Origin of the sequence: Anaerorudis cellulosivorans, assembly GCF_025943985.1 — a bacterium.
GTDB lineage: Bacteria > Bacteroidota > Bacteroidia > Bacteroidales > Dysgonomonadaceae > Anaerorudis > Anaerorudis cellulosivorans.
This window is the reverse complement of the sequence record NZ_JAPCWE010000004.1, coordinates 57,672-173,014: the sequence shown is the minus strand read 5'-3', so window position 1 is coordinate 173,014 and position 115,343 is coordinate 57,672. Positions and strand designations below refer to the sequence as shown.

The window sequence follows — 115,343 nt, the reverse complement described above, 5'->3', positions numbered from 1 at the left end:
AGAAAATAAACTTAGTGGGAGATGCTAATATCTACCGACTAAGTTGTTTACGGGTCTAGCTCAGTTTGGTAGAGCACTGGTCTCCAAAACCAGGTGTCGGGAGTTCGAGTCTCTCGACCCGTGCATAAAACGATTCAAATTATAAATGAAAAAAATAATTGCATATATTAAGGATGCTTATAACGAGTTAGTTTATAAAGTATCCTGGCCCTCGCGAGAAGAACTGTCGAGTAGCACGATAATTGTAATGATTGCTTCCCTTTTTATCGCGCTAATTGTATTTGCGATGGATTCTTTATTTGAGTGGACATTAAAACTTCTATACGGTATTTTATAATTCTGAATAACAAGACATGGCTGATAACGAAAAAAAATGGTATGTATTGCGTGCCGTTAGCGGAAAAGAAAATAAGGTCAAAGAGTACTTGGATTCAGAAATAAAAAAGACCGAGTTAGGGAAGTATATATCTCAAGTCCTCATACCGACAGAAAAAGTTTACACTGTGCGTAGCGGAAAGAAAGTGATGAAAGAACGCGCTTATCTTCCGGGTTATGTACTCATTGAGGCTGAACTGACGGGTGAGGTTATTCACACACTCAAAAACATCAATTATGTGGCAGGCTTCCTTCCCAATACTACAGATCCCCAACCCCTCAGAGAATCGGAAGTAAAACGTATCTTGGGAACAATGGACGAATTGGAAGAAGCCGGCGAAGAAATGGATGTTAAATACTATGTTGGTGAAAACGTTAAAGTGATCAGTGGCCCTTTTAGTAATTTCACCGGCGAAGTTGAGGAAGTGAATGAAGAGAAAAAAAGGCTCAAAGTAGTAGTCAAAATTTTCGGAAGAAAACAACTATTGGAGCTGGGTTATATGCAAGTAGAGAAAGAATAAATCAGATTTGGTTACGCACATCTGGGAATTCTTCAATAGGTTTTGATAAGAAGTAAATAAATTTAAATCAAAGAAAAATGGCTAAAGAAGTTGCCGGACAAATAAAATTGCAAATCAAAGGAGGAGCTGCAAATCCCTCCCCTCCCGTCGGACCTGCTTTAGGTTCAAAAGGGATTAATATTATGGAGTTTTGCAAGCAATTCAATGCCAGAACTCAGGATAAAGCAGGTAAGATATTACCCGTTGTAATTACTTACTATTCGGATAAATCTTTTGATTTTGTTGTTAAAACACCACCGGTTGCAATTCAATTATTAGAAATTTTGAAAGTAAAAAGTGGCTCTGCTGAACCAAATCGAAAGAAAATCGGCGAAATCACATGGGATCAGGTAAAAACGATTGCAGAAGAAAAAATGCCCGATTTAAACTGCTTCACCATTGGATCAGCAATGCGCATGGTTGCCGGAACGGCACGAAGCATGGGTATCGTGGTAAAAGGGGAGTTTCCTCAAGATATAAAATAATCTAAACTTCAATTGAAAATGGGAAAACTGACAAAAAATAGAAAGTTGGCTTTGAGTAAAATTGAAGCGGGGAAAACCTATTCACTGAAAGAAGCAGCTACTTTATTAAAAGAAATAACGACTACCAAGTTTGATGCATCTGTCGATATCGATGTACGTTTAGGAATAGACCCGCGCAAAGCTAACCAAATGGTAAGGGGCACCGTTACTCTTCCTCATGGCACAGGAAAAGAGGTAAGGGTTCTCGTTTTGTGCTCACCTGAGGCTGAAGCTGAAGCAAAAGAAGCCGGAGCAGATTATGTGGGACTTGATGAGTATATCGAAAAAATTAAGAACGGATGGACAGACGTTGACGTTATTATCGCACAGCCTTCTGTAATGGGTAAAATTGGTTCGCTGGGCCGTATCTTAGGACCACGCGGATTAATGCCAAATCCCAAAAGCGGAACAGTAACCAACGATGTTGCCAAAGCTGTAAAAGAAGTAAAACAAGGGAAAATTGATTTCAAGGTTGATAAATACGGTATTGTCCATGCATCTATAGGAAAAATATCGTTTACACCTGAACAAATTGTTGATAATGCGCGGGAATTTATCCAGACATTAATCAAACTAAAACCGTCTACAGCAAAAGGTACGTATATTAAGAGCATTTATCTTTCTACTACGATGAGTCCGGGTCTCAAAATAGATCCCAAATCGATAGAAGAAAACTAAAAAGGGAAAAACTATCTATGAAAAAGGAAGATAAAAACGTGATAATCAAAAAAATAGCCGATACTGTTAAGGGATACGAAAACTTCTATTTAACGGATATAGCTACATTAGATGCAGCTAAAACCAATAATTTAAGAAGAGAGTGCCATAAACAGGATATCAAGTTAATGGTAGTGAAAAATACCTTGCTGCGTAAAGCGTTGGAATCGCTCGACGGAAATTATGAAGAACTGTATCCTCTTCTCAAGGGTAATACAGCAATCATGTTTTCAAATGTGCCTAATGCTCCTGCAAAACTCATCGATAAATATAAAAGCGAAAAAATACCGGCATTCAAGGGTGCCTATGTACAAGAAAGCTTCTTTATCGGTGATAAGTATCTCAAAGATTTGGTGTCCATCAAGAGCAAAACAGAACTTATTGGAGAAATTATTGCACTGCTGCAATCTCCCGCAAGAAATGTTATTTCTGCACTACAATCCGGAGGAAATACGCTTCATGGAATTTTAAAAACGCTCTCCGAAAAATAATTTTCAACTTATACAAAAAACAGAATTAGTAATCTATTAAATAACACAAAAATGGCAGACTTAAAAGCATTTGCTGAACAATTAGTTAACTTAACAGTAAAAGAAGTTAACGAACTGGCTGAAATTTTAAAAACTGAATATGGTATTGAACCTGCTGCTGCAGCTGTTGCCGTAGCAGGAGCTCCTGCTGCAGGAACAGAGGCTGCTGTGGCAGAGGAAAAAAATTCTTTCGATGTAATCCTTAAAAGTCCGGGTGCAGCTAAATTAGCTGTTATAAAAGTTGTCAAAGAACTTACCGGCCTTGGATTGAAAGAAGCAAAAGATTTAGTTGACGCTGCTCCCAGCGAATTGAAAAAAGGAGTAACAAAAGAAGAAGCCGAAGCATTGAAAAAACAACTTGAAGAGGCAGGAGCAGAAGTTGAACTTAAATAACAAAGCTACCTAAAATTAGGTTAATTTGGTTAAGAATCTTCCGAAGAAGGTTCTTAACCTTTTGTTTCAATACATATTAAGTTCAAAAAATACATTCGCATGTCTTCAAATAACACCAACCAACGAATAAATTTCGCAACAATTAAAAATCCTCTCGACTTCCCTGATTTTTTGGAAGTTCAGTTGAAATCGTTTCAAGATTTTTTACAACTTGATGCACCACCGGAAAAAAGAAAAAACGAGGGATTGTACAAAGTTTTCATGGAAAACTTCCCCATTACAGACACTCGCAACAACTTTGTCTTGGAATTCCTTGATTACTACATTGATCCTCCGCGTTATTCTATTGAAGAGTGTATAGAAAGAGGCCTAACCTATAGCGTTCCTCTAAAAGCTAAATTATATCTATACTGCACCGATCCTGATCATGAAGATTTTGCACCTGTCATTCAAGATGTATATCTGGGAACAATTCCTTATATGACCGAAAAAGGTACTTTTGTGATCAATGGAGCCGAACGTGTAGTGGTTTCACAATTACATCGCTCCCCCGGTGTTTTCTTCGGTCAAAGTGTGCATGCAAACGGTACAAAACTCTACTCGGCCCGTATAATCCCATTCAAAGGATCATGGATTGAGTTTGCAACCGATATTAACAGTGTAATGTACGCTTACATTGACAGGAAAAAGAAATTGCCTGTCACTACACTGTTACGCGCTATCGGGTTTGAAAGCGACAAAGACATCCTCGAGATTTTTGATCTTGCGGAAGAAGTAAAAGTTACAAAAACCAACCTGAAAAAGGTAATGGGTCGTAAACTAGCAGCGCGAGTACTCAAATCGTGGATGGAAGATTTTGTAGATGAAGACACAGGCGAAGTAACTTCTATAGAAAGAAACGAGGTCATTATTGAACGGGAAACCATTCTCGGGGAAGAAGAAATAGAGGAAATTCTGGAATCGGGTGTTTCATCCATTTTGCTACATAAAGAAACACCCAACATGTCGGACTACTCGATTATCTATAATACGTTACAAAAAGATCCGAGCAATTCCGAAATCGATGCCGTACGTCATATCTATCGATTAATTCGCAGTGCTGAGCCTGCCGATGATGCCAGTGCCAGAGAAGTAATTACCAATCTTTTCTTCTCTGAAAAAAGATACGATTTGGGTGACGTGGGTCGTTACAGAATTAACAAAAAACTGAACCTTAATATTGACGATAAAATTCGAGTTCTTACCAAAGAAGATATCATAGAAATTATAAAATATCTGATTGAATTGGTTAACTCCAAAGCCATTGTGGATGATATAGATCATCTCAGCAACAGACGTGTACGCACAGTGGGAGAGCAGTTATATAACCAATTCGGTGTAGGACTGAACCGCATGGCCCGAATTATTCGTGAGAGGATGAATGTACGTGACAACGAGGTATTCACACCCGTTGATCTCATCAATGCCAAAACCATTTCATCGGTTATTAACACCTTCTTCGGTACGAATGCTTTGTCCCAATTCATGGATCAAACCAATCCACTGGCAGAAATTACACATAAGCGCCGTTTATCGGCATTGGGGCCCGGTGGTTTGTCGCGAGAACGCGCTGGTTTTGAAGTACGTGACGTACATTATACGCACTATGGACGTCTATGTCCAATTGAAACTCCTGAAGGACCGAATATTGGACTTATTTCCTCATTATGCATTTACGCAAAAATTAATGATCTTGGGTTTATCGAAACTCCGTATAGAAAAGCAAAAGACGGAAAAGTCGATATAAAAAACGAGAACATAATTTATCTGGCAGCCGAAGAAGAAGAAGGAAAAGTGATCGCCCAAGGTAATGCGCCACTCGATGATGAAGGAAGATTTATCTTACCACGTGTGAAAGCCCGAAAAGACGCCGATTATCCTGTTGTTTCACCCGAACAGGTAGAAATGATGGATGTATCACCCATGCAGATAGCTTCCATTGCAGCGGCACTGATTCCGTTTCTTGAACATGACGATGCCAACCGCGCATTGATGGGGTCAAACATGATGAGGCAAGCCGTTCCGTTAATACGCACCGAAGCACCGATAGTAGGCACCGGAATCGAAGAACAGGTTATTAAAGATTCCCGTAGTCAACTTATGGCTGAAGGCGATGGGGAAGTAATTTATGTTGATGCAACAACCATTAAAATTAAATATAACAGAACGGAAGAAGAAGAATTTACGAGCTTTGAGGATTCCGTAAAAACATACACTATCCCCAAATTTCGTAAAACAAACCAAAACACAACTGTCGATCTGCGTCCTCTTTGTAGAAAAGGAGATAAAGTAACAAAAGGCCAAATATTAACCGAAGGATATGGATCCGAAAAAGGAGAGTTGGCCTTGGGGAAAAACCTGAAGGTGGCATTTATGCCATGGAAGGGATACAACTTCGAAGATGCTATTGTGCTTAGTGAACGTGTGGTTAGCGAAGATATTTTTACATCGGTACACGTAGAAGAATTCTCGTTGGAAGTACGTGAAACCAAACGAGGACTTGAAGAGCTGACATCCGATATCCCAAATGTAAGTGAAGATGCTACCAAGGATTTAGACGAAAGAGGAATAATTCGAGTAGGCGCACGCGTTCAACCCGGAGACATCCTCATCGGAAAAATCACACCTAAAGGGGAATCGGATCCGTCTCCCGAAGAAAAACTCCTTCGTGCTATCTTCGGAGACAAAGCAGGTGATGTAAAAGATGCTTCATTGAAAGCCTCTCCTTCACTCAGTGGAGTTGTGATCAATACGAACTTATTCTCAAGAGCAATTAAAAAAGGGAAAAACAAATTATCCAACAAGGCATTGCTTCCAAAACTAGAGGAAGAATACGAAGCCAAAATGGAAGATTTAAAAAAGATCCTTATCGAAAAATTGCTTGCGCTCACCGAAGGTAAAACCTCTGCAGGTGTAAAAGATTATACAAACATTGAGGTAATTCCTAAAGGGGCAAAATTCACAGCAAAGGTATTGCAAGAAATCGATTATCAATCTATCCAACTGAATAAATGGACAAACGATCCACACAAGAACGAATTGATCCGCTCTACTGTGATCAATTACTTGCGCAAATACAAGGAATTGGATTCAGAACTCAAACGAAAACGTTTTGATCTTACAATTGGAGATGAACTTCCATCGGGAATTATGCAAATTGCTAAGGTTTATGTAGCTAAAAAACGAAAAGTTCAGGTGGGAGATAAACTGGCCGGTCGACATGGTAACAAAGGTATCGTTTCCAAGATCGTACGGCAAGAAGATATGCCTTTCCTTGCAGACGGAACACCGGTAGACATTGTTTTGAACCCGCTGGGTGTTCCATCGCGAATGAATTTAGGGCAAATTTTTGAAACTGTTCTCGGATGGGCAGGAGAAAAACTGAATATGCGTTTTGCTACTCCCATTTTTGACGGTGCTACCCTTGAGAACCTAGATGAATGGACTGAGAAAGGAGGATTGCCTCGCTACGGAAAAACCCACCTTTATGATGGAGGAACAGGAGAACGATTTGACCAGCCTGCAACCGTAGGTATCATTTACATGATGAAGCTTGGACATATGGTTGAAGATAAAATGCATGCCCGATCTATCGGCCCGTATTCACTCATTACGCAACAACCATTAGGCGGTAAAGCTCAATTTGGCGGACAACGTTTTGGAGAAATGGAAGTTTGGGCTCTTGAAGCATTCGGTGCAGCTTATATTCTTCAGGAAATTCTGACCATCAAATCCGATGATGTTATGGGACGCTCAAAAGCATATGAAGCCATCGTAAAAGGTGATCCTATGCCACAACCGGGAATCCCTGAATCGTTAAACGTATTGCTCCATGAACTTAGAGGATTGGGATTGAGCATTACCCTCGATTAATCCTCATAACTTCAAAAACGGATATCAAATGAATCTATCGATTCGGACCGTTTTCAATTTAAAAAATATTTACAACTCTTTATAGACATAACATGTATGGCATTTAGAAAAGACAATAAAATAAAGAGTAACTTTTCAAAAATTACTATCAGTTTAGCTTCACCCGAAGAAATTCTCGAAAATTCATATGGTGAGGTATTAAAACCTGAAACTATCAATTATCGTACGTACAAACCCGAACGTGACGGACTTTTCTGTGAACGTATTTTCGGCCCCGTTAAGGACTACGAGTGTCATTGCGGGAAATATAAACGGATCCGTTATAAAGGGATTGTTTGTGACCGATGCGGCGTTGAAGTAACCGAAAAAAAAGTACGCAGAGAGCGTACAGGACACATAAGGTTGGTAGTGCCGGTTGCTCATATCTGGTATTTTAGAACATTGCCCAACAAAATAGGTTACCTGCTGGGAATTTCAACAAAAAAACTCGATTCCATTATCTACTACGAAAGATATGTAGTTATTCAACAAGGTATTTTAAAAGATAAGGTAGAAGAAAACGATCTACTTACCGAAGATGAATATTTGGAATTGCTAAATTCAATACCCAAAGAGAATCAACAACTAGAAGATTCTGATCCCGACAAGTTCATTGCAAAAATGGGAGCGGAAGCAATTTTAGACCTTTTAGAAAGATTGAATCTCGACAAATTGGCAAATCAGCTGCGTCACCGTGCGAGTACGGATACCTCCCAGCAACGAAAAGATGAAGCATTGAAAAGACTCCAGGTAGTAGAAGCTTTTCGGAGTTCTAAACACATCAATAAGCCTGAATGGATGATCATGAAAGTGATCCCCGTCATCCCACCTGAGCTTCGTCCGCTGGTACCCCTCGACGGAGGTCGTTTTGCAACATCTGATTTAAACGATCTATATCGTCGTGTGATTATCCGCAACAACCGACTGAAAAGGCTTATCGATATTAAAGCTCCCGAAGTAATTCTCAGAAACGAGAAACGCATGTTACAGGAGGCTGTTGACTCTCTTTTCGATAATTCAAGGAAATCAAGTGCAATTAAAACAGAATCCAACCGACCGCTAAAATCGCTTTCGGACAGTTTGAAAGGGAAACAAGGACGTTTCCGTCAAAATCTGCTTGGTAAACGTGTGGATTATTCGGCTCGATCGGTTATTGTGGTGGGCCCGGAATTAAAAATGCACGAATGCGGTTTGCCAAAAGACATGGCAGCCGAACTGTATAAACCGTTCATTATCCGCAAACTTATTGAAAGGGGTATTGTTAAAACCGTAAAATCAGCAAAAAAGATTGTCGATCGCAAAGAACCGGTTGTTTACGATATCCTGGAATATGTAATGAAAGGACATCCGGTACTTCTAAACCGTGCTCCGACATTGCATCGTTTAGGTATTCAAGCATTCCAGCCTAAACTTATCGAAGGAAAAGCCATTCAACTTCATCCACTTGCATGTACGGCATTTAATGCCGACTTTGATGGGGACCAGATGGCCGTTCATCTTCCATTAAGCAACGAAGCAATATTGGAAGCTCAGTTATTAATGCTATCGTCGCATAATATCCTGAATCCTGCCAACGGAGCACCTATCACTGTTCCTTCTCAAGATATGGTTCTCGGATTATATTACATTACCAAGATCCGTCCGGGAGCAAAAGGCGAAGGTATGACCTTTTACGGAGAAGAGGAAGCCATTATTGCATATAATGAAGGGAAAGTCGATATTCACGCTTTGGTAAAAGTGATCGTTGACGATATAGATGAAAACGGAAATCCGATCCGTAAAATGCACGAAACCACTGTAGGACGAGTTATCACAAACGAATATATTCCAAAAGAAGTAGGCTATATTAATGAGCTTCTTTCAAAGAAATCGCTTCGTGATATTATTGGCCTTGTTATCAAAAAATGCGGAATGGCTCGTACTGCTCAATATTTGGATGATATAAAAGATCTCGGATACAAAATGGCGTTCAAGGGGGGGCTTTCGTTCAATCTGGAAGACATTATTATTCCTCCTGAAAAAGATGAGCTCATACGTGAAGGTTACGCTGAAGTTGAGCAGATTATGGAAAATTACAACATGGGGTTCATTACTTATAACGAACGATATAATCAGATTATCGATACATGGACCCATATCAATTCGAAGTTGTCCAACATCTTGATGAAAAAGCTGGCAGAAGATGATCAAGGATTTAATTCGGTATACATGATGTTGGATTCGGGAGCACGTGGTTCACGCGAACAAATTCGTCAGTTATCGGGTATGCGTGGCTTGATGGCCAAACCACAAAAAAGTGGTGCGGAAAGCGCTCAGATCATCGAAAATCCTATCCTTGCGAACTTTAAAGAAGGATTGTCAGTGCTCGAATACTTTATTTCAACTCACGGTGCGCGTAAAGGACTTGCCGACACGGCTTTAAAGACGGCCGATGCGGGATACCTAACCCGACGATTGGTTGATGTTGCACAAGACGTAATTGTGACAGAGGAAGACTGCGGTACACTTCGCGGATTAGTTGCTACAGCATTAAAAAACAATGATGAAGTCGTAGCATCACTCTATGAGAGAATATTAGGACGCATCTCTGTTCACGATGTGCAGCACCCCTTTACAGGAGAGATTCTGGTACGATCCGGAGAAGAAATTACCGAAGAAATTGCAAAAAAAATCGATGAATCGCCCATCGAACAAGTTGAAATTCGTTCTGTTCTCACGTGTGAAGCACGACATGGCGTTTGTTCAAAATGCTACGGACGTAACCTGGCCAGCAGCCGTCTGGTAGAAAAAGGCGAAGCTGTAGGCGTTATTGCTGCACAGTCTATTGGTGAACCGGGAACCCAACTTACACTTCGAACCTTCCACGTAGGTGGTATTGCATCAAATATTGCAGCCGAAAGCAATATCATTGCCAAATACGACGGAATACTGGAGTTTGAAGAACTTCGAGTGGTCGATCCCCAAGAAAAAAACGCCAACGGCAAACCTTACAAAATAGTAGTAAGCCGTCTGGTAGAAATGCGTATTGTGGATCCGAACACAAAAATTGTGCTGCTCTCACACAATGTGCCATATGGGGCAAAATTATATTATGACGAAGGTGACAAAGTTCAGAAAGGCGATCTCATTTGCGAATGGGATCCGTTCAATGCTGTTATTATTTCGGAGGCAAGTGGAAGAATTCATTTCGATAATTTTATCGAAAATATTACCTATAAAGTAGAATCAGATGAGCAAACCGGATTAAAAGAAAAAGTGATCATTGAATCGCGAGATAAGACCAAAGCTCCATCTGCTTTCATTGTAAACGAAAATGGAGACATTTTACGTACATACACCTTGCCATTAGGCGCTCACATCGTTAAAAATGAAAATGACGAAATCAAAGCCGGAGATATCTTGGCAAAGATACCTCGTGCTGTAGGTAAAACCGGAGATATTACAGGGGGATTACCACGTGTAACGGAACTTTTTGAAGCGCGCAATCCTTCAAATCCCGCAATTGTTGCCGAAATCGACGGCGAAGTGTCGTTCGGAAAAGTTAAACGAGGAAATCAAGAAATTTTTATCACTTCCAAAACAGGAGAAGTAAAAAAATACCTTGTACCCCTTTCCAAGCAGATTCTTGTTCAGGAAAACGATTTTGTTCGTGCCGGAATGCCATTATCGGATGGAGCTATTACCCCTTCTGATATTTTAGCTATAAAGGGACCTACAGCTGTCCAAGAATATATCGTAAACGAAATTCAGGATGTCTATCGTTTGCAGGGTGTAAAAATCAACGATAAACATTTCGAAGTTATTGTTCGTCAAATGATGCGTAAAGTTGAAATCGTTGATCCCGGTGATACACGATTCTTGGAAAAGCAGCTGGTCGACAAAAACGAATTAATGGAAGAAAACGATCGCATATGGGGTAAAAAAGTTATTGTCGATCCGGGAGATTCTCAAATATTTGAGCCAGGGCAAATCGTAACTGCCCGCAAGCTTCGCGATGAAAACAGTTCGTTGAAACGCCGCGACCTAAAACCGGTAAAAGCACGAGATGCCATTCCTGCAACGGCAAATCAGGTTTTACAAGGAATTACACGGGCTGCATTGCAAACCTACAGTTTCATGTCCGCAGCATCATTCCAGGAAACTACTAAAGTGCTCAGCGAAGCAGCCATCAACGGGAAAGTGGATACCTTAGAAGGGCTGAAAGAAAATGTCATTTGTGGCCACCGCATTCCGGCCGGTACAGGACAGCGTGAATTCGAAAAGATCATTGTCGGCTCAAAAGAAGATTTTGAAAAGATGAATATATCTGCACAATCACGTATTTTAGAGGACGTAACAAAAGAAGAAGAAGAGGAATAGATTTCTACAAATATTAAAAAGCTACTCAAAATGAGTAGCTTTTTTTTAATTATTATGGACATTTTTTCAGTAATTATTATTGGGGTTGGTTTGGCAATGGATTGTTTTGCAGTTTCGGTAAGCAAAGGCATATGCGCAAAAAAATTTTATATCCAACAAACACTAACAATGGCTTTTCTATTTGGTTTTTTCCAGGCTTTAATGACTCTAATAGGGTATTTTGCAGGACTGACCTTTATGGAAATGATAAAAAAAAGCGACCATTGGGTAGCTTTTGGTTTGTTAACACTCATTGGAGGAAAAATGCTTTTTGAAGGTACGAAAAAAAAGGATTCTGATTGCAACCACACCCAAATAAATTCATTCAGTTTCATAAAACTTATACCTTTAGCATTAGCTACCAGCATCGACGCCCTGGCAACAGGCATTATATTTGTACCCTATCCTCAAATTATCGGGAAAAGTGTTGCAATAATTGGCTTAATAAGTTTGTTTTTTTCTTTCATAGGTATGATGATAGGAATCCGATTCGGAAAAGGTTTTCATTTGAAAACAGAAATTTTAGGTGGTATTATTTTAATCGCTATTGGACTTAAGATCTTGATTGAACATTCGTTAGGAATGTAACAAGCAAAAAACAACCTATAATTAAAAATAATTTATCGGCAGAATCTACTTTATTCGATCAAAACCTTTTCCATATACACCAATAACAGAGGCCTGACTGACAAAGGCATTATCATCGATCTCTTTTACAAGACGAAAGATGGAGTTCGATTCGTTTCGTTTTGCAATTACAAGTAACACTTTTTGCGGTTGTTTAGAATACCAGCCGATACCTTCGAGCACAGTACATCCCCGATGAAGTTGTTCATTTATCTGAGTTGCGATTTCATCGTATTTAGAAGAAAAAATAAAAAACTGCACCGATTGTCGTATGCCATTGAGAGCCCAATCTACCGAAGTCGCCATTAAAGCAATAATGATAATGCCATAAACAATGGTTTCTATACTGCGAAAAATGAGATAAGAAGAAGAAACAATGGCTAAATCAACCAACAACATGGTTCTTCCGGGAGTAATGTTTCGATATTTATTAATGATCATTACAATAATATCGGTACCACCTGTACTGCCATTAACGGATAAAACAAGACCCACTCCTACTCCACACATAATAGCCCCGATAATTCCGGCTATCAGTGGTTCATTCGTCATAATGGGTTCCCATGAAAAACCTTCAAACATGCCAATAAAAAGAGCTAAAGAAACAACACCTACAATTGTTTTCAGCAAAAAATCCGTTCCTAGAATCCGAAACGAAATCAACAATAGAATTGTATTCAACATTAAAACGGAAACAGAAACAGGAAAGTCGAAAGCATAATTCAATAATACACCTACACCTGTAAGACCGCCGGTCACAAACTTATGAGGCATAATAAACTGGGTTATACCCAGCGCATACATAAAAGCTCCAAGAAAAATGGTAAGAAAATCTTTTACATAGAACTTCTTGAAAGTAAATTGAGCCTGCTTCTCCATAATTGAGATCAGATAACAATATTGACGATTTTTCCGGGTACTATAATAATTTTTCGAGGTGTTTTGTCTTCGACCCATTTTTTCGAGTTGGGGTGCTCCAAAACTGTTTTTCCGATTTCTTCTCGAGTAGCATCTGCAGGAAGATCGAGTGTGAAACGTGTTTTCCCATTAAAGGAAATTGCATATGAAAAGGTATTTTCCTTTAAATACTCTTCATTATATGTAGGCCATTGAACATCGAAAATGGTAGTTTCATTACCTAAGCGATGCCATAACTCTTCGGCGATATGAGGAGCGAAAGGAGATAAACAAATAGTTAAATCGGTTAAAATCGATCGCTTATTGCATTTTAAAGAAATCAATTCATTTACGCAGATCATGAATGCCGAAACGGCTGTATTGAATGAAAAATTTTCGATATCGAAGGTGACCTTTTTGATAAGTTTGTGTAACGATTTCAATTCTTCTTTAGAGGGTTCATCGTCAGTTACCAAAAAATTATCATCGGTGAAAAACAAATTCCAAAACTTACGCAAAAAACGATAAACCCCATCAATCCCATTTGTATCCCAAGGTTTAGACTGCTCGATAGGCCCAAGAAACATTTCATAAAGACGTAACGTGTCAGCACCGTATTTTTTTACGATATCATCCGGGTTTATCACGTTGAACATCGATTTAGACATTTTTTCAACCGCCCAGCCGCAGATATATTTGCCGTCTTCAAGAATAAATTCAGCATCTTTATATTCGGGATTCCAATTACGAAAAGCATCAATATCGAGGACATCGTTATGCACTATATTGATGTCCACATGAATAGGCATCGTGTCATACTGATCTTTCAAATTGAAAGAAACAAAAGTATTACTGTTTATAATTCGATACACAAAATTACTCCTCCCCTGAATCATTCCCTGGTTAATGAGCTTTTGGAAAGGCTCCTCCACGCATGAGACCCCAAGGTCAAAGAGAAATTTGTTCCAGAAACGACTGTATATAAGATGACCGGTAGCATGTTCTGTACCACCAATATACAAATCGACATTTTTCCAATAGTCATCCGCTTCTTTAGAAACCAGTGCTTCATTATTGTGAGGATCCATATAGCGAAGATAATAAGCTGATGAGCCGGCAAAACCCGGCATCGTTGAAACTTCAAGCGGATAACCTTCTTCGGTTTTCCAATTTTTTGCCCTTGCCAAAGGGGGTTCACCGGTTTCGGTAGGAAGAAATTTATCTACTTCAGGTAATTCAAGAGGCAATTTACTTTCATCGAGGGTATAAGGCATCCCGTCTTTATAATATATCGGGAATGGCTCACCCCAATACCGTTGGCGCGAAAAAATGGCATCACGTAAACGGTAATTCACTTTACGGTATCCTATTCCGCGTTGCTCTATTTCATCAATAGCCGCAGAAATGGCCTCTTGCACCGGAAGTCCGTTCAAAAAATCGGAATTCATCATAATACCCTCTTTGGCATCAAAACTTTCTTCCGATACATCACATCCTTCAATTAAAGGAATAATAGGCAAATCGAATTGTTTAGCAAAAGCATAATCGCGACTATCGTGAGCTGGCACTGCCATAATAGCACCTGTACCATAGCCGGCCAATACATAGTCCGAAATCCAAATAGGCAACAACTCTCCCGTAAAAGGATGTATGGCATAGGATCCCGAGAAAACCCCGCTTACCGTTTTATCTGCTATCCGCTCACGCTCGGTTTTCCTTTTTGTTTTCTCCAAATAGGCATCAACCGTTTCGCGATGTTCATCTGTTACAAGTTGTTCAACCAATTCGCTTTCAGGAGCTAATACCATAAAAGTAACCCCGAAAATTGTATCGGGACGTGTGGTAAACACATCAAACGAAACGCCGGTTTGCGTGTTAAAATGAACTACTGCTCCTTCTGAACGGCCAATCCAATTGCGTTGTGTTTCCTTCAATGAATCCGACCAATCTATTTTCTCAAGGCCGTCAAGCAATCGCTGTGCATAGGCCGAAACACGTAAACACCACTGGCGCATCTTTTTCTGTTCAACCGGATATCCTCCACGAATAGAAAAGCCCTCACTCACCTCATCGTTAGCAAGCACTGTTCCCAATTGCGGGCACCAATTTACCATCGTATCACCCAAGTAGGCAATGCGGTAGTTCATTAGTATTTCCTGTTTTTCTCTTTCCGATTTCGTTTTCCATTCGTCGGCTGTAAAGTGCAATTCTTTGGTTCCCTCGGCATGAATTCCTTCTGTTCCTCTTTCTTCAAAATGTTTTACCAAATTCTCAATAGGTTCGGCACGTTGAAGCTCATTATCGTAATAATGATGAAACATTTTTATAAAAGCCCATTGTGTCCATTTGTAGTAGTTAGGATCACATGTGATCACCTCTCGGCTCCAATCATACGAAAAACCGATTTTATCCAGTTGTTCGCGATAACGAGCTATATTTTTGTAAGTTGTAATGGCAGGATGCTGACCGGTTTGAATAGCATATTGTTCGGCAGGTAATCCAAAGGCATCGAAACCCATAGGATGCAGCACGTTAAAACCTTGAAGTCGTTTATATCTTGCAACAATATCTGAAGCGATGTATCCAAGCGGATGGCCAACGTGCAGTCCTGCTCCGGAAGGATAAGGGAACATATCAAGAACGTAATATTTCGGTTTTGACGAATCTTCCTTAACTTTATAAGTTTGATGATCGATCCAGTATTGCTTCCATCGTTTCTCGATTTCTTCGAAGTTGTAATCCATTTTTCTCCTTTATTTTAAAAAACGTTGCAAAGATAGTGAATTAATTAAGAAAGAGCAATCGAAAATTTTTTTGCTTAACAATCTCTAAACCCGAGCTTTAATTAACTACACTTAACGGTATTTTTTGCTAAGAACAGAACAATTATCTTATCTTTGTTTGGGTTATGAGAAATTATATTCACATATTATCTGTGATAATAGTCATGCTTTTGCCTTTATCTTCAAAAGCACAGTATCATTATGCCGATTATGCAACTAAAGGAAGTGGCGCTCATAGTTCCACCATTTACTTGATGCCAAATGTCTATCCGGCCGTTCTGATAGAAGGCGATACAGTTGCGTGTATGACTTTACGTGAATTCATTAAATATTCTCCTCTTCGCTTCTATTCTCACAAAGATGTAATTCAATACAACAAACTAATTCGTGATGTAAAAAGAACACTGCCATATGCCAAACAAATATCCAAAATCATTATCGAAACATATGAGTATATGGAAACCCTTCCAACGGAAAAAGCTAAACAAAAACATCTGGAAGCAATGGAAAAATATCTCTACAAAACCTATAAACCCCAAATGAGCAAATTAACCCGTTCCCAAGGTCAACTGCTCATAAAATTGGTAGATAGAGAAACAAACAATTCGGCATACGGTATTATCGACGGTTTCATGGGCAGTTTTAAAGCATGGACTTACAATGTATTTGCCGGACTATTTGGAAATAGTTTGAAAGTAAGATACGACCCTTATGGAAAAGACCGCTTAACAGAAAGAGTTTGTGTTCTGGTAGAACAAGGAGCGATTTAAATATCGCTCTTTTTTTATGAATAAAAAACACAATGATTTTTCCTCCCCATATTCTTTTAGTACCTTCACGGCGATATTTTTTATATTACAAATGGATTACGGATCACTACAACTCACCGACTGGTTACCAACCACAAAAAAAGAAATGGAAATTCGTGGCTGGGATTATGTCGATGTGATTTTGTTTTCGGGCGATGCCTATATCGACCATCCCTCTTTCGGAGCAGCAGTGATAGGAAGACTAATGGAGAAAGAAGGTTTACGAGTAGCCATTGTTCCTCAACCTAATTGGCGTGACGATTTGCGAGATTTTAAAAAACTTGGCACACCTCGATTATTTTTCGCCATTTCGGCCGGCGCCATGGATTCCATGATTAACCGTTATACGGCTAATAAACGCCTCCGTTCCAATGACGCCTATACTCCCGACGGACGCCCCGACATGCGTCCCGATAGAACAACTATCGTTTATGCCCACATCCTTAAAGAACTTTATCCCGATGCTCCTCTTGTAATTGGAGGAATAGAAGCCTCACTTCGCCGTATTACTCATTATGACTATTGGGATGACCGCTTGCATAAAACTATTCTCGCTGACACACATGCTGATCTTTTAATTTACGGAATGGGAGAACAACCCCTGAAACAACTCATTAAAGAGATAAAAAACGGCAAAAGAATAAATGAAATCTGTGATATTCCACAAACTGCTTTTCTTGTTTCTAAAAATTCAATCCCGCCCAATTCCTTTGGCGAGGAAAAACGCCTATTTTCACATGAGGAATGTCTGAAAGACAAGCTTAAACAGGCAAAAAATTTTCGTATAGTAGAAGAACAATCCAACCGCCTATATGCAGCACGTATTTTACAGGATGTAGATGACAAAACATTGATAGTTAATCCACCTTTTCCACCAATGACCGAAGATGAAATCGATGCTTCATTTGATCTTCCATATACTCGCCTACCCCATCCCAAATACAAAGGAAAACATATTCCGGCATATGAAATGATCAAATTTTCGGTAAATCTTCATCGTGGTTGTTTTGGCGGCTGCGCTTTTTGCACCATTTCGGCTCATCAGGGAAAATTTATTACCTCACGCTCCAAACAATCTATACTAAACGAAGTGAAAAAAATTACGGAGATGCCCGATTTTAAAGGCTATATCAGCGATCTTGGTGGTCCCTCGGCAAACATGTATCGTATGGGAGGGAAAGATTTATCCATATGCGAAAAATGTAAGAAACCTTCCTGCATTTACCCAAAAATTTGCAACAATCTGAATACCGATCATTCTGCTTTACTCGATATGTACCGCACAATAGATACAATGGCGGGGATCAAAAAATCATTTATTGGCAGTGGAATCCGTTACGATATGCTTTTACATGAAAGCGAAGATGAACAGACTAATAAAGCCGCAAAAAACTATATCGAAGAACTGATTACCCATCATGTTTCTGGAAGATTAAAAGTAGCACCCGAACATACATCGGACAACGTATTGCGTATTATGCGAAAACCATCATTCAATCAATTCTTTCAATTTAAAAAAATCTTTGATTCCATAAATAAAAAGTATCACCTAAATCAGCAACTTATCCCCTATTTTATTTCCTCACATCCGGGGTGTACCCTGTCAGATATGGCAGAATTGGCGGTTATAATCAAAAATCTAAATCTAAAACCAGAACAAGTACAAGATTTTACACCTTCTCCAATGACACTGGCTACTGAAATCTATTATACGGGTTATCATCCATATACACTTGAGCCCATATATAGTGCTAAAACAAAAGAAGAAAAAAACGCCCAACACCAATTCTTTTTCTGGTATCAATCCTCAAATAAACCAACCATAATTGCCGAGTTGAAACGAATCAATCGTCCGGACATAATCAAAAAATTATATCCAAAAGGTTAATATAAATTAAATACTAAAGATTTTTCTTTCTTTGTGCAGCGTTTTTTCGAATATTTCATCTTTATAAATAGAAATATTTCGAAAAACAGTCAACCTATGAAAAAATATTCGCTTTTCACCATTGTGGCTATTGTCATATCTTTTACCAACTTATCATGCGATGATAGTGGCTCCGGCAATTATCTGTTCGACATCGCTACTGTTGAAGTTCAAGATAATGGCACATTTGCACTTGTATTGGATAACGGCATAAGATTATGGCCAGAGGTATCTGATGTACGGTACGCAGGCAAAAACAGGCAACGCGTTTTCGTGAACTATACCATTCTTTCCGAAAAACATAACGGCTACAACTATTCAATTAAAATAAATGATATCTGGGATATTCTCACCAAAAACCCCATTGATCTTACAACACAAAATGCCGATAGTATAGGTAATGATCCCGTGAAAGTGAACAGCATATGGATTGGGAGCGATTTTTTGAATGTAGATTTCTTGTTTAATTATGGCGGAGTAAGACCTCATGCCATTAACTTGGTTAAAAATACCCTTATTACTCCACCTGATGACGGAAAAATCCACTTAGAATTCAGACATAACTCCTATCAAAGTCCGAGTACACAACTTTACGAAGGTTTTGTTTGTTTTGATCTAAAATCACTGCGGGTAAATGCAGCCGATTCCGTTCAATTATCGATTAAAGTAAAAGACTGGGATGGAGAAAAAATTTTTGATATAACATATCATTATAACAACGCTACACTTAAGAGCATAAAAGGCAAAAAAAGCATTCCCGTGATTTCGTCAAATGAATACTATTAATAAAAAACCAACCGATTAGTTCTATTTCTTATATGACTTTTTGATTTTCCAAAACCGGCAAAACCCTGTGAAGTGTGTTGCCGGTTGTTTTTTGTATCTATGTAAATCATGTTACAAAACATACAAAATAATTTCTTATTTATAATTAAACCCTCTATTTTTGATTTCAGATAAGTTCAGCACAGTTATTGTTTTTTTCATGAGTTTGAAATTCAATCATAGCACCACCAAAGTTCAACAGTTGGCCGATTATATCAGGCAATCCATAACTGTAAATGAATATAAAGTTGGAGAAAAATTGCCTTCGATAAATTTTTTAAGCCAAAAATACAATGTTTCGCGCGACACGGTTTTCAAAGCATTAACGATGCTGAAAGATAAAGGAATGATCGATTCCATTCAAGGCAAAAATTATTATGTACTAAACCAATCAACCCATATTTTTTTGTTACTCGACGAGTACACACCATTTAAAGAGGCGTTATATAACAGTCTGATTAAAAAACTTCCGGAAAGTTTTACAGTAGACTTATGGTTTCACCAATACAACGAAAGTTTGTTCAATACCATTGTCAACGAAGCATGTGGAAAATACAACCGCTATATTGTAATGAATTACGACAACGAAATATTTTCTGAAGTTCTAAAAAAAATCAATAAAGATCGTCTCCTATTGATCGATTTCGGCAAATTTGACAAAAAAGATTATGCATACATATGCCAAGACTTTGACGAAAGTTTCTATCGTGCACTCGAATTACTAAAAAAAGAATTATCCGGATATAAGAAACTAGCATTCGTATTCAATAAGTACCATAAACATCCACAGAGCAGCAAAATCTTTTTTTCGAGATTTTGCAAAGATAACGGATTCGACTTTGAAATCCTTGACGAAATAAAAGAAACAACCCCAATTCAGCGGAATTACTGTTACCTTGTCATCAAACAAACAGATGTGGTTAAAATCGTGAAGCAGGCAAGGTCAACTAACATGAAGATGGGGAAAGATTTCGGACTGATCGCATACAACGAAAATCCTTTTTACGAAGTCATTGGGGATGGCGTTTGCAGTATCAGTGTCGATTTCGATCTTATGGGAAGTCTTGCAGCAGATTTTGCTCTGACCGGAGAAAAAATTCAACGCTATCTGCCAACCAATGTATATCGCAGAAATTCAATCTGATTAAAAACATATGTTGCTTCCCGGGGAAGAATAGCAAATTTCAATACCCGGTTTCATTAATGTGCCACAAACCAAATTTTTAATTTACAATAAAATACTACAGCAATGGGAAAGTATCCTAAAATCGGTATCCGCCCCACGATAGACGGGCGTCAAGGAGGCGTAAGGGAAAGCCTTGAGGAAAAGACGATGAACCTGGCAAAAGGTGTTGCCAACCTTATTAGTTCCAATCTGAAAAACGGAGACGGGAGTCCCGTTGAATGCGTCATTGCCGACAGCACCATCGGTCGCGTGGGCGAAAGCGCAGCTTGTGCTGAAAAATTCGAACGCGAAGGTGTCGGCTCAACCATCACAGTAACTTCGAGCTGGTGTTATGGAACAGAAACGATGGACATGAATCCGCATTACCCCAAGGCTGTCTGGGGATTTAACGGAACAGAACGCCCGGGTGCCGTTTATCTGGCGGCCGTTCTGGCAGCTCATTCACAGAAGGGTCTTCCTGCCTTTGGCATCTACGGACATGATGTCCAAGACATCAACGATGATTCGATTCCTGAAGACGTAGCAGAAAAAATTCTCCGTTTTACCCGTGCTGCTCAGGCAACAGCCACCATGAGAGGAAAATCATATCTTTCCATCGGCAGCGTAGCTATGGGCATTGCAGGATCTATTGTCAATCCCGACTTCTTCCAAAAATACCTGGGTATGCGGAACGAATCGGTCGATTCTACCGAAATCATCCGCCGCATGAAAGAGGGTATTTACGATCATGAAGAATTTGAAAAAGCGATGGCTTGGACAGAAAAATACTGTAAGGTAAACGAAGGAACGGATTACAATCGTCCTGAAAAACAAAAAAGTCGTGCCGAAAAAGATAAAGACTGGGAGTTTGTCGTAAAAATGACCATCATTATCCGCGACCTCATGAAAGGCAATCCCAAGCTCAGGGAAATGGGTTTCAAAGAAGAAGCCATCGGGCACAATGCCATTCTGGCCGGATTTCAAGGACAACGTCAATGGACAGACTTCTTGCCTAATGGCGACTTCAGTGAAACCATCTTAAACAGCTCATTCGACTGGAACGGCATACGTGAAGCCCATCTCCTGGCAACCGAAAACGACTCACTAAATGGTGTTGCCATGCTGTTCAATCATTTGCTTACCAACAAAGCACAAATCTTTTCCGATGTCCGCACGTATTGGAGCCCGCAAGCCGTGAAACGCGTTACCGGAAAAGAGCTTACAGGATTAGCTGCCAATGGGGTTATTCATCTTATCAATTCGGGAGCAACCACACTTGATGGTACCGGTCGACAAACATTAAACGGACAACCGGCCATGAAAGAACCCTGGAACATCACCCAAGAAGAAGTGAAAGCCTGTCTGGCAGCCACTACCTGGTCGCCTGCCGATCGCGATTATTTCCGGGGTGGAGGATTTTCTTCTACGTTCCTGACGCGTGGAGGAATGCCTGTAACCATGTCGCGTGTGAACATTGTTGACGGATTAGGCCCCGTTTTGCAATTGGCTGAAGGTTGGACAGTAGATCTCGACCCCGAAGTGCACGAGATCATCAATAGGCGGACAGACAAAACATGGCCGACAACATGGTTTGCACCTCGTCTGACAGGCAAGGGAGCTTTCAAGGATGTTTATTCGGTGATGAACAACTGGGGAGCCAATCACGGAGCCATCAGTTACGGCCATATTGGTCTGGATTTAATCACGCTGGCTTCGATCCTCCGCATCCCGGTATGCATGCACAACGTGGAGGAGAGCAATATCTTCCGCCCTTCGGCATGGAATGCTTTCGGAATGGAAAAAGAAGGAGCCGATTACAGAGCATGCAAAAATTTCGGACCGATTTATAAATAAAAAACGTAAAGATCAAAGGAGAATGGCATTCAGTTTACTGTTTGGCAAATTAAACAGGTAAGCTGAATGCTGCTAATCGGTTAAACACAATAATACAAATGGAAAAAGTAAAACAACCCCTTCTCAAAAAAAACGGACAAAACTTCCTTGTCCCTTTCATTCTTATTACCTGCTGTTTTGCCTTATGGGGATTTGCAAACGATATTACCAATCCTATGGTAAAAGCATTCTCTAAAATTTTTCGGATGAATGTAACCCAAGGAGCATTAGTACAGGTGGCATTCTATGGAGGATATTTTGCAATGGCATTCCCTGCTGCTATATTTATCAGAAAATATTCCTACAAAGCAGGCATTCTGATGGGGTTAGGACTGTATGCCTTAGGAGCATTCATGTTTTTCCCTGCAAAAATATCGGGGAATTACTATCCGTTTCTTTTAGCCTATTTTATTCTAACCTGCGGTCTGTCGTTTCTCGAAACCAGCGCAAATCCCTATATTTTAACCATGGGAACAGAAGAAACGGCAACCCGGCGTCTTAATCTGGCACAATCGTTTAACCCAATGGGATCACTTATCGGAATGTATGTAGCAATGAATTTCATTCAGGCTCGATTGAATCCCATGAGCACAACGGAACGGGCAAGCCTTAGCAATGCCGAATTTGAAACACTAAAGCAGTCCGATCTTTCCATTTTGATTCATCCTTATCTAGCTATCGGAGGCATAGTTGCCCTTATGTTCATCATTATTCTGTTGACAAAAATGCCCAAGAATGGCGACTCATCGAATGAAATCAATTTTTTTCCCACGCTGAAACGCATATTCTCTATTCCCAATTATCGCCAGGGAGTGCTTGCCCAATTCTTTTATGTGGGAGCACAAATTATGTGCTGGACATTTATTATCCAATACGGAACACGCATCTTCATGGCACAAGGCATGGAAGAACAAACAGCCGAAGTTCTGTCACAAAAATACAATATTTTGGCCATGATTATTTTCTGCACCAGTCGGTTCATTTGCACCTATCTGCTTAAATTCTTTAATCCCGGAAAATTGCTTCGTACATTAGCTATTGCAGCGGGCATCTTTACTCTTGGCGTAATTTTTTTCCAAGATATTCATGGCCTTTATTGTCTTGTTGCGGTATCCGCATGCATGTCGCTCATGTTCCCAACCATTTACGGCATCGCACTAAAAGGGATGGGAGAAGATGCCAAATTTGGTGCAGCAGGACTGATTATGGCCATTTTGGGTGGTTCTATACTCCCCCCTGTACAAGCAGCTATCATCGATTTAGGGACGATCGGTAAATCATTCCCTTCCGTAAATGCATCGTTTATCCTGCCGTTCATCTGCTTTATGGTTGTAGCCTGGTATGGAGGTCAAGCTTATAAGAGGAGCAAAAGAGGAGGAATTTTGATGGGATAACATGTTCAAACACTATTCCTCATTTTATGGGATACCGTTTCGGCTTGTTTAATTACGTCACACAAAACAGGGGCGGAGATGTCGATTTCGACTATTTCCAAATAAAGGGAAGAAACCGGCGCGGACAACAATCTGAGATAATAATAAAAAAATAACCGGAAAATTACTATTCGTTATGATACAAAAAACTAGTATATACTATAATTAATTTGATGAAAATGAAATACGTTGGAATGATTAAAGCAGTAATTTTATTATTGGCAATTGCGGTAGAAAGCGTCTATGCTGTTGAACCACCGGCACCCGTATTGCCTGTACCGTCTGAAAATCAACTGGCATGGCACGAAATGGAAACAAACGCTTTCATCCATTTTACCATAAACACCTTCACCGGTCGCGAATGGGGATACGGCGATGAAAGCCTAACGTTGTTCAATCCCTCGGCCCTGAATGTCGATCAATGGATCTCGACTCTCAAAGACACCGGATTCAAAGGTGTTATCCTAACCTGTAAACATCATGACGGATTTTGCCTGTGGCCATCGAAATATACGGAACATTCCATAAAAAACAGTCCGTACAAAAACGGGAAGGGAGACCTTGTAAGAGAAGTAAGCGAAGCATGTCGAAAATATAACCTGAAATTTGGAGTTTATCTTTCGCCTTGGGACAGAAACCACAAAGATTACGGAAAACCTGCCTATATCGACTATTACAGAAATCAGCTCAAGGAATTGTTCACCGATTATGGTCCCGTTTTCGAAATGTGGTTCGATGGCGCCAACGGGGGAAACGGGTATTATGGCGGTGCAAGAGAGACCCGAAAAATAGATCCCAAAACGTATTACGATTGGCCAACAACCTTGGCCTTGATACGCAACATTCAGCCACAGGTCCTTTTCTTCAGCGATTCCGGTCCCGATATCAGATGGGTAGGAAACGAAAAGGGATGTGCCGGAGAGACCAATTGGAATACCCTTACCCCCGACACGCTTTACCCGGGAAAACCGGGGATCGGTGATTTGTTGAAAACAGGATCTATCGACGGTACAAAATGGATTCCTGCCGAAGTTGATGTATCGATCAGACCGGGATGGTTTTACCATTCGGAAGAAGACGCATTGGTGAAAACTCCGGAACAGCTTTTCGATATTTATTTGACATCGGTAGGCCGTGGTGCTGTCCTATTGCTAAACGTTCCGCCGGACAGAAGAGGGTTGATTCATGAAAACGACGTGAAATCCCTTGAGGGTTTCAAACGACTATTGGATTCCGTTTTTGCGAACAACTTGGCAGAAGGAGCTACAGTAAAAGCATCCGCTTACAGAGGAAAATCGGAAAAATATGCTCCCTTGAACTTAATAGACGGCAATAAGGAAACTTACTGGGCAACGGACGACGAGGAAAACACCGGCCGGTTCGAAATCGACTTCGGTAAACCACAAAACGTTTCCTATGTTCTGTTGCAAGAATACATCAAATTGGGGCAAAGAATCAAATCATTTTCGGTAGATGCATGGAAAGATAATAAATGGCGCCAAATTTCCGAAGGAACAACCATCGGTTACAAAAGAATATTGAGAGTTGATCCGGTGATCACACAAAAAATAAGGGTCAATATCCTGGATTCCAAAGCATGTCCGGTTTTATCTAACGTAGAAGTGTATTGAGATGAAGAACTATTTTTACGGCTTTCTTTTAATTGTGCTTCCCTTCACGCTTTGTGCAACAAAAACCACAGAAAATGCCCTTGTATTGCAATATCCTTCGCCTGCCGAAATTTGGGAAGCTACTCTTCCGCTCGGCAACGGACGTATCGGGATGATGCCCGATGGAGGTATCGACTCAGAACACATCGTTTTGAACGACATCACCATGTGGTCGGGAAGTGAGGATACTGAAGCATTGCATCCCGAAGCCATTCATTATCTCCCTGAAATCCGTAAATTACTGCTCGAAGGCAAAAATCTTGAAGCCCAAAACATGATGTATCAACATTTCCACTGCGGAGGAAAAGGATCGGCTTTTGGGCAGGCAAAAGATACCCCGTATGGATGTTTTCAGATGCTCGGAGATTTGCATATTCGTTATTCGTACCCTAACAACGATCCCGTCAACAACTATCGACGAACGCTTTCGCTGAACGAGGCGGTTGCTTACACCTGTTTCCAAAAAGGAAACACGAAATACGCACGTGAATACTTTGCATCGTTCGCTGATGATATCCTGATAATCCGCCTTACGTCGAACAAGAAAAAAGGCATCAATTTTGAATTGACCCTCTCTCGTCCCGAAAGGGCAACAATTTCCGTAAAAAACAATGTCTTACAAATGGAAGGACAGCTGAATGATGGCTTCAATACCGATAAAGGGGTTCGTTACCTTACAAAGGTACAAATCATCAATAAAGGCGGTACGCTTTTGTCCGACGATTCCTCAATATCACTTGACAAAGCCGATGAGGCAATCATTTTTATCTCTACTTCTACCGATATGTTGGACAAAAATTATCGGGTTAGTGTGGACAAATTACTTGCAAAAGCGGGTGAAACCCCTTATAAAAGACTGAAAAAAACGCATATCAACAGCTATCACACTAAGTTCGACCGTGTGGAACTGAATTTAGGCAAACAAAACAACGATTTGTTTACCGATGAACGTCTGAAAGATTTTCAGCAAAGCAACGACCCTTCGTTTGCAGCATTATACTTCCAATTTGGACGATATCTGATGATTAGCGGAACACGCGAAAATTCTCTTCCGCTTAATTTACAGGGGCTGTGGGCTAATACCGTGCAAACGCCATGGAATGGCGACTATCACCTAAATATCAATGTTCAAATGAATTATTGGCCTGCAGAAGTGTGCAATCTTTCAGAGCTGCACAAACCCTTGCTCCATTTCACACAATCGCTTGTATCTTCGGGAGCCGCTACCGCAAAAACGTTTTATGGAGCCGAAGGTTGGGTGGCTCATGTAATTACCAATCCATGGCATTTTACAGCACCGGCCGAACATGCGTCGTGGGGAGCAACCAACACCGGAGGAGCCTGGTTGTGCCAACATTTATGGGATCATTACGCTTTCACGCAAGACAACGTTTATCTACAAACCATTTATCCTACACTAAAGGGAGCGGCCGATTTTTTTCTGTCCAACATGATAGAAGAACCCACACATGGATGGATGGTAACTGCTCCGTCGTCTTCGCCGGAAAATGCATTTTATCTTCCCGGAAGCAAAGTACCTGTTTATGTATGTATGGGACCAACGATAGACGTGGAAATTATTCGCGAATTATTTGATAATGTGCTTAAAGCTGCCGAGATCCTCGATATTCGGGATAAAACCGTCGAAAAAATCAAGGTAGCGAAACCCAAACTGCCTCCCTTGCAAATTAGTTCCAAAGGCTACCTTCAGGAATGGTTATATGACTACGAAGAAGTGGATCCACATCACCGTCACGTTTCACATTTATATGCCTTATACCCCTCCAATCGGATATCCCCTTACAAAACACCTCAATTGGCAGAAGCAGCCCGTAAAACGTTGGAACGACGCGGAGATGGTGGCACCGGCTGGTCGCGCGCATGGAAAATAAGCTTTTGGGCACGACTTCACGATGGGAATAGGGCATATAAACTCGTAAAGAACCTTCTTCAACCGGCTATCGACAAAAAAACATCCATGTCGGGACAAGGAGGTGGAACTTATCCTAATCTTTTCTGTGCTCATCCGCCATTTCAAATCGACGGGAACTTTGGAGGAACAGCCGGAATTGCTGAAATGCTTATTCAAAGTCAAGATGGGTATATCGAATTACTCCCTGCGCTTCCCGACAATTGGGCAACCGGCAGTTTTAAAGGTTTGTGTGTCCGTGGTGGAGGAGAAGTAAATGCACACTGGAAAAACAAACAAGTAACATCAATCACCATCAAATCGCATGCAAACCATACATTCAAAATAAAAATTCCCTCCTATGCTCGCACTATAAAACTAAACAAGAAAAAATTCAGTGAACAAAAAGAATATATTTCGCTTCCGATGAAAAAAGGAGACATTGCTGTTATCGTTATCGATTCATTCTCTCACTAATCATCTTACAGGAAATTCGTAAAAATTCTGTAGCCCGCTGCCAATCATGATCTGTGCGATAATGATATATGGAGTCAACACCTTTCTACGACACAATGGGTCAGGAGGAGATTCAACTCGCGAATACCTTCAACTGCCAAACCTGCTACAGCCATCGTGGAATCCCCTATCATATATATCATCATACGTTCCTTCTGACTCATGGCGCAAAAAAGATTTCACTATAACAACTATAACAACGATCAGCATATACATGCCAACTTTTATAATGTTTGTTTCCATAATATCCCATTCTTCTAAAAAATCCTTTCAAATATAAATTCCATATCCATTTACCGGGATATACAAGCGGTATGAGATATAAAAAAAAGCTGTTCCACGTTGAGAAACAGCTTTCCTATTTTTATCATCCTATTAAATTAAAGAATGATTTTCAAATTTTCAGGAGTAACATTTATTGCCATAATTACCCCGTTTTCATCGATCAAGTAATTTTTGAAACCCCTATTCAAGCGAAATTTTTTATATATCTCGGAACGGGTTCCATTTGCATCGCAAAATTGCGATTCGATTTCGAGCTGATCCCATCGTATTGTCTTTTCAAACACATTTCTGTTCTCATCAAAAGAAATAGACAAATACGCAATATCCGGATAATTTTCTTTTAAAAAATTGTATATCCGAATATTTGATGCTCTTGAAGAAGCATCATATGCAGCCCAAAAATTCACGATTACTTTTTTGCCTTTATACTCGCTTAAATCCAGAATGTTCCCCTCGATATCGTGTAACACGATATTCGGAATCCGTTCTCCGGGATAATAACCCATAGCAGGTTTATCGGTTTTTATTGATCCCGATGACATCATAAGCGAAGCAATTACAAGAAGGCAAAACTTCACATACTTCATAAATTTTTGTTTTAAAGAATACTCAAATCTTACCCTATGCCTCACGCAAGTGATAAAATTCATTTTAATCGATCTTTCGCTAAAGATCATTTATTAAATTTGAGACACAAAAGTAGAGTACTTTCTTTGAAGAAAAAAAAAATCGAATAAAATAATTGTTTCTATATGTTAACGTATGTTTTTGGCATACTTATAAATAAGTAGCAACCAAATATTTATGAAGAAACAGAAAAAAACCCTTCAACGGCCTCGAGAGGTGAATCTTTTAAAATTACCTTTTTATTTTTATCAAGCAAATACAATATGGGATAAGCATTGATATCGTAAAGATTCTTTTTGGTGATGACCATACCTTGATCATAGGCATTCGTCCATTCAGCAGGTAATTGAGGTAAATAATCGAGCCATACATTGAGGTTTTCGCCGGGATAAACGGTTAAAACCGTCAACATGGTTCGGGTAGGCGAATTCATTTTCATAGCATTGTTAACAGATTCCGATTCCTTAATTTGTCGGATAACCGCATCACAAGTGGAACATTCGGGATCGAAAAAAATTAAAAGGAGATAATCACTTTTGATGGAATATAAACTTAAAGTTTCTCCCGATGCCAGTGTATAATTAAAATTGGCTGCCTTTTTCCCCACACGATTTTTATTAACCATGGAGAGTTGGAATTTGTATTTCGATTTTTCTGCTTTGGAAAGCGATGACGATTTTATCAATTGCTTCAATACCACAAGATAAAATTCCTCATTACGAAAAGGAGAATTCGGCTCATAAAGATATTTTTCAAAAAGCGAAGCAAAATAAGCATGCATCGCATCATTTTCTTTCATTTTTTTTAAGGTATAATGCAACGATTTCTTTGCATCTTCAAACGAAACATAATTTTGCAGAATGTGAATATAATCCACAAACGCCTGTTCTGTAATCTCAGGACGAGAAATAAGTCGCTCGTTGCTAAAATCGAATCGATCCCAATAATGCATTACCAAAAATTTCCCTCTCTCCTCCGGAGAAGTAATGTCTTCCGGAATTTGAGGTAAATGAAAAATATTCTCCGAAACAATTTGGGTGCTCGATCCGGCCCTTTTGAGTTCGACATTAGAAGAAGCTTTTCTGCTCGACGAACAAGCCGTGGCACCCAATATAAAAAACAAGAAAAAATATGTACACACTGACTTCATGCTCATGTTTGCTCATCCAATTCAATTTCGAAAAGTAAAGATACAAAAATATTCTGTAAACAAGGCAAACCTATTTATACAGATTCAACCGGCAAGTATAAAACGGATCCACTTAAAAATTATCAGCCGATGCCATGCACTTCAATGCTATACTTAAACGATAGAAAACGAATAATTTTGTATATTTGTGTTTTACAAAATCAGTAAAAAGAATGGATAATTACATAGTATCGGCACGAAAATATCGCCCAAGCACATTTCGCTCCGTTGTCGGGCAGGAAGCATTGACAACAACACTTAAAAATGCTATTGTCAATAACAAATTAGCCCATGCCTATTTGTTCAGTGGCCCTCGCGGAGTCGGGAAAACTACATGTGCTCGTATTTTCGCAAAAACGATTAACTGTTTTCATCCTACTGCGGATCATGAAGCATGCAACGAATGCGAATCGTGCGTTGCATTCAACGAACAACGTTCTTATAATATTCATGAACTCGATGCAGCATCAAACAACGGTGTGGACGATATTCGGGCATTGATCGAGCAGGTACGCATTCCACCTCAAATCGGTAAATATAAAGTGTATATTATCGACGAAGTGCACATGCTTTCTACCGCTGCGTTTAATTCATTTTTGAAAACGTTGGAAGAACCACCGGCACATGCCATTTTTATTCTGGCTACAACAGAAAAACATAAAATTATCCCCACTATTTTGTCACGCTGCCAGGTATACGATTTCAACCGAATCAACATTTCCGATATCGTTCATCACTTGGAATATGTGGCAGAACAGGAAAACGTTAAAACCGAAGTCGAAGCGCTGAATATTATTGCACAGAAAGCAGACGGAGGCATGCGCGATGCGCTTTCCATTTTCGACCAAATGGTAAGCTATACAGGAGGGAATATTACTTATAGTGCTGTTATTGATACGCTCAATGTGCTGGATTATGAATACTATTTCAAACTGACAGATACTATTCTCGCGGGAAATGTAGTCGATTGTCTGCTGATACTCAATGATATTTATAATCGCGGATTCGAAGGACAATACATTATCGCTGGTTTAGCCTCTCATTTTCGGGATCTGTTGGTTTGCAAAGATCCACGTTCGGCTCAATTGTTTCAGGTTGGCTCTTCCATCAGAAATCGCTACACTGAAACCGCAAAACGATGCAGCAACGAATTTCTCTATCAGGCAATTGACATGGCAAACACCTGCGATCTCAACTATCGTGCAAGCAAAAATAAACGATTGTTGGTGGAACTGACATTGATCCGCCTTTGTCAGCTGATCGAAAATCCTACAGAAACGACTCTCAATCCTAAAAAAGACGAGACAACAATAAAGCCCATCCAAAAACCGGAACAACCCGACGCAACAACCACAACCTCCCGATCTAAAGCGACAGCAGCAACGTACGCATCAACCCCCAACGTTGAAAACAAAATCAAGGAGCCTCCATCCGAAGAAAAGGAATCAAAGGCTGCCTCAACTAACATTCTGCCTAATAAAGAAGCTCCATTAAAAAAAAGAACCGTATCGATTAACGAAATGGGCATTTCTATTTCCGACCTGAAAAATGAAAATAAGAAGGAAAATACATCAGGGCCAAATAACAAAAAAAACGGTTCCAAACCTTTCACCGAAGAAAATCTGATAAATGCATGGAAGGCCTATACAGATGCGCTTACAGAAGAAAAATTATTGAAAAACACCATGTCGCTCTATTTGCCGAAATTGCTTGCGGAAACACTTTTCGAAGTTGAAGTGAACACCGACATCAACAAGCACTATTTGGAAGACAACAGCGCTTCTATTCTTGCCTATTTAAGAGAGAAACTCCAGAACGATGATGTTACCATGACCATAAAAATCGCAGAAGGAAATGCTATTAAAAAGCCGTTGACCTCCCGCGAAATTTTTGACGAAATGGTAAAACAGAACTCCTCACTTCAAAAACTTTCCGATGAATTCGGTCTGGAACTAAGCTAGAAACAAAAAACACCGGTTATCTTCTCCCATTTCACAGGAATAGTTTTTCATAAGGGATACTGCTCCAAAATGGGATCATCGTATTGCTGCTGCAAACGCTTCAATTCGGATTTCAATTCTTTCGTGATTTTCTCGTAGCCTTCCTTTCCGTAAAGATTATGCATCTCAGTCGGATCGTTCTGCAAATCATACAATTCCCAGGAATCGATATCGTTATAGAAATGGATCAGTTTATATCTTGCCGTCCTGACACCGTAATGACGTTTCACGGCATGTTCGCCGGGATATTCGTAATAATGATAATAGAGCGATTCGCGCCAATTACGCGGCTTCCCTTCCTTTTCAAGCAAAGGCAACAGCGAGACGCCCTGAATGTCTTGGGGAATTGCGCAGCCGGCCAGGTCGAGCATGGTAGGCGCAAAATCGATGTTTTGCACCAAAGCATCAATGCGTCCCCGTTTTTTTAATGAAGCCGGCAAATGAATCACCAACGGCGTGCTGAAAGATTCTTCATACATGAATCGCTTGTCAAACCATCCGTGCTCGCCCATATAAAATCCCTGGTCCGATGTATAAAAAACAATCGTATTTTCCATCATTCCGTTCTTTTTCAAATAATCCAGTACCTCACCCACATTTTCATCCAGCGACTTCACCACTTTGGCATAATCGCACATGTAACGTTGGTATTTCCATTCCGCCAACTCTTTCCCTTCCAAAGGTGAGGCATAAAAAGAATCGATAATGGGCTGATAATGCTTGTCCCAAGCCGCACGCTGGGCTTCGTTCATCCTACCGTAAACATTGTCGCTATACGTTTTCGACAATCGCGTTTGCACACTGTCGCGCATCATTTTAAGATCGTAAACCATATCCATATCCTTTGCAATGCTCATTTCCTGTTGCGATGCAGCTATACGACCCGCATAGTCGTCGAAAAAATTGGAAGGAAGTTCAAACGTTTTGTCTTCGTATGCATCCAGGTGAGTGGTATCCGACATCCAGTTGCGGTGGATAGCTTTATGGTGAATGAAAAGGCAAAACGGCTTATCCTTGTCGCGCTCCTTCTCCAGCCAATCCAAACTCAGATCGGTAATGATGTCGGTTACATATCCTTCGTAGCGTTTCCGACCCTCTGCCGTGAGAAAATCCGGATTGTAATAATCTCCCTGACCGGGCAAAATTTCCCAATGGTCGAAATGCTTCGGCTCCCCATCCAGATGCCATTTCCCGATCATTGCCGTTTGATAACCTGCTTGCTGCAACAACTCCTGAACGGTTTGCTGACTCCCGTCAAAAGCCGTACGATTATCCAATTTCCCGTTCTTATGGCTGTGCTTACCTGTCAAAAGACAGGCTCGGCTCGGACCCGAAATCGAATTGGCAACAAAGGCATTCGTAAAAATTACCCCTCCTTCGGCTATCCTATCCAAATTGGGCGTCTCGATATGACGCTTATCGTAACAGCTCATCATTTGACGCGTATGATCGTCGCTCATGATAAACACAATGTTGTAAGGGTGAGAATGCTCCACCTTTTTGCTGCTCCCGCAGGAAGATAATGCAGCCATGCCCAAAAAAGGATAAAACAGCTTTAATCCGATTGTTTCCATATATTTATCTTACTTGACTTCTAACTCCACCATTGATTCCGGAAGATGATCAGATTGCAACATCACCTTCACCTTCCCTTTGGTTTTTCCGGAACGAACAATGACAAGACTCTTGCCGTTGAAAGCATCAATTTCATCGGATTGAAAAGAATGATGACTTGTTTGACATCCATTATCGACTCCGGCTATGGAGGCATCGCCCTGTATGGCTATTTTTATCCGATTATCTGCATAGGGAACCACATTTCCGTCTTTATCGGTTATATCAACGGTAATAAAAGATAAATCCTCTCCTCCTGCATAAATAATCTGCCTATCGGCATAAGCATTCAACTTGGCAGGTTCACCTGCCGTCTTAATCTCTTTTACAGCCACCAATTCCCCATCTTTTCTCGACTCGGCACGTAATATGCCGGGTTCAAACGGTATCCGCCACATCACATGCAAATCATCTCCCTGTTTGCTTTTGCTGCCAAGCGACTGTCCGTTCAAAAACAATTTCACCTCATCGGCATGATTGTAATAAGCCCAAACATCTACCAAATCACCTTCTTTCCAATTCCAATGCGGAAAAATATGCAAAACCGTATCGTTGGTCCATTCGCTTTGATACATGTAATAACTATCTTTTGGAAAACCTGCCAAATCGACTATCCCGAAGTAAGAACTGCGCGAAGGCCACTGATACGGTGTGGGTTCGCCCAGATAATCGAAGCCCGTCCAAATAAACATACCCGAAAGAAAATCATACTTCTTGATCAGCTTCCAACTTTCGGCATGGGTCGACCCCCAAGGTGCTCTGCAATTATCGTAAGCCGAACAGGTATTGTCAGGATTGCCTTCGTGAAAGGGAATATCCCAACGTGTAGGCCATACCCTTACACTATCGGAAGGCATGTCGTAATGTCCACGAGTTGCAAGGGCCGAAACAGTTTCGGTTGCGATGAATTTCTCTCCGGGAAATGTTTCCGGAAAATTCGGCCAATCCTGATGATGATAATTGAATCCGATGAGATCGAGAGCACCGGATTGGATGATATAATTATGAGGATAAGGCTCGTTATTACCCGTGGTAATGGGTCTCGTCGTATCAAGCTCATGAACAATTGAAACCAATTCGTGAGCAATGGCTACGCCTGTTGTGTCCCACTGTTCGGGGATCTCATTGCCAATACTCCAAATCATCACACTCGGATGATTACGGTCGCGCAAAATCTGATCTTGCAAGTCCCGACGATGCCACTCGTCCCAATAAAGCGAATAATCGTAAGCCGTTTTCTTTTTTGCCCACATATCGAAAGCCTCATCCATGACAATCAATCCCATCCGGTCGCAAATCTGCAAAAGCTCTGGCGCTGGCGGATTATGCGAGGTGCGGATAGCATTGACCCCCATTCCCTTCATGATTTCCATCTGACGCTCTATGGCACGATAATTAACCGCCGCCCCTAAGGCTCCTAAATCGTGATGCATACACACGCCATTAATCTTAAGCGGTTGTCCATTTAAAAAGAAACCTTTGTCGCTACTAAAATGGAACGAACGGATGCCGAAAACCGTTTCATAGCGGTCCGCCAACTCTTTTCCTTCAAAAACTTTGGTTACGGCTTTATAGAGAGCAGGATCTTGTGGCGACCACAAATCAGGATTAGGCACATTCGACTGCAACGTTACCTTTGTGATCTGTCCGGCTTTTACCGTCATTTCTTCGCTTCCGACATCACCTATTTTTTTGTTATGCCGATCCAGCAACTCTACTTCAACATGAAAATCGACATCCGTTTCACTACTGTTGCGAATTGTGTTTTCAATGCTTACCTTGGCATGATCTTCCCCGACTTCAGAAATTACAAAAGTACCCCAATGATCGACATGAACCGGATTGACTTTCGTAAGCCATACGTTCCGATAGATTCCCGACCCCGAATACCAGCGGGAATTGGGTTGAGCACTATTATCGACCCTTACGGCAATCACATTTTCCCGATCATCAAAATGGAGATAAGGCGTTAAGTCGTATCGAAACCCGATATAACCATTCGGACGTTTGCCCAGATAATGGTCATTGATCCAGACTTCGGAGTTCATATATGCCCCATCGAAATCGATGTAAAAACACTTCCCCGAATCGGCAGGCAATACCTTGAAAGTTTTGCGATACCATCCGATACCGCCGGGCAAAGCTCCGCCGCCAACTCCGGCAGGGTGATCGGGACTGAACGCGCCTTCGATGCTCCAATCGTGAGGCAGATTCAACGTTCGCCAATCGCCATCATCAAAGGCAGCTGAAGAAAAAACGACACTATCGCCCAACCGAAAACGCCAATCACTCGTAAACTTTTGTACTTCGCGAGGCGAAGACGAGCGGCGATCGCATCCGAAAAGAATGCTTACGACAGCCAAAATATACCATACGGATCTTTTCATAGGACTGATTTTTAAACAATGAAAATTTTTAAACATACGAAATTAATTTGCCGGCACATCAATGCGTGTACCATCATATTCAACCAAGATGCCCTTTGCCATATCCGGCTTGAAACCGACAGGATTGTTTTTCGATACAAATATGACATTAAATTTTCGGGATTCCAACATTCCGTCAAACTCTCCTTCACGATCCCCAATCACCAGTTTCTTCTCTTTTTCATTATAGGTAAACGGGATGATGGCGAATCTACCCTTTTCATAGTTATAATTTACATTTTCATCCTCATAAAGCTCGAAACTCCCATCAGCTCCCATATAAACGTACAAATCGATCGGGTCCGGCTTCTTTTCGTTGGCATACTGCAATTCGGGCCCGACAGGAATAATAGCACCTTCGGGAACAAACAACGGCATCTGCTCATAAGGTGCATCGACCCTTTTCTTTATGCCGCCTTCCTGATGTTGACCTGTGTAAAAATTGTACCACCCTTTATTTTCAGGGAAATAGACATCGCGATTGCGGGCTTTATATTCGTAAACCGGACAAACCATGAAAGCGGGTCCAAACATATACTGATCGTCGATACCATATACTTCAGTATCCGATGTAAAATCCATAGCCAACCCACGCATCATGGTATAATCATGATGATAAACCGCCCCGCATAAACTATACATATACGGCATTAAACGGTAGCGCAATTTATTGTAATACAACATCGATCGGTAAGCAGGATGATTTTCGGATGCAATATGAAAAATTTCTCGATAGGGGTATTGCCCATGCACGCGGAAAAGAGGAGCAAATGCACCAAACTGATACCAGCGTGTATTAAGTTCTCTCCACTCGTTCAAATCTTCACTCCCTTCCTTTGCATTTTCATACCGTTTTTCCACGCAAAACCCACCAATATCCATTGTCCAATAGGGTAATCCCGACATAGAAAAGTTAATCCCGGCAGGAATCTGCGCTTTCATGTCTTCCCAAACTGTCCCTATATCGCCGCTCCATGTAGCCGTTCCGTAACGTTGCATTCCAGCAAAACCCGAACGGGTAAGAATAAACACCCGTTCTCCTTTTCCATCACGCCGTTGCCCCTCATAAACCCCTTGGGCATTCATCAGTGCATAAGCATTGAAATATGCTGTGGAAGGACCATAAAAGGTGGGGCTCATTAAAGCTTTCCGATAGTCGACACTTGCATTGGAAAGAATATCGGGTTCGGTAGCATCAAGCCACCAAGCATCCATGCCCAGAGGATAGAGGTGCTCATGAATCTGCTGCCAGAACAATTGCCGTGCGGCCGGAGCATATGCATCGTAAAAAGATCCTATGTATCCCGGATATACCCAGTCGCGAATGCTGTCCTCTATGGCCTTTCGGTACATCCAACCGTTTCGGTCGAACTCATCAAAATGTTCGGTTCCGAGATAAAATTTAGGCCACACCGAAATCATAATGTGCGCATGTTGTTCGTGCACCTTATCAACCATACCTTTTGGATCGGGAAAACGCTCCGGATCGAACTCATGACTTCCCCATTGATCTGCTTTCCAGTAAAACCAGTCTTGAACGATATTATCGATAGGGATGCGGCGTTTTCTGAATTCGTTTAATGTGCCAAGCAGTTCATCCTGTGTTTTATATCGCTCCCGGCTCTGCCAGAAACCCATAGCCCATTTCGGCATGACTTGCGCTTTTCCCGTAAGCTCACGGTAATTGGCTATCACACCATCCATATTGTCGCCCGTCATAAAATAATAATCGATCCGGTTACCCATTTCGGAATAAAAAGAGATGTTTTTCTGCATTTCAGGATCGACAGGCGAAAGCGCTTTCAGTCCGATATAAGACACGCCTCCGTCGGGAATCCACTCCAACTTGAGATGGTATTTTTTACCGGTTTGCATATCGACCTGAAATTTGGCTACCGAAGGATTCCATGCCGTCCGCCAGCGATCGGCCTTCAACTCATCATCGATCCAAATTTTCGTATAACCGGCATAATAAAGAAGAAAACGATAAACACCATCTTCGAGCGGTTCAATATCACCCTCCCAGGTAATTTTGGCATTATTGAAATCCATCCCATCAGGAAAATTTTTAACCGTCTCCAGATTTTCATAATCGATCGTGCTTTCGTTTCGCACGATAAACACATGATTGGTTGCGACATTATCGATGTAAGTAGCCGTCAGTCGGCCCTCCTTGCCATCGGTATCGTAAAGTTTAAATTGGTTTATCTGTCCATAAGGACGTGGATCGCCATAACGCGTCAAGGAATAATTATCCCACAGTAATCCATAGTTCTTGGTAGAAACAATGAAAGGAATGGAAACTTTGGTATTATACTGGAAAAGCTCCTCATTTTTGCCCTTATAATTCATTTCGTGGGCTTGATGCTGACCCAAACCATAAATGGCCTCATCGTCCGAAGATTCGAAAATCTGCCGCAATTCGTAACCTTTAACGCCGTCAACCTGCATAGCCTTAAACGTTCTTCCCCCGGCTTGTTCCTGAAGAATCGCGTTCCCGCTCAAATCCAAAAAACGCACCGTTCCTGAGGTTCTTGATATCTCCACCTGTAATCTCGAAGTGGTTAATAACAAGAATTCTCCTTTTTCTGCGACTGTAAAGGGCACTTTCTTTGTTTTAGGCAACACTACAAGACTCGGCTCATCATCGAATTTGTCGGGAGTTGCCGAAACGCTGATGATATCGTCATCAAAAGGCTCTATCTTCACAGCTTTAGCTTTGCCCTCACGTGGATAAACGATTAAGGCATCTTCGTCGGAAGTCCATCCCCTACCGGAACATGACCATCCAACCACCGCTATCAATACAAAAAATAAAAGTCGTTTCATTAAAATCGGGGAACCTGTCCCCATTAATTTATTTCTTCGGGAATTTTAACAACTCTTGTCGCAATGCATTACCTTGCTAAGGTATTGGAAATTTCCCAATCGGGCATATTCCTATTTGCTAAATATTCTAAAAAAACTGTTTGTCAACCTGTTTGAAATGCTCTTCGCGTCTATTTTTTTTGTTTATTCTTTAAACTCATGTCCTACCCTGCCAACCCTATTCCATAACTCCCGATTCTCTCGAAATATCCCTTTAAAATAAAGGGTATTCTCCAAAACCGGGGTCTATCATTTTTTCCCCCTCCAAGCTTTCCCTAATTTGCTCGTTTGCGTGAAATTTATGAAAAATACCCATCGATCACAATTCCATACCGATTCCCTTGGCTTTCTCTTCCCGGAGAATCTCCTTCATGAAACGCACAACCAACGGATTGCCGGCAGCAACATTGTCGTATTCGCCCCGGTCGTGCACTATATCGTAAAGCTGATCCTGCGGATCGTTCCCCAACTCGGTGTTGGTGAAAGGATTGTAAGAGGAGCCATCCTGGGGCTCTATGTATTTCCAGTGCCGGGTGAGCACGGTCAACGTGCTTGCCGCACCGATAACGTAATCGCGTCCCTTTTCGTCATGCCCCAACCAGGCATCGAGCTGATCCCGGCTGTCCCCAACTTCCTTCACGGTAATATCCACGCCTGCCAATCGTGCCAATGTCGCCGGCATATCGATCTGGGAAACAAGTGCCGACGATTCCTTCGCTCTTGTCTTCCCCTGCCAATTCACGATGAACGGGACACGCGTGCCGGCCTCGTAAGCACTGTATTTCCCTCCGCGAAACGGCCCCCACGGCTTGTGATTCTTCAGCTTTTCTACCGCCTGATCGGCATAACCGTCGTCTACAACCGGACCGTTGTCGCTCGTGACGATGATCAGCGTATTGTCGCGAATCCCTGCCCTTTCCAAGGCTTTGACGATTTCGCCAACCGACCAGTCGAACTGCACGATGGCATCGCCGCGAAGTCCCATGTCGGTCTGCCCCCAAAAACGCGGATGGGGATAACGCGGAACATGAACATCGTTCGTCCCGAAATACAGAAAAAAAGGCCTGCCTTTGTTCTCTTCGATGAACTGTACGGCATGAGCCGTAACGCTGTCGGCTATGTGTTCATCTTCCCACAAGGCCGATTTGCAGCCTTTCATGTATCCGATGCGCGAAATCCCGTTCACAATGCTCATGTCGTGACCGTGACTGGGTTTCAGTTTCGTCAGCAACTCCGGATTGTCCTTACCGGTGGGTTCGCCGGGAAAGTTTTTCGTATAGCTCACCTGTATCGGATCTCGCGGATCGAGATTGGCCACTCGCTGATTTTCCACAAAAACGCACGGTACACGGTCGGCTGTGGCTGCCATGATGTAGGAATAATCGAAACCAATCTCACGCGGTCCGGGTGTTATCAAACCGTTCCAATTCTGCTTCCCTGTTTCCTTGCCCAATCCCAGGTGCCATTTGCCCACCGCTGCTGTCGTGTAGCCCGCTTCCTGAAGCATCTTGGGTAGGGTGTTACGCTCCGGATGGATAATCAGTGCTGCATCGCCGGCTGCTATACCCGTGCCTTTCCTCCGCCAGGGGTATTCTCCCGTAAACAGCCCGTAACGCGACGGCGTGCTGGTGGCAGCAGCCGAATGGGCATTCACGAAACGAATGCCGTCTTGCGCCAAAGCGTCCACATGAGGCGTATGCACTCGCGTTGCCCCGTAACACGACGAATCGCCGAATCCCAAATCGTCGGCATAAATGAGCACGATGTTGGGTTTTTGCTGCGCTTCGACAGGCAACAGGGGAAAAGTGCTCAACCCTAAACCTGCAAATAAAAATTTGAATCTACACATAAAGCTTACATGAATATGAATTCTATTTCCTATGTTCCTCTCTTCGCGGATTTGTCACTTCAAACGGCAGCAAAGATAACCCCCATTCCTGTTGCTAATTGAAATCGGTTTCTTCTGCTTCGCATTGCGTTCACCTGCTTGTTGCATGTTGCATATTACAAGACACCTTCTCCGTACCAAGGCTGCACCTTCTCCGCTCCTTCCTCGCTCCATGCTTGCATCAGCCTTGCACCAAGTCTACACGACAATCGTGCGGTTTATGCAGTGAGCATGCGGGTTTCACACATCATCAACCTGCGGAATCCTGAGTTGCTCTTCCTGGCTTGAAGCGAACAAAGAGCGAAGGAAGAGCGAACAAGGAGCGAAGAAATGCCTCTAAAACCCCTCTTGGGTGATCTTGAATTCTGCTATTAACAATTATCCATAACTCCGAGGTTCGTACCACAAAACGCAAGACTTACGCAATAAAAATACGCATTCCCTTGAAGCTATCAAAATATTTTCAATTTATGTTGTTCCTGTTCAGCATTTATCATTCCATCTGCAAGATCTGAATACCGCTTCTTTTTATTTGAATACGTGTTTCATCGGTCGTCCGATCCACACCTGCGGGGTTTTCAGATCGAAAATGTAGGCAATGGTTGCGGCTATATCGAATTGCATCATGCTCTCCTTAAATTCCGGAATCCGTTTGACGTTCTTCCCCGCAACAATAAATGGTGTTTCAAGCTCCTGAAGCGTCTTCCCACCATGACCTTTACCGATACCTCCGTGATCGACACTTAAAATGATGATGGTATCGTCCCATATGCCTGCTTCTTTGGCGGCTTCCACAATCTGTCCGATATAACCGTCCAGTTCCGCAAGTTTGGCATAATAGGCCGGCGTGTCGTGTCCGTCGGCATGACCTACATGATCCGGATTATCGAAAACAACGGCCAGAAGATTCGGCCTTTTCTCTTTCATGTATTTTACGGCCATCTCGGACAATGACGTCGGAAATTTTTCGTAATCTGATGCCCCGGCATGATAATTCAACGACAACGTATCCACCAGGTATTTGATCCCGTCCCATTCGTATAAACATCCGATCTCGGCTTTGGAATCGGCCTCGCGGAGTAAACTGAATATCGTGGGAAATATCCCGTGACGGGTAACCTCCCGTGAAGGTATTTCGGGTGTCCGAGAGCCCCACTCGGTATAGCCGTGCAACTCGGGACAGGCTCCCATGAACATCGATGCCCAATTTACCGCACTCGATGAAGGCAATACTGCCCTTTTTTTTAACGTATATGCCCCCTCACCCATCAGTTTCTTGACAACCGGCATATCGGCTTTTTCTACACTGTACGAGCCCCACCCATCCAGTCCGATCAAAATCACATGCTTGGCTTTAGTCCCGGCATACAGACTGAAATGAGCAAAAAAGACAAAACATACCATAACCTCTAAAATTCTTTTCGTTCTCATCATCCTCTTTTTTATAGTGTTGTTTATAATTTTGAAATAAACTGAACTCCAACTGTTTCTTGTATATCTTTTAGGGCTTGTTATAATAGCATTGCTAGACCTCATCCGGCCACGGACAAGATTTCCCCGTAGATTTGAAAGTAGGACGTTGGGCTTTTACTTTCCTTAGATATTGCCCAAGATCTTTCGATAATTTTTTTACAATTGCCGGATGTTGGGCAGCCAAATTTTGCTTTTCTCCAATATCGTTGCGAATGTTAAACAACTCTTTTTCCCCCGTTTGATAATAGTATATCAGTTTCCAATCGCCACTACGTATCGTACAGGTAGGACCAATACCGGGTCCCTCGTTCCCCCACAAATTCGGATAATTCCAATACAAGTTTCGCCCTTTGCTTGGGTCGCCCGTTCCTTTCAAAAGAGGCACAAAACTTTTACCGTCTATAGGCTGAACCGTTCTGAGTTTCGTTATCTCGGCCATTTCCAATATCGAAGGAAAGAAATCCTCGATAATAAGATAACTTCCGCATGTTGTTCCGGGTTTTACCGTTCCCGGCCATTTAACGATCATCGGAACACGAATACCCCCTTCGTATGCCGATCCTTTTCCACTGTTGAGCGGAGCATTTTGTGTATGCAAAGGTGGATCGCGCCACGCCGTATCGGTAGAAAAACCGCCATTGTCTGACATGAAAATAACAACAGTGTTCTTATCTTCCCCATTCTTTTCGAGCCAATCCAAAATATCTCCCAAGCTTTTATCCATTCCCTCAAGCAACGCCGCGTAGGCTGCTTCTTTTTCCGAAAGACCGGCTTCGAGGTATTTGGAATAAAAACGCTTATCGCGATCAATGGGAATATGAACTGCATAGTGCGATAGGTATAAATAAAACGGCTGCCCTAGCTTTTTAGCCTTATCCAAGGCTTTCAGGGCTTCAAGCGTTAATGCTTCGGTCAAAAAGATATCTTTTCCCCAATACTCTTTTAATCCGGGGACAGCTTGTAAGGGAGAGGGTTCCCCGTCGGTACGATTTCCAAAATTGTTTGTTCCCAAATAGCTCGCAACACCTCCTCCTGCATGACCCGCAATATTGACTTCGAATCCGAAATGATAAGGATTCTCTCCCGGCATGTCAACAGCACCCCAATGCGCTTTACCACAATGAATGGTATGATAACCGGCATCTTTCAATAGTTGGGGTAGCGAGGTAATGCAATACGTGTAGGGAATGTTGTGGACCTGACATATCCCGTTGACATTCCACGCGGGAAAATCGAGGGTAGCGTAAATTAAACTGTGTCAAGAATTATTTTCTTACAACTCCGCTCCTTTTTTTATTAAAGGGGAATGCTTTGTTCGGAGTTTTGTTGGTCGGGATAAAATTACAAAAAATATTGGCTTCTCGCATCATTCGAAAAGTTTAAATCTGTCAGAAAATTTAATTGCCGATTGTTGAGCGGTTTGCCCCCGGTTAGAGAGAGGCATTGTCCATTTTTTACGGATGTTGCGATAAGCCGAGCAGACCAACTTTTCCAATGCCGTATCGTTTGGGACAACGCCCTTATTCTTAGTCACTTTGCATATTTGGCGGTGGTATTCCTCTACCATGTTGGTGGTGTAAATGATGCGCCGGATGGCATTCGAAAAACCGGAGAGATTGAGAGATTGTCCGTACAGGCTATCAGAATATCTTTTACTCCCCGAGATTGTAAATTCAAATCGCGGTCGTGGGGAGTGTGGACTGTTATTTCCCCCATCCCGGTTTTAACCTGTTTGCTCATATAGCCATTTCAACGATTGCCTAAAGATCGCTCTTCGAAATCCATGTGGGCATCCATCTCGCCTTCAAGTGCGGCGTTTAAATTTTCTCCAAAAGTGGACCAAAAGCTCCCCCTTTCCCTAATAAAGTCTTGCCGGATTTTAACTGCTCCGGCGCTAAGGCTTCCATCGCCTTGTAATCAAAGACTGTCCTAAAAAGGGGTAGCTTACAACTATCTTCATTTTCTTTTTTAAAACCTAAACGTACTATGCTCTTAATTTGATTATAGTATAAGATAACTATTTTATTTTAATAAAATCAATATTAAATAAACCGTTATCATACTTATCCTTCTGGATATGTATATAATTTATACCAGTTTTAAGAAAGACTTCTACCTTTAGATTATCCCATTCATTTCTATTTTTTAAATTGGGCATACATAATTGTTCCCTGTATTTCTGATCATTGATATAAAGACTGCTAGTAGCTGTTACTCCTGATGAATTCCCATATCTGATTTGTAATTGATACATCCCATCTTGTGGAATTTCAACAACGGTTAATACCTTCCCATCTTTATCAAATCCTGACACATATCCATTACCGCTATATCTGAAATTTAAAGAGCTTTTATATACGTCAATCATTGAAGCAAATTCTGTTTCATATTTACGATTGAGAGTCTCTATTTTGATAATTTGGCATTCATGAGGTTCCAGTTCAACTAAATAGCCTCCTATTTGAGGACCTAAATCGGTGTGTTGCCAAAGACACCTGACATTTTGAGCCACGCCTCCTTCTATCCCTAATTCTTTTTCGAAATCAATACTTCTAATTTGCTTGGTATCTTCTCTGTTAAATAAGCCAACAACCCAATCTCCGTTTGGTAATTGCCCTGCCCAGATAGAGCTTTTTTCAATATCTTTATGATTAAAACTTAATGGCTTTGCTACGAATCCTTTATCATTAAGATCCAGCAATTCAGTATTTTGGTATATCCAAGAGCTTTCTCCTATTGTGTCGAATTGATCACCAATTGCCAAAGAAGAGCCGCTAATGACCATTAGAGAAAATAAAAACTTTCGTTCTTTATCATTAGCCATAGTATTCAAACGCATTAAATCTCCATCTAATATCATTTGCCCTCTACCTCCAATATCGGCAAAACCGATAAACCCGTCAAAAGCATTTCCGTATTGGGGCCAAAGCGCCTTTTGTTCTCCTCTCCTTCGGTTGCTTACAAATTCCCATCCTCCATCAAAGCAGTCATCATCAATACGTATCATATCCCCATATTGCAACTCATTTCGTGCATGGTCAAAACAATTGGGCATCACTAGGCTTATAAACAAATCATTTCCTGCAGCCTCTTTTATCCATTGAAGGGCTTTTATATATTTTACAACCCCATAGTTTCTCTCATAATTTTCCAAAAAATCAATTCGCAAATAGTTCGCACCTGATTCAATAAAATACCTAACATACCCTTGTATCCATTCTTTCGCTCCCGGTTTGTCTACATCAACCCAATATAAAGGTTCATTGAAGGAAATATCTCCAACAATTTCCTGAGCCTGAATATTTGTACCTTTTATAATCCCATTCTGCTGAAAAGCGGCTTTTGTCATCCACAAAGGATTGTAATATACGCCAAGTTTCATCTCTTTTTTTGCCAAATAATCAGCCCAGTAGCTGAACCCGTGTTGCCAGTCATCATTATATTTTACGATATAGCCGTCCTTATTAATTGTTTGTGCAGCTTCTACCCATCCATCGTTACAAACCATATCATATCCGTATTTTTTGAAATCTGAGGCTATCCAGTCAATATTTGCTTTCCATCGATCTTCAGGTATAGCCGTATTATTGACCCAGCAATATTCATAGGAAATCCAATAACGAGGCCCTGTCCCTTTTCTTGTAAAAGGACTATCGCGTGCTTCCAACCCAAATATCGTTACTCCTGAAAATATTGCTAAGATCAAAATAATTATCTTTCTATTTCTCATACTTTTAATATTGTAAGATTTACAACCCTCAGTTTAAGATTAGATTCTGAGGGTTGTAGGGTATTTTAAATTAAATTAAACAATTAATAACCAGGATTCTGTTTTAGATTCGGATTAGCATCCAATTGATTTTTAGGAATTGGATATAAACGCCTGAAATCTTCGCTTACATACGGTTTAAAGATCGTCGGGGCATTGTATTTTCCAAACCTGATCATATCCGATCTGCGCCAACCTTCTAAGAACAATTCACGCCCACGTTCATCAAGCAGATCCTTTTCACTAAGTACTGAAAATGGAGCAACACCGGCTCTTGCTCTAATTTGATTTACTATTTCAAGAGCTTCTGAATTAGAAGGATTCATACGCCACAAAATTTCAGCTTTCATTAATAAGATATCAGTATAACGAAAAACAAAGAAATCACTATTTAAGAAACCATTTCCTCCCATCTCAATTTCCCATTTTTTTATTCTTACCCCCGATTGGCGTATGGTGTTGTACAGAGAGACAAACTCCGGTGTAAAATGGATCTGAGGCCCATCGGGATCCAAATCTTTCTCATATCCATTATCGATCAATGGCTCACCTGTTGAAGTATATTGCGCCCCCCAAAGAAAATTGTTTTGTTTTCGTATGTCATCATCTTCATACAAATAAAAAAACTCTGTTTGAACAGAAAGCCCATTCCATGGTCCATTTGTCAAATTGAATGTTTGCTGACTGGCATAGTGTAACGAAACAAGGGGTAATATCCAACCCCATGGGGTATATATATCATCGAAAGGAATTGCAAATATTGCTTCTGTTGAACTTTCATTTTTCGATATGAAGTTTTCGCTATAAGTATTGGTCATGCTAAATATATTGGAATTGATGATGTCGTTACAAGCATCTAATGCCTTCTGGTATTCAGCAACTCCTGTATATACTTCAGCATTAAGATATAATTTTGCCAAAATAGCTTTTGCGGTCCAATAATCAGCCCTTGCATAAGTTATAGAACTCTTCTCTTTTGTAAGATTGGAGATATTTTCGTTTATCTCTTTTTCTATAAAATTATATATTTCTTTTCTACTATTAGTTGAGGGTAAATATCCTTCAGGAACATCAAATCGATCCACAATCGGAACATTTCCCCACATATCAATCAACCATAAATACCATAATGCTCTTACTATTTTCACTTCGGAGATATAAGCAGAGTATTTTTGAGGGTCAATTTGTTCTAATTGATATATTAATCGATTGCATGTATTGACTTGGGCAAAAAATGCTAACCATGTACCTTCAAAGAAACGATTATTGGAAATCCATGTATGGTCGGTCATTTGCTGATCTTGACCATCGCCAGCCCAATCACCTCCAGTTCTACCTGGGATAGCGACTTCGTCCGTCGTACAATAAATCGTCCACAAATGATCATTCTTCTGGAATGTTCTTAAGCCACTATAAACCGCCCCTAATGCTGAAGAAATTTCTTCTTCTGTCTGCAGAAAATTGTCATTATCTAACTGGCTGTATAGGGTTTCATCCAGATTTGTACAAGACAAGCTAAAGAGTAAAGAAATTAATCCGGAAAAAAGAGTTATCTTTTTAGCAGACAGATAAACTGTATTTATAATATCCATAAAGTTAATTTTTTAAAAAGTTAGATTAATGCCTAAAGTAATTGGCCGGGTTGTTACCCAACTATTAAGGGGTTCAATTCCCGGAGCAAGTACATTTCCGCCATAAGAATAACGGGGTTCAGGGTCAACTCCGGAATAATTCGTAATATAAAATAGATTTTGTCCTGTAAGATATAATCTTACTTGAGAAATAACTGATTGAGGTGGTAATTTGAAATTGTATCCTAAGGATAAGTTGTCCAACTTAATAAAAGAAGCATTTTCCACATAATGACTATTGTATGCGACCGGTCCCTTATATTCGGGTTGAAAATATTTGGTTTTAATCAGGTTATAAGTGCTTATACGCGATATTTGTTCAAACATTGTACGGTGGAGATTGACCAAATCATGCCCATATACACCCCTAAAGAAAAAGTTCAAATCAAAATTTTTATAAGTAAAAGTATTCCCAAATCCAAATTCGCCTTTGGGTAGTCCTCGTCCGATTACATCTACGTCGAGTTCGTTAATTACTCCATTGTTATCCAAATCCTTCAATTTGTAAGAACCATCACTATTAACCCCCTCATATATCCAGCCAATCATCTGTCCCAATGGTTTCCCTTCTTGAACTCGCACCACGTTTCCTGTAAGAGGCGCCGGTAATCCTCCCACCTCCCTAACTCCGTATTGGATATCACCGATTGAAAGTGAAATAATCTTCGAAGAGTTTGTTGAATATGTTAATTGAGTATTCCACGAAAAATTATTTGTTTTAATCACATCATAACTCATACCTAATTCAAATCCTCGGTTTTGTAGTTTTCCCGCATTCAAGACCGATGTTGGATATAAATTGGGAGGCACAGGTACATTTAATGTAATAAGAGCATCCGATGTTTTACGGTTATAGTAGTCAAGACTAGCTGTTAAACGGGAGTTGAACATACTGAAATCAATCCCGAAATCTATTTCCGATTTTGTTTCCCATTTAAGATCCGGATTGGGATTACTTTGAGGTGAATAGACCGGTGTAAATTGATTTTTGTAGAAATAATATTCAAGATTACTCCCCGGCCCATATATTTGTTTCGATAAATAGCTTTGGGCCGGCAATGCTCCTGTTAGTCCGTAACTTCCCCGCAATTTCAGTTGATCCATGTACGGAATTCTTAAAATACGGTTAATATCCACGCCTGCGCTTAATCCCGCAAAATTACCCCACTTATTCCCATCTCCAAAACGGGAAGACCCTTCATGACGAAGCGAAGCCATTAAAAAATATGTATTATCATAACTTAAATTGATTCGTCCAAAGAAAGCAATCAATTTATTGGATTCTTTATTACTTTCGCCCCTTGCTTTCCCATCAGCAAAATCCCGGGCCGCAGCTAAATTATTAAAAGAGAATTTATCGGTGAGAAAATTTCCGGCTTGTACATAAAAATATTCCGATACGAAATTCTGATATGAATATCCGATCAAAGTATTTACGTTCATTAGATTAATTGATTTCAGATAATTACCCGTAAGTTCAAACAAGTCATTTTTATTATTATAACTACTTTGGGAAGCCAATCCATTCCGATCTATTCCACTTCCATAAAGACTATGTTTGCTAATATATTGACCATTTTTAATATTTTCATTATTATGAGCATATCGAATGGAAGCAGTAATATCCTCTGTAATCTGAAGATCTCCCTGTATATTATAAGTGACTCTATCCGTCTTCCTGATATTTTGATTCTGATTAATGATAGCTACCGGATTAAATAGTTCATGTGCTCGATTTTGAAAATACCCGCCATATATATCATATTCTTCATCTTCTCCATACACTGGTGCCGTTGGAGGCATCACTATCGCAGATCTAAAAACATCGTCAAATCCGATTTTTGCATTTTTATTTTGTAATACAAGGTTTAAGCCTATATTGAGCCGATCGTTAAGTAGTTTTTGGGTCAAATTAAGTCGTCCACCAATTTGATTATAACCTGTTTTAGGAACAATTCCCTCTATATCCCGATAATTTATAGATCCCATATAAGACGTTTTCGGAGTCCCTCCCGAAATTGATAGGTTATGCACATGAGAAAATGCCGTTCTCGTAATCTCATCCATCCAATCTGTAGAACTCCCATAATCTGTTCCTCCATATTCGAGATACTCACTACGGCTCATAACAGGGAGAGATCTATCCATATTCTCTAAAGAAATATATCCGTTATAACTTACTGAATCGAAACCTTTCATCCCTGTTTTTGTTGTTATAATAATTACTCCACTTGAACCTCTGGTTCCGTATATAGCAGCTGCTCCGCCATCTTTCAAAACATCCATACTTGCAATATCAGACGGATCAACGCTATTGATATCGGCTCCTACAACGCCATCTATTATAATCAGAGGTTCTGTATTAGCGCCAATTGTAGATAATCCGCGTAAACGAATATCATATGTTCCATTGGGATTTCCCTGAGGAGATACAATACTCAAACCAGACACTTTCCCTTGTAATAGTTGAGCTGGATTATTAATATTGCCCTTATTGAAATCCTTTGGTTTAATATTTGTTATGGCACTGGTTATTTTATTTTTTTCTATGCTGCCATACCCAATCACCACAACTTCCTCAAGAAGTTCTGCAATTTCTTTCATGGTAACATTAATGACCTTCTTACCTTCAACGAAAATTTCCTGTGGCTCCATCCCAACATAACTGAATTGAAGAATAGCGTCTTCCGGTACATTCGTTAACGTATAATTCCCATTCATATTGGTGACGGTTCCCTGACTGGTGCCTTTTATCAAAATTGTAGCTCCAATAATCGGTTCTCCATTGGCGTCGACAACTTTTCCCGTTATCGTTTTGCCTTGCTGCTGGGCAGAACGGATCATTTCGGCAACAGTGGAGGCATTTCGGTTGGCTTTTTTCATCAGCACAATGTAGTTATTCTCAAAATCGTAGCCGATATCGGTTCCCGCAAATGCTTCATTAAGATACGCCGATACGTTGTCCGATTTCTTCCGAAGAGTTACTTTACGGTTGGCATCGACTTCCCGATTGCTGTAAACCACCAAATAATCGGTTTGCTTTTCAATTTCCTCTATAAGTTGACCTATGGTTATCGAATTCGTCTCCAACTCAATCACCGCTTCCTGCGCTTCTGTGTTCAAGGCCATCAACTGAAAAGAGAAAACAAACAAAAGAATAAAACAAATTTTCATGATTCGAAAGATTCCTTTAAAGGTTTTGTTTTTTATTAAATAAGGTGTTGTTAGAAATTTTATTTTCATATCTTTGTGATATTAAAGTGAATACTAAATAGATATTAGGTGTTTGCTTTTTTAAGGCGATGAGTGTGGCCGCACTTGTCGCCTTTCTTGTTTTCACGACTGCTTTTTTCTCATAGGCATATTATTTTAATGAATTAGTAATTTTATTTGCTTAATGTGATGATATTATTATCGATATCTTTTTCAATGTTGAAAGGATGTATTTTTCGGATGATCCGCAGAATTTCATCGACACCGTCGCGTTGACGGAATTTTCCGGTATATCTTACGTTGAAAATTTCCGGGTCTTCCACCCGAATAGTCACATCATAATAAAGTTGCAATTGTTCGATGATATCGAGCAGCCGTTCATTTTCAAAACAATAAATACCGTCTTTCCAAAGAAAATAATTTGGATTCGTTATTTCGGATATAGATGCTTTCCCCCCTTGCAGGACAAGTTCTTGACTAGGTTTCAACATAACATGATCGGATTCGTTAGCATTCCAAGAAATCTTTACAGAGCCTTCAACCAGAGCAATTCGAGAATAGCCCGTTTTGGGATAATTATATACATTGAATTGTGTTCCCAGCACCTTTAATCGAATATCTTGTGATTCAACAATAAAAGGTTTATGGGGATTTTTCGCCACATCAAAAAATGCCTCTCCGGTTAGGGTGACTTTTCGTTCTTTACCTGCAAAATGCGAAGGATAAGTCAATGTGGATTGGGCATTGAGCCATACGGTCGTTCCGTCTTGTAGCGTTATCTGTGCCCTTTGCCCCGCAGGGACATACAACGTATTGGTTGCTATTTCGCGAACGTTGTTTTTGGAAAAATATAAGGTTAAAAAAACAGTAGAGGTAATGAGCACAAGTGCAAAAGCTGCAATTTTCCCAAGTGATTTAATGAATTCCCTTCTTCGTTTGGCCTCAACGCGGCGAACAAACTGCCGAAAACTCACTCGAGCTGCTTCCTCATCCCCTTCATGCTTGGCAAGATGGGATAAAGCAAAAATATTTTGCAACCGGATATATTCTCTCTTCAACGATTCATCACTATTGATCTGCTTCAATAACTGCAGCTGGTCCGAATCATCGAGTTCTCCGAGAAAATATTTCAGCAAGCGGTCATCCATTTTTCCATCCTTCTTGTATTATTATAACGAACCACCCACAAAAATCCGCCAAAGAAAATCAAAAAAATTATTTAAATGAAGAGAAAAATGAACAAAGGTTGGTAGTCTTTTAATATTTCTTTTAACTTACGGTAAGCTATTGCCATTTGACTTTCAACGGTATGAACAGAAATATCTAATTCTTCAGCAATTGTTTTTTGTTTTTTCCCTTCAATTTTATTCATAACGAAAATCTGACGGCATTTCTCCGGCAACGATTGAATGGCATTAGCAATAACCGCTTCCATGTCAGTATTTGAAAAAATATGTTCATCAAACGCTTCCAGGGATTGAAATTTCATCTGCAAAGCCAACTCATATTCTTCCTGCATCTTATTTGCTGCATTTTGCATAACCATTCGATGGCGAAGGAAATCGATACATTTGTTTTTAATGGTTGTAAAAAGATATGACGCTAAATTAACAGAACTCAAAACAAATACCTTTCGCTCCCAAAGATCGAGAAAGACATCCTGAACAATATTTTCGGCATCGGCTTCACGAATAACATATTCTTGAGCAAAACGTTTCAACCGTGGATAAAAAGAAAGATAAATTTCTTCAAATTCAGCGATAGTATTTTTTGCGTTTTGCATCATTATTTTTTATTTTTGTAAGTAACCGACCCCAAAAATACAAAAATATTATAAAACACAAGTAGGTGAAAATGTTAATGCATAGCATAACGACAAAAAATTTTGTAGAATCAATAAAAAGCCGGAGATATCCATCCCCGGCTTTCCTATAACTCTATTGATAATTATTTTAAACGATTTCAACCAATGGTTGCCCGGCTCCTACATTATCTCCTTTCTTTACATATACCCGTGAGACTTTACCTGAAAATTCAGAAGGAATAGTGTTTTCCATTTTCATCGCTTCCAATATCAGAAGCGCATCTCCTCTTTTCACTGTATCTCCTTCGTTCACCAGAATTTTAACAATATTTCCGGGCATAGGACTTGTCATGACATTTCCCTGTTTAGCGTTTTCTTTATTTTGAGTTTGAGGTTGAGGTTCTACTTTTGAAGACTCTTCCTTTTCACCAACTTTTTCCGGATGAGCTGCCAAATATTCTTTTTTGCGTTGTTCTCTCAAGAATGATGCAGCTACCGTAGGGAACAACTCCAGCAAAAGTTCTTCTTTTTCGTCTTTAGCCAAACGAACACCACCGAATTCGGGTAAAACGGGATTGTCCTGCCGTTTATAGTTGGAAGTATCGTAGGGAACTTCTTCCGCTGATCCGGTGATTAGCTTTCTGAAGTCGGGATCAATCGGAACGGGTGTTTTCCCATATTCGCCTTTTACTAAAGCTATAAACTGATTGGAGGGATTCTGATATTTTGGACGCCCATGTTTAAGATTGATAGCAGATCTCACTGCTTGAACGCCAATAATTTGACTCGTTGGCGTTACCAAGGGTGGTAAACCGGCATCCAACCGTACACTGGGAATCAATTTCAGGGCATCATCCAAAATATCCATTTCGTTGAGTTCTTTCAACTGGGCTATCATATTAGTATACATACCTCCCGGTATTTCGGCATTCTTCACTTGTTCGTTCGGTTTTGGAAAACCAAAATAAGCTTCTATAGCATGACACGCATCGAGCAACGCATTTTCGTCATTTTTGTTCACCGCTTCAATGGCGTTGTCGAATTCCCTCTCGATTTCAGGAGGCAACGTATCAGATAAAGGATTAAATGCTTTAGGAAATTGTTTCACTGTATCATAAGCAGCAAGCTCTTTCCGTATTTCATAAAGTTCGTTGTTGATTTTAGCCACTGCATCCATATTAACCCCTATGTCTATACCCAATTTTTTGCAAAAAATATAGATCAGTTCAATAGCAGGTGCGGCCGGCCCTCCCGCAAAATACCAGATGTTGGTATCCACAATGTCGGCACCTTTCATAATTGCCGTAAGAACAGATGCCAATCCGTACCCAGGGGTACAGTGCGTATGAAAATCAACTGGGACATGGAGTTGCTGCTTGAATAAAGGCACCAGAGATGAAACACGAGAAGGCGAAATCAGTCCGCTCATGTCTTTAATGGTAATGATATCTGCACCCAATGCTTCCATTTCTTTTGCCTTATTTACAAAATAGTCATCGGTAAACACTTCCTTGTGTCGTTTGGTTCCTTCCGTTTTTTTCTTCGCGAAAATCCCTATAATTCCTTTCTTTTTCCCCGATTCATCCTCTTCATCCCCGTATTTTGGATCGATCGTATAACAAACCGCACAATCGGCCAATCCACCGTATTTCTTAATGGATTTCACACTCGATTTGATATTGTCAACATCATTCAGAGCATCGAAAATGCGCATGATATCCAAACCACATTCCACGGCATTCTTAAAAAAACCGTCGATTATTTCGTCGGGATAAGGAGCATAACCAAACAGATTTCTTCCTCTTGAAAGTGCGGCCAATTTTGATGAATCACCTATAGCGTCACTGATTTTTTTTAATCTATCCCACGGATTCTCGCCCAAATAACGCATTACTGCATCAGGAACAGCACCACCCCATACTTCCATCGCATAAAATGCTGCATATTTATAATAAGGTAAAACGCGGTCTATCTGCGACTGCGTCATCCGGGTTGCAAAAGAAGATTGCTGACCGTCTCTTAACGTAAGATCTCTAATTAGAAGCTTTTTTTTCATAGTAACTATATTAATTTTGTCCGTTTATGTGGCTTCCCCTTTTCCTATCGCGATAGGAAAAGGAATTGCATTTATAACAACCCTCAATAAATAAAGTTTTCGCCAAAATATTTTACAATATGCTGTTCAATTAGCTGTTTATAATATAAAGTATGGAACGGGTTCCCTTACGGTTTGTATTTTATGACGGATTGATTAACAACAGATACATTTTATTTGAAATTAAGATTATAAAGAAGATATTTTCTCAATAAATTTTTTTTACCGGTTGTGACATGAAGTCCTTTTTCCATAAAATTATCAACCGATCCATATTTTTGTCGAATATGATCGATGACATAATTCAAATATGCCTTGTCAACAGTTAAAACAGCCGTTAATGCTTCTTGGATATATTCTGGAAACCCTTCTGCGTTTTCCACCACTTTTGTTATATTGATGGTTTCGTTCGAAAGCATATAATCCTCCTCAATAATATAATGAGGAACACCCAACGCATAAAGTATAAAATAGGAAGCCAATCCCACTCTATCCTTGCCAAGTGCTTCCGATAATAATATCGGATAGCTATTTTCGTCACATAAAATATTGAACATTTCCGAAAATTCATCCTTGTAATTTTCTACAATGCCGACATACATATCCTGGACATAGCGAATGGCATCGCTTCGGGTGAAGCTTCCGTCTTCGATTTTCTGATTTAATGTATCTTCCCCCATTGACATAGGAAGACTTATTTTTCGGACGCCGGAAGGGAGTATATAAGGATGGATCGCGGCATTTTCTTTCGACCGAAAATCAATAACCGTTTTTATCCCCAGTTTCTTTATTCTTTCCATATCAAAAAGGTTGGCATTGCTTAGATCTCCCGAACGGTAAATCATCCCCCACCGGACTTGTTCGTCATTCACGGTAAAATATCCTCCAATATCCCGAAAATTTTTAACATTATCCATATCGATAATACGGTTAGCCACTATCCCCGACGTAGTTCCGGCTGTTTTTAAAAGAAAATACTCCCTTACGCCAAAACCCGAAGGATTAAACAAGGCAAACTGATCTTCTATCCTACTGGATTTTATCGGTACAAAATTGGCTAACGAACTATCCGACGATGAAGAATAAATATTAATTTTCCCTTCTTGGTCAGGGCTCACTTCCCATTTTACAAGGAAATTCCCATCTTTGTTTTTTTCTACAACCGACGTAATTTTAACAGCTGACGCACACCCATACAATAATGTCAGCAAGATTATGATAAAAATATACCTGATTCTTTGCATCTTAACACCTCTATCAAGTAGATAAACATACAAATATAATGAAAAATAATCATTCACCAATTATTACGAAACCAAGCTATTAACAATAAATAATGAGTTTCGCCGCATTTTTTTAATCCTTAAAAGTTTAGAGGAATTTTGAAATCAAAAAACAATAATGAATACGATATCCTAGTTCTCAAAAACAAAACTTGAAATTAACACCCGAATATCCAGAGATTAACAATATTTATTATTTTATACACTAATAGTATAGAGAATATTTATACTTTTGTGTACGTACACAAGGTGTGCAGCAAAAAACGTTTTTAAACCGACTAAAAAAGGATTTAAGAAAATCGAGTCCGAAAAATCAAGAAAAACTAAATAAATAGTGTTCAATAAAAAATAAAAGTATGTACGAACTATTCAACATTCAAAACAAAGTTATAGCGATTACCGGAGGAACCGGTGTTCTAGGATCATCAATGGTAGAGTATCTGGCAGCACACGGAGCAAAAATGGCTGTTCTTGCTCGCAATAAGCAAAAAGGCAATGAATTGATCGAACGAGTAAAAGCGAAGGGGGGAGAAGCCATTTTTCTTCAAACAGATGTCACCAATGAGGCCATACTTGCACAAAATGCAGAAGATATTGTGGCAAAATACGGCCGAATTGATGTGTTGATAAATGCTGCAGGCGGGAATATGCCCGGGGCAATCATCAGCCCCGATGGTACTATTTTTGACCTGAAAATAGACGATTTTCGTAAAGTTGTGGATTTAAATCTGATGGGAACAGTAATACCTACCATCATCTTTGCCAAGATTATGGTTGCCAATAAGCAGGGAAATATCATCAATATTTCATCGGAAGCTGCTCTCAGGCCTCTTACCCGGGTCGTTGGCTATGCGGCAGCAAAAGCTGCGGTTACCAATTTTACCAAATACATGGCAGGTGAACTTGCCATAAAATTCGGAGAAAATTTCAGAGTGAATGCAATTGCTCCCGGTTTCTTTATTACCGAACAAAACCGAACGCTTTTGACTAATCCTGATGGCTCATATTCAGACAGAGGAAAAGCCATTATCCAGCACACGCCATTCAGGCGATTCGGCGTTCCTGAAGATTTACATGGAACATTACATTATTTGGTAAGCGATGCTTCCAAATTTGTAACCGGTACGGTTGCCGTAGTTGACGGCGGTTTTGATGCATTTAGTCTTTAAAAACAAATCATATGTCGTTATTATTAAAAAAAGGCTGTAAATATTCTTTACTTGTGCCAACAAGCATGGGCGTGAGGATTACACCCGTGAATGCCCAACCCGTTCATTGCAGTACACACTTCGAAATGCAGGCTACCAGTGCCGAAACAAATGTTGCGAGTATTTCGTCATATCTGGGACTTCCGGTAAAAGTGTTGACCACATTCGTAAAAGATAGTCCGATCGCCGAATTTATTAAAGCCGACCTTCGACGGAGAAATATGGATTTCGAAGGTCCCGAAGTTCCCCAGGGAGGTCCATGGGGCTATCGCCATCAATTTAATATTGCCGACAGCGGATTCGGACTAAGAGGTCCTCGGGTACATAATGATCGTGCGGGAGAAGTAGGAAGAACATTACACGTGAAAGATTTCAACCTGGAGCGCATTTTCGCTCAGGAAGGTATTCAAATAGTTCATCTATCGGGACTAATTGCTGCGCTTTCGCCCGACACAAGCAATTTTTGTCTTGAGATCGCCCGTTTTGCAAAAAAACACAGCACACTGATTTCTTTTGATCTTAATTACCGGGCTTCATTCTGGAAAGGACGCGAAACCGAACTTTCAGCTATATTCAAAGAAATTGCTTCGTTGTCGGATATTCTTATTGGGAACGAAGAAGATTTTCAACTTTGTCTCGATATTAAAGGCCCCAATCCGGGAGGTGAAGATATTGATGACCAACTCGATGCATTTAAGGAAATGATTAAAAAAGCACATAAAACCTATCCCGAGGTTTCAGTTTTTGCCAATACGCTGCGAGAAGTTATCAGTGCAAATGAACATCTCTGGGGCGCTATTGTTTATGAAAATAATAATTGGCATGTCATAAAACCCAGAAAAATCAATGTTCTGGATCGCATCGGGGGAGGCGACGGCTTTGTGGGCGGCCTGCTATACAGCATCTTAAGAGAATGGCCCTCTGAAAAATGGATCCAATTTGCATGGGCAAGCGGTGCACTGGCAACAACATTCCTCACCGATTATGCACAACCTGTTGACGAGGAAATGATCTGGAACATCTGGGAAGGAAATGCACGAGTAAAAAGATAAACGTATAAAAAAACAAGAGTATGAAAAAATTAGCAGATATCGGGCTGATCGGTCTTGCCGTTATGGGTGAGAATTTGGTTCTGAATATGGAAAGTAAAGGCTTTACAGTAGCTGTTTTTAACCGAACAGTTTCAAAAGTTGACGAATTTATCAATGGAAGGGCTAAAGGTAAAAACATTATTGGGACACATTCTCTCGAAGAATTGGTAGCTTCGTTAAGCCGACCTCGCAAAGTAATGTTGATGGTCAAAGCCGGACAACCCGTAGATGACTTTATAGAAAAACTAATTCCTCTGCTCGAACCCGGTGATATCATCATCGATGGAGGCAACAGTTACTTTATGGACACACGTCGCCGTACCAAGTATGTTGAGAGTAAAGGATTATTATATATCGGTACAGGTGTTTCAGGAGGTGAAGAAGGCGCATTGCGCGGTCCTTCGATGATGCCCGGAGGTTCTCCCGCTGCTTGGCCTCACGTAAAAGAGATCTTCCAAGCTGTAGCAGCCAAAGTCGATGACGGCACACCATGCTGCGACTGGGTTGGTGAAGATGGGGCGGGACATTTCGTGAAAATGGTACATAATGGTATTGAATATGGTGACATGCAAATCATTAACGAAGCATACCATCTGATGAAAGAGTTGCTGCGTTTGACCCCTGATGAGCAACACGAAGTGTTTAAAAAATGGAATACGGGAAAACTCAATTCCTACCTGATTGAAATTACTGCGGATATTTTGGCTTTCAAAGATTCGGATGGCACACCATTAGTAGAAAAAATTTTAGATACTGCAGGTCAGAAAGGTACCGGAAAATGGACAGTAATTACTGCCCTTGAACTTGGGATTCCGTTGACATTAATCGGCGAATCCGTATTTTCTCGTTGTCTGTCGGCTCAAAAAGATCTACGCGTTAAGGCTTCAAAAGCAATTTCCGGCACAAAACCTCATTTCAAAGGCGACAAACAACAATTTATTAATGATCTGGAAGAAGCATTGTATGCCGCAAAAATTATTTCCTATGCACAAGGATATGATTTGATGAGAGAGGCCGCAAAAGAATACAACTGGAATTTGAATTATGGCGGCATAGCTTTAATGTGGCGTGGGGGATGCATCATCCGATCGGCATTTCTAGGTGATATAAAAAAAGCATTTGATAAAAATCCTTCTCTTGAGAATCTCCTTCTTGATCCTTTCTTCAAAAATGCTGTACAATCGGCGCAGGAAAGCTGGCGAAGCGTATGTTCAGCAGCACTTGAAAACGGTATCCCTATCCCTGCACTTTCGTCGGCGTTATGTTACTTCGACGGTTTCCGCTGCGAACGATTACCGGCTAATCTGCTTCAAGCTCAACGCGATTATTTTGGTGCACATCAATATGAAAGAATAGACAAGCCTCGCGGCGAATTTTTCCATACCAATTGGACGGGGCACGGAGGTGACACGGCTTCTTCAACTTATCAGGTATAATTTTAAAAACACTCATGACATGATATAAAGTCATGTCATGAGTTTTCATTTTCGTGATACTATGATCTATTATCAAAACGGCTCTTCACAACACAATCTCTCACACGAGGACCTGAAAAAAAGCCTCATTGCAGCATTAGACAAATTAGGCAGAAGACATAAAATTCTTGCCATTCCTCCCGATTATACCCGCTTGCCAAGTCGGGCAGGCGAACTTACCGAAATGGTTTGGGAATATTACGGCAACACACTTACCGATGTACTCCCGGCATTAGGCACACACTCTCCGATGACGGATGAACAAATTTCACACATGTTCGGAAAAACACCCCGAAGTTTGTTTCGTATTCATGACTGGCGTCACGATGTAATCACATTGGGAGAGGTCCCTTCCTACTATGTAAAAGAAGTTTCAGAAGGGAAGGTCGATTTTTCCTGGCCGGCACAGGTAAATAAATTGCTGGTGGAAGGTAATTTTGACCTGATTCTTTCCATAGGCCAGGTGGTTCCACACGAAGTGGTCGGTATGGCCAATTACAACAAGAATATTTTCGTCGGTACAGGGGGTATCGAAGGTATCAACAAAAGCCATTTTGTAGGTGCCGTCTATGGGATGGAACGCATGATGGGACGAGCAGATACCCCGGTAAGAAAACTGTTTAACTATGCCTCAAAAAATTTTACCAATCAGCTGCCTATTGTTTATGTTCTGACAGTTGTTGGTATAAATAAGCAAGGCACACAACAGACTTACGGAATTTTTGTAGGTGACGATGTAGATGTATTCGATGAAGCAGCAAAGTTATCTCTTGAAGTGAATTTCGAAATGGTCGAAGAACCACTGAAAAAAGTGATTGTTTGGCTCGATCCTACCGAATTCAAAAGCACCTGGCTGGGCAACAAATCGATCTATCGCACCCGCATGGCTATCGCTGATGGCGGTGAACTTATTGTTTTGGCACCCGCCCTGAAAGAATTCGGAGAGGATAAAGAGATTGACCGTCTTATCCGAAAATATGGTTATCATGGGACAGAGGCTACGCTGAAAGCCGTTTCCGAAAACGAGGAACTGCGCAATAACTTAAGCGCAGCAGCCCATCTAATTCATGGATCGTCGGAAGGACGATTTACCATCACCTACTGTCCGGGAAAAAATCCCGAAAACCTATCAAAAGAAGAAATCGAAAGTGTGGGTTTCCGATGGGCAGATATTGATGAAATGATGAAAAACCTTCATTTCAATGAGCTAAAAGACGGATATAACACCCTACCCGACGGTGAAAAAATTTATTTCATCTCCAATCCCGCCTTGGGATTATGGGCTCATAAAGATCGATTTGAATTTTGAAATTGTTTTGTAACAATACTTCAAGCAAATGAAAAACACCGTTTTATTTCTTTTCTTTTTCATGATTACATTCCTGAGTTATTCACAGGAAATAGGTCGATTTTCTGTTCAATTGGAAGACGATGGTATAGATGTGCCTGTTTCGATTTCGTTGGATGAGTTCAACATCAATCCGGATAAAGGTTCTTTGGCATTATACGAGATAACAGGCAATCGAGAAAAAGAGATTGACTGCCAAGTAGAGAGCGGGTATTTCCCCAACCTCTGGTTCGTCTTGAATGGTCATTCCGATAAGAAGTCCCTACGGGAATTTGTCCTTAAGGTGGAAAAAAAGGATGCCGTTCCATCTCAAAATTCTATCATCACCTTGAAAAAGCAGCATAAGGATTTGATTGTTCAATTCGGAGAACAACCTATCCTCAAATACCGTTTCCAGACTACCTATCCACCCGAAGGAGTTGATCCGTTGTATAAAAGATCAGGTTTCATTCATCCCCTGTACTCACCCCAAGGAGAGATTTTAAGCCGTATCCAGCCGACGGATCATTACCACCATTATGGGATTTGGGGTCCGTGGACATTAACCCATATCGATGGAAGAGAAGTAGATTTCTGGAATCTTAACAAAGGGCAAGGCACGGTAAGGTTTGCAGACTTTCTCTCCGAAATGTCGGGAAAGGTATTCAGCGGATTTAAAGTTCTCCAGCAACATATCGATTTCGGGAATAAAGGGGAAGACCGGATTGCTTTAAATGAGATATTGGACGTCCTCGTTTGGAACATCAATCCAAAGGTTTGGGTAATCGATTATACCTCTTCCTTCAACACGCCACTACCAAACGGAATTCTATTTGACGCTTATCGCTATGGAGGTGGCATCGGGTTCAGGGCTACCGAAAAATGGACAAAAGACAACTGTACCGTCCTGACTTCGGAAGGGAAAACCCGGCTCGATGCCGACGGCAGCAGGGCACGATGGTGTATAGTTGAAGGAGAGTCTGATACTGAAGAAGGTCGATCGGGCATTTTATTTTTGAGTCATCCTTCAAATCGAGCACATCCGGAACCCATGAGGGTATGGCCGTTGGATGCCAACGGCGGAAGAGGAGATATGTTCGTTGAATTTGTCCCCATACGATACGAAGCATGGAAAATAAATCCGTTCCGTGATTATACCTTGCGATACAGGATGATCGTTTTTGACGGAAAAATGAACATACAGACAGCCGAAAAGTATTGGAATAGTTTTTCGAAACCACCTAAAATCAAGAAAATATTATAATTATCATAAACCAAAAAATGAATAAATATGACAACACGAAGAGAGTTTTTACGTAATGCAACCTTAGCTTCCGCAGGATTAGCATTAAGCGGAATTTCAAGAAAAACAAATGCAGCTAGCTACAGCCGCATCATGAGTTCTAACGAAAAAATCAATTTAGCCCATATCGGTATTGGAAACAGAGGATGGGATATCATTAACGAATTCGACAAAACAGGAATGGCAAATGTGGTAGCTCTGTGCGATGTGGATCTTGGAGCAGAACACACGCAAAAAGCACTGGCTAAATTTCCAAATGCAAAGAAATTTAAAGATTTCAGGGAAATGTTTGACAAAATGGGGAATGAAATCGATGCCGTTGCCATCGCTACACCCGATTTTGCCCATTTCCCTGCCACCATGCTGGCGATTAATCTGGGCAAACATGTATACCTGGAGAAACCGATGGGTCGCACTTTTCACGAAGTAGAATTAATGATACAAACGGCCAAAAAACATCCAAACGTGGTAACCCAAATGGGGAATCAAGGACACTCAGAAGCCAATTATTTTCAATTTAAAGCATGGAAAGAAGCCGGTATTATTAAAGATGTAACTGCCGTTACGGCTCATATGAACAATTCTAGGCGTTGGCACTCATGGGATCCGAACATTAAAAAATTCCCCCCTGCAGAACCCATTCCCGAAACATTAGACTGGGATTTATGGCTTTCAGCTCTATTATGGCACGATTTCAATAAAGATTTTCACTATGGACAATGGCGCTCATGGTATGATTTCGGCATGGGAGCACTTGGCGACTGGGGTGCACACATCCTGGATACTGTACATGAATTCCTCGACTTGGGATTGCCGGAAGAAATCGTTCCCCTTAAGCTAGATGGACACAATGATTACTTTTTCCCGATGGCTAGTACCATCCAATTTAATTTTCCTAAACGAGGAGATATGCCTCCTGTTACTGTAACATGGTATGACGGCGTGAATAACCTCCCAAAATTACCCCCAGGATATGGGAAATCCGATCTTGATCCGAATATTCCGCAAGTGGCGGGTTTCGAAATTGAACCCATCAAATTAAATCCGGGTAAAATAATATACAGTAAAGAACTTACCTTTAAAGGGGGATCACATGGCACAACCTTATCGATCATTCCCGAAGAAAAAGCAAAAGAGATGGAAAAGAAATTACCACAGGTACCAAAAAGTCCGTCCAACCATTTTCAAAACTTTTTGCTCGCATGTCAAGGGAAAGAAAAAACACGATCTCCATTTGAAATTGGCGGACCTCTATGCCAGGTATTTTGTTTGGGCGTGGCAGCTCAACGATTGAATAGAAAACTCGTTTTCGACAGAAAAACAAAACATGTTGTTAACGATGCTTTTGGGGATGCATTTTTGACCGGTATTCCACCACGTAAAGGTTGGGAAGAATTTTATAAAATGTAAAATAATAAAAATATGAGTTCAATGAAAAAACAAGTATTTCTCTTCATTATGATGACGGTATTTATTGCCGCTTCGGCGCAAGAACCTCACTGGCAAGATTTGTTCAACGGAAAAAAATTGAAAGGTTGGACAAAATTGAACGGTACAGCAGAATATAAGGTGCAAGATAATACCATAATAGGGATTTCGAAAATGGGAACGCCCAATACTTTTTTGGCAACCGAAAAAATGTATGATGATTTTATTCTCGAATTTGAATTTAAAGTCGATGAAGGATTAAATTCGGGAGTACAGTTCAGAAGCAACAGTTTAAAAAACTATCAAGACGGACGAGTTCACGGTTATCAATTCGAAATAGATCCTTCAGACAGGGCATGGACAGGAGGTATTTACGACGAAGCCAGACGCGGGTGGCTCTATCCCTTGACCTATAATACATTAAAGGCTATCGTTGTTAAATCGGATGACAACAACAAATGTGTCTATCCAGCCACATATAATCCACTTGCTCAAAAAGCCTTCAAGAAAAACAAGTGGAATAAAGCTCGGATCGAAGCTATTGGAAACTCCATCCGAACATGGGTAAACGAAATTCCATGTGCAGATCTGATCGATGATATGACCAAATCAGGATTTATTGCTCTGCAGGTTCACGGAATCGGAAACAATGAAACTCTCGCTGGGAAAACAGTTTCATGGCGAAATATCCGCATTCTGACTGAAAACCTCGAACAATTTAAGACTCCGGAAGATAAAAACGGGATCATTCAAATCAATGCTATACCCAATACCCTTTCTGAAAAAGAAGAACGCGAAGGATGGAAACTTCTATGGGATGGTAAAACAACAGCAGGTTGGAAGGGAGCCAAATTATCAGGATTCCCTGAAAAAGGATGGATCGTTGAAGACGGTATCTTGAAAGTACTTAAAGGAAGCGGTGGTGAATCAACCAACGGTGGTGATATCATTACAACTAAAAAATTCAAGAATTTTATCCTAAAAGTTGATTTTAAAATTACCAAAGGGGCAAATAGCGGCATCAAATATTTTGTGGATCCCGATTTAAACAAGGGTGAGGGATCTGCAATCGGTTGTGAATTCCAAATACTGGACGACAATAATCATCCCGATGCCAAATTGGGAGTGAAAGGCAACAGAAAATTAGGATCATTGTATGATCTGATCCCTGCTCCGGAAAACAAACCCTTTTTCAACGGATTTTTCAATACAGCCATGATTGTAGTTAAAGGAAACCACGTTGAACACTGGCTAAACGGGGTAAAATTATTGGAATACGAAAGAAACAATCCAATGTGGAATGCATTGGTCGCTTATAGTAAATACAAAGATTGGCCTAATTTCGGAAATTTGAGAGAAGGACATATTCTTCTTCAGGATCATGGAGATGAGGTTTGGTTTCGAAACATCAAGATCAAAGAGTTAGAATAACTCTTTTCTTAAAAAGGAGGGAAAAAATAAAATTATACTTCCCTCCTTTTTTATAATTTTATCTCGACCCTTCCAAATTTCAAATAAAGCTATACCCGTTAATAAGAAAAAAAGAACGAAGTCGTAAAAAATCTTCACGCAGTTTAATTTACGCTGCCGATAGTTTTAAATCCTGTCGTAGGGTAACTGTGTCAACATATCAGCTATTTTATCCAACGTCTCTTTCATTGGTTGGGAAACCATCGACTTAAGAAAAGGATTTAAATCAGCACGAACAGTCAATCGCATTTTCGTATCTTTCTCTGCTTTAGACACCAATTGAATCCATAAAAAAACTTCAAAAGGCAAATTCCCCGATTTAAATTTGATCAATTTATTCGGTTGGCGTTCCACTACATCAAATTTAACTTCACCAATCGGATTTACCTTAAAGGAACAACTATCCTTATTGAAGGTTAATCCTTCTATCTTATCTTCCGGGATCTGATCCTTGACCAAATTCAATTTACTCATATCGGAAAGCACCCGATATACATCCATATTACTGTGCGATATAGTTTTTACATCGCTTACAAATTCAGTCATTCAATTTCCTATTGATTTCTCTTATTCCAGTTTTCGGGGTCTTTACGCCAGTCTTGAAGCGTTTCCAATTCCGATTCGTCAATATAATCGGTACGCAATGCTTCACCCAAAATAGCATCGTAATTGCATAGCGTTATAAGTTCGACGCGAGCCTTTTCCATATTCTCCCTCGCAACGGGAAAATCATAAGTAAAAACAGCTAACAAAGCTAACACATCGGAACCGTTGCGACGAATGGCTTCTACTGCTTTCAGGCTGCTATGACCTGTAGAAACCAAATCTTCAATCACCACGACTTTTTGTCTTGGTTTAAGATCCCCCTCAATAAGATTCTCCAATCCATGATCCTTTGGCGTAGATCGAATATACACAAACGGAAGACCCAACATATCTGCAACCAACGCAGCCGGAGCAATAGCACCTGTAGCAACGCCTGCAATGGCCTCTGTCTGAGGATATTTTTCAAGAATGATCCGGGCGAATTCAACTTTAATAAAATTCCGAATTGCAGGATACGACATCAGTTTTCTATTGTCGCAATATATAGGGGATTTCCAACCCGATGCCCAAGTAAACGGATTAGAAGGTTGCAGTTTTACAGCTTTTATTTTGAGAAGTTTCTCGGCAGTTAATTGTTCTATCGTATTCATATCATTCACTCTTTTAATACGGAATAAGATGCGAAAATACTAATTTTAGAAGAACCGGAGCGCATTTTAGTAAAAAAAATTGCGTTTCTTAACTCAAGATTACAAGACTTTAGCCAAAGTGGCCACACTAATTTTTATGTCGCGACATTTACCCAAAGCCATTGCACAAGCTTCAAGCGTTGAACCGGTTGTTATAATATCATCAACTAAAAGGACATGTTTACCTGAAAATTCCACAGGATTTATCACCTCAAAAATATTTTTCACGTTCTCCCATCGTTGAGTCTTGTTGAGTTTGGTTTGAGTGGGGTTATAAATGGTTCTCACCAAATTGCCTCGTGAAACAGGGATAGCGGTAATTTCAGAAAGCCCTTCAGCAATCCTCTCGGATTGATTGTACCCTCTTTCTTTCTGTTTTTTCGGATGGAGAGGAACAGGAAGAATAAGATCGATGGGGCGAATAAAATCGCTTCCCTTAAGATCTTGCCCGAACAAACGGCCCATAGCAATTCCCAACTTCTCTTTGTGTTTGTATTTTATTTGATGAATAATAGATTGAAACATCCCTTCTTTTGAAAAAACACAAAACGATGCTGCACGCTCAAAAGGAAAACGACCGGCCAACAATGTCTCGGTACTATTGCCAACTTCACTAAAGTTATTGGTCTTCGGCAATTTGTATAAGCATTTCAAACAAATACTTTCTTCTGAAGGAAGTAATTTCTCTCCACAAACAATACAGCAATTTGGAAAGAAAAGAGTTGAAAACTCATATATGTACTCATAAAAATTCATTTCTCGGATAAAATTTTATTAATACATCGTAGCGTTTCATCCATTGAAAACCCCCTCCCAATTGCAAAACGGATCAATTTTGAACGCTTCTCTCTTGCCGAACCATATTGTATAGACCTGACTTTATTTTCAAGTAGTGACTCAAGTGATTCATTCAGCATATCATCAGAAAAATCCAAAAAAGCATTGGATATAAGATCCGAAGGGATGAGTTTTTGCCTCAACGCAAATTCGATTTTTTTTCGTCCCCATTTATTAAATCGCAATTTATCATTGATAAAGCTGCGGCAATAACGAACTTCATCGATATATTTTTCTGCTTTCAAACGATTAATAATTTTCTCAACATCATCGTCATTTAAACAATATCGACTTAGTTTTTTTCTAATGTCTGATGTGCAATATTCTCGTTTGGCACACAACGTTGCCATATGGGAATAAGCTCTTTCATTCGATATCTTCAGGGAAGCATTTTCTTTCATTTTATTGCTCTAATCATACGATCGTTTTTCGAAATATCTTTTCGTAATTCTACATGAGAAAAACCCTTTTTTTCGAGCAGGGAAACCATTTGCTTGCCATAGTTGCAATTAATCTCGAAATATAATTTCCCTCCCTTATTCAATTGCCGTAGTGCCATATCGGAAATACGATCATAAAATATCAAGGGATTATCATTGGGAACAAATAATGCTTCCGGCGGTTCGTATTGAAGAACATTCGGTTTCATTTCCTGTTTTTCTTTTTCCGTTACATAAGGTGGGTTACTTACCATAATATCAAAGATAGTGTCATCGCAATTTTCTTTAAGGACGTCAACACATCGAAAAATAATCTCTACTCCGTTCTTCCGGGCATTCAACTTCGCCACATCCAATGCTGCCGAAGAAATATCCAGAGCATGCAATTCTGCACCCGGAATTTTTTTAGCCAAGACAATGGCAATACATCCACTTCCTGTACAAAGATCCAATATTCGTGGATTTGGCACATCGTTCTCCGAAAGTACCCATTCTATTAGTTCTTCCGTTTCCGGACGAGGAATCAAAACAAAAGGATTCGTATTGAATTCCATACCGAAAAACGCTGTTTTCCCTAAAATATATTGCAACGGTTCGTATTTTTTTAATCTTTCAACAATATCTTGAATTTTCTTATCTTGCACATCCGATAAATCGTTAAATTTGCGGCATACAATTTCGTAAAACGGCAAATCGCATACTTCTTTCAAAATGAGATATGTCAAACTTTTAATCTCATCTGACGTATAAAAACCGGACAACTCGTTTTGTAAGTATAGAATGGGATCACTTATCATATAGGACAAAGATAAAAAAAATGACAATAGATGAAAAATATATATACCGATGCTTACAACTTGCCCGTAAAGGCGAGGCCTTTGTAAGGCCCAATCCCATGGTAGGCGCCATCATCGTACACAACGATCGAATCATAGGGGAAGGGTATCATCGAAAATTTGGCGAACCTCATGCCGAAGTAAACGCAATCAATGCCGTCAAAGACCAACTGCTACTGCAAGAAGCTACTCTTTATGTTTCTTTGGAACCTTGCACCCATTATGGCAAAACACCTCCTTGTACAGAACTTATTATTTCAAAAAAAATACCTCGAGTGGTAATAGCCACAATGGATCCTAATCCGATGATATCCGGAAAAGGTATTCAACGCATGCAAAATGCAGGAATTGAAATAAAAGAAGGAATATTGGAAAAAGAAGCAAAAGAACTAAATCGCGCTTTCTTTGTCAATCAACTCTGCCAAAGGCCTTATATCATTTTGAAATGGGCACAAAGCAACGATGGCTTTATCGACATTATGCGCTCTTCATTAGCCGAAAAAACTCCTGCAAAAATATCAAACGAAATCACGGAAACCATCGTTCATAAAATCAGAACGCAAGTACAAGGAATTATGGTAGGAACCCATACAGTAATCAAAGATAACCCAAGATTAACAGTCCGAAAATGGTTTGGTGAAAATCCCATTCGAATAGTAATCGACAGAAAATGCATAATCCCATCCGATGCCAATATTTTCAATAACGAAGCCAAGACGCTCGTCTTTACAGAATATCCCGATTATCATGTGAAAAAAGAAAACGTAAAACCTATCGTGATCGATTTCTCTAAAAACACCACTGAACAAATAATGAAACATGTATATGAAGAAAATATTGGGTCGGTACTGATAGAGGGAGGAAGCCGAATGTTAACCTCATTCATTTCCGATAATTTATGGGATGAAGCCTATATTGAAATATCATCCAAGGAATTAAAAAACGGAATCAAGGCACCCCGTATTGATGGCGATAAAATACAGATAAAACAATATTTGGATTCATTTCAAATCCATTTAAAGAATAAAATATCTCGAAATTTTCTTTAAATAACTGTTTCGATATGGAAAAAGCCGAAAAACTTTTTACTTTTGCATAACGTATAATAGCATACAATATTTTCGGAAACAAATGACTATAAAATACTTTACCCGAAATTTAATTTCATTATTGGGAATAATCGTGTTTTCCTCTTGTTTAAACACAAATGATTCAGATATTGAATACTCATCGGATGCCCAAATATATGGGATAACTCTTTCTGCAGCATACGATTCTACACAAACATTGTCAAAAGCCCAATTTTCCATCGATCAACTTTTATCTCAGATATATAATCGTGATTCGTTGGATTATGGCTTCGAACCGAAAAATGCATACCTTACCCTTGAACTCAGATACGCTGCAGCCGTAAAAATCCATTTACAAAATCCGGATAGTATCTATTTCTGGAATAATACGGATTCTGTCGATATTAGCCGTTTGAAATTCATTGAGGTTTTTGCTCAAGATGGAATCACCACGAAAAAATACGAGTTCAAACTCAATATTCATCAACAAAATCCCCATCTGTTAGTATGGAGTAAATTAACTGACAATTATGTGCCTTTCCCCATAGATGCCCAAAAAACCGTGGCGTTTAACGATAAATTTTATACCTATTATAAATCGGGGCAAAGTATAAAAGGAGTTGTATCATCAGATGGCATAACAAATAGCCCCATCGATGTAAGCGGCTTGCCGCTTGCCGTGCAATTTTCAAGCATTGTTTCAACCCTGACAGAAATTTTTGCGCTCGATAATTACTATAATGTGTATAAGACGACTGATGGTGTGGTATGGATAAAACTTCCGGAAATCTATAAAGTGAAATCAATTTACGGCATCTTACCGTCTGTTGCTACAGATTCTATTCTGACAGCAATCAATGACGAAGAAACATTGAAATTTGCAAAGACCGCTGACTTTACGTCATTCCATGTCATGGGTACTATCCCATCAGATTTCCCCATTACGCAATTTTCTGCAACAGCCATAAAAGATCCGACCATTTTTTGGAAAAATTATATGGTCCTTTCAGGTGGAAAAAATGCCGACAATTCATTAAATTCCAAAATTTGGATCATTCAAGAAAAAGACAATACGATTTCAATATCAGGGAAAACAGCTCCCATGCCAATACAGGGAAGCACGCTGTTCCCATATGACCAAAATATATATATGCTTACAACTTCAGCCTCCGGGAAAAATGTTTTATACATTTCGGAAAAAGCTAACAGCATAGCATGGAATGCTGCAGATTCACTTCAAGCATTGCCCTCATCGTTCCCTTATCGACTAAATGCTTCAATTATTGTAGATGCAAAAAATTATATCCGAATATTTGGAGGAACATCCGAAAGGCAAACTGAACTTACTGATGTTTGGAGAGGAAGATTAAACAGATTGGCAGCCCATTAAAGTAGTAGTAGCAGCAACAACAAATTCACTAAACAACATGTCGCTATTAGAGAAAATAGATAAAACTTCGGTTCCAAAGCACATCGCCATAATTATGGATGGAAACGGACGATGGGCAAAGGCCCACGGATTAGGACGCGCCGAAGGCCATAAAGAAGGTGTTATTTCAGTTCGAAAAGTTGTCGAAGCAGCTGTAAAAGCAAATGTAAAATTCTTGACTATTTACGTTTTTTCTACTGAAAATTGGAAGCGTCCTGAAGAAGAAATTAACGCTCTAATGGAATTAATGGTATATGCTGTTACAAAGGAAACTCCCGATCTCATAGAAAATCAGGTAAAAGTGAAAAATATCGGAGACATAACCCGCCTTCCTGAAAAAACAAAAAAAGCATTAGAAGAATGTGAGGTAAAAACATCAAAGGGCAACAAATTAACATTGATACTGGCATTGAGCTATTCATCAAGATGGGAAATTGTGGAAGCAGCAAAAAAATTAATAAGGGAAGTAGGGGAAGGAAAAATAAAAGAAGAAGAGATTGACGAATCTCTTTTCTCCGATTATCTGTCTACCAAAGGTATTCCTGATCCCGATTTGGTTATCAGAACCGGTGGTGAACAACGCATGAGCAACTTTTTGCTTTGGCAATCAGCCTATGCCGAATTATATTTCACCGATACCTTTTGGCCTGCATTTCGGGAAGAAGATCTTTATGCGGCCATCATCGATTATCAACACCGTGAACGTCGGTTTGGTAAAATAAGCGAACAAATCGAATCGGCTAAATAAATCTGTCCAACCCCAATAGGATATAATTTAAATTATAAAACGACAAGAGCAAAAAAGGTAATAACAATAATGTTGAAAAAGATATTTTATTTCGTAATTATTCTCTCAACCTTTTTTAGGATTACGGCTTCAGCCAATACGTCACTTTCTATGAGTGAGCAACTCCAGGCTAAAGATACTATTCCTACTACAACAACTGCAGTCACCCCCACAGGAGTATCTTCGGCTTCTGAGTCAGATACTATACCGGTAATCAATTATACGGCAACACCTAAAGAATACGTCATTGCAGATATCAAAGTTACCGGAATCGAAAATACGATGTATGAAGACCAAAGCTTTGTACTGATTGGATTTTCAGGGTTAGCTAAAGGTGATCGAATACAAGTACCCGGAGAAGAGATAACCAATGCTGTGGAAAGATTTTGGAAACAGGGACTATTTTCGGATGTAAAAATTTTTGCCAACAAAATTAAAGGCGATAGCATTTGGTTAGAAATAAAATTAACCGACCGTCCAAGAATTTCAGATATCCGTTATGTGGGTATGAAAAAAGGCGAACAGGAAGATATCGAAAAAAAATTGGGCATGGTTAGGGGAAATCAAATTACTCCAAATCAAATCAACAGTGCGAAAACCATTATAAAAAAGTATTTTGAAGAAAAAGGTTTTGGCGATGCAGAAGTTTCCATTATAGAAAGGCCGGATGGATCAAATAAAAATCAGGTTATTCTCGAAATAATAGTCGATAAAAAAGAGAAATTGGGCGTTCACCAAATAACAATTGAAGGGAATGAAGCCGTTCCGGATAAAAAGCTCAAAGGAGCAATGAAAAAAACGAACGAAAAGAAACTGGCAAACCTGTTCAAGACCAAAAAATTTGTTCGAGAGAATTACGAAGCCGACAAAAAAAATCTGATCAATAAATATTACGAATTGGGGTATCGCGATGCAGAAATCGTTTGGGATACTGTTTACAAATATGACGAGAAATCGGTAAATATCGCGATCAAGGTTGAAGAAGGCCAACTATACCATATTCGCTCCATCAATTGGGTTGGCAATACGGTTTATAATTCCTTTGATCTGAGTCGAATTTTGAATATGCGCCCGGGAGATGTTTATAATCAGAAAAAACTGCAGAATCGTTTGCTTATCGATGAAGATGCAGTAATTACTTTGTATAAAAATAACGGTTACCTTTTTTCCAACATCGACCCCATCGAAATAAACATAGAAAATGACTCCGTAGATTTGGAACTTCGTGTAACAGAAGGCCCTAAAGCAACGATAAAACGGGTAATCATTCAAGGGAACGATCGTGTATATGAAGACGTTATACGCAGAGAACTTCGCACAAAACCGGGAGCAGTTTATAGTCAGGACGACCTGATACGTTCTATCCGAGAATTGGCACAAACCGGTCATTTTGATCCTGAAAATCTTCAACCGGATATCAAACCAAACTTCGATGACGGAACAGTCGATATAACTTACCCGTTAGTCTCGAAAGGTAATGACCAGATTGAATTTTCAGCAGGTTGGGGAGTAACCGGATTAGTGGGTAAATTAAGTTTAAAACTAAACAATTTCTCCTTGAAAAACCTATTGAATCCCAGCTCATACAAGGGGATCATCCCTCAGGGAGAAGGACAAACACTTATTTTAAGTGCACAAACCAACGGTCAATATTACCAATCCTATCAGTTTTCATTTATTGAACCGTGGTTTGGAGGAAGTCGGCCGAACAACTTCTCGGTAAATGTTTATTATTCAAGATACACCGGATTAAATTCCAATTACTATTCGCAAAATTCGTATTACAATATGTATAACCCTTACTATTATGGATATGGATACGGGTATGGCGGCTACGGTTACGGAGGGTATGATTATCAAGACATAGCTGAATATGCATATGATCCGGATCAGGTTTTTACGATGATGGGTGTTTCCGTTGGATATGGAAAACGATTGGAATGGCCTGATGATTATTTTTATCTGCAAGGAGAGCTGGGATATCAACGCTACGGACTGAAAAATTGGACGTGGAATTATTTCCCTTTTCAAACCGGTACAAGCAACAGTATAACGTTAAACATGACATTAGCCAGAAATTCAATCGATAATCCAATTTATACCCGTACCGGCTCCCAATTCACACTAAACGTAACTGCAACACCTCCGTTTTCGTTATGGGATGGAAAAGACTATGCAACCATGGCATCAGATGATCCAAAAAAATACGAATGGAACGAATACCACAAATGGAAATTGAAAATGCGTACCTTTACCCCTCTTACCTCGCTCTCTATAAAACGCACGCCGGTTATTGCTACAAGAGCTGAATTCGGTGTATTGGGATACTACAACAAAAATAAGCCGACTCCATTTGAAACGTTCGATGTAGGAGGAGACGGTATGACCGGTTATTCAAGTTCTTTTGCTACAGAAAATATTGCGCTACGCGGTTATGAAAACAACTCAATTGCCACGCAAGCAAGAGCATATACACGATTTGGCCTTGAATTTCGTTATCCATTTATTCTGGAACCAAATTCAACCATTTATGGCGTAGCATTTCTTGAAGCAGGGAATGCGTGGCGCGATTTAAACAATTTTAATCCGTTTGATTTAAAACGATCTGCCGGTGTCGGAGCACGTATTTTCTTACCGATGATCGGCCTCATGGGTATTGACTGGGCATATGGTTTCGATCCGATTAATGGCAGTAGAAGCTATGGAGGAAGCCAGTTCCACTTTATAATCGGACAAGAATTTTAAAATTTATTTTAAATAAAAAAAATAAATATCAATAAATTAACAAACCATATAATCAAAATGCTAAACGAACTATGAAAAAAACTTTATTATTATTCGGACTATTTCTTGCACTGAACATGGGCAGTTATGCACAAAAATATGCCTTAATAGATATGGAATATATTCTAAAAAAAATTCCGGCATATGAAAATGCAAATAAAGAGTTGGAAATCATATCTCAACAATGGCAAACCGAGATTGATAGTCTGGTAAAAGAAGCAGACGAGATGTATAAAAAATATCAAGCCGATATTGAAACACTTCAAGGTAACGAAAAAACAAAACGAGAAAATGAAATTGTTGCTAAAGAAAACGAAATTCAAAAGCTACGAGATAAATATTTTGGTCCTCAAGGGGAATTATTCAAACGGCGCGAGGCATATATGAAACCCATTCAAGACGATATTTATAATGCAATAAAAGAAATCTCCACTGCGTCAGGATACAAAGTAGTAATTGATAGAGCTTCCGCAACATCCATTATTTTCGCATCGCCTGATATCGATATTAGCGATCAAATCCTGGCAAGATTAGGATATTAATAATAAATAAATTATCTTTGCTTGTTCTTTTTTGAAAACGAAAACAAATAAATAATTAAGGAATTTATGATACCTAAAAAATTACTCATCTTACTTTTTGCAATAGCCCCTCTAAGCATGGGCATTGCAGCACAGGAAATTAAAATAGCGTATATCAATTCGCAAGAAATTTTTAACGCTATGCCGGAAATTCCAACTATCGAAAAACAATTAAACGATAAACAGGAAGAAATAAAGAAGAATGCTTCCGCATTAGAAACAGAATATAACTCAAAATTGGAAGAATTTACGAAAGCGGGCACAAACATAAGTGATGCAGTAAAACAAGATCAACAAAGACAGTTGCAACAGATCAATGAAAGGTATCAGCTGTATATTCAAAATAGTCAGAAAGAAGCTCAAGATTTATACCAAAAATTGATCACACCGGTTAATCAGAAAATTCAAAATGCAATCAAAGCAATAGGTGATGAAAATGGATTTACCTATATTTTCGATGTAGCTACTCCTTCCTCTCCCATCGTTTATGTAAGTGATTCGGCTATCAATGCAACACAAATGGTTAAAACAAAATTAGGAATCAAATAAAGCTTCAATATAATATATAATGTTGATAAAAAATAAAGAGGGTAGTTTTGCCCTCTTTATTTTTTTTTGCTCATATCCTATTTAAACTTATTTTAATACCAGCAATGGAGTTTGTGAATGGAAAAGCATGCGCCGCGCCAAACCGGGATTAAACATGCGGGCAAAAATGTTTCGCCTCGAACTTGACATGGCAAGAATATCGATATTCTTTTCTCTCACAAATTTATCAATAACTTCTTCGAGCGATTCATCTGCTTTGTCTATCAATTCATAATCCGTTTCAAGTGAAGGATATTTTTTCGCTAAAAAATTGCGAATCCCCGATAATTTGATCTCATTCCACATATCTTCTTTTTTATTTATATGCACAAGATAAACTTTTATGGGGTATTTCCCTATAAACTTCATCATACGATCGAACGCAACTATCTCTCTTTCTCTGAAATTGGTCAAAAAACCCAATCTCTTCATTTCGCTCAGATATTTTGGAGGGGCTTGATCCGGAATTGCAAAAACAGGTGTTTTACTCCCTTCTATCACTTCTGCCGTTACACTGCCAATAAGATCAATATCCTTTTGACTAGCTCCTCTGGTTCCCATAACGATAGCTATAGGACGCATTTTCTTAGAATAAATAATAATTTCTTCCTCAGGTAACCCCTCGACCAAAATGTGGGAGAAAGAAATTTCAGGAAGTTCTCCTGCGACAATTTTTTCATTCAACTTATCAACCCACTTATTCATTTCCTTTTCCATTCTTCCTCGGATATCGCGATAAAGCTCTTCATCGGGAGGCTGAACAGCATACGATTCACCAAAAGGCATAGATATAGGATAATAGGGGGAGAAAAAAACATGCATTAGCTTAATATCGCAATTGAGATCTTTAGCTAAACGAAAAGCAAATTCACATGCTTTCATCGATGAATTTGAAAAATCTACCGGAACAAGAATTTCATTCCTAAACTCTTTGTATTTATCCGTGATTTTTTCTTCATCCGTTTTTTCAACATAAGAGAGATCTATATTTTCAATTATAGACAAAGCCTCAGGGAGATCACTTTTCCTGATTCGCACGCGAAAAGTTCCTTCCGGATTAGGCTGAATGAGGTCTATACTATTAATTACGGCAGGAATATCATTGGCTTCTAGGATAGATTTGAGAATCTGGGCTTTCTCATAGGTATGAATGGCCACTGTGACCAATTCATCGCTCTGATTTAGTTCTTTTTCTTTGTTCTTCATCTTATTCATTTTTGATAAAAAAAATCGCTCACGCTTTAAAATGCAATATTCAATCTTTTTCAACTATTTACCCGACAATATTATTTTCCTTCTCTTCTATTTGTTCAGGATAATCTGTTAACCCTAAAATCTCCAAAGCCTTATCAAAAATTGTAGTATCGTCTAACACCACAATTCCTCCATCCGGACCCGGTTCCATATGAATCCCTATACTCTTTCCCTCCTTGTAATTATATCCACCAAAATAGTTTCGTACAGTTTCGATTTCAAGCCCCAAATCCTGTGCTATTTTGTGGATACTTCCATCAGGGAGTTTGTCTTTGAATGCTCTTAATTCGTTGAATGTAATCGTTCTTGCCATGGCTTTTAATTTTTTTATGATTAATGAATCAATTGACGTTAATATTTACGCTTTAAACTTACAAAATAAATTACATATTACCAATGATTTTATAAAAAATATTCCTTTATCTCAACCGAAATCAATTATAGCGGTAATGATGAGATAAGAGGAGATAAAGCCAATATGAGAAAAATATATACAATAACACTGACAGCTATTAGTTTACTGTGTTTTGATAAATACACAGTCATTGCCATTTCATGGCCGGTAACATGATAAAATTTATGCCGACACAAGGTATAAAGTTGGTAAAGAAGAAAAGCGATTACTCCTCCAACTATTGCACCGGCAACAACATCAGATATAAAATGAACACCCAAATAAATACGGGAATAGCTGATAATAAGTGCCCATAGTAGGGTAGATAAGGTTACCCATCGATTACGAAATACGAACGAAAGAAAAGTAGCCAATCCAAAACTGTTGGCTGCATGACTCGAAATAAAACCAAACCTTCCTCCTCTATACCCTCTCACCATATCAACAGCATTTTCAAATTCAGGATGGTGGGTAGGTCTGAATCGATGAAATAAAGGTTTGAATACCGAAGAAGAAATTTGATCACAAGCAACTAGCAACAGCATAATAAAAACAACGAGCAAAATTGCTTCAGCCTTCGGCACTTTGTAAAAAAATACAAAAAAGAAAAAAGCATACAAAGGGATCCATACAAGAATGGTACTGTACGTCCACATCAGATTATCCAGAAAAAGGGAATTACTGCCATTTAATGCAAAAAATAAACTGCGCTCTACTTCTAACAGGTCTTCCAATACTCCATTCATATGATTTCGATGTTTTCTTTCGGCAGCCATCCGACACTGCCATTGATAATCTCTATTTCATACCAGTTCCCATCCGTATTCCTGACTTTAACCACAGTGCCTTCGTGCAACTGAAAAAGTTCCTTGCTATTTGCATCGGGAGATGTACGAACAGAAACCGCAGGAACCATCACAACACCATTATTCCGGTGAATCCTCATATTTTTCTGATTAAAGGCAAATACATTGGCCACAATCACCAACACAAAAATAACAATTCCGGAATAAAAAGCCGTTTTCCGCATCCATAAAGTACGAACAAAAAGAAAAACACCCATACAACCTAAAAAAAGAAAAAATAATACGATAGCAATCACTCCCCATGTATTTGAATTAAAAAGATGTTGAATGCTATTAAACCAATCGGTAAGAAAAAAACGGTTTGATGGAACTATTTTGTCTTCAATACGTGTATTTGCAAAACGCAAATTATGCCGAATATCGCTGTCTCCGGGTGAAAGAAGCAATGCTCTGTTGTAATTAAGAATGGCTTTCCCAATCTGATTATCTCTAAAATAAGCATTGCCCAAATTATAATAAATTTCGGGAGATTCCTCTCCTTTTGCAAGATGATCGGCAATTACCTTTTCATATAATTCGATACTTTTTTTGTAGTCGCCTTTCCTATATGCTTCGGAAGCATCGTCTAAAATATCAGGTGAAGCAAAGGCCAATAGATTAACCATCAGACCACTTATCAGTAATAAAAATAATTTATTTCTTATCATATCACTTCCGTCTTTTACTATTCTTCAACTTCAGTTGATTTTCCATTTCACCAATCACTTCAAGAGTTTCATTATATAAATTATCCATTGCCATATCCGATTTCACAGGAGCATAACGCGCAAATTCACAGGTATTGAGTATCCGCATAAAAGTATCGATCAATTTTTTATCGATGTCATAATCCGTCAATTCTTTTTCTATGTTATCTTTCGAAAGGTTAGCCAGAGGAATTGACAACTTATCGCTAAAATAACCCCATAATGCGCGCAAAACTTCACTGTAAAATTCCTCTTGTTTATGTTGTTTCAGATAACTTTCAGCAACTTTTAATCGTTTTATGGCTGTCTTATTTGCACGTTTGTTACGAACAAAAGCAATATTTGCATTCTGTTTTGCCTGTTTACGGTTTACTACGTAAAATGCAATAAACAACACAAGAGGAACAATATACCATAACCAATAGGCCAATGATCCTACAAAATAATCGTTCCTGGAATGAAAAGAAGGTTTTCCCGTTTTCAGAAAACGAATATCATCCTCAACCTTAACCTCCTGCTGATTAACATAGCTGTTTGAAGTCGCACTAACAGGATCGCCTTTTGCTACCTGAACCGTATATTGTGGCGATTTAAGTGTCTTATAAGAACGGCTTTTAAGATCGAAATAAGAAAATTCCACCGGTGGAATAACATAACTTCCTTCATACCTCGGAATAGCAATGTATTCAATTTTTCGTGTACCGGTCAACCCGTTTGTTGTTATTTGCAGCTCATTTTTAACGGTCGGATCATAAACTTCAAAGTTAGAAGGAAATTCAACATGAGGGTTTTGAATAAGTTTTAAATTACCGGTTCCGGATATTTCAAGGGTGAAGGTTACAGGTTCGTTGGCTTTTACTTCTTGTGGATTGATTTTTGATCTAAAAGTAAAAGATCCGACAGCTCCCGTAAAACTATCAGGTTTATCAGGAGGAAGAGGAGTAACATTGACCGACACAGGATTGGTAACCAATGTTTTTTTCACATCAACAGCCACTTCTTGAGAACCAAAGAAAGTAGATATTCGTTTTCCGGAAGGAACCGAAAATACCATTTCTATGCGTCCCGAAGGAATGGTTATCTTTCCCGACCGCTGAGGGAAAAGCAACGTTTTTCTTAAATCGGCCGTATAATAGCTTTTACCGTTATATTGTTCAATTTTCAATTGCTGATTCATAGGGAGTTCAATCTCTTCCACCATGAATCCTTCAAATTCGGGAAATTCAATCTTACCAAAATCCACAACATTAAGTGTAGTGTAGAGTCGGAAAGTAACCGTAAAACCTTCTTGCTCATACATCGTGTTCTTCGAAACAATCGCCCGAATAAAAGCATCGGTAGATTTTATGGTCGGTGAAGACGAACCTGATTTACCGGATTCTTGCTGTGCCTGGCTCTTAGGAATCTGATCGGGTGAAATTACTTTTATTTGAACAGCATTGGATCGATATGTACTTCCATCAACATTGATGGTTGCAGGGCCAATAGTAAATGTTCCCTCTTTTTGAGCAACCAAAATATAAGTATACGAAACAGAACTTTCGGAAGTTGTTTTTCCATTCACCGTACGTTGACTGTAACTCCGGGAAACAGAGGGCCCGAAAAGTACGTCAAATCCGTCCATATCGGAAGGCAACCGCAGATCCTTTCCTTCCTTATTCAGCGTGTAGGTAAGTCGAAATTGTTCACCTTTTACTACGGTAGCAGGAGCAGCTGCACGAAAAGTTACCTGTGCATTTACACTCATCGCCATAGACACAAACAATGCCGTGAACACATATATTATCTTCCTTTTTCTTACGTATTTCATGTGTATATTGCCTCGTATATTACCAATCTTTATTTTGTCTTCTATTTTCTTGAGCTTGTTTCTCACGCTCCTGTGCTTTTATTTGCTGCACTTTTTCCTGTGTTTCCTTTTCATCTTGTTCTATGGCCTGAAGCAATTGCCGCGCATTATCGCGAGACATTTGTTCCGGAGCATTCTGTTCTTCAGGACGTTTCTCCTTCTTATCCTGAGGAGGCTGCTGCTGTTGTTGTTGTTGATCCTGATTCTGTTGCTGTTGCTGATCATTTTGATCTTGCTTATCACTCGTATCCTGTTGATCTTTCAACATTTTTTGCGCAACTGCAAGATTGTATCGGGTTTCCTCATCATCCGGATTTATCCGTAAAGCATTTTTATAAGCTTCGATGGCTTTCTCTATATCTTTCTTATGCAGCAAAGCGTTGCCAATATTATGCCATGCTGACGCCATTTTAATGGGATCTTCCCTCTCAATAGTCAGATAATGATTCATTTGTTCAATCGATTTATCCCACTCATTTTGCCTGTATAAAGCATTTGAAAGATTAAAATTAGCTTCCTTTGACTGAGGATTTATCTTTATCGCTTGTTGATAATAACGAACTGCTTCACTATATTTTTGTTCGTTATATGCTTTGTTTCCTTTTCTCACGTTTTGACGCACTTCTTTTTGTGCCGAAAGAGAAAAAGAAATCATTAACAACAACGCAATCAGACCATATTTAGTAATTCCCAATTTCATTTGAAAATATGAACATTTTTAAACAACGGGTTCTTTTTATCGTAAATCAGTATCTCAATAATCAATAAACCGAGCAAAATCCATGCAAAAACGGCATATTTCTCATCGTACTCAGAATAAGTGAGACTTGTAGAATCTTTTTTCTGAAGTTTCTCTAATTCTGCCTGCAAAGCGCGTAGTGCAGAATTCGTATTATCTGCCCTCACATACAAGCCTTTACCGTTTTGAGCGATTTCTTTACACATATGTTCGTTTAAACGCGAAACAACCACCTTTCCTTCGTTATCGGTTTTAAAATCATTGCTGTTTTGCGCTTCAGGGACAGGAACTCCCTCCGGTGTTCCTATTCCTACCACATTAACCATAATTCCTTGATCAGCAGCTTTTTTGGCCATTTCCAGCGCATTCCCTTCATGATCCTCTCCATCGGTAATAATTATCATGGCTTTACCCACATTTTTTTCGCTCGAAAAAGAATTTATTCCCAATTGAATAGCATCGGCAATTGCAGTTCCCTGAACAGGAACAAGACCCGGGTCGATTGAATTCAAAAACAACTTTGCCGATTGTGTATCGGAAGTAAGGGGCATCTGAACAAAAGCTTCACCGGCAAACACAATCAAAGCAACCTGATCTTCTTTTCTCTCCTCAATGATGCGGGTAAGAATTTGTTTTGCACGGGTAAGTCTGTCAGGTGCAACATCACGTGCCAGCATAGAATTCGAAACGTCGATGGCAATCACCAATTCTATCCCTTTTTTTTCTACTGTTTCAACCCTGGTTCCGAATTGCGGCCGTGCCACCATAAAAATTCCTGCACACAAAGCGGCGAAAATCAACCAGAATTTCAAATACGATCGTTTAAGTGAAAGATCGGGCATCATTTGTTTGAGCAACGAAAGCGTGCCCAATTTTTCAACATCTCTCTTTTTTTTAATGTTCGACCATATATAGAATGCCACCAAGAAGGGCATCGCAATAAACAGATACAGAAACTCAGGATTTTCAAATCGAAACATATCTATTACAATTCAATATTTTATGGGATCGTTCTCAACCATGATCGACGCAGAATAAGCTCAATAAAAATCAATGCAAGAGCGATCAAGCCAAAAGGCACAAACAATTCTTCTTTACGACTTACATTTTGAACGCTGATCAGGTATTTCTCCATTTGATCAATTTCATTATAAATATGACGCAATCCTTCCGTGTCTTCTGCCCGAAAATATTTCCCTCCGGTCATTGAGGCAATTTCGGTTAGCGTTTTTTCGTCGATATCTACCGGCATATTTTGCAGTCGTATCCCAAATGGTGTTTGAACAGGTGTCGGAGCCATTCCCTTAGTGCCCACCCCTATGGTATACACTCGGATGCCGTACGAACGGGCTAAATCAGCTGCCGTAAGAGGCGCAATTTGACCCCGGTTATTTGTTCCATCGGTCAGCAGAATAATCACTTTCGATGACGACTCACTATCTTTCAATCTGTTCACAGCATTTGCTAAACCCAGCCCAATGGCAGTCCCGTCTTCAATCAATCCAAAATCTACTTCTTTCAGCAAATTCAATAAAACCTTATGATCGGTTGTTAATGGGCATTGTGTAAAACTTTCGCCGGCAAAAATCACTAAACCTATCTTATCATTTTTTCGCGTATTGATAAATTCGGCAGCCACTTTTTTGGCAGCTTCCAGCCGATTGGGGCTCAAATCTTGAGCCAACATCGAACCCGAAACATCCAAAGCCAGGACAATGTCTATTCCCTGCGTTTTTGTTTCATCCCAGCTGCTAACCGATTGCGGGCGGGCAATTACAATAATAATGAGCGCAATAGCAATCATGCGCAAAGCAAACGGCAAATGGCGCATATATACCCTCAGGTTTTTTTTCATCCCTTTAAACGCCTGAGTAGATGCCAGTTTAAAGGAAGCCTGCATCTTCGATAAACGAACGATATACCACACGATAAGGGGTATAAGGATCAACAGCAAATATAAATATTCTGAATGTGCAAACGTCATAACGGCTCTTTTCTTTTACTCGCATCATCCTCATTTTCGTCCCTATCGGGAAGAGGATCGGGTTCTCGGGTTTGATTCACGACAAAGTAAGCATTCATCATGCTCAAGTCATTTTCATCGGGATAAGGCTTATACTTGGCAAATTTAACCAAATCGGCTGTAGATAATACTTGTTTCAAATTTTCATAAACCGATTCAGCTTCAGTATATTTACGCATCTCATTCAAAATTTCTCCTGAAGTCATTTCTCTTGCATTTATCCCATACCGTTCGTAGAGATATTGTCTGAGAATATCGGTAAGTCGGGTATAAAATTCTTTTTCCCTACCTTGCTGCCATATTTTATCGGTTTTCAGCTTATCCAATTCTTGAAGGGCACGAACATGAGCAGGCAAAACCTGCGTAGGCGTAAAGAAATATCCTTTCTTTTTCTTGTGCAGTATAAAATAAATAATCGCCGCAATAAGAGCAAGGAAAAACAATACACCCAAAACCAACCATAAAATATCCAAATAATCCGTCCATACAAAAGGAGGTTTTTGTATCGGTTTTATATCGTTTAATCCAAGCTGATTAAAATCGATGGAGTCCGTTTCACCCGATTTCAATTTTTCAAGATAAGCAAGAGTAGAATCCTTTAAAACAGGAGAAACTACTTTTATTCCAATGGAATTGGAAAGTATCGTATCTTTTCCGTCGAATACAGGAATGGCAGGTATATGATATAGTGTGGAATCGAAAGAAGTGACAACATATTTAAAATTGATCGTCATCACATTATTTTCAATCACCGTATCGGGTTTCAGCATGGCAACAACCTCGACTCCGGGAACAATCTCTTTTTCGTAAACCGGAAATTGAATGTTTTTGTCTTTGGGAGCGATAACCTGCAAATCAATCAAAGCTTGTTGCCCAATCATAATTTGTGGCGGCTGTACAGTAGCCCTTACCGACACACCTTGAGCAAACAAATATTCCGAAAATAGCACAATTGCCAAAGCAAATAGCCCTATTATTTTTAGCCAATATCTAACTCTCGAACTTTTCACTTACCGCTTTCCTTTATCTTCTTTGTTGAAACAGTTGCAACAACGATTTTACATAATCTTCATCGGTAGAAACCGAAACATAGTCAACGCTGCTTTGCCGAAAAGCATTATGCATTTCGATCTGTCTTTTGTTCCACCAATTGCTGTATTCGTTCCTTACTTTTGTCGACGAAGTATCTATCCACGTTTCCTCCTTCGTCTCCGGATCTTTTACTTTCATTAATCCCACAGGTTTGAGATTAGTACTGAGTTTATCATAGACCTGAACAGCAACGATATCATGCTTTCGATTTGCAATTCGCAACGATTGTTTATAATCATCAGGATCGATAAAGTCGGAAATAAGAAACGCGGTGCACCGTTTTTTGATTGCATTTGTGAGATATCGCAAAGCTACACTAATCTCTGTCCCTTGATTTTTCGGCTCGAAGCTTAAAATTTCCCTGATGATATAAAGAATATGCTTTTTCCCTTTTCGAGGAGGAATAAATTTTTCAACTTCATCCGAGAAAAAAATAACCCCGATTTTATCATTATTTTGAATAGCCGAGAAAGCGAGTGTAGCAGCAATTTCTGCGACCATATCACGCTTTATCATAATGGAAGAACCAAAGGTAAGGCTTCCTGACACATCAATGACCAGCATCACCGTTAATTCGCGCTCTTCCTCGTATATCTTCACATAGGGACGATTGTATCGTGCCGTCACTTTCCAGTCGATATCGCGCAAATCATCTCCATACTGATATTCACGGACTTCCGAAAAAAGCATACCTCTCCCTTTGAAAGCCGAATGATACTGCCCTGCAAAAATATTTTGCGACAAACCTCGTGCTTTTATTTCAATATGGCGTACTTTCTTTAACAGTTCGGATGTTTCCATTAATTCAACCTGTCAGTTATAATCAACATACATTAAGGAACCTCAACCTTGTTCAGAATTTCGCTTATAATTTCTTCTGATGTCATATTATTGGCTTCAGCTTCATAAGTAAGTCCTATGCGATGACGAAGCACGTCATGACAAACAGCACGAATATCTTCGGGTATCACATATCCGCGATGTTTGATGAAAGCATAAGCACGGGCAGCTAATGCCAAATTGATAGAACCACGAGGAGAAGCACCAAATCCGATCATTTCTTTAAGGTTTGCCAGTCCGTACAAATCAGGAAAACGAGTTGCAAATACAATATCTACTATATAGTGTTCGATTTTTTCATCGATATACACTTCACGAACCACTTCACGTGCATTCAGCACGTCTGCAGCTGTAATTACAGGACGATCGATGCTTACCGGTTCATAAATATTCTGTCGTATAATTTTTTTCTCTTCCTCTTTATCGGGATAGCCGATCACGATCTTCAACATGAAACGGTCAACCTGAGCTTCGGGAAGCGGATAAGTACCCTCTTGTTCGATAGGATTCTGTGTAGCCATCACCAAAAAAGGATTCGGCAACTTGTACGTTTTTTCGCCAATGGTTACCTGCCGTTCCTGCATGGCTTCGAGCAACGCACTTTGCACTTTGGCCGGAGCACGATTTATTTCATCGGCCAAAACAAAATTAGCAAAAACAGGACCGTGTTTTACGATAAACTCTTCTGTACGCTGACTGTATATCATTGTACCTGTGAGATCTGCAGGCAACAAGTCAGGAGTAAACTGAATACGATTGTATTTGGCATCGATCAACTGAGCCAGAGTTTTGATTGCCAATGTCTTCGCCAGACCCGGCACCCCTTCCAGCAAAATATGCCCATCAGACAACAACCCTATCAGAAGCGATTCCACAAGATGTTTCTGTCCGACAATCACTTTGTCCATTCCGTTCATGAGTGTCCTAACAAAAGCACTTTCCCTCTCAATTTTTTCATTTAGTTCTTTTATATCAACTACTTGGCTCATATTATGGGATTATTAAATAATAGGAGATTTTTTATTAACTACAAAAATAGAAATGTTAAAGCGGTTTCCCTTGCTTTTGCCGTTAAAAATAATTAAGCAACATCCATAATACTTTCAAGGACAATTGTTATTAATCTCCCTAACTATTTTTAAATTTCTTCTATTCAGTTTATGATGACAGATTTACTATCTTTGTCATTAAAATTACAGAGAGCAAATATATTGAATTTTCAACTTCAACATACCGACCCGAAATCGAAAGCAAGGGCAGGATTGATTATCACCGACCACGGACAAGTGGAAACACCGATATTTATGCCCGTAGGTACAGCAGGAAGTGTGAAAGCTGTTCATATAACCGAACTAAAGAACGATATTAAGGCACAAATTATTTTGGGCAACACTTATCATCTTTATCTTCGACCGGGATTAGAAATTTTGCGACAAGCCGGGGGTCTGCATAAGTTTACTAGTTGGGATAAACCCATATTGACCGACAGTGGCGGATTCCAGGTTTTTTCGCTGGCCGAAAACCGCAAACTTACCGAAGAAGGAGCCCTGTTTCAATCACATATCGATGGATCGAGGCATTTTTTCACACCCGAGAATGTTATGGACATTCAACGCATCATCGGTGCAGACATCATCATGGCGTTTGATGAATGCACACCCGGTACGGCTGATTATACTTACGCCAAAAAATCATTGGAACTAACCGAGCGCTGGCTCGACAGATGCATTACCCGTTTTCGCGAAACCGAATGTCCCTATGGTTATTCACAAACGCTATTCCCTATCGTCCAAGGGTGTGTATATCCCGATCTGCGTCGCCGGGCTGCCGAAAATGTTGCAGCAAAAGAGGCTGAAGGAAATGCTATCGGCGGACTCGCTGTGGGTGAACCTACCGAAAAAATGTACGAAATGATTGAATTGGTAAACGAAATCCTGCCTAAAGACAAACCCCGCTATCTGATGGGTGTAGGAACTCCCGCCAACATACTCGAAGCCATTGAACGCGGAGTCGACATGTTTGACTGCATCATACCCACACATAATGGCCGCAACGGACAAATATTTACAAAAAACGGCATCATGAATATGCGCAACGAACGTTGGAAAAACGATTTTTCGCCTCTTGACGAAAACGGTACCTCGTTCGTCGATTCCTTATACAGCAAAGCCTATCTGCGTCATCTTTTCAACACAAAAGAAATTTTGGGACTGCAAATTGCTTCTGTTCATAATCTCGCTTTTTATCTTCAACTCATGCGTGAAGCAAGAGAACATATCATTGCAGGCGATTTCTCAAGATGGAAAAATGACACGATAGAAAATGTAATGAGACGATTATAGATGGAAAGAAACAAAATGAACAACTATTTTCGACTAAAGCTGATAGACCGATATATCATCGTTAAGTTTCTGGGGACATTTATTTTCATGATCGCCCTCATTCTTTCTATTGCAGTGGTTTTCGATATCAACGAAAAAATCGATAAATTCATGACCAATAATGCCCCCTTGAAAGAAATCGTTTTTGACTATTACCTGAACTTTATACCTTACTACGCCAACCTGTTCAGTCCCCTGTTCGTTTTCCTGGCTGTCATCTTTTTTACATCGAAAATGGCCAATAATTCTGAAATTATCGCCATCCTTACCAATGGCATCAGCTTTAAGCGAATGATGCGTCCTTATATGATCGCTGCCCTAATTATTGCCATTGTTTCCTTTGTTTTTGGCGGATACATTATTCCGCCTGCCAATAAAACCCGCATTGCCTTCGAAGCCAAATATATTGACCCTAAAAAGCGTAAAGTAGGCGACCGTGATATTCAATTTATGGTTGCTCCGGGTACTATTGCCTATTTCGGTAATTTTGATCTCTCCACCAACAAAGGGTATAATTTCTCTCTCGACAGATTCGATAGTCTGCAATTAACATCCCGTCTTACCGCACAATCCATCCAATACGATTCTGCCTATCATTGGACCATACATGACTATCAGATACGCACCTTCGATGGTTTACGCGAACAAATCACTTCGGGAACAAGCATCGATACCACCATGCAAATTGTTCCCAATGATTTTATTATCGCGAAAACCGACCAGCAAATGATGACACTGACAGAACTCCGACAATATATCAACAGTCAGAAAAAAAGAGGTATGGGAAACATCCAGCCCTTTCAGATTGAATATCACTCGCGAATTGCCTCCATTCTTTCGGCCTTTATCCTAACCATTATCGGCGCATCATTATCGGCACGAAAAGTAAAAGGCGGCATGGGTTTAAACATCGGTATCGGCTTAGTATTGAGCATGGCATATATTCTGTTTATGACTATCAGTTCGTCATTCGCCGTATCCGGTGCGATGAGTCCTTTTATCGCTGCATGGATACCCAACCTTTTATTTACTGCAATTGCCTTTTTCCTTTATCGCAGGGCACCAAACTAATAAAAAAAATGAGAAAATATATCCTTCTTTTATTCGTTCTATTTGCAGGTGCGACTACATTAAGCACACAAACAAAATACCCGACCGTAATTATCTCGACCACTTATGGCGATATGAAAGTGATGCTGTATGACGATACTCCTCGTCACAGCGAATATTTCCTGAAATTGGTAAAACAGGGGTATTTCGACGGTACATTATTTCATCGCGTTATCGAAAATTTCATGATACAGGGAGGGGCTCAAGACTCACGCAATGCACCTGCGGGCGTAACGATTGGATCGGGACGAACCGATATGGAGATCATGCCCGAAATCCGGCCAAACCATTACCATAAGAAAGGCGCTTTGGCTGCTCCGCGAAGAGAAGACAAAGAAAATCCGCAAAAAAAATCGGATATGTCGCAATTCTATATCGTTCAGGGAACAATATACACGCCAGGAAGACTGGATACACTGGAAATGGCCGTAAACGTGCCCATAAAAAACAAAATCATCCGCACCCATTACTCGCCACACAAAGAAGAACTGGCTCGATTGAAAGCCACCGATCCTCATGCTTTCAATGCCAAACTCGATTCTGTGCTTCACATCGTGGATTCGTTATACACAGCAGCTCCCGACAAATTTTTCTTTTCTCCTGAACAAAAAGCCGACTATTCCACCCAAGGCGGTGTACATCATTTAGACGGAGAATACACTGTGTATGGGGAGGTGATCGAAGGATTGGAAGTAATCGACCGGATTGGTGCTCTCCCTACTGATGCCCATAACCGACCCAAAAAAGATGCAAGGATTATCAAAGCATATGTGGAACCTTAAATCAACCGTAAAATTAGATAACCCTTTATTTTGAACAAAAACAAGGGGTTGTTTGTTTGTTTTGTATAAACAATCCAATCGTTCAATTTTCTAAGGAACACATAATTATCAACTACCAAAAACAAAATAAAATGGTAAAAAGATCGAATTTGCGCAATATGCACATAATGGATTTTTTTCAAGTGATGAAAAACATCAATAACCACCTGAAAAAAGAAGATTTGGAAACTTTGAAGCTGAAAAAAGTATACGAAACAGACTTTTTACCTGCCTATACCGCTTTTTCCGAAACTATAAGTCCGCTACACAAAAGTGGATTGACCGAGAAAATCTTGCAACTCGATGAGGATCGCGATAAAGAATTTAAGGCTTTACGCAGTTACCTGAAAGCACAAAAAATGCATCCCGACCCCCGGATAGCCGAAGCAGCCGAACGCCTGATCAACATAATACACAGCTACGGTAAAAATATCGAACGGAAACCTTTACGCGAAGAAACATCCATCATCAAAAATATCTTGGAAGATTTCTCTTCACCACAAAACGCTGCATATGTGACATTAGTTTCGGCAATGCCACGCATAGAAAAACTTGCAGCGTATAACAATGCGTTAGAGGAAGTCTATAACGACCGTAACCGGGTTGAAGAAGCCATTGCAGCCGGTAAAGCTAAAGAAGCACGTGAAAACATGCAGAAAGCATTTTCCAGATTAGTCGAAATTATCAATGCCTTGGCGTATCTAAATGGTGCAAGGCCTTATCAAACTCTTATTTACAACATCAACAAGGAAGTAAGCCAAGCCTTACTAACCGTCAAACTAAGCCGAAAATGTGGAGACAAAGAAGCTACAAAACCCTAAAAGTCAGCTAATAAAAACATTTTTCACTCGATATTTTTTCTTACCTCTGTCAGGAATTCTTTCATGCTGTCACTGTCTTTTGACTCAATGATGGAAAGCAATTCCTTGAGTTTTTCTCTGATTCTTTCCACTTGTTTTGGAGTATAAGGATTGAAGAGAATTTCGGTGAGCAAAAAATCGTCTTCCGATAAAAGTCCCTGAGCTATAGTCATATGTTTTTTAAAAGTAGTCCCCGGTGCCTCCTGATGTTTCATCACCGAAGCAAATACCAACGTAGAAGCAAAGGGAATTGAAAGCGAATAAGCAATGGTTTCATCGTGCTGTTCAAACGTATATTCAAAAACATTCAGACGGAGATGACGATACAAACGACGAAAAAATGCTTTCCCTTCTTCCCCCGATTCAGAGATAATGATAGCATTCTCTTTACTTAAATCGCTCAGGCTGGCAAAGGTGGGGCCAAACATCGGGTGAGTAGAAACAAATGGGTGTCCCGTTTCTTGGTAATATCCTTTCAGACCGGTTTTCACTGATGCGATATCGCTCAAAATGCAGGTTTCGGGAAGATAAGGCATCACATTGTTAAAAGCATCGATAGTGTATTTCAACGTAGCGGCATTGATTACCATTTCGGGAGCAAAGTCCTCTATCTCTTTCGGATCGATCATCCGCAGTGTATTATAAGTAAAACGCAAACGTTTGGGATCGGTGTCAAACATCGCCACTTCGTGATCGAAACTCAGTACGTCGGCAAAAAACGATCCCATTTTCCCTGCTCCTAATATCAATATTTTCATATACAAATTATAATTGGTTTGATTGATCTTCCTTTTTAGCATTTTCCATAATTACCAATTGCTGACGAACCGATTCTTCGTGAATGCTTTCGAGCACTTTTCGAATAAAATCACCCGACATGTCCATCCGTTCAGCCTGTTCGGCACGATCACGCAATATCTCGTCATAACGCATGGTTTGCAACACCGGCATATCGTGTTCGAATTTGTAGTGCCCGATTTCACGCGATACCCGCATACGTTTTGACAACAAATCCAGCAATTGATTATCAATTTCGTCAATTTGACGGCGTAGTGTCGAAAGATCTTCCGTAGTCTGAATCGTATCGCGAATCACCAACGAATGTAAAATCCGATCCAACTCCTCCGGTGTCACCTGCTGATCCTTATCACTCCACGCCTCGTCGGGCGAACAGTGTGACTCTATGATCAATCCACTGTAATTCAAATCCATTGCCTGTTGGCTCAGCGACTGAATCATGCTGCGTTTACCGCCCATATGGCTGGGATCACAAAAGATGGGAAGATCGGGAAAGCGCCTTTTCAGTTCAATAGGAATGTGCCACTGAGGCGTATTCCGATACACGTTTTTATCGGCCGAGCTAAATCCCCTGTGGATAGCAGCCAAACGGGTGATCCCTGCATTATACAAACGCTCGATTGCTCCCACCCATAATTCCACATCGGGATTGACCGGATTTTTAATCAGCACAGGAATATCCACTCCTATCAAGGTATTGGCTATCTCTTGCACAGCAAAAGGATTTGCCGTAGTGCGTGCCCCAATCCACAGTATGTCTACACCATATTTCAACGCTTCATACACATGCTTTTCGGTCGCTACTTCGGTCGTTGTATACATTCCGGTTTCTTTCTTCACACGTTGCAGCCATTTTAGTCCGGGGCTACCTACCCCTTCAAAACCACCCGGTTTGGTGCGGGGTTTCCATATTCCCGCCCGGAATATTTTTATGCCGATGGCAGCGAGTTGTCGTGCCGTTGTCATCACCTGCTCTTCGGTCTCTGCACTACACGGACCTGCGATTACGAGCGGGCGTTTATCGTCCATTCCTGGAAATAAAATCGATGAGAATTCCATATTCAATGAAATATTTTATTGTTCGTTGTTCTTAATATAATTTTCGATACGCCTGTAAGCTTCCTGCATTCTTTCCGTTGAAACACCCAACGAAATGCGAATATAGCGTTCACCATTACTACCAAAAATAAACCCGGGCGTAATAAATACATTTGCATGATAAAGAATATCGTTGATAAGCTCTTCACTTCCGGTTTCCCTGTCGTCTATCTTTGCCCACAGAAACAGACCGGTTTGATTTTTATCATACGTACAATTGAGCAAATCCATAATCTTTTCGGCTATCACTCGCCGCTCGGCATAAAGTTTGTTCATCCGTGCATACCAGTCGGGGGGATTCGAGAGGGCTGCAACCGTAGCAATCTGCAGGGGTTTGAACTGTCCGCTGTCTATATTGCTTTTTTCCCTGAGTATCCATTTCACAAACTGCGTGTTCGAAGCCAGCATTCCCATACGCCAGCCGGGCATATTGTGAGCCTTACTCATCGAATTGAGTTCGATGCAGATATCCTTTGCCCCATCCACAGAAAGAATGCTCATGGGACGATCGTTGAGGATAAAGCTGTAAGGATTATCGTGACAAATAATGATCTGATGTTTTTTACCGAAAGCAACTAATTTTTCGAAGAGTTCACGAGAAGCATTAGCCCCCGTAGGCATGTTGGGATAATTCACCCACATGAGTTTCACACCCGACAAATCCATCTTTTCCAGCGCTTCGAAATCGGGCTGCCAATGATCGTCCTCCCGTAAATCATAGGGGATAATATTGGCACGCATCAACGCCGATACCGACGTATAAGTGGGGTAACCCGGATTGGGAACAAGCACACCATCGCCCACGTTAAGAAAAGTGAGTGAAATATGTAAGATACCCTCCTTGGAACCAATTAGCGGCAATATTTCTTCCGGCGAAAGCTCCACTCCGTAATATCTTTTGTACCAATCGGCAAATGCCTGCCGTAACTCGGGAATCCCTGTATAAGGCTGATAACCGTGCACATTGGGCTGACGGGCACTCTCGCATAGTGCGTCGATGGTTGCTTTGGAAGGTGGTTGATCGGGACTCCCCACCGCCAGATTAATCACATCCTTACCTTGCGCATTCATCCGAGCAACCTCGGCCAGTTTTATCGAGAAATAATATTCCGAAATATTTTTTACGTGCTCAGCAGGCTCTATCTGTTTCAACTTTTTCATATGTGGTGTTATTGTTAATATTCTGTTTATCTTCACGATACTCTCCCAATATTTTCAGATTGCCGATCAAGGGTAAGATGGCATCTATAGATTGCCTGTAACGTTCGTAATCGGAGAAAGTAAGATCGATGTAAAACTGATATTCCCACTCGCGCCCAATGATAGGCAGTGATTGGATGCGGGTGAGATTGATACCATAAAAAGACAATATCGTCAATACCCGTGACAAACTTCCTTCGGTATGCGGGAGCACAAATACAAGAGACGATTTATTGATATGATTGTCTTTTTGTACTTCGGGCAACATCTCTTTTTGTGCCAAAATAAGAAATCGGGTAAAATTTCGTTTATTGGTTTCTATTCCCGAAGCCAATATCTGAAGGCCATACATCTCTGCCGCCAATGTACTGCAAATGGCAGCACATCTTTTTAATCCCCCGTCATGGATTTCTTTGGCTGCCAACGCCGTATCGTCGTTCTCCACTATTTTTATACCGGGCAATGTATCTAAATAGTCCTGACACTGCATTAGTGCAATGGGATGCGACATCACCTCTTTTATATCCGCTATCGATTGTCCGGGCAGTGCAGCCAATGCATGTGAAATACGTAATTTACACTCACCGGCTATCTGCATCTCGCTCATTTTCAACAAATCGTGATTAGGCAATAAACTACCTGCAATGGTATTTTCGATTGCCATGATACCGATAAGCGAAGGATCTTTTTTTGCTTCGATAAAAATATCCCTAAACGTTAAACACGGAACTATTTCCAGTTCTTCTCCATCGAAATATTTCCGTGCTGCTATTTCGTGATAAGCACCCTGCACTCCCTGAATGGCTACTCTTTTCATATTCGTCAAAAAAATTATTCTATTCAAAAAAAAATCCCATCACTAGTGACGGGATTTTACCTACTTCAATGTATGTCTTTTTGTTATCCATTCTTGCACATAAAATCCCTTTTTACTTCTTAAAATAAAAGTAAAAGTAAAAAGGATATGCAAAATGGATATATTTCATCTGTGCTGTTTTCTTATGAATTATGAGTGCAAATGTAATACATTTTTTCAAAAAAAAAGATTTCCACAAGAAAAAAATGCATTTAATTTTATCGGGAAATAAAAGTACCGTTCGTTGCACCATTTTCGGAAAAAATTTAAAATCAACTTGCTGAAACATATTTTTAAATTCATTGTGCATATTCATCCGGAAAGCCAAGAAAAAATATACAGGTATTCGGTTTAACGACTTTTTTGTTTGACAGATGGGTTTTACCGACCTTTTTATCGTTTCTCCTTCGCTCTTCCTTCGCTCTTCCTTCGCTTCAAGGCAGGGGAAGCGACATCGGATTCTGCTAAATTAACATAAAGCAAACCTGCATATTTGCCGCATGTAGAGCGGGATTCACATGCGGAGACAGAACGAACTTTATGCAAGGATGACACAAGAGTGATGCAAGCATGGAGCGAGGATGGTACGGACTTGGTACGGAGAAGGTGCGTCTAGTCCTGAAATAAGTTTACAGTAAATGTAAACAAAAATCAGGACGATACAGTGTTATAAAATCTCGCTTTTTTTTTCTAAGTTTGCAAGCCAAGAATTCCCATGAACCAAATTAATAATGAATCATAAACCCTATAAATTGATACAACATGTTTAAAGACCATCCAAAAGGATTATTGGTATTAGCCCTCACCAATATGGGGGAAAGGTTTGGATACTACACCATGCTGGCTATACTTACGTTGTATATGCAGGCAAAATTCGGACTAACATCGGCTACAACCAGCATGATTTACGGTTCTTTCCTTGCCCTCGTTTACTTTTTACCCATATTCGGGGGAGTTTTAGCAGATAAAGTGCTGGGATACGGAAAAACCATTTTGCTGGGCATTTTGGTAATGTTTGTCGGGTATATTTTGTTAGCCATACCCCTAGAGAATAATACTATAGGACTGGCAATGATGTTTTTTTCTCTCATCCTGATTGCACTGGGTACCGGTTTTTTCAAGGGTAATCTGCAAGCATTGGTAGGTAAGCTGTATGACGATCCCCGTTACGGGAAAAACAGAGATATCGCCTTCTCCATTTTTTACATGTTTATTAATATCGGTGCATTTTTTGCACCAAGCGCAGCCAATTATATCAACAATGCCGTTTTGCGATCATCCAATTTTACTTATGATGCATCAATACCCAAAAATTATGTTACACTGAATGACGAAAAACAAGCCATCGACAAAAACACATTCATCTTGCAATACCTCGCTCCGGAAGAACAAAAGTTAACCGGGAAAGAATTGGAAGCTGTGCTCAACAAAGCAAAAAAAGAACACAAAGTCGTATTTAAAGAAGACATTGAGAATGCCCTTTTCCGGTTGAAAGCAGCCGGATTGAACCAATATACCCGGGCAGGGAAAATTACCGATCCTGCCCTGATGGTCAACAATCATGAGTATGAAATACTGCAAAGCCGCGATCCGGAAGATGCCGAAGAAAAAGCAGCCATCATTGCCAAAATAAAGGCCATCCATATCACCGATCCGGAATTGGGAGGAGGTCCTCATCCCAACGATTTTGCCCGTAATTTCGGAAAACGTTACGTAACAGAATCGCTCTCGATTTCTTATAATCTGGCTTTTGGCGTAGCATGTATCAGCCTTATAATCTCTGTCCTTATATTTATGCTCTTTCGAGGAACATGGCAAAAAGCCGATAAAACGGTGAAACAGGAAATGGAAGAATCGAAAGCACTGGGAAAAGAAATTAAAGTGATGCCGAAAGAAGAAGTAAAAGAACGTATGGTAGCTTTGCTCCTCGTATTTTTTGTAGTCATCTTCTTTTGGATGTCGTTTCATCAGAACGGACTAACACTGACTTTCTTTGCCCGGGATTATACACAAAGTACCATCCCTGCGGAATGGACCCTACTATTCAATCTATTCCCGTTGTTGTCGCTGATTGTGTTTTTGTACGGCATATACCTGTCAACAATCGGATTATTGGGAAGCAAACCCAACAAAAAATTAGGCCTTTTTCTCACGGTAGCCGGCATTGCAGGGTTGGCCGGATATTATTTCAACCGCATACAGGGTATAGAAGAAATGACAAAAATCACCCCGCAGATATTCCAGCAATTCAATCCGATGTTTATCATCATCTTAACCCCCCTTACCGTTGCCCTGTTCGGCTATTTGGCAAATAAAAGGAAAGAGCCTTCGGCACCGCGTAAGATCGGCATCGGCATGTTTCTGGCAGCTGTCGGATTTGCCATTATGCTGATCGGTTCCATCGGCTTGCCGGCACCGGCCGAAATATCCGGAGTATCCGACAAGTTGGTGTCGCCGGCGTGGTTGATAAGCACCTATTTCGTTTTAACCATAGCCGAATTATTCCTCAGTCCGATGGGATTATCCTTCGTATCAAAAGTGGCACCTCCTCAATATAGCGGACTTATGCAGGGAGGCTGGCTGGCAGCAACTGCCATAGGCAATCTGCTTGTGGGCGTCATCGGTACATTTTGGGAAAAACTCCCATTGGTCGGTTTCTGGAGTATACTCATTGTTTGCTGTGTAATCTCAGGGATTTTCATTTTCTCTGTAATGAAAAAGCTCGAAAAAGCAACAGGGGATGCCTCCTGACATGTATCTTATCGCTTGTTATTAGACAAATAACCCCATCTATCAGTTGAGAGTGCCTGAAAAGTTTTTCAGGCACTCTTTTTTGTATAAGCCTTCCATTGAGAAAACACGATATATAATTCACACCTTAAAGTGGCCGGTTCATTTTATTTATCGCGAAGTATCTCTATTCCCGAGAGATAAAAAAATAAACCAAAACTTCCTGCATTTTCTCTCCAAAAGTCCCTGTTTTTTTGAGTATATTTGTCAGAATTAACATCGAAAAAAAATTACTTGTTTGAAATGCAGCCATTTGTTCATTTACACGTTCACTCCCAATATTCCCTCCTCGACGGGCAAGCCGCTATTCAGCGTCTGGTGGATAAAGCCATCGATGACGGAATGAAAGGTATGGCTCTCACCGATCACGGCGTGATGTACGGGATCAAAGAGTTCATCAACTACGTAGCCAAAAAAAATGCTCCGCTGAATACCGAAATAAAGAAGCTGGAAAAAGAGCGGGAAGAGGCACAAAAACAAAACAATATCGAAAAAGAAAATAAACTGCAAAATCAACTTGCAGAAATCAAAAATAAATTGTTCAAGCCCATCATCGGTTGCGAATGTTACGTTGCGCGACGTGATCGTTTTTCGCAAAACGACAAAATCGATTCAAGCGGATGGCATCTCATTGTTTTGGCAAAAAATTTCACCGGATATAAACATCTCATTAAGATGGTATCCAAAAGCTGGACCGAAGGATTTTATTATCGCCCCCGTATCGATAAAGAATTGCTGGAACAATATCACGAAGGATTAATCGTATTGTCGGCCTGTCTTGGTGGTGAAATTCCCCGAAAAATCGATGAAGACCAAATCGAAGAAGCCGAAGAAGCCGTGCGCTGGTATAAAAACCTCTTCGGCGATGATTTTTATCTGGAGCTGCAACGCCATAAAACCGACCGCGCTGATGCCGATCAAACAACTTACCCCAAACAGGAAAAAGTTAACAAAGAATTACTTCGCATAGCCAAGAAATACAACATAAAAGTTGTTGCTACCAATGACGTTCATTTTGTAAATGAAGAAGATGCCGAAGCACACGACCGATTAATCTGCCTGAGCACGGGAAAGGATTTTGACGATCCCACGCGCATGCGCTATACCAAACAAGAATGGCTGAAAACCTCGGCAGAAATGAACCTCCTTTTTTCGGATGTTCCTTTTGCTTTGGCAAATACCCTCGAAATTGTCGATAAAGTGGATTGCTACTCCATCGATCATGAACCCCTCATGCCCTTCTACCCCATCGACCCGGCATTCGGAAACGAAGATATTTATAAATCGCGATACTCGCCGGAAGCGTTGAGAGAAGAATTCGGGAAAAAAGCATTCGAACGGCTGGGCGGATACGACAAAGTAATCCGCATCAAGCTCGAAGCAGATTATTTGACACACCTTACAAAAATTGGAGCACAGAAACGATACGGAGAACCGCTTTCGAAAGAAATAAAAGAGCGACTGAAGTATGAATTGGAAACGATAAAGAGCATGGGATTTCCCGGCTACTTTCTCATCGTACAAGATTTTATCAATGCAGCCAGGCAAATGGATGTAGCCGTGGGTCCGGGACGAGGTTCGGCAGCAGGTTCTGCTGTGGCATATTGCCTGGGAATTACCAATATAAACCCATTGAAATACGACTTGCTGTTTGAACGTTTTCTCAATCCCGACCGAATCTCCATGCCCGATATCGATATCGATTTCGATGATGAAGGCCGCAGCAAAGTATTGCGATGGGTTACCGAAAAATATGGTGCCGAAAGAGTTGCTCATATCATCACCTATGGTACCATGGCCACCAAAATGTCTATCCGCGATGTAGCCCGTGTACACAAACTGCCACTTTCGGAAGCCGACCGCCTCGCAAAACTTGTTCCCGACAGAATTCCCAATGTTAAAAAAGTCAGCCTGCGCGAAGCCATCAACCATGTACCCGAACTTCAAGAGGCAGCCAACAGCACCGATCCGCTTGTGAGAGATACCCTCCGGTATGCCGAAATGCTGGAAGGCAATGTGCGCAGCACCGGTGTGCATGCCTGCGGCATAATCATCGGGCAAACCGATATCTCGGACATTGTTCCCATATGCACGGCCGATGATAAAGACTCGAAAGAAAAGTTGCTGGTTACCCAGTATGAAGGTTCCGTGATTGAAGAAACCGGACTCATCAAAATGGACTTCCTGGGTTTGACCACCCTCTCCATTATTAAAGATGCGCTCGCCAATATCGAATTTACGGAAGGTATAAAAATCGACATCAATGCCATCGACATGAACGACCCCAAAACCTACCAACTGTATAGTGAAGGCAGAACGACGGGAACCTTTCAGTTCGAATCGGCAGGCATGCAAAAATACCTGAAAGAATTGCATCCCACCAAATTCGAAGACCTCATCGCCATGAATGCCCTCTATCGACCGGGTCCTATGGATTATATCCCTTCGTTCATCGCACGCAAACATGGCCGCGAAGAGATCACCTATGACATTCCGGTCATGGAAAAATACTTAAGCGAAACCTACGGCATTACCGTTTATCAGGAGCAGGTGATGCTTTTGTCGCGATTATTGGCAGGATTCACCCGTGGCCAATCGGACGAATTACGCAAAGCTATGGGAAAGAAACTCATCGACAAAATGGTTGCACTGAAAGAAAAATTCATTGAAGGAGGCAGAAAAAATGGTCATGACGAAAAAATACTGACCAAAATATGGTCCGATTGGGAAAGATTTGCATCGTATGCCTTTAACAAGTCGCACGCCGTATGCTATTCGCTGATTGCCTATCAGACGGCATGGCTGAAAGCCAATTACCCCTCGGAATACATGGCGTCGGTATTGTCCAACAACCTCAACAACCTGTCGGAAATTACCAAATTCATGGACGAATGCAAGGCAATGGGAATTAATGTATTAAGTCCCGATGTGAACGAGTCGCTCTTTAAATTCTCTGTGAATAAAAACGGTGATATCCGCTTTGGGTTGGCAGCCATAAAAAGCGTAGGGCAAAGTGCCGCACAAAATATTATTGATGAACGCATGCAAAATGGACCGTATAAGGATATTTTCGATTTTGTAGAACGCATCAACCTGAATTCGTGTAACAAAAAAACTATTGAAGCCCTTGCTCTTGCCGGTGCCTTTGACTCGTTACCCGGTATTACACGTGAGCAGTTTTTAGGTGTCAACAGTAAGGGGGAAGAATTTCTCGATTCGCTGGTACGATATGGGAACAAATACCGGCTGGACAAGCAAGTATCTATGAATTCGCTATTCGGGGACGACAGCTCATTCCAAATTGCTCATCCCGAAGTACCTAAAGTTGAAAAGTGGACCGACCTGGAACGCCTTAACAAAGAGCGTGATCTCATCGGTATCTACCTATCGGCCCATCCGCTGGACGATTACGCATGCATTCTCAATTACGTATGTACGGCCGATACCGTAAAATTAAACGACTTGCAACTGTTGAACGGCAAAGAAATATCTTTTGGGGGTATCATCACCAACGTGCGTGAAGGGCAAACCCGCAGAGGATCACCTTATACGATATTCAAGTTGGAAGATTACGAGGGGAGCATCGAGATTGCACTCTTCGGTGAAGACAGCGTTAACTACGGTCGTTTTGCAAGAGTGGGTCTGGCCGTTTATGTTACCGCAAAAGTTCAGCCCAAACGTTATCGTCCTGAAGAACTCGAGATAAAAATCAGTTCGATGAGTTTACTTTCAGATGTCAAAGACAAATTAATATCAAAAATTACGCTTCAAATTCCTCTTTCCGAAATTAACGATACTACGGTAACCGAATTATCGGCACTCCTGAAAAACAATTCAGGAAATTCATTGTTATATTTCCAAATAATCAATGAAGATGCAAGTATGAATGTTGAACTTTTTTCACGTCCCATGCGCATTGCAGTCAACAAACATGTCATCGATTATTTAAAAAATAATTTATCCATTGATTTCAAAATCAATTAATCTTTCAAACAAGAGAATTATTATGGCTATTCAAATTACAGACGCAACCCTCGACGAGGTATTGAAAACAGATAAACTTGTGGTGATTGACTTTTGGGCAGAATGGTGTGGTCCGTGCAGAATGGTTAGCCCCATTATCGAACAATTGGCAGAAGAGTATAAAGATAAAGTCGTCATCGGGAAAATTGATGTCGATGAAAACAACGAAGCGACGGAAAAATTCGGCATCCGAAACATTCCTACTGTCCTTTTTATTAAAAACGGACAAGTAGTGGATAAAATCATTGGAGCAGCCGACAAACGCTTTTTTGTCGATAAAATCAATGCATTGATTTAATCTATAAAAAATTTCCGACGGAAGTTAATGAAATCTTAACGACCGTCGGAAAATTCGATACCTTTACTATTGCCGGTTTTTTGCAAATCTGTTTACCTATTCGGAGATAACTTCAACGAAATTTACACGAATTCTTTCTTCAGTTCCTCAACCCACTTTGAGAGACGTTCATCCGTCAAATCATATTCATTATCTTCATCCAACGGCAATCCCACCCATTTGCCGTCGATAACGGCATCGGATTCTTCGTAGGTATACCCTTCATCGGGAACCTGACCTACAATTTTTACCTTATCTTTTATTGCGTCATAAATTACACGCATCGATTCGGCAAATGTATTCGAAAACGATACACTGTCTCCTAAAGCAAAAATTGCTACTTTTTTCCCGGAAAAATCGGCTTTCTTAAAAGTAGGAAGAAAACTCTCCCAATCATCTTGCAATTCGCCAACACCTGTTGTTGAAGTACCAAGAATCAGATACGGATAAGGTTTAATCTCTTCGAGCTTAACGCTTTCCACATTATAAAGATCGGCCCTACCGTCAAAAAGTTTTTGAATTTTCTTGGCCACCGATTCGGTATTTCCACCTGAGGAACCATATAATATTGCTATTTTGTTCATTTTACAATTGTTTTTATAGAGTTTCTAGACTATACTATTTATAAACAGTTTAAATAAGAAATTGTTTACAGCCCCTATAGGCCAAAAGCCAAAATGAAGTTGTATCTTTTGAAAATAACCAAAAAAACATTACTTTTGCGTTACATTAAGGCGCGGTAGTTCAATGGATAGAATAGAAGTTTCCTAAACTTTTGATCCGGGTTCGATTCCCGGCCGGGCTACTTAAATAAAACGCAATACATTGCAAAATAATGTATTGCGTTTTTTGTATAAAAAATTTGTACTCCTATCGTTCCCTCATCCTTATCTTTGTTTTATAACCTTGCACAACCTTGTTCAATCGAAAAATATATAAATCCGTATCTTAAGAATTCATCGAAATTTATTGCCAATACTCACGAATTTGATTAATTTTGAAAATTGATCTGTTCGATATTTATTGGATTGAATTTCTTTACTGATTAAAAACATCAAACCAACATGACAAAACGTGAAAAATATTCATGGATCTATTGGCTCTGCGTATTGCTGCTATTTATAGGACTACAATGGATGTTATTCCCCAATACTCAAGGGCCGAAGGAATTGAGCTATAGCGAATTTCTTGATTCTGTTCAGGCAGGTAAAGTTCAAAAAATCGTTTTTTTACCAGATAAAATAATCGGTTTTTTTGATAGTGAAAACACGGTTCCGCAACATATTACCCAAGCTCCTACCGCCCCTTGGAGAATACGCGTCACCAGTGTGGAACAACAAGTTCAAAAACAATTTGTAGTCAACCGCATACCCAATATGAATGAAGAGTACCTTATATCGCAACTTAGGGAAAATAGGGTTGATTTCAAGGGTCACTTTGAAGATAAAACATTAGAAAATTTCTTCTTGAATTGGATTTTGCCTTTCATCTTTCTTTTAGGTGTATGGGGATACATATTCAGGAGAATGGGAACTAAGAATCCGATGTTGGAAATCGGGAAAAATAAAGCCCGCATCATTGCCGAAAAACCCGAAAATCCCATCACTTTTAAAGATGTGGCCGGAATAGATGAAGCAGTAGAAGAAGTGAAAGAACTGGTCGATTTCCTGAAAAATCCGTCAAAATATACCCGATTAGGAGGTAAACTACCCAAAGGGGTCTTACTGGTAGGCCCTCCCGGAACAGGAAAAACATTGCTTGCCAAAGCCGTTGCAGGCGAAGCCGATGTGCCGTTTTTCAGTATAAGCGGATCCGATTTTGTGGAAATGTTTGTGGGTGTTGGGGCTGCAAGGGTACGCGATCTATTCAATGAAGCCAAAGCTCATGCACCTTGCATTATTTTTATCGATGAAATTGACGCCATAGGTAAAAGTCGGGCTGCCGGCGTTTACGGTGGAGGATATGATGAAAGGGAAAATACCCTGAATCAACTTCTCGTTGAAATGGATGGTTTTGATTCGAGTGTGGGTGTAATCATCATGGGAGCAACCAATCGCCCCGATGTCCTCGATCCGGCACTTTTAAGACCGGGTCGCTTTGACCGGCAAATCGTTGTCGATAAGCCCGACATGAAAGGGCGCGAAGATATCTTTAAAGTACACACCAAAAAAATTAAATTGGGGCCTGATGTCGATCTGAAACGATTGGCTGCCCAAACACCGGGATTTGCAGGAGCCGAAATCGCCAACGTGTGCAATGAAGCCGCGATTCTGGCCGTTAGAAAAAATAAGGATGCGGTTACGATGGAAGATTTTGAAGAAGCTATTGAACGGGTAATTGCAGGTCTGGAAAAAAAGAACAAACTGATCAACGAAAAAGAACGCAAAATAGTGGCCTATCATGAAAGTGGGCATGCCATTGTAGGATACTTTACTCCCGGAGCCGAAGAAGTGCAAAAAGTATCCATTGTTCCCCGAGGAATTGGAGCATTAGGATACACGATGCAAATGCCGTTGGAAGATCGTTACCTGATGACCGAAAACGAACTGCGGGGAAAAATTAAAGGCTTGTTGGGAGGCCGTGCAGCAGAGGAAATCGTATTTCAAGAAATATCAACCGGAGCTTCAAACGATTTGGAAAGAGCCGCACAATTGGCTCGAAATATGATTGTGGTTTACGGAATGAGTAAAAAAATTCCCAATATCTCATTGGTTAATAGGTCGGATCCGGGGTTTTTGGGATACTCGCCCGGAATAGAACGACGTTCTGAACATATCGAAAAAATGATCGATGAAGAAATGACCGAAATCATTAATTCGTGTTATGAGGAAGCTAAAGAATTGCTCAACAAGAAAAAAGACCTGTTGGAAAAAATGGCATCTGTTCTTTTGGAAAAAGAAGTAATCAATTATGACGAAATCAAACAATTATTAGGAGATAAAGAAAATAAACAATCCATAAATTGACAACATGTCAAATACCGACTAAAGAAAGAGCGAAAAAAATATCCGTTGTACAGGAAATTATGTTATCTTTACAACATAAAATATAAAAACTTTACTTAAAACAATGTCGTTGTTGTCGATAAACAAGAGCGAGAGTTGTTTTCCCGTCCGAAAATATCATTTTTCGGTTTTCGAAAGAAAGAAAAAACAATATAACAATATAAATGACTTACAAATGGAATTTTTTAACCCTTACACACGACCAAAAAAATAAGAAAAATGAATTAGCACAAGAATTAAACATCGATCCGGTTTTCTCAGAGTTACTTTTACAAAGAGGAATATCAACAAAAGAAGAAGCCTTCGGGTTTCTTTATCCTTCGTTAGCCGATTTACATGATCCATTTTTGTTGCCCGACATGGAAATAGCGGTCAAACGCATTGAAAGAGCCATAGGAAATAAGGAAAGAATTTTGATTTATGGAGATTACGATGTGGATGGTACAACAGCCGTTTCGTTGGTTTACAAGTTCTTGCGCAGAATAACAAATAATATTGATTATTATATTCCGGACAGGTACGATGAAGGGTACGGCATATCGTTTCAAGGAATCGATTATGCTGTTGCCACAGGTGTAAAACTTATTATTTCGCTCGATTGTGGCATCAAATCCATAAAAAAGATTGCCTATGCCAAAGAAAAAGGTATCGATTTCATCATTTGTGATCATCATATGCCCGACGATCAACTTCCCGAGGCAGTAGCGGTTGTCGATGCCAAACGGCACGATTCAATTTATCCTTATAAAGAATTGTCGGGTTGCGGAGTGGGATTTAAGCTTGTTCAGGCTTTTTCGGCCAGAAACGATTTCCCCTTTTCGGAAATTGAATCCCTGCTCGATCTGGTGGCTGTGAGCATAGCCTCCGATATTGTTCCTATAACGGGAGAAAACCGCATATTGATGCATCACGGTCTGAAACAACTTAATTCAAATCCAAGCTTCGGATTAAGAGGCATTATTGAGGTTTGCGGATTAACCCGAAAAACAATCAATGTCAGCGATATTGTTTTTAAAATAGGCCCGCGAATAAATGCATCGGGAAGAATAATGAACGGGAAAGAAGCTGTAGATTTATTATTGGCAACTGATATAACTTCGGCAAGGATTAAAAGCAAAAATATCGACAAATACAACGAAGATCGCCGCGAACTCGATAAAAGAATTACCGATGAGGCAATAGAGTTTATTGACAATAAACTCAATATCAATGCTCAAAAAAGTATCGTTCTTTATAACGAAACATGGCATAAAGGAATTGTGGGAATTGTTGCATCGCGACTTGCAGAACGCTATTTTCGCCCTACCATCGTGCTAACAAAATCGAACAACATGATTTCAGGTTCAGCCCGATCGGTACCGGGTTTCGATGTTTATAAAGCCATCGAATCATGCAAAGATATTTTGGAAAATTTCGGAGGCCACACATACGCCGCCGGATTGACTCTGAGAGAAGAAAATTTAGAAGAATTCAAACGTCGCTTCGGCATTATTTCGTTTGACGAGATTGAAGCACGTATGATGCAGCCTAAAATCAGAATCGCAAGTGAAATTACTTTTGACAAAATCACACCAAAATTTATCAATGATCTGGCACTTTTTCAACCCTTCGGACCCGAAAACGAAAATCCTATTTTTTTGACCCGCAATGTAACTGATGCAGGAGGTAGCAAACTGGTAGGCAGAAACCTCCAACATATAAAAATGGAAATTGTAGATCCAACCATAACGCTGCCTGTACAGGCTATTGCCTTTAGCCAACCTAGTTCGTTCTCGCTATTAAAAGAAAATCAACCGGTCGATATTTGCTACACCATAGAAGAGAACACGCATGGAAATAACACATATACCCAACTAATGGTAAAAAGCATAAGAAAAAGCAATAAATAGTTGTTTCAGTGATGCAACCGAAATTATTTCACGGAATACTTAAAGAATATTGGGGATACGATGCTTTCCGACCATTACAGGAAGAGATCATTCAATCGGTGTGGGAACGAAAAGATACGTTGGGATTGATGCCTACGGGCGGTGGAAAATCGCTCACTTTCCAGGTTCCTGTAATGGCTATGGAAGGGATTTGCCTGGTGATTACTCCGCTTATCGCCCTTATGAAAGACCAGGTTGACCATTTACGCGAACGGGGTATAAAAGCAATAGCCGTGTATTCGGGAATGTCGCGAGAAGAAATCATTACAAATCTTGAAAACTGCATTTTTGGCGATTTTAAATTCCTTTATGTTTCGCCGGAACGACTGTCAACTGATATTTTCAGGGCAAAATTGCAAGCCATGAATGTAAATTTGGTGGTAGTGGACGAGTCGCACTGCATTTCGCAATGGGGCTACGACTTCCGCCCTTCGTATCTCGAAATTGCCAACATTCGCAAACTCCTGCCTGATGTTCCTGTGCTGGCACTTACAGCCACAGCAACCAAAGAAGTCGTTAACGATATTCAGGAAAAGTTGCTTTTCAAAGAAAAAAATGTTTTCCGAAGAAGTTTCGAACGAAAAAATCTCTCCTATGTTGTTCGCAATACCGAAAATAAAATAACCGAACTTATTCACATCCTTCAATCCGTTCCCGGGACTGCAATCGTATATGTCCGCAGCCGAAAGGAAACAAAGCAAATTGCAAAAGCTCTTCAAAAAACCGGCATTTCTGCCGATTATTTTCATGCTGCATTGTCGCAGGAAGAAAAAATATACAAACAGGATGCATGGAAACAAGATCAGTGTAGGGTAATTGTTGCAACGAACGCTTTTGGGATGGGAATCGATAAACCTGATGTGCGTGTTGTTGTGCATTACGATCTTCCAAATTCGCTGGAAGAATATTACCAGGAAGCAGGAAGAGCCGGTCGCGACGGAAAACGTTCTTACGCGGTTGTTTTGTATGAAAAGGCCGACTCCGTAAAATTAAAAAAACGAATTGCCGATACCTTCCCTGCAAGAGATTATATTGTTCGTGTATACGAAGCACTGGGCAACTATTATCAGATAGCTGTCGGATCGGGATATAATAATGTTTATGATTTCGATCTTCACGATTTTTGTGAACGTTTTCATTTTTCCTTTTTACAGACACATCATGCGCTGAAAATTCTGGAACTTGCAGGTTATATCGAGTACACCGAAGAAATCGATTCCCTTTCGCGCTTACAATTTCTGATATCGCGCAACGAATTAAACTCGTTGAATCTCGACGAAGACTATGATGAATTGATTCATATTCTTTTGCGAAATTATACCGGCGTATTTTCAGAAATGACATATATCGATGAATCGCTGCCGGCAACGCGAATGAAAAAATCACGCGAAGAAATCTACCAAATGCTGTTGCAATTGGCTCGGTTACGCTATATACGATATATTCCACAGAAAAAAACACCATTCATCGTATTTACTACCGGACGCGAAGAAAATCAATTCGTAAGCATTCCCAAGTCGGTTTATGAAGATCGGAAGCGACGATTCGAAAATCGCATAAAAGGCATGATTGATTATGTAAAAAACGATCATGTGTGCCGTAGCAGAGTATTGCTTACCTACTTCGATGAAATACATCACAACGATTGTGGCCATTGTGATGTATGTCTGAATAAAAACAAAACGGGTTTATCCAATTTTGAATTCAACCAGATCAAGTCGGTTCTTATACTCGAATTGGCCCAAACGTCTCTCCGTCTGACAGATTTAGTAAATCGAGTTACTTCATTTGAAAACGAAAAAACTATAGCAGTTATCCGTTTTTTGGTCGATGAAGGCATTTTATCATTGAAAGACGATACACTCTCAGTAGTAAATTTTGATAATTAAGTCATTATTTAAATAACCGGTCGATTTTCGTTGAAATTATTTTTTGTAGATATTTTAAAATGTAGTACCTTTGCAATCACAAAAACTAAAGAAAAGGCTCCGTAGCTTAACTGAATAGAGCATCTGACTACGGATCAGAAGGTTACAGGTTTGAATCCTGTCGGAGTCACAAAGAGAAGCGCCAGATGTGCGCTTTTTCTTTTTCACGTATTGCCGGCAAAATTTTCGTTATTCGTCGAGATTTACAAAACCCGATTTTCGCATACACCTGCTGCTGTTGTACACCAAAATAAAAAAATGAATAGACACGCCAATAAATTCACAAAAGATTCTTTGTTAATTCTCTGAAATATTGTAACTTTGCAGTCCGATTATTATAAACAAGTTGCTTAAAGTCTGATTTTGAGCTTTTTGTTTGTCTATCCACCCTTAGCAAGACAAAACGGGAAGCAATACAAATGGGCTTATTTTTAACAAATTAAAAATAAGGAAAGTGGATACATTAAGTTATAAAACCATTTCTGTAAATAAAGAAACAGCTCAAAAAGAATGGGTTGAAATTGATGCAACCGGCCAACATTTGGGACGTTTGTGTTCTAAAGTTGCAAAGTTATTAAGAGGAAAATACAAACCGAGCTATACTCCTCACGTAGATTGCGGCGATAATGTCATTATCGTGAACGCCGATAAAGTTGAATTAACAGGGAATAAATGGACGGATCGCGTATATTATCGTTACTCGGGTTATCCCGGAGGACAAAAAACATCCACTCCTGCAGAGTTGATAAAGAAAAATCCCGATAAACTATTTAGAAAAGTAGTTAAGGGCATGTTGCCGAAAAACAAACTCGCCAGTGCCATCCTTGACAATCTGTACGTATACGCAGGAAGTGAACATCCGCATCAAGCTCAAAAACCAAAAAAAATAGACATTAATACACTCAGATAAAAATGGAAGTAGTAAATGCAATAGGAAGACGTAAAGCCGCAGTAGCCAGAGTATATGTGAGCGAAGGGAACGGAAAAATTATTATCAATAAACGCGAACTCGAGAACTATTTTCCGTCGCCTCTCCTACAATATGTTGTTAAACAACCCCTGAATAAACTCAATGCGGCCGAAAAATACGATATCAAAATCAATCTGAACGGTGGTGGACATAAAGGCCAATCAGAAGCTGCAAGATTAGCCATTGCCCGTGCATTGGTGAAAATTAATCCCGAAGACAAGCCTCTTTTGAAAGCTGAAGGATTCATGACTCGTGATCCCCGAGTTGTTGAACGTAAAAAACCGGGACAACCCAAAGCAAGAAAGAAATTTCAATTTTCAAAACGTTAATCTTTTGGGTAAACGGTTTAAGGAAACGGCAATTGTTCTATTCTTTCCCATGTATATACATGAAGAATTAACAGTAAGCCACGTAAACAAACGTTTAGTATCTAAATCATAAGGACATTATCGGAGAAAATTAAACCCGATAATTTACCTTCTGATTCGATTAAGAAAAAGAATGTAAACGAATAAATAATTAAAACAAACATGGTAAAATTAGAATTTGACCAACTTCTTGAAGCCGGAGCTCACTTCGGACATTTAAAAAGAAAATGGAATCCGGCAATGGCTCCATACATCTTCATGGAACGCAACGGCATTCATATTATAGATCTTCACAAAACAATTGCCAAAACCGAGGAAGCGGCTGCCGCATTGAAACAAATTGCAAAATCGGGTAAAAAAATCCTTTTCGTTGCAACCAAAAAGCAAGCAAAAGACATCGTTTCAGAAAAGGCAAAAAGCATTAACATGCCTTATGTGGTAGAACGTTGGCCTGGAGGTATGCTCACCAATTTCCCTACGATCCGCAAAGCGGTGAAAAAGATGAGCAATATCGACAAAATGATGAAAGACGGAACATTTGACACATTATCGAAACGCGAGAAACTGCAAATTACACGTCAACGCGCAAAACTCGAAAAAATGCTCGGTTCCATTCAAGATCTCACCCGACTTCCGGCAGCACTATTTGTGGTAGACGTAATGAAGGAACACATTGCCGTGAAAGAAGCCAATCGGTTAGGCATACCGGTTTTTGCCATTGTGGATACAAATTCCGATCCAACAAACGTTGATTTCGTGATCCCGGCAAATGATGATTCGGCAAAAGCCATCGAACTGATTGTTGGATATATCTGTGAAGCTATAAAAGAAGGTTTGGAAGAACGAAAAGCCGAAAAAGCCGATGCTGCTGCAGCAGAAGAACAGGAAGAGGAAAACGCACCACGCAGAGAAAGAAAAGCAAAAGCTGCAAAGAAAGAACGAGTAAAGAAAGAAGACAAAGAAGCCATGAATGCAGCTATGGTTAGCAAATACGCAAAAGACGAAGAAGAATAAATAATAAAAAAGGATAATATATTATGGCAGTTACAATGGCAGAAATCCAGCATCTTCGTAAAATGACAGGAGCGGGGATGATGGATTGCAAAAATGCATTGACCGAAGCAAACGGAGATTTTGATAAAGCGATGGAAATCATCCGAAAAAAAGGACAGGCAGTCGCTGCAAAACGCGAAGATCGCGAAGCATCCGAAGGATGCGTTCTTGCCAAAGCTGAAAACAATTTTGCTGCAATCGTAGCATTACAGTGCGAAACCGATTTTGTAGCAAAGAATGCCGAATTTGTTGCCCTTACGCAACAAATACTGGATGCAGCGATGGAGCACAAGCCCGAAACGTTGGATGAATTGCTTGCAATTCAGCTCCCTAAAGGAACAATTGCAGATCTCATAACCGATAAAATTGGAGCAACAGGCGAAAAAATGGAGCTGGGATACTACGAACATATTTCTGCACCTTATGTTACAGCATATGTGCATATGGGAAATAAGTTAGCTACTATAGTGGGTTTCAACAAACCTAATGTGGATGAGCAAGTAGCAAAAGATATAGCCATGCAAATTGCAGCTATGAATCCCATATCCATAACTCCCGAAGGTATACCGGCCGAAGTTAAGGAAAAAGAATTGGAGATTGCACGCGAAAAAGCCCGGGAAGCAGGTAAACCCGATAATTTGTTGGACAGAATTGCCGAAGGTGCTCTGCAGAAATTCTACAAAGAAGTTACTTTGTTGCAACAGGAATACATAAAGGACAACAAATTAACTGTTGGTGAATTTCTAAAACAACACGATAAAGATTTGGAGGTTGTTGATTTTAAACGTGTTTCGTTAAATGCATAATTCATTTTCGATTCTAAAAACAAAAAACCGTCTCAGTTAAGAGACGGTTTTTTGTTTTTAGACCTGCTCCTATTTTTTTTCCATTTTTTATTTCATTTTATCCGATAAAAACCTATCTTTGCAACAAATTAAACGTCAACGATGAATAATTTTTATTCAACATACGTTCAAACCCTTTCCTCAATGACAATGACCCCTTGGGGGGTTATCTGATTTTTTTTCCGCAAACAATTTCTTGTTTTTCACGAACCGTTCGGTTCTCGTTTCCAAAAATATTCCTTTATTCTTTAGTATTCAATTGCCGTTAAAAAAACGGGTTAATCATTCATAATCAACATGAAAGTTATGAAATTTGGTGGGACTTCCGTAGGAACTCCCGAAGGTCTACAGATAGTAAAAAAAATTATCGAATCAGAAATAGAACCGGTAATTGTTGTTGTTTCGGCGTTAGGCGGTGTTACCGACAGACTTTTACTTGCGGCCGATTTTGCAGTTAAGTCGAATGCCGGATACAAAACCATTCTGGAAGAAGTCATTCTTATGCACGAAGAAATGATAGAAAAAATGATAATCTCAAGCCAAGAAAAAGAAGAAATAAAACAAAAAATACAGATCTTGTATGATGATTTACGAAACATTTTACGTGGCGTATTCCTCATCGGCGATTTGTCGCAAAAAACATCCGATAAAATTGTGAGTTACGGCGAACGATTATCTTCACTTATTATCAGTAAAGTGATTGACGGGGCAAAGCTTTACGATCCAACGCAGTTCATTAAAACTTCAATCCAGTTCAACAGCCATATTCCCAATATCCCCCTTTGTTACGAACTCATTAGGAAAACATTTTCAGAATCTCCTCTTCCAAAGGTAATGTTGGTGCCCGGATTTATTTCATCGAGTAGCGAAGAAAACGACATTACCAATCTTGGTCGTGGCGGATCGGATTATACCGCAGCACTTATAGCTGCAGCAATGGATGCTTCAGCCCTTGAAATATGGACTGATGTTGATGGTTTTATGACTGCCGATCCCAAAATCATCAATTCGGCATATGTGATCGATGAACTTTCGTTTATCGAGGCAATCGAATTATCAAATTTTGGAGCAAAAGTGATTTATCCTCCCACAATTTTCCCCGTTTATCACAAAAATATCCCCATCCGCATAAAAAATACATTTAATCCTCAATCGGGAGGAACACTTATTCGCAATATAGAGCCTAAACGCAATGGGAAAATTATCAAAGGCATTTCGTCTATTAAAGATACAGCGCTGATTACTATACAAGGATTAGGTATGGTAGGTGTGATTGGAGTAAATAAACGCATTTTTACAGCATTGGCAAACAACGGAATAAGTGTTTTTCTTGTTTCACAGGCATCATCGGAAAGCAGTACCTCAATCGGCGTCAGAACGCAAGATGCCGCACTTGCTCAAAAAGTACTAAACAAAGAATTTGCCCAAGAAATCGCAATGGGAAGTATCAATGAAATTACGGTTGAATACGATCTTTCTACTATAGCTATAGTAGGACAAAACATGAAACATGTTCCGGGAATTGCAGGAAAATTTTTCGGCACATTAGGCCGAAGCGGTATCAGTGTGGTAGCATTGGCACAAGGAGCATCGGAAACCAATATTTCATGCGTGATTTCAAAGAATGACCTAAGAAAAGCATTGAACGTGATACACGACTCGTTCTTTCTCTCCCCCTATCAGGAACTGAATCTGTTTGTCGTCGGAACCGGTACGGTAGGAAATAAACTACTCTCCCAAATACGCCAACAAAAGCATACCCTTGAAGAGCAAAACAAATTACGAATCAATATTGTGGGTATAGCTAACAGTCGTAAAGCCTTGTTTAACCGGGGAGGCATATCTCTCGACGATTACCAAAAAGAACTGGCAACAAGCGGCATAAAAAGTTCGCCTGCTATTATTCGGGACGAAATACTAAATATGAACATCTTTAATGCCGTTTTTGTGGACTGTACCGCAAGCAAAGAAATTGCTGATCTGTACGAAGAACTAATGTCGAAAAATATATCTGTAGTCACAGCAAACAAAATTGCCACTTCATCTTCCTACGAAACATATCGCCGTTTGAAAGAAACTGCCCGAAAGTCGGGTGTTAAATTTCTTTTCGAAACAAATGTCGGAGCCGGACTCCCCATAATTAATACAATGAATTCACTCATTAATTCGGGTGATAAAATCATAAAACTTGAAGCTGTGCTTTCGGGTACATTGAATTTTATCTTCAACACACTAAGCAAAGATATTCCTTTTAGTAAAGCCGTCCGTATGGCTGTTGATGCCCATTATGCCGAACCCGATCCACGGATTGATTTGAGTGGACTCGATGTAATTCGCAAATTGGTAATCCTCTCTCGCGAAGCAGGAGCCAAAGTGGAACAAAGTGATGTGAAAAAGAAATTATTTATCCCTGAAAAATATTTTGAAGGGACCTTGGATGAATTTTGGGAAACAATACCCGAAATAGACGAAGCATTTGAAATTCGGCGAAAAAAGCTCGAAGAGGAAGGGAAAAAACTTCGTTTCGTAGCTATTTACGAGAATGGACAATGTGAAGTTGGGTTACACGAAGTTGGACAAGGACATCCTTTTTACGACTTGGAAGGGAGCAATAATATCATCATGATCACAACAGAACGTTACAACGAATACCCAATGGTGATAAAAGGATACGGCGCCGGTGCCAACGTTACGGCAGCAGGCGTTTTTTCGGATATCATTTCCATTGCAAACATCCGATAATTATTTTTTGGTTATGAAATATATCATTATACTTGGCGATGGCATGGCTGATGAGCCCATTGAACAATTGGGAAATAAAACGCCATTACAAGTTGCGCACACCCCTTATATGGATTTATTGGCTGCCAAAGGCCGAAACGGATTACTTGATACGGTTCCCGATGGTTTCCCCCCAGGAAGCGAGATCGCAAATTTATCGGTACTAGGATATGATATCCCTCATGTCTACGAGGGACGTGGCGTTTTGGAAGCGGCCAGCATGGGTGTCGATATTCTGCCGGGAGAAATGGCTATGCGCTGTAATCTGGTATGTATAGAAGGAGAACTTTTAAAAAACCATTCCGCCGGACACATTTCAACCGCTGAAGCAAAGGAACTCATCGCTTTCCTTAACGAGAAACTGGGAGACGAAACCATCAGTTTTTATCCCGGAGTATCTTATCGACATTTATTAAAGATGAAAGGAGGCAACAAAAACATCCTATGTACACCTCCACACGACATTCCTGAAAAGCCGTTCCGACCTTCGTT

86 protein-coding genes, 3 tRNA genes and 2 pseudogenes (1 of these 91 only partly in view) are annotated in these 115,343 nt (G+C 40.1%); 51 read left to right on the top strand and 40 right to left on the bottom strand.

Annotated elements, in window-relative coordinates:
* Positions 1–49 precede the first annotated feature (49 nt).
* The 10 genes from OLM34_RS03460 (at position 50) to OLM34_RS03415 (ending at position 12,036) form a co-directional block, all read left to right on the top strand.
* Positions 50–123 (top strand) — tRNA-Trp (locus tag OLM34_RS03460).
* Between the two features lie 22 nt (positions 124–145).
* Positions 146–337 (top strand): preprotein translocase subunit SecE, encoded by a 192-nt coding sequence (secE, locus tag OLM34_RS03455; protein WP_264405262.1) that lies wholly within the window; start codon positions 146–148, stop codon positions 335–337.
* A 16-nt stretch (positions 338–353) separates the two neighbouring features.
* Positions 354–896 carry a transcription termination/antitermination protein NusG gene (gene nusG / locus OLM34_RS03450; protein ID WP_264405261.1) on the top strand — a complete coding sequence of 181 codons (543 nt, stop codon included), beginning with the start codon at positions 354–356 and terminating at the stop codon, positions 894–896.
* A 77-nt stretch (positions 897–973) separates the two neighbouring features.
* On the top strand, positions 974–1,420 hold the full coding sequence (gene rplK, locus OLM34_RS03445) for a 50S ribosomal protein L11 (protein ID WP_264405259.1): 447 nt from the start codon (positions 974–976) through the stop codon (positions 1,418–1,420).
* 18 nt (positions 1,421–1,438) lie between these two features.
* Positions 1,439–2,137: a 50S ribosomal protein L1 gene (gene rplA, locus OLM34_RS03440; RefSeq protein WP_264405257.1), complete on the top strand. Its 699-nt coding sequence runs from the start codon at positions 1,439–1,441 to the stop codon at positions 2,135–2,137.
* Positions 2,138–2,154: 17 nt separating this feature from the next.
* Complete coding sequence (gene rplJ, locus OLM34_RS03435; protein ID WP_264405256.1) at positions 2,155–2,667, top strand: 50S ribosomal protein L10; 513 nt, start codon at positions 2,155–2,157, stop codon at positions 2,665–2,667.
* 51 nt (positions 2,668–2,718) lie between these two features.
* Entirely contained in the window at positions 2,719–3,099 is a 381-nt protein-coding gene (gene rplL / locus OLM34_RS03430) for a 50S ribosomal protein L7/L12 (protein ID WP_264405255.1), read from the top strand.
* 99 nt (positions 3,100–3,198) lie between these two features.
* Positions 3,199–7,011, top strand: a complete 3,813-nt coding sequence (rpoB, locus tag OLM34_RS03425) for a DNA-directed RNA polymerase subunit beta (protein ID WP_264405254.1) — start codon at positions 3,199–3,201, stop codon at positions 7,009–7,011.
* A 96-nt stretch (positions 7,012–7,107) separates the two neighbouring features.
* Positions 7,108–11,409, top strand: coding sequence for a DNA-directed RNA polymerase subunit beta' (gene rpoC / locus OLM34_RS03420; RefSeq protein ID WP_264405252.1), 4,302 nt, complete (start codon positions 7,108–7,110; stop codon positions 11,407–11,409).
* A gap of 30 nt (positions 11,410–11,439) precedes the next feature.
* On the top strand, positions 11,440–12,036 hold the full coding sequence (locus OLM34_RS03415) for a manganese efflux pump MntP (RefSeq protein ID WP_264405251.1): 597 nt from the start codon (positions 11,440–11,442) through the stop codon (positions 12,034–12,036).
* 45 nt (positions 12,037–12,081) lie between these two features.
* Here OLM34_RS03415 and OLM34_RS03410 read toward each other — a convergent pair whose 3' ends face one another.
* Positions 12,082–12,954, bottom strand: a complete 873-nt coding sequence (locus tag OLM34_RS03410; protein WP_264405250.1) for a YitT family protein — start codon at positions 12,952–12,954, stop codon at positions 12,082–12,084.
* 8 nt (positions 12,955–12,962) lie between these two features.
* Positions 12,963–15,716, bottom strand: coding sequence for a leucine--tRNA ligase (leuS, locus tag OLM34_RS03405; protein WP_264405249.1), 2,754 nt, complete (start codon positions 15,714–15,716; stop codon positions 12,963–12,965).
* Positions 15,717–15,880: 164 nt separating this feature from the next.
* Between leuS and OLM34_RS03400 the strand changes: the two genes are divergently transcribed.
* The 9 genes from OLM34_RS03400 (at position 15,881) to OLM34_RS03360 (ending at position 27,863) form a co-directional block, all read left to right on the top strand.
* Positions 15,881–16,525 (top strand): DUF4294 domain-containing protein, encoded by a 645-nt coding sequence (locus tag OLM34_RS03400; RefSeq protein ID WP_264405248.1) that lies wholly within the window; start codon positions 15,881–15,883, stop codon positions 16,523–16,525.
* A 91-nt stretch (positions 16,526–16,616) separates the two neighbouring features.
* On the top strand, positions 16,617–18,452 hold the full coding sequence (locus OLM34_RS03395) for a YgiQ family radical SAM protein (RefSeq protein WP_264405246.1): 1,836 nt from the start codon (positions 16,617–16,619) through the stop codon (positions 18,450–18,452).
* Positions 18,453–18,548: 96 nt separating this feature from the next.
* A complete protein-coding gene (locus tag OLM34_RS03390; protein ID WP_264405244.1) occupies positions 18,549–19,277 on the top strand; it encodes a NigD1/NigD2 family lipoprotein in 729 nt (242 codons plus the stop codon).
* Positions 19,278–19,476: 199 nt separating this feature from the next.
* Positions 19,477–20,460, top strand: coding sequence for a GntR family transcriptional regulator (locus OLM34_RS03385; protein WP_264405243.1), 984 nt, complete (start codon positions 19,477–19,479; stop codon positions 20,458–20,460).
* 105 nt (positions 20,461–20,565) lie between these two features.
* Positions 20,566–22,335: an L-fucose isomerase gene (gene fucI, locus OLM34_RS03380; protein ID WP_264405241.1), complete on the top strand. Its 1,770-nt coding sequence runs from the start codon at positions 20,566–20,568 to the stop codon at positions 22,333–22,335.
* A 98-nt stretch (positions 22,336–22,433) separates the two neighbouring features.
* Positions 22,434–23,768 (top strand): L-fucose:H+ symporter permease, encoded by a 1,335-nt coding sequence (fucP, locus tag OLM34_RS03375; protein WP_264405239.1) that lies wholly within the window; start codon positions 22,434–22,436, stop codon positions 23,766–23,768.
* Positions 23,765–23,923: a beta-xylosidase family glycoside hydrolase gene (locus tag OLM34_RS03370; RefSeq protein ID WP_462477275.1), complete on the top strand. Its 159-nt coding sequence runs from the start codon at positions 23,765–23,767 to the stop codon at positions 23,921–23,923. Before fucP ends, OLM34_RS03370 begins: the two co-directional genes overlap by 4 nt.
* Before the next feature lie 63 nt (positions 23,924–23,986).
* On the top strand, positions 23,987–25,438 hold the full coding sequence (locus OLM34_RS03365) for an alpha-L-fucosidase (protein ID WP_264405237.1): 1,452 nt from the start codon (positions 23,987–23,989) through the stop codon (positions 25,436–25,438).
* A gap of 1 nt (position 25,439) precedes the next feature.
* Positions 25,440–27,863: a glycoside hydrolase family 95 protein gene (locus OLM34_RS03360; RefSeq protein ID WP_264405236.1), complete on the top strand. Its 2,424-nt coding sequence runs from the start codon at positions 25,440–25,442 to the stop codon at positions 27,861–27,863.
* Positions 27,864–27,937: 74 nt separating this feature from the next.
* Here the strand turns inward: OLM34_RS03360 and OLM34_RS03355 are convergent, their stop codons facing one another.
* The 3 genes from OLM34_RS03355 to OLM34_RS03345 form a co-directional block, all read right to left on the bottom strand.
* On the bottom strand, positions 27,938–28,066 hold the full coding sequence (locus OLM34_RS03355) for a hypothetical protein (RefSeq protein ID WP_264405234.1): 129 nt from the start codon (positions 28,064–28,066) through the stop codon (positions 27,938–27,940).
* Positions 28,067–28,282: 216 nt separating this feature from the next.
* Positions 28,283–28,774: a TlpA family protein disulfide reductase gene (locus OLM34_RS03350; protein WP_264405233.1), complete on the bottom strand. Its 492-nt coding sequence runs from the start codon at positions 28,772–28,774 to the stop codon at positions 28,283–28,285.
* A 215-nt stretch (positions 28,775–28,989) separates the two neighbouring features.
* On the bottom strand, positions 28,990–29,970 hold the full coding sequence (locus OLM34_RS03345) for a DUF5106 domain-containing protein (protein ID WP_264405232.1): 981 nt from the start codon (positions 29,968–29,970) through the stop codon (positions 28,990–28,992).
* A gap of 206 nt (positions 29,971–30,176) precedes the next feature.
* Here OLM34_RS03345 and OLM34_RS03340 point away from each other — a divergent pair, with 206 nt between their 5' ends.
* On the top strand, positions 30,177–31,964 hold the full coding sequence (locus tag OLM34_RS03340; RefSeq protein WP_264405231.1) for a DNA polymerase III subunit gamma/tau: 1,788 nt from the start codon (positions 30,177–30,179) through the stop codon (positions 31,962–31,964).
* 47 nt (positions 31,965–32,011) lie between these two features.
* Here the strand turns inward: OLM34_RS03340 and OLM34_RS03335 are convergent, their stop codons facing one another.
* The 14 genes and pseudogenes from OLM34_RS03335 to OLM34_RS03270 form a co-directional block, all read right to left on the bottom strand.
* On the bottom strand, positions 32,012–33,577 hold the full coding sequence (locus OLM34_RS03335; RefSeq protein WP_264405229.1) for a sulfatase family protein: 1,566 nt from the start codon (positions 33,575–33,577) through the stop codon (positions 32,012–32,014).
* A 9-nt stretch (positions 33,578–33,586) separates the two neighbouring features.
* The gene (gene galB / locus OLM34_RS03330; protein WP_264405227.1) at positions 33,587–36,004 is read right to left on the bottom strand and encodes a beta-galactosidase GalB; all 2,418 of its coding nucleotides are present in this window, start codon (positions 36,002–36,004) and stop codon (positions 33,587–33,589) included.
* Between the two features lie 42 nt (positions 36,005–36,046).
* On the bottom strand, positions 36,047–38,896 hold the full coding sequence (locus tag OLM34_RS03325; protein ID WP_413777181.1) for a TIM-barrel domain-containing protein: 2,850 nt from the start codon (positions 38,894–38,896) through the stop codon (positions 36,047–36,049).
* Positions 38,897–39,230: 334 nt separating this feature from the next.
* The gene (locus OLM34_RS03320; protein ID WP_264405225.1) at positions 39,231–40,760 is read right to left on the bottom strand and encodes a sulfatase-like hydrolase/transferase; all 1,530 of its coding nucleotides are present in this window, start codon (positions 40,758–40,760) and stop codon (positions 39,231–39,233) included.
* A gap of 567 nt (positions 40,761–41,327) precedes the next feature.
* Positions 41,328–42,203, bottom strand: coding sequence for an alkaline phosphatase (locus OLM34_RS03315; protein ID WP_264405320.1), 876 nt, complete (start codon positions 42,201–42,203; stop codon positions 41,328–41,330).
* 121 nt (positions 42,204–42,324) lie between these two features.
* A pseudogene (locus OLM34_RS03310) lies at positions 42,325–43,509 on the bottom strand (sulfatase-like hydrolase/transferase); the annotation flags it as partial.
* A 129-nt stretch (positions 43,510–43,638) separates the two neighbouring features.
* A pseudogene (locus OLM34_RS11455) lies at positions 43,639–43,878 on the bottom strand (transposase); the annotation flags it as partial.
* Positions 43,879–44,289: 411 nt separating this feature from the next.
* A complete protein-coding gene (locus tag OLM34_RS03300) occupies positions 44,290–46,002 on the bottom strand; it encodes a CBM35 domain-containing protein (protein ID WP_264405224.1) in 1,713 nt (570 codons plus the stop codon).
* An 83-nt stretch (positions 46,003–46,085) separates the two neighbouring features.
* A complete protein-coding gene (locus OLM34_RS03295; RefSeq protein WP_264405223.1) occupies positions 46,086–47,633 on the bottom strand; it encodes a RagB/SusD family nutrient uptake outer membrane protein in 1,548 nt (515 codons plus the stop codon).
* A gap of 12 nt (positions 47,634–47,645) precedes the next feature.
* On the bottom strand, positions 47,646–50,846 hold the full coding sequence (locus OLM34_RS03290; RefSeq protein WP_264405221.1) for a TonB-dependent receptor: 3,201 nt from the start codon (positions 50,844–50,846) through the stop codon (positions 47,646–47,648).
* Between the two features lie 212 nt (positions 50,847–51,058).
* Entirely contained in the window at positions 51,059–52,033 is a 975-nt protein-coding gene (locus OLM34_RS03285) for a FecR family protein (protein WP_264405220.1), read from the bottom strand.
* 71 nt (positions 52,034–52,104) lie between these two features.
* Positions 52,105–52,671, bottom strand: a complete 567-nt coding sequence (locus OLM34_RS03280; protein ID WP_264405218.1) for an RNA polymerase sigma-70 factor — start codon at positions 52,669–52,671, stop codon at positions 52,105–52,107.
* 166 nt (positions 52,672–52,837) lie between these two features.
* Positions 52,838–54,745 carry a biotin/lipoyl-containing protein gene (locus tag OLM34_RS03275; protein WP_264405216.1) on the bottom strand — a complete coding sequence of 636 codons (1,908 nt, stop codon included), beginning with the start codon at positions 54,743–54,745 and terminating at the stop codon, positions 52,838–52,840.
* Between the two features lie 212 nt (positions 54,746–54,957).
* Complete coding sequence (locus tag OLM34_RS03270) at positions 54,958–56,028, bottom strand: tyrosine-protein phosphatase (protein ID WP_264405214.1); 1,071 nt, start codon at positions 56,026–56,028, stop codon at positions 54,958–54,960.
* Positions 56,029–56,423: 395 nt separating this feature from the next.
* Between OLM34_RS03270 and OLM34_RS03265 the strand changes: the two genes are divergently transcribed.
* Genes OLM34_RS03265 through OLM34_RS03235 form a run of 7 tightly spaced genes read left to right on the top strand, consistent with a single transcriptional unit; the run spans position 56,424 to position 65,330 of the window.
* Positions 56,424–57,236, top strand: a complete 813-nt coding sequence (locus tag OLM34_RS03265; RefSeq protein ID WP_264405212.1) for an SDR family oxidoreductase — start codon at positions 56,424–56,426, stop codon at positions 57,234–57,236.
* Between the two features lie 11 nt (positions 57,237–57,247).
* A complete protein-coding gene (locus tag OLM34_RS03260) occupies positions 57,248–58,327 on the top strand; it encodes a sugar kinase (RefSeq protein ID WP_264405210.1) in 1,080 nt (359 codons plus the stop codon).
* Between the two features lie 20 nt (positions 58,328–58,347).
* Positions 58,348–59,802 (top strand): decarboxylating NADP(+)-dependent phosphogluconate dehydrogenase, encoded by a 1,455-nt coding sequence (gnd, locus tag OLM34_RS03255; RefSeq protein WP_264405209.1) that lies wholly within the window; start codon positions 58,348–58,350, stop codon positions 59,800–59,802.
* A gap of 37 nt (positions 59,803–59,839) precedes the next feature.
* Complete coding sequence (locus tag OLM34_RS03250) at positions 59,840–61,150, top strand: nickel-dependent putative hexonate epimerase (protein WP_264405207.1); 1,311 nt, start codon at positions 59,840–59,842, stop codon at positions 61,148–61,150.
* Between the two features lie 28 nt (positions 61,151–61,178).
* A complete protein-coding gene (locus tag OLM34_RS03245) occupies positions 61,179–62,432 on the top strand; it encodes a DUF6807 domain-containing protein (protein ID WP_264405206.1) in 1,254 nt (417 codons plus the stop codon).
* Positions 62,433–62,459: 27 nt separating this feature from the next.
* Positions 62,460–63,881, top strand: coding sequence for a Gfo/Idh/MocA family protein (locus OLM34_RS03240; RefSeq protein WP_264405204.1), 1,422 nt, complete (start codon positions 62,460–62,462; stop codon positions 63,879–63,881).
* A gap of 21 nt (positions 63,882–63,902) precedes the next feature.
* Entirely contained in the window at positions 63,903–65,330 is a 1,428-nt protein-coding gene (locus OLM34_RS03235) for a 3-keto-disaccharide hydrolase (RefSeq protein ID WP_264405202.1), read from the top strand.
* A 165-nt stretch (positions 65,331–65,495) separates the two neighbouring features.
* On the opposite strand, the gene OLM34_RS03230 is transcribed toward OLM34_RS03235, so the two are convergent.
* From OLM34_RS03230 to prmC, 5 genes are all read right to left on the bottom strand, one after another.
* A complete protein-coding gene (locus OLM34_RS03230) occupies positions 65,496–65,915 on the bottom strand; it encodes an SRPBCC family protein (RefSeq protein WP_264405201.1) in 420 nt (139 codons plus the stop codon).
* 8 nt (positions 65,916–65,923) lie between these two features.
* Positions 65,924–66,565, bottom strand: a complete 642-nt coding sequence (pyrE, locus tag OLM34_RS03225; RefSeq protein ID WP_264405200.1) for an orotate phosphoribosyltransferase — start codon at positions 66,563–66,565, stop codon at positions 65,924–65,926.
* Positions 66,566–66,664: 99 nt separating this feature from the next.
* The gene (locus OLM34_RS03220) at positions 66,665–67,240 is read right to left on the bottom strand and encodes a ComF family protein (RefSeq protein WP_264405198.1); all 576 of its coding nucleotides are present in this window, start codon (positions 67,238–67,240) and stop codon (positions 66,665–66,667) included.
* 116 nt (positions 67,241–67,356) lie between these two features.
* Positions 67,357–67,842 carry a regulatory protein RecX gene (locus tag OLM34_RS03215; protein WP_264405197.1) on the bottom strand — a complete coding sequence of 162 codons (486 nt, stop codon included), beginning with the start codon at positions 67,840–67,842 and terminating at the stop codon, positions 67,357–67,359.
* Positions 67,839–68,606, bottom strand: coding sequence for a peptide chain release factor N(5)-glutamine methyltransferase (prmC, locus tag OLM34_RS03210; protein WP_264405195.1), 768 nt, complete (start codon positions 68,604–68,606; stop codon positions 67,839–67,841). Before prmC ends, OLM34_RS03215 begins: the two co-directional genes overlap by 4 nt.
* Positions 68,607–68,698: 92 nt before the next feature.
* On the opposite strand from prmC, the gene ribD reads away from it, so the two are divergent.
* The 6 genes from ribD to OLM34_RS03180 all read left to right on the top strand — a co-directional run bounded on the left by ribD (position 68,699) and on the right by OLM34_RS03180 (position 75,917).
* Positions 68,699–69,766 carry a bifunctional diaminohydroxyphosphoribosylaminopyrimidine deaminase/5-amino-6-(5-phosphoribosylamino)uracil reductase RibD gene (gene ribD / locus OLM34_RS03205; RefSeq protein WP_264405194.1) on the top strand — a complete coding sequence of 356 codons (1,068 nt, stop codon included), beginning with the start codon at positions 68,699–68,701 and terminating at the stop codon, positions 69,764–69,766.
* Positions 69,767–69,848: 82 nt separating this feature from the next.
* The gene (locus OLM34_RS03200) at positions 69,849–71,177 is read left to right on the top strand and encodes a DUF6242 domain-containing protein (protein ID WP_264405192.1); all 1,329 of its coding nucleotides are present in this window, start codon (positions 69,849–69,851) and stop codon (positions 71,175–71,177) included.
* 37 nt (positions 71,178–71,214) lie between these two features.
* Positions 71,215–71,964, top strand: a complete 750-nt coding sequence (locus OLM34_RS03195) for an isoprenyl transferase (RefSeq protein ID WP_264405191.1) — start codon at positions 71,215–71,217, stop codon at positions 71,962–71,964.
* A 150-nt stretch (positions 71,965–72,114) separates the two neighbouring features.
* A complete protein-coding gene (bamA, locus tag OLM34_RS03190) occupies positions 72,115–74,748 on the top strand; it encodes an outer membrane protein assembly factor BamA (RefSeq protein ID WP_413777185.1) in 2,634 nt (877 codons plus the stop codon).
* A gap of 71 nt (positions 74,749–74,819) precedes the next feature.
* Positions 74,820–75,329, top strand: coding sequence for an OmpH/Skp family outer membrane protein (locus OLM34_RS03185; protein ID WP_264405187.1), 510 nt, complete (start codon positions 74,820–74,822; stop codon positions 75,327–75,329).
* A gap of 66 nt (positions 75,330–75,395) precedes the next feature.
* Positions 75,396–75,917, top strand: coding sequence for an OmpH/Skp family outer membrane protein (locus tag OLM34_RS03180; protein WP_264405185.1), 522 nt, complete (start codon positions 75,396–75,398; stop codon positions 75,915–75,917).
* Positions 75,918–76,004: 87 nt separating this feature from the next.
* On the opposite strand, the gene OLM34_RS03175 is transcribed toward OLM34_RS03180, so the two are convergent.
* The 11 genes from OLM34_RS03175 to OLM34_RS03125 form a co-directional block, all read right to left on the bottom strand.
* Positions 76,005–77,171: a universal stress protein gene (locus OLM34_RS03175; protein WP_264405183.1), complete on the bottom strand. Its 1,167-nt coding sequence runs from the start codon at positions 77,169–77,171 to the stop codon at positions 76,005–76,007.
* A 58-nt stretch (positions 77,172–77,229) separates the two neighbouring features.
* The gene (locus OLM34_RS03170; protein WP_264405181.1) at positions 77,230–77,523 is read right to left on the bottom strand and encodes a DNA-binding protein; all 294 of its coding nucleotides are present in this window, start codon (positions 77,521–77,523) and stop codon (positions 77,230–77,232) included.
* Between the two features lie 125 nt (positions 77,524–77,648).
* Positions 77,649–78,350, bottom strand: a complete 702-nt coding sequence (locus OLM34_RS03165; RefSeq protein ID WP_264405180.1) for a phosphatase PAP2 family protein — start codon at positions 78,348–78,350, stop codon at positions 77,649–77,651.
* Positions 78,347–79,117: a tetratricopeptide repeat protein gene (locus OLM34_RS03160; RefSeq protein WP_264405179.1), complete on the bottom strand. Its 771-nt coding sequence runs from the start codon at positions 79,115–79,117 to the stop codon at positions 78,347–78,349. The genes OLM34_RS03165 and OLM34_RS03160 overlap by 4 nt, the downstream gene beginning before the upstream one ends.
* Before the next feature lies 1 nt (position 79,118).
* Positions 79,119–80,966 (bottom strand): BatD family protein, encoded by a 1,848-nt coding sequence (locus tag OLM34_RS03155; RefSeq protein ID WP_413777180.1) that lies wholly within the window; start codon positions 80,964–80,966, stop codon positions 79,119–79,121.
* A 19-nt stretch (positions 80,967–80,985) separates the two neighbouring features.
* A complete protein-coding gene (locus tag OLM34_RS03150; protein ID WP_264405178.1) occupies positions 80,986–81,705 on the bottom strand; it encodes a tetratricopeptide repeat protein in 720 nt (239 codons plus the stop codon).
* A complete protein-coding gene (locus OLM34_RS03145) occupies positions 81,702–82,724 on the bottom strand; it encodes a vWA domain-containing protein (RefSeq protein WP_264405177.1) in 1,023 nt (340 codons plus the stop codon). Before OLM34_RS03145 ends, OLM34_RS03150 begins: the two co-directional genes overlap by 4 nt.
* 20 nt (positions 82,725–82,744) lie before the next feature.
* Positions 82,745–83,728 carry a vWA domain-containing protein gene (locus tag OLM34_RS03140; protein ID WP_264405175.1) on the bottom strand — a complete coding sequence of 328 codons (984 nt, stop codon included), beginning with the start codon at positions 83,726–83,728 and terminating at the stop codon, positions 82,745–82,747.
* A complete protein-coding gene (locus tag OLM34_RS03135; protein ID WP_264405173.1) occupies positions 83,725–84,777 on the bottom strand; it encodes a cytochrome c maturation protein CcmE in 1,053 nt (350 codons plus the stop codon). The genes OLM34_RS03140 and OLM34_RS03135 overlap by 4 nt, the downstream gene beginning before the upstream one ends.
* Positions 84,778–84,790: 13 nt before the next feature.
* Positions 84,791–85,660 carry a DUF58 domain-containing protein gene (locus OLM34_RS03130; RefSeq protein ID WP_264405172.1) on the bottom strand — a complete coding sequence of 290 codons (870 nt, stop codon included), beginning with the start codon at positions 85,658–85,660 and terminating at the stop codon, positions 84,791–84,793.
* A gap of 32 nt (positions 85,661–85,692) precedes the next feature.
* Entirely contained in the window at positions 85,693–86,688 is a 996-nt protein-coding gene (locus OLM34_RS03125) for an AAA family ATPase (protein ID WP_264405171.1), read from the bottom strand.
* Positions 86,689–86,910: 222 nt separating this feature from the next.
* Here OLM34_RS03125 and tgt point away from each other — a divergent pair, with 222 nt between their 5' ends.
* The 4 genes from tgt (at position 86,911) to OLM34_RS03105 (ending at position 90,832) form a co-directional block, all read left to right on the top strand.
* On the top strand, positions 86,911–88,041 hold the full coding sequence (tgt, locus tag OLM34_RS03120) for a tRNA guanosine(34) transglycosylase Tgt (protein ID WP_264405316.1): 1,131 nt from the start codon (positions 86,911–86,913) through the stop codon (positions 88,039–88,041).
* Positions 88,042–89,151, top strand: coding sequence for an LptF/LptG family permease (locus tag OLM34_RS03115; protein WP_264405170.1), 1,110 nt, complete (start codon positions 88,042–88,044; stop codon positions 89,149–89,151).
* An 8-nt stretch (positions 89,152–89,159) separates the two neighbouring features.
* Complete coding sequence (locus tag OLM34_RS03110) at positions 89,160–89,972, top strand: peptidylprolyl isomerase (protein WP_264405168.1); 813 nt, start codon at positions 89,160–89,162, stop codon at positions 89,970–89,972.
* Between the two features lie 167 nt (positions 89,973–90,139).
* On the top strand, positions 90,140–90,832 hold the full coding sequence (locus OLM34_RS03105) for a DUF6261 family protein (protein WP_264405166.1): 693 nt from the start codon (positions 90,140–90,142) through the stop codon (positions 90,830–90,832).
* A gap of 23 nt (positions 90,833–90,855) precedes the next feature.
* Here OLM34_RS03105 and OLM34_RS03100 read toward each other — a convergent pair whose 3' ends face one another.
* Genes OLM34_RS03100 through OLM34_RS03085 form a run of 4 tightly spaced genes read right to left on the bottom strand, consistent with a single transcriptional unit; the run spans position 90,856 to position 94,784 of the window.
* Entirely contained in the window at positions 90,856–91,629 is a 774-nt protein-coding gene (locus OLM34_RS03100) for a prephenate dehydrogenase (RefSeq protein ID WP_264405165.1), read from the bottom strand.
* Positions 91,630–91,636: 7 nt separating this feature from the next.
* Entirely contained in the window at positions 91,637–92,728 is a 1,092-nt protein-coding gene (locus tag OLM34_RS03095) for a bifunctional 3-deoxy-7-phosphoheptulonate synthase/chorismate mutase type II (RefSeq protein ID WP_264405163.1), read from the bottom strand.
* 15 nt (positions 92,729–92,743) lie between these two features.
* The gene (locus OLM34_RS03090; RefSeq protein WP_264405161.1) at positions 92,744–93,928 is read right to left on the bottom strand and encodes a pyridoxal phosphate-dependent aminotransferase; all 1,185 of its coding nucleotides are present in this window, start codon (positions 93,926–93,928) and stop codon (positions 92,744–92,746) included.
* A complete protein-coding gene (locus OLM34_RS03085) occupies positions 93,897–94,784 on the bottom strand; it encodes a prephenate dehydratase (protein ID WP_264405159.1) in 888 nt (295 codons plus the stop codon). The genes OLM34_RS03090 and OLM34_RS03085 overlap by 32 nt, the downstream gene beginning before the upstream one ends.
* 801 nt (positions 94,785–95,585) lie before the next feature.
* On the opposite strand from OLM34_RS03085, the gene OLM34_RS03080 reads away from it, so the two are divergent.
* The 3 genes from OLM34_RS03080 to trxA all read left to right on the top strand — a co-directional run bounded on the left by OLM34_RS03080 (position 95,586) and on the right by trxA (position 101,934).
* A complete protein-coding gene (locus OLM34_RS03080; protein ID WP_264405158.1) occupies positions 95,586–97,574 on the top strand; it encodes a peptide MFS transporter in 1,989 nt (662 codons plus the stop codon).
* A gap of 282 nt (positions 97,575–97,856) precedes the next feature.
* Positions 97,857–101,597: a DNA polymerase III subunit alpha gene (dnaE, locus tag OLM34_RS03075; protein WP_264405156.1), complete on the top strand. Its 3,741-nt coding sequence runs from the start codon at positions 97,857–97,859 to the stop codon at positions 101,595–101,597.
* Between the two features lie 22 nt (positions 101,598–101,619).
* Positions 101,620–101,934: a thioredoxin gene (gene trxA, locus OLM34_RS03070; protein ID WP_264405154.1), complete on the top strand. Its 315-nt coding sequence runs from the start codon at positions 101,620–101,622 to the stop codon at positions 101,932–101,934.
* Between the two features lie 122 nt (positions 101,935–102,056).
* On the opposite strand, the gene OLM34_RS03065 is transcribed toward trxA, so the two are convergent.
* A complete protein-coding gene (locus OLM34_RS03065; RefSeq protein WP_264405152.1) occupies positions 102,057–102,557 on the bottom strand; it encodes a flavodoxin in 501 nt (166 codons plus the stop codon).
* A 149-nt stretch (positions 102,558–102,706) separates the two neighbouring features.
* Here OLM34_RS03065 and OLM34_RS03060 point away from each other — a divergent pair.
* From OLM34_RS03060 to OLM34_RS03010, 11 genes are all read left to right on the top strand, one after another.
* A tRNA-Arg gene (locus tag OLM34_RS03060) sits at positions 102,707–102,778 on the top strand.
* 259 nt (positions 102,779–103,037) lie between these two features.
* Positions 103,038–104,939, top strand: a complete 1,902-nt coding sequence (ftsH, locus tag OLM34_RS03055) for an ATP-dependent zinc metalloprotease FtsH (protein WP_264405151.1) — start codon at positions 103,038–103,040, stop codon at positions 104,937–104,939.
* Between the two features lie 203 nt (positions 104,940–105,142).
* Complete coding sequence (gene recJ / locus OLM34_RS03050) at positions 105,143–106,867, top strand: single-stranded-DNA-specific exonuclease RecJ (protein ID WP_264405149.1); 1,725 nt, start codon at positions 105,143–105,145, stop codon at positions 106,865–106,867.
* Between the two features lie 11 nt (positions 106,868–106,878).
* Positions 106,879–108,795: a RecQ family ATP-dependent DNA helicase gene (locus tag OLM34_RS03045; RefSeq protein ID WP_264405148.1), complete on the top strand. Its 1,917-nt coding sequence runs from the start codon at positions 106,879–106,881 to the stop codon at positions 108,793–108,795.
* A gap of 95 nt (positions 108,796–108,890) precedes the next feature.
* A tRNA-Arg gene (locus OLM34_RS03040) sits at positions 108,891–108,964 on the top strand.
* Positions 108,965–109,288: 324 nt separating this feature from the next.
* A complete protein-coding gene (gene rplM / locus OLM34_RS03035) occupies positions 109,289–109,744 on the top strand; it encodes a 50S ribosomal protein L13 (RefSeq protein WP_264405146.1) in 456 nt (151 codons plus the stop codon).
* A gap of 2 nt (positions 109,745–109,746) precedes the next feature.
* Positions 109,747–110,133 (top strand): 30S ribosomal protein S9, encoded by a 387-nt coding sequence (rpsI, locus tag OLM34_RS03030; RefSeq protein WP_264405145.1) that lies wholly within the window; start codon positions 109,747–109,749, stop codon positions 110,131–110,133.
* Between the two features lie 201 nt (positions 110,134–110,334).
* Positions 110,335–111,186 carry a 30S ribosomal protein S2 gene (rpsB, locus tag OLM34_RS03025; protein ID WP_264405143.1) on the top strand — a complete coding sequence of 284 codons (852 nt, stop codon included), beginning with the start codon at positions 110,335–110,337 and terminating at the stop codon, positions 111,184–111,186.
* Positions 111,187–111,209: 23 nt separating this feature from the next.
* Complete coding sequence (gene tsf, locus OLM34_RS03020) at positions 111,210–112,031, top strand: translation elongation factor Ts (protein ID WP_264405141.1); 822 nt, start codon at positions 111,210–111,212, stop codon at positions 112,029–112,031.
* A 336-nt stretch (positions 112,032–112,367) separates the two neighbouring features.
* Positions 112,368–114,812 carry a bifunctional aspartate kinase/homoserine dehydrogenase I gene (gene thrA, locus OLM34_RS03015; protein WP_264405139.1) on the top strand — a complete coding sequence of 815 codons (2,445 nt, stop codon included), beginning with the start codon at positions 112,368–112,370 and terminating at the stop codon, positions 114,810–114,812.
* Positions 114,813–114,825: 13 nt separating this feature from the next.
* On the top strand, positions 114,826–115,343 hold the 5' portion of the coding sequence (locus OLM34_RS03010) for a cofactor-independent phosphoglycerate mutase (RefSeq protein ID WP_264405137.1). 700 nt of this gene lie beyond the right edge of the window; 518 of the gene's 1,218 nt are visible here — the first part of the coding sequence; its start codon is at positions 114,826–114,828; its stop codon lies off the right edge, out of view.

Coding starts and splice junctions, on each gene's coding strand:
- leuS (WP_264405249.1), bottom strand. CDS start 15,716: ATGGATTACAACTTCGAAGAAATCGAGAAACGATGGAAGCAATACTGG.
- rplL (WP_264405255.1), top strand. CDS start 2,719: ATGGCAGACTTAAAAGCATTTGCTGAACAATTAGTTAACTTAACAGTA.
- OLM34_RS03325 (WP_413777181.1), bottom strand. CDS start 38,896: ATGGGGACAGGTTCCCCGATTTTAATGAAACGACTTTTATTTTTTGTA.
- OLM34_RS03145 (WP_264405177.1), bottom strand. CDS start 82,724: ATGTTTCGATTTGAAAATCCTGAGTTTCTGTATCTGTTTATTGCGATG.
- dnaE (WP_264405156.1), top strand. CDS start 97,857: ATGCAGCCATTTGTTCATTTACACGTTCACTCCCAATATTCCCTCCTC.
- ftsH (WP_264405151.1), top strand. CDS start 103,038: ATGACAAAACGTGAAAAATATTCATGGATCTATTGGCTCTGCGTATTG.
- OLM34_RS03045 (WP_264405148.1), top strand. CDS start 106,879: ATGCAACCGAAATTATTTCACGGAATACTTAAAGAATATTGGGGATAC.
- OLM34_RS03355 (WP_264405234.1), bottom strand. CDS start 28,066: ATGAGTCAGAAGGAACGTATGATGATATATATGATAGGGGATTCCACG.
- OLM34_RS03395 (WP_264405246.1), top strand. CDS start 16,617: ATGGATTACGGATCACTACAACTCACCGACTGGTTACCAACCACAAAA.
- OLM34_RS03100 (WP_264405165.1), bottom strand. CDS start 91,629: ATGAAAATATTGATATTAGGAGCAGGGAAAATGGGATCGTTTTTTGCC.
- fucP (WP_264405239.1), top strand. CDS start 22,434: ATGGAAAAAGTAAAACAACCCCTTCTCAAAAAAAACGGACAAAACTTC.
- OLM34_RS03110 (WP_264405168.1), top strand. CDS start 89,160: ATGAGAAAATATATCCTTCTTTTATTCGTTCTATTTGCAGGTGCGACT.
- OLM34_RS03315 (WP_264405320.1), bottom strand. CDS start 42,203: ATGGTATGTTTTGTCTTTTTTGCTCATTTCAGTCTGTATGCCGGGACT.
- ribD (WP_264405194.1), top strand. CDS start 68,699: ATGACAATAGATGAAAAATATATATACCGATGCTTACAACTTGCCCGT.
- galB (WP_264405227.1), bottom strand. CDS start 36,004: ATGAAAAGATCCGTATGGTATATTTTGGCTGTCGTAAGCATTCTTTTC.
- OLM34_RS03285 (WP_264405220.1), bottom strand. CDS start 52,033: ATGGATGACCGCTTGCTGAAATATTTTCTCGGAGAACTCGATGATTCG.
- rplK (WP_264405259.1), top strand. CDS start 974: ATGGCTAAAGAAGTTGCCGGACAAATAAAATTGCAAATCAAAGGAGGA.
- OLM34_RS03320 (WP_264405225.1), bottom strand. CDS start 40,760: ATGTGTAGATTCAAATTTTTATTTGCAGGTTTAGGGTTGAGCACTTTT.
- OLM34_RS03130 (WP_264405172.1), bottom strand. CDS start 85,660: ATGGAAACATCCGAACTGTTAAAGAAAGTACGCCATATTGAAATAAAA.
- gnd (WP_264405209.1), top strand. CDS start 58,348: ATGAAAAAATTAGCAGATATCGGGCTGATCGGTCTTGCCGTTATGGGT.
- thrA (WP_264405139.1), top strand. CDS start 112,368: ATGAAAGTTATGAAATTTGGTGGGACTTCCGTAGGAACTCCCGAAGGT.
- rpoC (WP_264405252.1), top strand. CDS start 7,108: ATGGCATTTAGAAAAGACAATAAAATAAAGAGTAACTTTTCAAAAATT.
- OLM34_RS03195 (WP_264405191.1), top strand. CDS start 71,215: ATGTCGCTATTAGAGAAAATAGATAAAACTTCGGTTCCAAAGCACATC.
- OLM34_RS03115 (WP_264405170.1), top strand. CDS start 88,042: ATGGAAAGAAACAAAATGAACAACTATTTTCGACTAAAGCTGATAGAC.
- tsf (WP_264405141.1), top strand. CDS start 111,210: ATGGCAGTTACAATGGCAGAAATCCAGCATCTTCGTAAAATGACAGGA.
- OLM34_RS03240 (WP_264405204.1), top strand. CDS start 62,460: ATGACAACACGAAGAGAGTTTTTACGTAATGCAACCTTAGCTTCCGCA.
- OLM34_RS03245 (WP_264405206.1), top strand. CDS start 61,179: ATGAAAAACACCGTTTTATTTCTTTTCTTTTTCATGATTACATTCCTG.
- OLM34_RS03105 (WP_264405166.1), top strand. CDS start 90,140: ATGGATTTTTTTCAAGTGATGAAAAACATCAATAACCACCTGAAAAAA.
- rpsI (WP_264405145.1), top strand. CDS start 109,747: ATGGAAGTAGTAAATGCAATAGGAAGACGTAAAGCCGCAGTAGCCAGA.
- OLM34_RS03290 (WP_264405221.1), bottom strand. CDS start 50,846: ATGAAAATTTGTTTTATTCTTTTGTTTGTTTTCTCTTTTCAGTTGATG.
- rplJ (WP_264405256.1), top strand. CDS start 2,155: ATGAAAAAGGAAGATAAAAACGTGATAATCAAAAAAATAGCCGATACT.
- OLM34_RS03230 (WP_264405201.1), bottom strand. CDS start 65,915: ATGACTGAATTTGTAAGCGATGTAAAAACTATATCGCACAGTAATATG.
- OLM34_RS03295 (WP_264405223.1), bottom strand. CDS start 47,633: ATGGATATTATAAATACAGTTTATCTGTCTGCTAAAAAGATAACTCTT.
- OLM34_RS03360 (WP_264405236.1), top strand. CDS start 25,440: ATGAAGAACTATTTTTACGGCTTTCTTTTAATTGTGCTTCCCTTCACG.
- OLM34_RS03150 (WP_264405178.1), bottom strand. CDS start 81,705: ATGAAATTGGGAATTACTAAATATGGTCTGATTGCGTTGTTGTTAATG.
- OLM34_RS03400 (WP_264405248.1), top strand. CDS start 15,881: ATGAGAAATTATATTCACATATTATCTGTGATAATAGTCATGCTTTTG.
- OLM34_RS03155 (WP_413777180.1), bottom strand. CDS start 80,966: ATGAAATACGTAAGAAAAAGGAAGATAATATATGTGTTCACGGCATTG.
- OLM34_RS03265 (WP_264405212.1), top strand. CDS start 56,424: ATGTACGAACTATTCAACATTCAAAACAAAGTTATAGCGATTACCGGA.
- OLM34_RS03410 (WP_264405250.1), bottom strand. CDS start 12,954: ATGGAGAAGCAGGCTCAATTTACTTTCAAGAAGTTCTATGTAAAAGAT.
- OLM34_RS03180 (WP_264405185.1), top strand. CDS start 75,396: ATGATACCTAAAAAATTACTCATCTTACTTTTTGCAATAGCCCCTCTA.
- OLM34_RS03390 (WP_264405244.1), top strand. CDS start 18,549: ATGAAAAAATATTCGCTTTTCACCATTGTGGCTATTGTCATATCTTTT.
- OLM34_RS03185 (WP_264405187.1), top strand. CDS start 74,820: ATGAAAAAAACTTTATTATTATTCGGACTATTTCTTGCACTGAACATG.
- OLM34_RS03350 (WP_264405233.1), bottom strand. CDS start 28,774: ATGAAGTATGTGAAGTTTTGCCTTCTTGTAATTGCTTCGCTTATGATG.
- OLM34_RS03270 (WP_264405214.1), bottom strand. CDS start 56,028: ATGCAAAGAATCAGGTATATTTTTATCATAATCTTGCTGACATTATTG.
- pyrE (WP_264405200.1), bottom strand. CDS start 66,565: ATGAATACGATAGAACAATTAACTGCCGAGAAACTTCTCAAAATAAAA.
- OLM34_RS03275 (WP_264405216.1), bottom strand. CDS start 54,745: ATGAAAAAAAAGCTTCTAATTAGAGATCTTACGTTAAGAGACGGTCAG.
- OLM34_RS03215 (WP_264405197.1), bottom strand. CDS start 67,842: ATGAAAGAAAATGCTTCCCTGAAGATATCGAATGAAAGAGCTTATTCC.
- rplA (WP_264405257.1), top strand. CDS start 1,439: ATGGGAAAACTGACAAAAAATAGAAAGTTGGCTTTGAGTAAAATTGAA.
- OLM34_RS03335 (WP_264405229.1), bottom strand. CDS start 33,577: ATGGAAACAATCGGATTAAAGCTGTTTTATCCTTTTTTGGGCATGGCT.
- OLM34_RS03415 (WP_264405251.1), top strand. CDS start 11,440: ATGAGTAGCTTTTTTTTAATTATTATGGACATTTTTTCAGTAATTATT.
- OLM34_RS03250 (WP_264405207.1), top strand. CDS start 59,840: ATGAGTTTTCATTTTCGTGATACTATGATCTATTATCAAAACGGCTCT.
- OLM34_RS03090 (WP_264405161.1), bottom strand. CDS start 93,928: ATGAAAAAGTTGAAACAGATAGAGCCTGCTGAGCACGTAAAAAATATT.
- OLM34_RS03345 (WP_264405232.1), bottom strand. CDS start 29,970: ATGAGCATGAAGTCAGTGTGTACATATTTTTTCTTGTTTTTTATATTG.
- fucI (WP_264405241.1), top strand. CDS start 20,566: ATGGGAAAGTATCCTAAAATCGGTATCCGCCCCACGATAGACGGGCGT.
- OLM34_RS03260 (WP_264405210.1), top strand. CDS start 57,248: ATGTCGTTATTATTAAAAAAAGGCTGTAAATATTCTTTACTTGTGCCA.
- OLM34_RS03175 (WP_264405183.1), bottom strand. CDS start 77,171: ATGAATAAGATGAAGAACAAAGAAAAAGAACTAAATCAGAGCGATGAA.
- OLM34_RS03140 (WP_264405175.1), bottom strand. CDS start 83,728: ATGACGTTTGCACATTCAGAATATTTATATTTGCTGTTGATCCTTATA.
- trxA (WP_264405154.1), top strand. CDS start 101,620: ATGGCTATTCAAATTACAGACGCAACCCTCGACGAGGTATTGAAAACA.
- secE (WP_264405262.1), top strand. CDS start 146: ATGAAAAAAATAATTGCATATATTAAGGATGCTTATAACGAGTTAGTT.
- OLM34_RS03365 (WP_264405237.1), top strand. CDS start 23,987: ATGAAATACGTTGGAATGATTAAAGCAGTAATTTTATTATTGGCAATT.
- OLM34_RS03095 (WP_264405163.1), bottom strand. CDS start 92,728: ATGGAATTCTCATCGATTTTATTTCCAGGAATGGACGATAAACGCCCG.
- OLM34_RS03065 (WP_264405152.1), bottom strand. CDS start 102,557: ATGAACAAAATAGCAATATTATATGGTTCCTCAGGTGGAAATACCGAA.
- bamA (WP_413777185.1), top strand. CDS start 72,115: ATGAGTGAGCAACTCCAGGCTAAAGATACTATTCCTACTACAACAACT.
- recJ (WP_264405149.1), top strand. CDS start 105,143: ATGACTTACAAATGGAATTTTTTAACCCTTACACACGACCAAAAAAAT.
- OLM34_RS03160 (WP_264405179.1), bottom strand. CDS start 79,117: ATGATAAGAAATAAATTATTTTTATTACTGATAAGTGGTCTGATGGTT.
- OLM34_RS03280 (WP_264405218.1), bottom strand. CDS start 52,671: ATGATGCAAAACGCAAAAAATACTATCGCTGAATTTGAAGAAATTTAT.
- OLM34_RS03085 (WP_264405159.1), bottom strand. CDS start 94,784: ATGAAAAGAGTAGCCATTCAGGGAGTGCAGGGTGCTTATCACGAAATA.
- OLM34_RS03165 (WP_264405180.1), bottom strand. CDS start 78,350: ATGAATGGAGTATTGGAAGACCTGTTAGAAGTAGAGCGCAGTTTATTT.
- OLM34_RS03340 (WP_264405231.1), top strand. CDS start 30,177: ATGGATAATTACATAGTATCGGCACGAAAATATCGCCCAAGCACATTT.
- OLM34_RS03300 (WP_264405224.1), bottom strand. CDS start 46,002: ATGAGAAATAGAAAGATAATTATTTTGATCTTAGCAATATTTTCAGGA.
- OLM34_RS03385 (WP_264405243.1), top strand. CDS start 19,477: ATGAGTTTGAAATTCAATCATAGCACCACCAAAGTTCAACAGTTGGCC.
- rpsB (WP_264405143.1), top strand. CDS start 110,335: ATGGTAAAATTAGAATTTGACCAACTTCTTGAAGCCGGAGCTCACTTC.
- OLM34_RS03200 (WP_264405192.1), top strand. CDS start 69,849: ATGACTATAAAATACTTTACCCGAAATTTAATTTCATTATTGGGAATA.
- OLM34_RS03235 (WP_264405202.1), top strand. CDS start 63,903: ATGAAAAAACAAGTATTTCTCTTCATTATGATGACGGTATTTATTGCC.
- OLM34_RS03125 (WP_264405171.1), bottom strand. CDS start 86,688: ATGAGCCAAGTAGTTGATATAAAAGAACTAAATGAAAAAATTGAGAGG.
- nusG (WP_264405261.1), top strand. CDS start 354: ATGGCTGATAACGAAAAAAAATGGTATGTATTGCGTGCCGTTAGCGGA.
- rpoB (WP_264405254.1), top strand. CDS start 3,199: ATGTCTTCAAATAACACCAACCAACGAATAAATTTCGCAACAATTAAA.
- OLM34_RS03170 (WP_264405181.1), bottom strand. CDS start 77,523: ATGGCAAGAACGATTACATTCAACGAATTAAGAGCATTCAAAGACAAA.
- OLM34_RS03080 (WP_264405158.1), top strand. CDS start 95,586: ATGTTTAAAGACCATCCAAAAGGATTATTGGTATTAGCCCTCACCAAT.